Source organism: Pseudarthrobacter sp. PvP090 (assembly GCF_040547365.1).
GTDB lineage: Bacteria > Actinomycetota > Actinomycetes > Actinomycetales > Micrococcaceae > Arthrobacter.
The window spans coordinates 55,211-170,553 of sequence record NZ_JBEPPO010000007.1 but is presented as its reverse complement, the minus strand read 5'-3'; the positions used below and the strand labels follow the sequence as shown (position 1 = coordinate 170,553).

General features: G+C 67.6%; 99 protein-coding genes (2 of these 99 running past the window's edge). 49 read left to right on the top strand and 50 right to left on the bottom strand.

Features of this window, described 5'->3' with window-relative positions:
* The 5 genes from gmk to ABIC21_RS10330 all read left to right on the top strand — a co-directional run.
* On the top strand, window positions 1-62 hold the 3' end of the coding sequence (gene gmk, locus ABIC21_RS10350) for a guanylate kinase (RefSeq protein WP_354350309.1). It extends 511 nt beyond the left edge of the window; only the last 62 of its 573 coding nucleotides appear in the window; the start codon falls outside the window, past its left edge; it ends in the stop codon at window positions 60-62.
* A 39-nt stretch (window positions 63-101) separates the two neighbouring features.
* Window positions 102-362, top strand: coding sequence for a DNA-directed RNA polymerase subunit omega (gene rpoZ, locus ABIC21_RS10345; RefSeq protein ID WP_011692102.1), 261 nt, complete (start codon window positions 102-104; stop codon window positions 360-362).
* 26 nt (window positions 363-388) lie between these two features.
* A complete protein-coding gene (coaBC, locus tag ABIC21_RS10340; RefSeq protein WP_354350308.1) occupies window positions 389-1,669 on the top strand; it encodes a bifunctional phosphopantothenoylcysteine decarboxylase/phosphopantothenate--cysteine ligase CoaBC in 1,281 nt (426 codons plus the stop codon).
* Window positions 1,670-1,746: 77 nt separating this feature from the next.
* A complete protein-coding gene (gene metK / locus ABIC21_RS10335; protein WP_354350307.1) occupies window positions 1,747-2,982 on the top strand; it encodes a methionine adenosyltransferase in 1,236 nt (411 codons plus the stop codon).
* Window positions 2,983-3,161: 179 nt separating this feature from the next.
* A complete protein-coding gene (locus ABIC21_RS10330) occupies window positions 3,162-5,327 on the top strand; it encodes a primosomal protein N' (RefSeq protein ID WP_354350306.1) in 2,166 nt (721 codons plus the stop codon).
* Between the two features lie 96 nt (window positions 5,328-5,423).
* On the opposite strand, the gene ABIC21_RS10325 is transcribed toward ABIC21_RS10330, so the two are convergent.
* From ABIC21_RS10325 to ABIC21_RS10310, 4 genes are read right to left on the bottom strand one after another with little or no spacing between them, the layout of a single operon-like run.
* Window positions 5,424-6,518, bottom strand: a complete 1,095-nt coding sequence (locus ABIC21_RS10325) for a glycosyltransferase family 4 protein (protein ID WP_354350305.1) — start codon at window positions 6,516-6,518, stop codon at window positions 5,424-5,426.
* The gene (locus ABIC21_RS10320; RefSeq protein WP_354350304.1) at window positions 6,515-7,444 is read right to left on the bottom strand and encodes an alpha/beta fold hydrolase; all 930 of its coding nucleotides are present in this window, start codon (window positions 7,442-7,444) and stop codon (window positions 6,515-6,517) included. The genes ABIC21_RS10325 and ABIC21_RS10320 overlap by 4 nt, the downstream gene beginning before the upstream one ends.
* Before the next feature lie 10 nt (window positions 7,445-7,454).
* Window positions 7,455-8,333, bottom strand: a complete 879-nt coding sequence (locus ABIC21_RS10315) for an aldo/keto reductase (RefSeq protein WP_354350303.1) — start codon at window positions 8,331-8,333, stop codon at window positions 7,455-7,457.
* Between the two features lie 50 nt (window positions 8,334-8,383).
* Window positions 8,384-9,346: a sugar-binding transcriptional regulator gene (locus tag ABIC21_RS10310; RefSeq protein WP_354170783.1), complete on the bottom strand. Its 963-nt coding sequence runs from the start codon at window positions 9,344-9,346 to the stop codon at window positions 8,384-8,386.
* Window positions 9,347-9,471: 125 nt separating this feature from the next.
* On the opposite strand from ABIC21_RS10310, the gene ABIC21_RS10305 reads away from it, so the two are divergent.
* The 3 genes from ABIC21_RS10305 (at window position 9,472) to glpK (ending at window position 13,772) form a co-directional block, all read left to right on the top strand.
* Window positions 9,472-11,295, top strand: a complete 1,824-nt coding sequence (locus ABIC21_RS10305; protein WP_354350302.1) for a glycerol-3-phosphate dehydrogenase/oxidase — start codon at window positions 9,472-9,474, stop codon at window positions 11,293-11,295.
* A 158-nt stretch (window positions 11,296-11,453) separates the two neighbouring features.
* The gene (locus ABIC21_RS10300; protein ID WP_354350301.1) at window positions 11,454-12,206 is read left to right on the top strand and encodes an MIP/aquaporin family protein; all 753 of its coding nucleotides are present in this window, start codon (window positions 11,454-11,456) and stop codon (window positions 12,204-12,206) included.
* 51 nt (window positions 12,207-12,257) lie between these two features.
* Window positions 12,258-13,772 (top strand): glycerol kinase GlpK, encoded by a 1,515-nt coding sequence (gene glpK, locus ABIC21_RS10295; RefSeq protein ID WP_354350300.1) that lies wholly within the window; start codon window positions 12,258-12,260, stop codon window positions 13,770-13,772.
* 82 nt (window positions 13,773-13,854) lie between these two features.
* Here the strand turns inward: glpK and ABIC21_RS10290 are convergent, their stop codons facing one another.
* From ABIC21_RS10290 to ABIC21_RS10275, 4 genes are read right to left on the bottom strand one after another with little or no spacing between them, the layout of a single operon-like run.
* Window positions 13,855-14,769: a hypothetical protein gene (locus ABIC21_RS10290; RefSeq protein ID WP_354350299.1), complete on the bottom strand. Its 915-nt coding sequence runs from the start codon at window positions 14,767-14,769 to the stop codon at window positions 13,855-13,857.
* 31 nt (window positions 14,770-14,800) lie between these two features.
* Window positions 14,801-17,944 carry an efflux RND transporter permease subunit gene (locus ABIC21_RS10285; RefSeq protein WP_354350298.1) on the bottom strand — a complete coding sequence of 1,048 codons (3,144 nt, stop codon included), beginning with the start codon at window positions 17,942-17,944 and terminating at the stop codon, window positions 14,801-14,803.
* Window position 17,945: 1 nt separating this feature from the next.
* Window positions 17,946-18,398, bottom strand: coding sequence for a hypothetical protein (locus ABIC21_RS10280; protein ID WP_354350297.1), 453 nt, complete (start codon window positions 18,396-18,398; stop codon window positions 17,946-17,948).
* Window positions 18,395-21,571 carry an efflux RND transporter permease subunit gene (locus tag ABIC21_RS10275; protein ID WP_354350296.1) on the bottom strand — a complete coding sequence of 1,059 codons (3,177 nt, stop codon included), beginning with the start codon at window positions 21,569-21,571 and terminating at the stop codon, window positions 18,395-18,397. The genes ABIC21_RS10280 and ABIC21_RS10275 overlap by 4 nt, the downstream gene beginning before the upstream one ends.
* Before the next feature lie 738 nt (window positions 21,572-22,309).
* On the opposite strand from ABIC21_RS10275, the gene leuS reads away from it, so the two are divergent.
* The 5 genes from leuS (at window position 22,310) to holA (ending at window position 29,862) form a co-directional block, all read left to right on the top strand.
* Window positions 22,310-24,841, top strand: coding sequence for a leucine--tRNA ligase (leuS, locus tag ABIC21_RS10270; protein ID WP_354350295.1), 2,532 nt, complete (start codon window positions 22,310-22,312; stop codon window positions 24,839-24,841).
* Between the two features lie 83 nt (window positions 24,842-24,924).
* A complete protein-coding gene (locus ABIC21_RS10265) occupies window positions 24,925-25,929 on the top strand; it encodes a DegV family protein (RefSeq protein ID WP_354350294.1) in 1,005 nt (334 codons plus the stop codon).
* A gap of 117 nt (window positions 25,930-26,046) precedes the next feature.
* On the top strand, window positions 26,047-26,943 hold the full coding sequence (locus ABIC21_RS10260; protein ID WP_354350293.1) for a ComEA family DNA-binding protein: 897 nt from the start codon (window positions 26,047-26,049) through the stop codon (window positions 26,941-26,943).
* Between the two features lie 6 nt (window positions 26,944-26,949).
* On the top strand, window positions 26,950-28,815 hold the full coding sequence (locus ABIC21_RS10255) for a ComEC/Rec2 family competence protein (RefSeq protein WP_354350292.1): 1,866 nt from the start codon (window positions 26,950-26,952) through the stop codon (window positions 28,813-28,815).
* 33 nt (window positions 28,816-28,848) lie between these two features.
* Window positions 28,849-29,862 carry a DNA polymerase III subunit delta gene (gene holA / locus ABIC21_RS10250; protein WP_354350291.1) on the top strand — a complete coding sequence of 338 codons (1,014 nt, stop codon included), beginning with the start codon at window positions 28,849-28,851 and terminating at the stop codon, window positions 29,860-29,862.
* 124 nt (window positions 29,863-29,986) lie between these two features.
* Here holA and rpsT read toward each other — a convergent pair whose 3' ends face one another.
* Both rpsT and ABIC21_RS10240 read right to left on the bottom strand, forming a co-directional pair.
* Entirely contained in the window at window positions 29,987-30,247 is a 261-nt protein-coding gene (gene rpsT, locus ABIC21_RS10245; protein WP_024365662.1) for a 30S ribosomal protein S20, read from the bottom strand.
* A 173-nt stretch (window positions 30,248-30,420) separates the two neighbouring features.
* Entirely contained in the window at window positions 30,421-31,059 is a 639-nt protein-coding gene (locus ABIC21_RS10240; protein WP_354350290.1) for a type II toxin-antitoxin system PemK/MazF family toxin, read from the bottom strand.
* Between the two features lie 191 nt (window positions 31,060-31,250).
* On the opposite strand from ABIC21_RS10240, the gene lepA reads away from it, so the two are divergent.
* Both lepA and hemW read left to right on the top strand, forming a co-directional pair.
* Entirely contained in the window at window positions 31,251-33,104 is a 1,854-nt protein-coding gene (lepA, locus tag ABIC21_RS10235) for a translation elongation factor 4 (RefSeq protein ID WP_354350289.1), read from the top strand.
* Between the two features lie 42 nt (window positions 33,105-33,146).
* Window positions 33,147-34,385 (top strand): radical SAM family heme chaperone HemW, encoded by a 1,239-nt coding sequence (gene hemW / locus ABIC21_RS10230; RefSeq protein ID WP_354350288.1) that lies wholly within the window; start codon window positions 33,147-33,149, stop codon window positions 34,383-34,385.
* 48 nt (window positions 34,386-34,433) lie between these two features.
* Here hemW and ABIC21_RS10225 read toward each other — a convergent pair whose 3' ends face one another.
* On the bottom strand, window positions 34,434-34,853 hold the full coding sequence (locus ABIC21_RS10225; RefSeq protein WP_354350287.1) for a DUF4870 domain-containing protein: 420 nt from the start codon (window positions 34,851-34,853) through the stop codon (window positions 34,434-34,436).
* Between the two features lie 143 nt (window positions 34,854-34,996).
* Window positions 34,997-35,845 (bottom strand): DUF3097 domain-containing protein, encoded by an 849-nt coding sequence (locus tag ABIC21_RS10220; protein WP_354350286.1) that lies wholly within the window; start codon window positions 35,843-35,845, stop codon window positions 34,997-34,999.
* A gap of 232 nt (window positions 35,846-36,077) precedes the next feature.
* Between ABIC21_RS10220 and hrcA the strand changes: the two genes are divergently transcribed.
* The 3 genes from hrcA to ABIC21_RS10205 all read left to right on the top strand — a co-directional run bounded on the left by hrcA (window position 36,078) and on the right by ABIC21_RS10205 (window position 39,123).
* Window positions 36,078-37,091, top strand: coding sequence for a heat-inducible transcriptional repressor HrcA (gene hrcA, locus ABIC21_RS10215; protein WP_354350285.1), 1,014 nt, complete (start codon window positions 36,078-36,080; stop codon window positions 37,089-37,091).
* Window positions 37,092-37,192: 101 nt separating this feature from the next.
* A complete protein-coding gene (dnaJ, locus tag ABIC21_RS10210; RefSeq protein WP_354350284.1) occupies window positions 37,193-38,320 on the top strand; it encodes a molecular chaperone DnaJ in 1,128 nt (375 codons plus the stop codon).
* A 2-nt stretch (window positions 38,321-38,322) separates the two neighbouring features.
* Window positions 38,323-39,123 (top strand): 16S rRNA (uracil(1498)-N(3))-methyltransferase, encoded by an 801-nt coding sequence (locus ABIC21_RS10205; protein ID WP_354350283.1) that lies wholly within the window; start codon window positions 38,323-38,325, stop codon window positions 39,121-39,123.
* 20 nt (window positions 39,124-39,143) lie between these two features.
* On the opposite strand, the gene ABIC21_RS10200 is transcribed toward ABIC21_RS10205, so the two are convergent.
* Window positions 39,144-40,055 (bottom strand): GerMN domain-containing protein, encoded by a 912-nt coding sequence (locus ABIC21_RS10200; RefSeq protein WP_354350282.1) that lies wholly within the window; start codon window positions 40,053-40,055, stop codon window positions 39,144-39,146.
* A gap of 417 nt (window positions 40,056-40,472) precedes the next feature.
* Here ABIC21_RS10200 and ABIC21_RS10195 point away from each other — a divergent pair, with 417 nt between their 5' ends.
* The 6 genes from ABIC21_RS10195 to ABIC21_RS10170 all read left to right on the top strand — a co-directional run bounded on the left by ABIC21_RS10195 (window position 40,473) and on the right by ABIC21_RS10170 (window position 46,769).
* Window positions 40,473-41,561: a PhoH family protein gene (locus ABIC21_RS10195; RefSeq protein WP_354350281.1), complete on the top strand. Its 1,089-nt coding sequence runs from the start codon at window positions 40,473-40,475 to the stop codon at window positions 41,559-41,561.
* Window positions 41,558-42,031 (top strand): rRNA maturation RNase YbeY, encoded by a 474-nt coding sequence (gene ybeY, locus ABIC21_RS10190; RefSeq protein ID WP_354350280.1) that lies wholly within the window; start codon window positions 41,558-41,560, stop codon window positions 42,029-42,031. Before ABIC21_RS10195 ends, ybeY begins: the two co-directional genes overlap by 4 nt.
* Window positions 42,028-43,359, top strand: a complete 1,332-nt coding sequence (locus tag ABIC21_RS10185; RefSeq protein ID WP_354350279.1) for a hemolysin family protein — start codon at window positions 42,028-42,030, stop codon at window positions 43,357-43,359. Before ybeY ends, ABIC21_RS10185 begins: the two co-directional genes overlap by 4 nt.
* Window positions 43,343-44,302, top strand: a complete 960-nt coding sequence (gene era, locus ABIC21_RS10180; protein ID WP_354350278.1) for a GTPase Era — start codon at window positions 43,343-43,345, stop codon at window positions 44,300-44,302. Before ABIC21_RS10185 ends, era begins: the two co-directional genes overlap by 17 nt.
* Before the next feature lie 235 nt (window positions 44,303-44,537).
* Window positions 44,538-45,986, top strand: a complete 1,449-nt coding sequence (locus ABIC21_RS10175; protein WP_354350277.1) for an LCP family protein — start codon at window positions 44,538-44,540, stop codon at window positions 45,984-45,986.
* Between the two features lie 66 nt (window positions 45,987-46,052).
* Window positions 46,053-46,769 (top strand): Pr6Pr family membrane protein, encoded by a 717-nt coding sequence (locus ABIC21_RS10170; RefSeq protein WP_354350276.1) that lies wholly within the window; start codon window positions 46,053-46,055, stop codon window positions 46,767-46,769.
* A gap of 173 nt (window positions 46,770-46,942) precedes the next feature.
* Here ABIC21_RS10170 and ABIC21_RS10165 read toward each other — a convergent pair whose 3' ends face one another.
* Window positions 46,943-48,895 carry a M13 family metallopeptidase gene (locus ABIC21_RS10165; protein WP_354350275.1) on the bottom strand — a complete coding sequence of 651 codons (1,953 nt, stop codon included), beginning with the start codon at window positions 48,893-48,895 and terminating at the stop codon, window positions 46,943-46,945.
* A gap of 253 nt (window positions 48,896-49,148) precedes the next feature.
* Between ABIC21_RS10165 and leuA the strand changes: the two genes are divergently transcribed.
* The 3 genes from leuA to ABIC21_RS10150 all read left to right on the top strand — a co-directional run bounded on the left by leuA (window position 49,149) and on the right by ABIC21_RS10150 (window position 52,594).
* Complete coding sequence (gene leuA, locus ABIC21_RS10160; RefSeq protein WP_354350274.1) at window positions 49,149-50,888, top strand: 2-isopropylmalate synthase; 1,740 nt, start codon at window positions 49,149-49,151, stop codon at window positions 50,886-50,888.
* 120 nt (window positions 50,889-51,008) lie between these two features.
* Entirely contained in the window at window positions 51,009-51,764 is a 756-nt protein-coding gene (gene recO / locus ABIC21_RS10155; RefSeq protein WP_354350273.1) for a DNA repair protein RecO, read from the top strand.
* 2 nt (window positions 51,765-51,766) lie between these two features.
* The gene (locus ABIC21_RS10150) at window positions 51,767-52,594 is read left to right on the top strand and encodes an isoprenyl transferase (protein ID WP_354350272.1); all 828 of its coding nucleotides are present in this window, start codon (window positions 51,767-51,769) and stop codon (window positions 52,592-52,594) included.
* A 52-nt stretch (window positions 52,595-52,646) separates the two neighbouring features.
* On the opposite strand, the gene ABIC21_RS10145 is transcribed toward ABIC21_RS10150, so the two are convergent.
* Window positions 52,647-53,699 (bottom strand): alpha/beta hydrolase, encoded by a 1,053-nt coding sequence (locus ABIC21_RS10145; RefSeq protein WP_354350271.1) that lies wholly within the window; start codon window positions 53,697-53,699, stop codon window positions 52,647-52,649.
* On the bottom strand, window positions 53,696-54,703 hold the full coding sequence (locus ABIC21_RS10140) for an alpha/beta fold hydrolase (protein WP_354350270.1): 1,008 nt from the start codon (window positions 54,701-54,703) through the stop codon (window positions 53,696-53,698). The genes ABIC21_RS10145 and ABIC21_RS10140 overlap by 4 nt, the downstream gene beginning before the upstream one ends.
* A gap of 67 nt (window positions 54,704-54,770) precedes the next feature.
* Between ABIC21_RS10140 and ABIC21_RS10135 the strand changes: the two genes are divergently transcribed.
* Window positions 54,771-55,844 (top strand): quinone-dependent dihydroorotate dehydrogenase, encoded by a 1,074-nt coding sequence (locus ABIC21_RS10135; RefSeq protein ID WP_354350269.1) that lies wholly within the window; start codon window positions 54,771-54,773, stop codon window positions 55,842-55,844.
* Between the two features lie 121 nt (window positions 55,845-55,965).
* Here ABIC21_RS10135 and ABIC21_RS10130 read toward each other — a convergent pair whose 3' ends face one another.
* Window positions 55,966-56,565: a DUF3043 domain-containing protein gene (locus ABIC21_RS10130; protein WP_354350268.1), complete on the bottom strand. Its 600-nt coding sequence runs from the start codon at window positions 56,563-56,565 to the stop codon at window positions 55,966-55,968.
* Between the two features lie 106 nt (window positions 56,566-56,671).
* On the opposite strand from ABIC21_RS10130, the gene ABIC21_RS10125 reads away from it, so the two are divergent.
* The 5 genes from ABIC21_RS10125 (at window position 56,672) to ABIC21_RS10105 (ending at window position 61,869) form a co-directional block, all read left to right on the top strand.
* Window positions 56,672-58,102: a dipeptidase gene (locus ABIC21_RS10125; RefSeq protein WP_354350267.1), complete on the top strand. Its 1,431-nt coding sequence runs from the start codon at window positions 56,672-56,674 to the stop codon at window positions 58,100-58,102.
* 172 nt (window positions 58,103-58,274) lie between these two features.
* Window positions 58,275-58,664: a HesB/IscA family protein gene (locus ABIC21_RS10120; RefSeq protein ID WP_069951776.1), complete on the top strand. Its 390-nt coding sequence runs from the start codon at window positions 58,275-58,277 to the stop codon at window positions 58,662-58,664.
* Between the two features lie 199 nt (window positions 58,665-58,863).
* The gene (ctaC, locus tag ABIC21_RS10115; RefSeq protein WP_354350266.1) at window positions 58,864-59,736 is read left to right on the top strand and encodes an aa3-type cytochrome oxidase subunit II; all 873 of its coding nucleotides are present in this window, start codon (window positions 58,864-58,866) and stop codon (window positions 59,734-59,736) included.
* A gap of 10 nt (window positions 59,737-59,746) precedes the next feature.
* On the top strand, window positions 59,747-61,471 hold the full coding sequence (gene ctaD / locus ABIC21_RS10110) for an aa3-type cytochrome oxidase subunit I (RefSeq protein WP_354350265.1): 1,725 nt from the start codon (window positions 59,747-59,749) through the stop codon (window positions 61,469-61,471).
* Window positions 61,468-61,869 (top strand): cytochrome c oxidase subunit 4, encoded by a 402-nt coding sequence (locus tag ABIC21_RS10105; RefSeq protein ID WP_354350264.1) that lies wholly within the window; start codon window positions 61,468-61,470, stop codon window positions 61,867-61,869. Before ctaD ends, ABIC21_RS10105 begins: the two co-directional genes overlap by 4 nt.
* A gap of 110 nt (window positions 61,870-61,979) precedes the next feature.
* On the opposite strand, the gene ABIC21_RS10100 is transcribed toward ABIC21_RS10105, so the two are convergent.
* Window positions 61,980-62,273 carry an HPr family phosphocarrier protein gene (locus ABIC21_RS10100; RefSeq protein WP_354350263.1) on the bottom strand — a complete coding sequence of 98 codons (294 nt, stop codon included), beginning with the start codon at window positions 62,271-62,273 and terminating at the stop codon, window positions 61,980-61,982.
* A gap of 185 nt (window positions 62,274-62,458) precedes the next feature.
* Here ABIC21_RS10100 and ABIC21_RS10095 point away from each other — a divergent pair, with 185 nt between their 5' ends.
* A complete protein-coding gene (locus tag ABIC21_RS10095; protein ID WP_354350393.1) occupies window positions 62,459-63,226 on the top strand; it encodes a GntR family transcriptional regulator in 768 nt (255 codons plus the stop codon).
* 137 nt (window positions 63,227-63,363) lie between these two features.
* Here ABIC21_RS10095 and qcrB read toward each other — a convergent pair whose 3' ends face one another.
* The 4 genes from qcrB to ctaE form a co-directional block, all read right to left on the bottom strand.
* Complete coding sequence (gene qcrB, locus ABIC21_RS10090; protein ID WP_354350262.1) at window positions 63,364-65,043, bottom strand: cytochrome bc1 complex cytochrome b subunit; 1,680 nt, start codon at window positions 65,041-65,043, stop codon at window positions 63,364-63,366.
* Window positions 65,021-66,091 carry a cytochrome bc1 complex Rieske iron-sulfur subunit gene (gene qcrA / locus ABIC21_RS10085; protein ID WP_354350261.1) on the bottom strand — a complete coding sequence of 357 codons (1,071 nt, stop codon included), beginning with the start codon at window positions 66,089-66,091 and terminating at the stop codon, window positions 65,021-65,023. Before qcrA ends, qcrB begins: the two co-directional genes overlap by 23 nt.
* 102 nt (window positions 66,092-66,193) lie before the next feature.
* Window positions 66,194-66,979 carry a cytochrome bc1 complex diheme cytochrome c subunit gene (gene qcrC / locus ABIC21_RS10080; protein WP_354350260.1) on the bottom strand — a complete coding sequence of 262 codons (786 nt, stop codon included), beginning with the start codon at window positions 66,977-66,979 and terminating at the stop codon, window positions 66,194-66,196.
* Between the two features lie 86 nt (window positions 66,980-67,065).
* Window positions 67,066-67,740: an aa3-type cytochrome oxidase subunit III gene (gene ctaE, locus ABIC21_RS10075; RefSeq protein WP_354350259.1), complete on the bottom strand. Its 675-nt coding sequence runs from the start codon at window positions 67,738-67,740 to the stop codon at window positions 67,066-67,068.
* A 112-nt stretch (window positions 67,741-67,852) separates the two neighbouring features.
* On the opposite strand from ctaE, the gene trpD reads away from it, so the two are divergent.
* Complete coding sequence (gene trpD / locus ABIC21_RS10070) at window positions 67,853-68,911, top strand: anthranilate phosphoribosyltransferase (protein WP_354350258.1); 1,059 nt, start codon at window positions 67,853-67,855, stop codon at window positions 68,909-68,911.
* Between the two features lie 60 nt (window positions 68,912-68,971).
* Here trpD and ABIC21_RS10065 read toward each other — a convergent pair whose 3' ends face one another.
* Both ABIC21_RS10065 and ABIC21_RS10060 read right to left on the bottom strand, forming a co-directional pair.
* Window positions 68,972-69,253 (bottom strand): Lrp/AsnC family transcriptional regulator, encoded by a 282-nt coding sequence (locus ABIC21_RS10065; protein WP_307464804.1) that lies wholly within the window; start codon window positions 69,251-69,253, stop codon window positions 68,972-68,974.
* Window positions 69,254-69,353: 100 nt separating this feature from the next.
* Window positions 69,354-69,794: a DUF3054 domain-containing protein gene (locus ABIC21_RS10060; RefSeq protein WP_354350257.1), complete on the bottom strand. Its 441-nt coding sequence runs from the start codon at window positions 69,792-69,794 to the stop codon at window positions 69,354-69,356.
* A 189-nt stretch (window positions 69,795-69,983) separates the two neighbouring features.
* Here ABIC21_RS10060 and ABIC21_RS10055 point away from each other — a divergent pair, with 189 nt between their 5' ends.
* Both ABIC21_RS10055 and ABIC21_RS10050 read left to right on the top strand, forming a co-directional pair.
* Complete coding sequence (locus ABIC21_RS10055; RefSeq protein ID WP_354350256.1) at window positions 69,984-70,460, top strand: VOC family protein; 477 nt, start codon at window positions 69,984-69,986, stop codon at window positions 70,458-70,460.
* 158 nt (window positions 70,461-70,618) lie between these two features.
* Window positions 70,619-72,799: an elongation factor G-like protein EF-G2 gene (locus ABIC21_RS10050; RefSeq protein ID WP_354350255.1), complete on the top strand. Its 2,181-nt coding sequence runs from the start codon at window positions 70,619-70,621 to the stop codon at window positions 72,797-72,799.
* Between the two features lie 41 nt (window positions 72,800-72,840).
* On the opposite strand, the gene ABIC21_RS10045 is transcribed toward ABIC21_RS10050, so the two are convergent.
* Genes ABIC21_RS10045 through ABIC21_RS10035 form a run of 3 tightly spaced genes read right to left on the bottom strand, consistent with a single transcriptional unit; the run spans window position 72,841 to window position 74,103 of the window.
* Window positions 72,841-72,987, bottom strand: coding sequence for a hypothetical protein (locus ABIC21_RS10045; protein ID WP_354350254.1), 147 nt, complete (start codon window positions 72,985-72,987; stop codon window positions 72,841-72,843).
* Window positions 72,984-73,808: a phytase gene (locus ABIC21_RS10040; RefSeq protein ID WP_354350253.1), complete on the bottom strand. Its 825-nt coding sequence runs from the start codon at window positions 73,806-73,808 to the stop codon at window positions 72,984-72,986. The genes ABIC21_RS10045 and ABIC21_RS10040 overlap by 4 nt, the downstream gene beginning before the upstream one ends.
* A complete protein-coding gene (locus tag ABIC21_RS10035; RefSeq protein WP_354350252.1) occupies window positions 73,726-74,103 on the bottom strand; it encodes a hypothetical protein in 378 nt (125 codons plus the stop codon). Before ABIC21_RS10035 ends, ABIC21_RS10040 begins: the two co-directional genes overlap by 83 nt.
* A 281-nt stretch (window positions 74,104-74,384) precedes the next feature.
* Between ABIC21_RS10035 and arfB the strand changes: the two genes are divergently transcribed.
* On the top strand, window positions 74,385-74,807 hold the full coding sequence (gene arfB, locus ABIC21_RS10030; protein WP_354350251.1) for an alternative ribosome rescue aminoacyl-tRNA hydrolase ArfB: 423 nt from the start codon (window positions 74,385-74,387) through the stop codon (window positions 74,805-74,807).
* 846 nt (window positions 74,808-75,653) lie between these two features.
* On the opposite strand, the gene ABIC21_RS10025 is transcribed toward arfB, so the two are convergent.
* Window positions 75,654-76,670 (bottom strand): LacI family DNA-binding transcriptional regulator, encoded by a 1,017-nt coding sequence (locus ABIC21_RS10025; RefSeq protein WP_354350250.1) that lies wholly within the window; start codon window positions 76,668-76,670, stop codon window positions 75,654-75,656.
* Window positions 76,671-76,879: 209 nt separating this feature from the next.
* Here ABIC21_RS10025 and ABIC21_RS10020 point away from each other — a divergent pair, with 209 nt between their 5' ends.
* Window positions 76,880-78,898, top strand: a complete 2,019-nt coding sequence (locus ABIC21_RS10020; protein ID WP_354350249.1) for a beta-galactosidase — start codon at window positions 76,880-76,882, stop codon at window positions 78,896-78,898.
* 29 nt (window positions 78,899-78,927) lie between these two features.
* Here ABIC21_RS10020 and ABIC21_RS10015 read toward each other — a convergent pair whose 3' ends face one another.
* Complete coding sequence (locus tag ABIC21_RS10015) at window positions 78,928-81,318, bottom strand: ATP-binding cassette domain-containing protein (protein ID WP_354350248.1); 2,391 nt, start codon at window positions 81,316-81,318, stop codon at window positions 78,928-78,930.
* Between the two features lie 143 nt (window positions 81,319-81,461).
* Between ABIC21_RS10015 and ABIC21_RS10010 the strand changes: the two genes are divergently transcribed.
* Genes ABIC21_RS10010 through ABIC21_RS10000 form a run of 3 tightly spaced genes read left to right on the top strand, consistent with a single transcriptional unit; the run spans window position 81,462 to window position 84,531 of the window.
* Window positions 81,462-82,697, top strand: coding sequence for a type III polyketide synthase (locus tag ABIC21_RS10010; protein WP_354350247.1), 1,236 nt, complete (start codon window positions 81,462-81,464; stop codon window positions 82,695-82,697).
* A 48-nt stretch (window positions 82,698-82,745) separates the two neighbouring features.
* Window positions 82,746-83,405, top strand: a complete 660-nt coding sequence (locus ABIC21_RS10005; RefSeq protein WP_354350392.1) for a class I SAM-dependent methyltransferase — start codon at window positions 82,746-82,748, stop codon at window positions 83,403-83,405.
* Window positions 83,398-84,531: an FAD-dependent oxidoreductase gene (locus ABIC21_RS10000; protein ID WP_354350246.1), complete on the top strand. Its 1,134-nt coding sequence runs from the start codon at window positions 83,398-83,400 to the stop codon at window positions 84,529-84,531. Before ABIC21_RS10005 ends, ABIC21_RS10000 begins: the two co-directional genes overlap by 8 nt.
* Window positions 84,532-84,576: 45 nt before the next feature.
* Here ABIC21_RS10000 and ABIC21_RS09995 read toward each other — a convergent pair whose 3' ends face one another.
* A complete protein-coding gene (locus ABIC21_RS09995; protein WP_354350245.1) occupies window positions 84,577-84,987 on the bottom strand; it encodes a nuclear transport factor 2 family protein in 411 nt (136 codons plus the stop codon).
* Between the two features lie 71 nt (window positions 84,988-85,058).
* Here ABIC21_RS09995 and ABIC21_RS09990 point away from each other — a divergent pair, with 71 nt between their 5' ends.
* Both ABIC21_RS09990 and ABIC21_RS09985 read left to right on the top strand, forming a co-directional pair.
* Complete coding sequence (locus ABIC21_RS09990) at window positions 85,059-86,084, top strand: hypothetical protein (RefSeq protein ID WP_354350244.1); 1,026 nt, start codon at window positions 85,059-85,061, stop codon at window positions 86,082-86,084.
* A gap of 9 nt (window positions 86,085-86,093) precedes the next feature.
* Window positions 86,094-86,756: a peptide deformylase gene (locus tag ABIC21_RS09985; protein ID WP_354350243.1), complete on the top strand. Its 663-nt coding sequence runs from the start codon at window positions 86,094-86,096 to the stop codon at window positions 86,754-86,756.
* 18 nt (window positions 86,757-86,774) lie between these two features.
* Here the strand turns inward: ABIC21_RS09985 and ABIC21_RS09980 are convergent, their stop codons facing one another.
* Window positions 86,775-88,838 (bottom strand): S9 family peptidase, encoded by a 2,064-nt coding sequence (locus tag ABIC21_RS09980; protein ID WP_354350242.1) that lies wholly within the window; start codon window positions 88,836-88,838, stop codon window positions 86,775-86,777.
* Window positions 88,839-88,957: 119 nt separating this feature from the next.
* Here ABIC21_RS09980 and ABIC21_RS09975 point away from each other — a divergent pair, with 119 nt between their 5' ends.
* The 4 genes from ABIC21_RS09975 (at window position 88,958) to ABIC21_RS09960 (ending at window position 92,229) form a co-directional block, all read left to right on the top strand.
* A complete protein-coding gene (locus ABIC21_RS09975; protein WP_354350241.1) occupies window positions 88,958-89,833 on the top strand; it encodes a methyltransferase domain-containing protein in 876 nt (291 codons plus the stop codon).
* A 158-nt stretch (window positions 89,834-89,991) separates the two neighbouring features.
* On the top strand, window positions 89,992-90,453 hold the full coding sequence (locus tag ABIC21_RS09970; RefSeq protein WP_354350391.1) for an NfeD family protein: 462 nt from the start codon (window positions 89,992-89,994) through the stop codon (window positions 90,451-90,453).
* Window positions 90,454-90,549: 96 nt separating this feature from the next.
* Window positions 90,550-91,572 carry an SPFH domain-containing protein gene (locus ABIC21_RS09965; RefSeq protein ID WP_354350240.1) on the top strand — a complete coding sequence of 341 codons (1,023 nt, stop codon included), beginning with the start codon at window positions 90,550-90,552 and terminating at the stop codon, window positions 91,570-91,572.
* Between the two features lie 309 nt (window positions 91,573-91,881).
* Window positions 91,882-92,229: an RNA polymerase-binding protein RbpA gene (locus ABIC21_RS09960; protein ID WP_056429445.1), complete on the top strand. Its 348-nt coding sequence runs from the start codon at window positions 91,882-91,884 to the stop codon at window positions 92,227-92,229.
* 377 nt (window positions 92,230-92,606) lie between these two features.
* Here ABIC21_RS09960 and ABIC21_RS09955 read toward each other — a convergent pair whose 3' ends face one another.
* From ABIC21_RS09955 to ABIC21_RS09870, 18 genes are all read right to left on the bottom strand, one after another.
* Entirely contained in the window at window positions 92,607-93,350 is a 744-nt protein-coding gene (locus tag ABIC21_RS09955; RefSeq protein ID WP_354350239.1) for a polyprenol monophosphomannose synthase, read from the bottom strand.
* Between the two features lie 454 nt (window positions 93,351-93,804).
* Window positions 93,805-95,484, bottom strand: a complete 1,680-nt coding sequence (locus ABIC21_RS09950) for an amidohydrolase (RefSeq protein ID WP_354350238.1) — start codon at window positions 95,482-95,484, stop codon at window positions 93,805-93,807.
* Between the two features lie 87 nt (window positions 95,485-95,571).
* Window positions 95,572-98,466, bottom strand: a complete 2,895-nt coding sequence (locus ABIC21_RS09945) for a DEAD/DEAH box helicase (RefSeq protein ID WP_354350237.1) — start codon at window positions 98,464-98,466, stop codon at window positions 95,572-95,574.
* 24 nt (window positions 98,467-98,490) lie between these two features.
* On the bottom strand, window positions 98,491-99,285 hold the full coding sequence (gene tatC / locus ABIC21_RS09940; protein WP_354350236.1) for a twin-arginine translocase subunit TatC: 795 nt from the start codon (window positions 99,283-99,285) through the stop codon (window positions 98,491-98,493).
* 48 nt (window positions 99,286-99,333) lie between these two features.
* Window positions 99,334-99,603, bottom strand: a complete 270-nt coding sequence (gene tatA, locus ABIC21_RS09935) for a Sec-independent protein translocase subunit TatA (RefSeq protein ID WP_354350235.1) — start codon at window positions 99,601-99,603, stop codon at window positions 99,334-99,336.
* 35 nt (window positions 99,604-99,638) lie between these two features.
* Entirely contained in the window at window positions 99,639-100,028 is a 390-nt protein-coding gene (locus ABIC21_RS09930) for a hypothetical protein (protein ID WP_354350234.1), read from the bottom strand.
* Window positions 100,029-100,054: 26 nt separating this feature from the next.
* Window positions 100,055-102,055, bottom strand: a complete 2,001-nt coding sequence (locus tag ABIC21_RS09925) for a helix-turn-helix transcriptional regulator (protein ID WP_354350233.1) — start codon at window positions 102,053-102,055, stop codon at window positions 100,055-100,057.
* Window positions 102,056-102,263: 208 nt separating this feature from the next.
* On the bottom strand, window positions 102,264-102,659 hold the full coding sequence (locus tag ABIC21_RS09920) for an FKBP-type peptidyl-prolyl cis-trans isomerase (protein ID WP_354350232.1): 396 nt from the start codon (window positions 102,657-102,659) through the stop codon (window positions 102,264-102,266).
* Between the two features lie 44 nt (window positions 102,660-102,703).
* Window positions 102,704-103,636, bottom strand: coding sequence for an FKBP-type peptidyl-prolyl cis-trans isomerase (locus ABIC21_RS09915; protein WP_354350231.1), 933 nt, complete (start codon window positions 103,634-103,636; stop codon window positions 102,704-102,706).
* Between the two features lie 110 nt (window positions 103,637-103,746).
* Window positions 103,747-105,111, bottom strand: a complete 1,365-nt coding sequence (pafA, locus tag ABIC21_RS09910; RefSeq protein ID WP_354350230.1) for a Pup--protein ligase — start codon at window positions 105,109-105,111, stop codon at window positions 103,747-103,749.
* Between the two features lies 1 nt (window position 105,112).
* Window positions 105,113-105,820: a proteasome subunit alpha gene (gene prcA, locus ABIC21_RS09905; RefSeq protein ID WP_354350229.1), complete on the bottom strand. Its 708-nt coding sequence runs from the start codon at window positions 105,818-105,820 to the stop codon at window positions 105,113-105,115.
* A 1-nt stretch (window position 105,821) separates the two neighbouring features.
* On the bottom strand, window positions 105,822-106,655 hold the full coding sequence (prcB, locus tag ABIC21_RS09900; protein WP_354350228.1) for a proteasome subunit beta: 834 nt from the start codon (window positions 106,653-106,655) through the stop codon (window positions 105,822-105,824).
* Window positions 106,656-106,747: 92 nt separating this feature from the next.
* On the bottom strand, window positions 106,748-106,951 hold the full coding sequence (locus ABIC21_RS09895; RefSeq protein WP_354350227.1) for a ubiquitin-like protein Pup: 204 nt from the start codon (window positions 106,949-106,951) through the stop codon (window positions 106,748-106,750).
* An 89-nt stretch (window positions 106,952-107,040) separates the two neighbouring features.
* Complete coding sequence (gene dop, locus ABIC21_RS09890; RefSeq protein ID WP_354350390.1) at window positions 107,041-108,651, bottom strand: depupylase/deamidase Dop; 1,611 nt, start codon at window positions 108,649-108,651, stop codon at window positions 107,041-107,043.
* A 59-nt stretch (window positions 108,652-108,710) separates the two neighbouring features.
* A complete protein-coding gene (gene arc, locus ABIC21_RS09885) occupies window positions 108,711-110,486 on the bottom strand; it encodes a proteasome ATPase (protein ID WP_354350226.1) in 1,776 nt (591 codons plus the stop codon).
* A gap of 82 nt (window positions 110,487-110,568) precedes the next feature.
* Window positions 110,569-111,699, bottom strand: a complete 1,131-nt coding sequence (locus tag ABIC21_RS09880; protein ID WP_354350225.1) for a tRNA (adenine-N1)-methyltransferase — start codon at window positions 111,697-111,699, stop codon at window positions 110,569-110,571.
* A gap of 113 nt (window positions 111,700-111,812) precedes the next feature.
* Window positions 111,813-113,021 carry a site-2 protease family protein gene (locus ABIC21_RS09875; RefSeq protein ID WP_354350224.1) on the bottom strand — a complete coding sequence of 403 codons (1,209 nt, stop codon included), beginning with the start codon at window positions 113,019-113,021 and terminating at the stop codon, window positions 111,813-111,815.
* Window positions 113,014-113,799 carry an HAD family hydrolase gene (locus ABIC21_RS09870; RefSeq protein WP_354350223.1) on the bottom strand — a complete coding sequence of 262 codons (786 nt, stop codon included), beginning with the start codon at window positions 113,797-113,799 and terminating at the stop codon, window positions 113,014-113,016. Before ABIC21_RS09870 ends, ABIC21_RS09875 begins: the two co-directional genes overlap by 8 nt.
* A 130-nt stretch (window positions 113,800-113,929) precedes the next feature.
* Between ABIC21_RS09870 and ABIC21_RS09865 the strand changes: the two genes are divergently transcribed.
* The gene (locus ABIC21_RS09865; RefSeq protein WP_354350222.1) at window positions 113,930-114,835 is read left to right on the top strand and encodes a PAC2 family protein; all 906 of its coding nucleotides are present in this window, start codon (window positions 113,930-113,932) and stop codon (window positions 114,833-114,835) included.
* On the opposite strand, the gene mshC is transcribed toward ABIC21_RS09865, so the two are convergent.
* Window positions 114,832-115,343, bottom strand: partial view of a cysteine--1-D-myo-inosityl 2-amino-2-deoxy-alpha-D-glucopyranoside ligase gene (mshC, locus tag ABIC21_RS09860; RefSeq protein ID WP_354350221.1) — the final stretch only. It continues 769 nt past the right edge of the window; only the last 512 of its 1,281 coding nucleotides appear in the window; the start codon falls outside the window, past its right edge — the gene reads right to left on this strand; it ends in the stop codon at window positions 114,832-114,834. The two genes, ABIC21_RS09865 and mshC, sit on opposite strands and share 4 nt — an antisense overlap.

Genomic DNA, 115,343 nt, shown 5'->3' with positions numbered 1-115,343 from the left:
ACATTCGACGGGCAGCGGACGAGCTTGTTTCACTCATGGGGCTGACCCCGAACCCACGCTAGGCGCCGGGACGTATCGGCCCGTTATAATTTGGAGAATTCGTGTCCACGAACCTTGAAGGCATCATCAACCCGCCGATCGACGAGCTGCTGAAGGCCGCCGATTCGAAGTACGGACTGGTGATTTTCGGCGCCAAGCGCGCACGCCAGATCAACGCGTACTACGCCCAGCTGCACGAGGGCCTGTTCGAGTACGTCGGCCCGCTGGTCGACACCAAGCTGAACGAGAAGTCGCTCTCCATCGCGCTGCGCGAGATCAACGAAGGCAAGCTCGTTTCCACGCCGATCGAACCTGCAGAGTAATTACGCAGCCGCAGGCGGGGTCTCACGTGCGCATAGTCCTCGGAGTCGGGGGAGGGATAGCTGCCTACAAGGTGGCGTCGCTCCTCCGGCTTTTTACTGAAGCCGGCCATGACGTCACCGTCATTCCCACAGAGGCCGCGACGCGCTTTGTCGGCGTCGCCACGTGGGAAGCGCTGTCCGGACATCCGGTCAGCAACAGCGTCTTCGACGACGTGCACACGGTCAACCACGTCCGCCTCGGCCACGAAGCCGAGCTGATCGTGGTGGCCCCCGCCACCGCCGACCTGCTGGCCCGCGCTGCCACCGGCCAGGCCAACGACCTCCTGAGCAACACCCTGCTGATGGCCGGCGGCTGCCCGGTGCTCATGGCCCCGGCCATGCACACCGAGATGTGGCAGCACCCCGCGACCCAGGCCAACGTCGAGACGCTCCGCAGCCGGGGAATCACCGTGCTGGAGCCCGCCTCCGGCCGGCTGACCGGCTCCGACTCCGGACCGGGCCGGCTCCCGGAACCCGAGGCCATCTTCGAAGCGGCACTGACCCTCGCCGGGGCAACATCGGTGCCCGCGACGGCCCCGCTGCCGGCGTCGGATGCCATGCTGCCTTCTCCGCTGGGGCCACTGGCCGGGCTCACCGTCACGATCAGCGCCGGCGGCACCCGCGAACCGCTGGATCCCGTCCGGTTCCTCGGCAACCGTTCCTCCGGCAAGCAGGGCGTGGCGCTGGCCGCCGCAGCCCGCGATGCCGGCGCCAAGGTCCGGCTGCTGGCCGCGCACATGGACGTCCCGCCGCCGGCTGGCGTCAACGTGGTCAAGGTTGAGACCGCCCTGGAGCTCCGTAAGGCCGCCCTGCACGCCGCCGCCGACTCCGACGTCATCATCATGGCCGCCGCCGTCGCCGACTTCCGTCCGGCGGATGTCTCCGGGACAAAAATCAAGAAGCGCGACGACGTCGCCGATCCCGTCATCTCGCTGGTCCGGAATCCGGACATCCTGCGCGAACTCGTCGAGGTCCGGGACGCGGCCTCCCGCCACCAGCTGATCGTCGGCTTCGCGGCCGAGACCGGCGACGCCGACGGCGACGTCCTGGACTACGCCGCGGCCAAGCTGCGCCGCAAGGCCTGCGACCTGCTGGTGGTCAACCACGTCGGTCAGGACAAGGTCTTCGGCGAGGACACCAACTCCGTAGTCATCCTTTCCCGTACCGGCTCCGAACCCCAAGAGGCGTCGGGTTCCAAATCCGATGTTGCGGCTGCCGTGATTGACCGCATCAGCGCCGAGCTGAGCCGGGTTGTCCCGCCCGCCTGAACCGGCGTAAGCAACGTCTCCTTAGCGCAGGGACACACGCCGCCGGACGACCGTTTTCCAACCAGTAAGGTAGTTGAGTGACTTTACCGCTGCACATCCCTGACTTCCACGGGTCCACGCCCGCCTCGCTTCGGCTCTTCACGTCCGAGTCAGTGACGGAAGGACATCCCGATAAGATCTGCGACCAGATCAGCGATGCGATCCTCGATGCCCTGCTGACCAAGGACCCCGAGTCCCGGGTGGCCGTGGAGACCCTGGCCACCACCGGGCTGGTCCACGTTGCCGGCGAGGTCACCACCGACGCCTACGTCGAAATCCCGCAGATCGTCCGGGAAACCATTCTGGGCATCGGCTACGACTCCTCGGCCAACGGTTTCGACGGCGCCCGCTGCGGCGTGTCCGTCTCGATCGGCCAGCAGTCCAACGACATTGCCGGCGGCGTCTTCAATTCGCTCGAAGCCCGCGAGGGACGCCAGGAGGACGACTACGACCTTCAGGGCGCCGGTGACCAGGGCCTGATGTTCGGCTATGCCAGCGACGAGACCCCCTCGTACATGCCGGTTCCGATCTGGCTCGCACACCGCCTTTCCGAACGGCTCACCGAGGTCCGCAAGAGCGGCGAACTCTCCTACCTGCGCCCCGACGGCAAGACCCAGGTCACCGTCGGCTACGACGGCGACCGGCCCGTCTCGGTTGAGACCGTGGTGATTTCCAGCCAGCACGCCGAAGGCGCCAGCCTGGACCAGCTCCGGGCCGACCTCGCCGCGCACGTCGTCGACCCGGTCATGGCGTTGTCCAACCTTGACATCTCCCGGGCCAAGAACATCCTGAACCCGGCCGGCGCCTTCGTCATCGGCGGCCCGGTGGGCGACGCCGGCCTCACCGGCCGCAAGATCATCGTCGACACCTACGGCGGCATGGCCCGCCACGGCGGCGGCGCCTTCTCCGGCAAGGACCCGTCCAAGGTGGACCGCTCGGCGGCCTATGCGATGCGCTGGGTGGCCAAGAACGTGGTGGCTGCCGGTCTCGCGAAGCGCGCCGAAATCCAGATCGCCTACGCGATCGGCCAGGCCCGCCCGGTGGGAACCTACGTCGAGACCTTCGGCACCGAGACCGTGGATCCCGCCCGGATCAGCGCCGCGATCGCCGAGATCTTCGACCTGCGCCCCCGGGCCATCATCGATGCCCTCGACCTCAAGCGCCCGATTTACGCCAAGACCGCCGCGCACGGCCACTTCGGCCGCGAGGATCCCGACTTCACCTGGGAGCGGCTGGACCGGGTGGATGCGCTGAAGGCGTTCTTCAACGCCTGAGGCGTCCCTGTCCGGAGATGCTGTCCTGGACTGCTGTCCTGGACTGCGGTCTCGAATTAATGTCACAGCCTTGTGATGTGCTGTAGCCAGGCCGCCGATCCCGGCGGCCTGGCTATTCTTCGTTGAGCCGGCGCTTCCCGGGCCGGCACCGACCCGTTGCTGAAGGGAGGACCCCCGCGATGAGCCCGATCCATGGCGCCGCCGCGCCCGACGAGCCCCTCCAGCTGTCGCTGCTCCAGGGCTTCCCGGCCTCCGCAGCCGCGACCGCGGGCCCACCCCTCGCCGACCGGCTTCCGGTGGCCCGGGTGCGGCTCGAGTCCTCCCTTCCGCACCTTGACCGGCCCTTCGACTACAGCGTGCCCGTCGGGCTCGACGCCGCCGCGCAGCCGGGTGTCCGGGTGAAGGTGAAGTTCAACGGCCAGGAACTGGCCGGATACCTGATCGAACGTGTCGCGGAATCCGACGCCGGCCACCCCCTCGTCCCGCTGTACAAAGTGGTCTCGCCGGTCCCGGTGCTGACGGCCTCCGTCGCGGACCTGGCCTACCGGGTCGCGGCGCGCTACGCCGGCAGCGTTAGCGACGTCCTCCGCGTCGCCGTGCCGCCGCGGATGGCGAAACTCGAGAAGGACCTCGCACCCGACGGAATCCTGGACCCGAACCTCTTCGCTGACGGGGCCGACAATGGGGCCGGTGCGGCCATCCCCGCCGGCCTGGAAGCCTCCAGCTGGTCCGGGTACCGCAACGGCGCGGCCTTCCTGCAGCACCTGAACGCAGGAGAGTCGCCGCGGGCCGTACTCAGTGCGCTCCAGGGCTACGGTCCCGGAGGCTGGCCCCGCTTAATTGCCGAGGCGGTGGCCGCCGTGCGCCTGTCGGGACGCGGCGCCGTCGTCGTCGTGCCCGACTACCGGGACCTGGACCGCGTGGAAGCCGCCCTCCTGCAGCTCCTGCCGGCCGGGGACGTCGCCCGGCTCACCGCGGACGACGGCCAGACCCCGCGCTACCGCAGCTTCCTGCGTATCCTCAGCGGCGCTGCCGGGGTTGCCGTCGGCACCCGTTCCGCTGCCTACGCGCCCGTCCATAATCTTGGCCTCGTGGTGTGCTGGGATGACGGCGACGACCTGCATATCGAGCAGCGCTCACCCTATGCCCACTCCCGCGAAGTCCTGCTGCTTCGCGCCGGGCAGGAGGGCGCCGCGTGCCTGCTCGCCGGGCACACCCGGAGCACCGAAACGCAGCGCCTCATCGAGGCAGGGTGGGCGTGGCCGGTGGAAGCGGACCGCTCCGTCGTCCGCCGGACCGTTCCGCGGGTGCTGAACACCGCTGACAGCTACGAACTCGAACATGATCCGCTGGCCAGGATTGCCCGGCTGCCGGGCGCAGCCTGGCGCGCCGCCAAGGAGGGCCTCGAACGCGGCCCGGTCCTGGTGCAGGTGGCCAGGGCGGGCTACGCGCCGTCGCTTGCCTGCGAAAACTGCCGCGAACCGGCACGCTGCACCGCCTGCAGCGGGCCGCTGGCCATCGCCGGGGCCAGCGGGAGCTCCGCAGTGCCCCAGTGCCGGTGGTGTTCGACGCCGGCGCCGACGTGGCGCTGCGGCACGTGCAACGGGGTCCGGCTACGGCGCGGCGCCACCGGGGCGCTGCGTACGGCCGAAGAACTGGGCCGCGCCTTCCCGGGCAAGCCGGTCATCACGTCGTCCGGGGACCGCGTGCTGGCCACGGTTCCGGATTCGAAAGCGCTGGTTGTGGCTACGGTCGGCGCGGAGCCGGTCGCTGAGGGCGGCTACGCGGCGGCGCTGCTGCTCGACGGCGATTCGCTGCTGCGGCGCGAGAACCTGCGGGCGGGGGAGGACGCCGTCCGGCGCTGGTTCAACGCCGCGGCCCTGGTCCGGCCCGCGGGTGACGGCGGTCTGGTGGTCATCACCGCGGACGACGCAGCCGGCGTCGGGGCCCTGCTGCGCTGGGACCCGGCCGGCTACGCCCAGCGGGAATTGTCCCTGCGCCAGGAACTGCAGCTGCCCCCGGCCGTCCGGGTCGCGTCGATCACCGGCGGCCGGACCGCCGTCGGGCACTTCGGCCAGGCTGTCGAGCAGCAGCTGGGCCAGCAGGGGATCGCGCTGCGGACCGCCGGCCCGGCCCCCCTCGTAATGGCCGGCGCCCCCGGCCCGGCCGGATCCCAGGGGAAAGCCGCGGGGGCCGCTGACGAGGACGTCCGGACGCTGCTGTTCATGCCCTACGGCCAGGCCGCACAAGTCACCCGGGTGCTCCGCGCGGTCAAGGTCGCGGCTGCCGCCAAACGCACCGACGAACCGGTCCAGCTGCGGCTCGACGGCGTCGACGTGCTCTAGGCGTGCCGAGTTCGCCGGTTAGCTGCGGGTTCGCCGTTTCGAACCGGCGACCGGGCAGCGTACCGGCGAGTTCGGCGGCGTGGCGGTGCGCACGGGCTACTTCCGGTGCCCCGGGTTTTGTGCGCGCAGCGCCACGGCCTCTTCGGCGACGTCCAGCAGCCTGCGGGCGGACTCGTCCCAGCTGAAGTCCGCGGCGCGCTCCACCGAGCGGCGGGAGCGGGCCTTCCAGAGGTCGGGTTCCTCCAGCGCCCGGACCGCAGCGGCGAATTCCGCCGGGGAATCCGGGTGGACGTAGCTGACGGCGTCGCCGCCCACTTCGCGGAAGATCGGGATGTCGCTGGCGATCACGGGCGTGCCGTGCGACATGGCTTCAACGAGGGGCAGTCCGTAGCCCTCCGCCCTGGACAGGCTGATCAGGGCCGTGGTGCGTCCCAGCATGGCCTCGTACTCGGCGTCGGTCACGCCGTTGTGGAAGACGATATCGGCGCCCGCCGGTGCCAGGGCTTCGAGTTCGGCCCGGCGGTCGGGGGTGATCCGGCTGAGCAGGTGCAGGGTCATGTCCGGGAGTTCCGCCATGCCCCGGATCATGGTCTCCACATTCTTGTACGGCATGAAGGAACCCATGTACAGGAGCGTCTTGTCCGCTCCCGCCCCGGGGTCCCGCGGCGTGTGGCCGTGCTGCGGGGCGTTGCCGACGATCCGGACGGGGCGCCCGGTGAGCCGGTACTTGGAGATCAGCGCGGCGGTCGTGGAACTGATGGTGGCGACGACGTCGGCCCGGTTCAGCAGGAGCCGCTGCGGCCAGAACGCCTTGTGGTAGAGCCGCCAGAGGACCCGGACCGGGGCCGGCAGGAAGCCGGGGGGTGCCGGGTGTTCGTAGTAGATCAGGTCGTGCAGGGTCAGCACCAGGGCGTACTTCCGGCCCCAGCTGCCCATGGTCTGCATCGGGCACACCACGATGTCGGCGCCGAGCTTGTTGACCCTGCCCGCGACGAACAGCTCTGCCGGGGACAGCGGGCTGTTGATCAGGGTGTACGGCACGTCCGGAAGCAGGGCCAGCTGGCGGACGTCGCTGATCAGCATGGAGACGTCGGCGATTTTGGCCGTCGCCTCGATCAGGCTCGAACCGTAGCGGCTGATGCCGTCGTGCTGGTCCAGCCGGGTGAAACGGGCATCGATGAGGATTTTCACGCGGAATGGTCCTTCAGGAAGCGGCGGATAAAGCCCGCGGCGGGTTCCGGGGTTTCGTAGTGGATCAGGTGGCCGACGCCGGGGATGACGTCAAGGTGCCCGTCCGGCAGCAGGGCCAGGAGTGTGCGCTGGTCCGGCAGCGCGGCGATCTCGTCCTTTTCCCCGGCGATCAGCAGCACGGGAAGGGTGAGGCTGCGGGCCACTTCGGCGACGTTGCTGCCGACCGAGGCCTTGAACGCCTCGAGCAGGCTCTCCCGGTCCGCGAATGCGGAAAAATAGGCGCTGTGCTGGGCATGCACGAAACGGCGGAGCTGCTTGTCGCGGGTCTTCGCCATGGTCCGGCTCATGACCCGGACGATCAGCTGGCTGCGCAGCAGGCCCTGCCCCAGGCGGCGGGGAAGGCGCGCGGCGGCCTCGTAGTACAGGATGGCGAGTTTGGTCATGAGCCCCTTGGGCCCCTCCAGTGCGGGGGCGGCGATCGGGTTGACCAGGATCAGCTCGGAGACCGTGCCGGGGTGCGCCGCCACGTAGTGGCTCGCGACAATCGAGCCGAAGGAGTGGCCCAGCAGGACCGTGTCGGGCGCCAGGCCCAGGGCGCCCATAAAGTCAGAGATGAAGCGGCCGTAGCGCTCAACGCTGTGTTCGGCACCCTCGAACGCGGCAGAGCTGCCGAAGCCGGGGAGGTCGGGCATGATCAGCCGCATCTCGGAGAGCTGGTCGGCCACCCGGAGCAGGCCGTGGTGGTCGCCGCGGAAGCCGTGGATGACCAGGATGGTCCGGGTCTCCGGCGTCACCCGGACCGGCTCGTAAGTCCAGTACGCGACCCTGGCGCCGTCGAGGACCACCTCGGAGCCTTGGGTGCGGGCCTCAAGCCCGTCGCTGAACAGGGGAGTGGTGGGGGAAGGCTCGGTGGCCACGTGTTCCATTCGATAAGTCCTAGTTGACTGAGTCCGGGTGCGAGCCGGAGCGGAAGCCACGTTCCAGACCGGCCAGGGCGTCCATGGCGGCGTCGTCGAGGCTGAAACCGAAGACGTTGAGGTTTTCTTTGATCCGGGCGTGCGAGCTCGCCTTGGGGATGGTGACATTGCCGAGCTGGACATGCCAGCGAAGGATGATTTGCGCCGCGGTCATGCCGTGCGCGGCGGCGAGGTCCAGCACCACCGGATCCTGCAGGACCTGGCCGCGGCCCAGCGGGCTCCAAGCCTCGGTGGTGATTCCGAGCTCGCGGTGCAGGGTGCGCAGCTCCTCCTGCTGGAGCCAGGGGTGCAGTTCGATCTGGTTGACCGCCGGGACGACTTCCGCGGTCTGCAGCAGACGGTCCAGATGGGCCGGCTGGAAATTCGAGACCCCGATGGCCCGGGCCCTGCCTTCCCGGTACAGCGTCTCCATGGCGCGGTAGCTCTCGGGATACAGCCCCCGCTGCGGACAGGGCCAATGGATCAGGTACAGATCCACATATTCCAGTCCGAGGTTGGACATGGATGTGTCGAAAGCGCGCAGCGTGGCGTCGTAGCCCTGGTCGTCGTTCCAGAGCTTGGTGGTGACGAACAGGTCCTCGCGCGAGAGGGAGGGGGAAGACTCGCCGGAACCGCCCCGGGCGTCGTCGGCGCTCACGAAACTCGACAGCGAGCCAATGCCCCGGCCGACACCCGTCTCATTGCCGTACATGGCGGCGGTGTCGAAGTGCCGGTAGCCGGCCTCCAGCGCCATGGTCACGAGCCCGGCGGCGTCCGCGGGAGGCACCTTGTAGAGCCCGAACCCCAACTGGTCGATCAGTACTCCGTTGTTGAGGCTGAGCCGCGGCGAGGGTTTCATAGCATCGACTTTACCTACTCCGCCGCCGGGACTCCCCACGGCGGGCCGGTTCAGGACAAGCCGTCAAAGCTGACCAGCCGCCGGGCGCTGGCCTCGTCGAGGATCAGGTCGGTGGCCAGCCCCGCGGCAAGGGCGCCGCGCAGGCCGTTGATCTTGGAGGCGCCCGACACCACGCAGATCCGGCGGCGGACCTGGCGCAGCTGCGCCAGGTCCGGGCCGGTGGAGCGTTCGTTGAGGGTGATGCCGTCCGAGGAGCCGTCGGCGCGGAAAAACACCGTGGCCACGTCGCCCACGACGTCGGAGGAGGCCAGGACCGTCAGGTCGTCCTCGTCGAGGTAGCCGCCCGCGTAGACGTGGCTGGGGTAGTCGGCGTCGACCGAGCCGACGCCGAAAATGGCGATGCTCATGCGGGCCTGCAGCTCAAGGATCCGTTGCACACTGCGCTCATTCCACATGGCCCTTTTCGTCGCGGCATGGTCGAAGAACGCCGGGACCGGGAACTGTTCCACCCGCGCCCCGTAGGCGCTGCCAAAGCGCCGCATGATGTCGGAGGCGTAGGTGATGCCTGTGGTTTGCATGTTGCCTGCCCCGTTGAGCTGGACGATCACGCTGTCGTGGGTGATCTTCCGGGTCAGGTGCCGGCTGACGGCGCTCAGGGTGGAGCCCCACGCGACGCCGATGATGGCATTGGAGTCGACCAGCGGGCCGATGGTGCGCGCGGCCTGCATGGCCACGCGGTCCAGTGTTTCCGCCTCATTCAGCGTGTCCACCACCGGAACGACGTGCACATCGACCTTGTATTCGGCGCGGATCATGCTTGCCAGTTCGGGGCCAGTGTCCAGCGGACTGCGGATCTGGATCTGCACCAGCCCCGATTCCCGGGCCGAGGAAAGCAGGCGGGACACGGTGGACCGCGACGTGCGGAGCTCGCGGGCAATCGCGTCCATGGTCAGGTCCTGCAGGTAATACAACTGGGCCGCGCGGAGGGCGTCGGAGCTGCGTGAGGGTGTCATCCCATTTCCATTCTGCACGTTTGTGCATAGTGCTTGACTCCATTTTCCATTAGTCCAAAGAATAGTGTTGAACGGCGCCGCGCCGCGTGGCGCGCCGCACAGGACCAAACCCAAAGGAGCAGTTCTTGGGACAGAAGGATTCAGCCCGCAACCAGGCATCAGCCGGCGAGCGAGCATCGGTGCAGAAGCTGCGGACGCGGCCCCACGCCCAGGTGCTGATCATCGGCGGCGGCATCAACGGAGCGGGCACGTTCCGGGATCTGGCCCTGCAGGGTGTGGACGTCGCCCTCGTGGAGCGCGGCGACTACTGCCAGGGGGCCAGCGGCGCCTCCTCGCACATGATCCATGGGGGCATCCGCTACCTCGAGAACGGCGAGTTCCGCCTCGTCCAGGAATCGGTGGTGGAGCGGAACCGGCTGCTGCGCATCGCCCCGCACTACGTGAAGCCGCTGCAGACCACCATCCCCATCTTCAGCACCTTCTCCGGCATCCTCTCCGCTCCGCTGCGCTTCCTGACCCACAAGCAGCAAGGCGCCCCCAAGGAACGCGGGGCCTTCCTGATCAAGCTCGGCCTGAGCATGTACGACTTCTTCTCCCGCGACGGCGGCACCGTCCCGCGCCACCAGTTCCGCGGCCGCAAGCGCGCCCTGGCGGAACTGCCGCGCCTGCACCCGGGCATCAAGTACGCCGCCACGTATTTTGACGCCTCCGTCCACAACCCGGAACGGCTCACCCTGGACGTGCTGCAGGACGGAGAGAAAGCCGGAGCTGGGGGCGCCAGTGACGCCCGTGCCAGCAACTACCTCTCCCTCGTTTCCGTCCGGGACAGCACAGGCACCGGGCATACCGGAAGCACCGTGGAGCTCCGCGACGAGCTCACCGGTGAACTGTTCGACTTCTCCGCGGACGTCATCGTCAACACCACCGGAGCCTGGGTCGATCAGACCAACCAGGCGATGGGCGCGGCGTCGGCGTTCATGGGCGGCACCAAGGGCTCGCACATCGTGCTGGACCACCCGGAACTGCTGGCCGCCTGCAACGGCCGCGAGATCTTCTTCGAACACACCGACGGCCGGATCGTGCTGATCTACCCGATGGGGGACCGGGTCCTGGTGGGCACCACCGATGTCGACGCCGACATGGCTGAGGACGCCGTGTGCACCGAGGCGGAGATCGACTACTTCTTCGACCTGATCGGCCACGTCTTCCCGGACATCACTGTGGACCGGGAGCAGATCGTCTACACCTTCTCCGGCGTCCGCCCGCTGCCCCGGCACGACGCCACCCAGCCCGGCTTCGTCAGCCGCGACTACCGGATCGAACGCCGCGCCGGCGCCGCACCCGGCGCCGCGGCGGGCGCTGGAGCAGGGCAGGGCGGCGGCGCCGTCGTGCTGAGCCTCGTCGGCGGAAAGTGGACCACGTTCCGGGCTCTCGCCGAACACCTGAGCAACAACGTCCTCGCCGAACTCGGGATGGAGCGGAAGGTTTCGACGGCGAAGCTCGCCATTGGCGGCGGCGCCGGCTTCCCGGACAGCGAGGACGGTGTGCAGCGCTGGATCAAGGCGCACATGGCCGCCGGACGGGACGCGGACCGCACGGCCGGACTGCTGACCCGCTACGGCACCCGCGCCGAGGAAGTCATCGGCTTCCTCGACGGCGCCCCGGGAAACGCCCCGGACCGTCTCCTGCACTCGACCCGCGAACTCAGCGTCCGCGAACTGGAGTTCATGGCCCGGAACGAACAGATCGGGCACCTGGTTGACGTACTGATCCGCCGCACCTCCCTCGCCTTCCGGGGGCTGGTGACCGGCGAGCTGCTGAACGAGGTTGCCGATATCCTCTCCGGCCCGCTGGGCTGGGACGCGGCAACCCGGTCATCCGAGATCACCCACGCTCAGGAGGTGCTCAAGCGGTTCCACGGGGTCCAGGTCCACAGCCTGGTCTCCTGATAGACCTCGGCGCCCGGACGGGGGGACGTCCGGGCGCAAGGACTGCGTGGTCCTCTGGGGGACCGGCGCAGTGGCCGGCCGGCGGCGCCAACTCGTTGCCGGCCCAACAGCCCTTCAAACTCGCGAGGGGCTGACAACAGAAAATAGAGGAGTCAAAGATGTCTCTTGGAATAGTTTTCCTGTCCGAAGTATTCGGTACCGCAATGCTGACCCTGCTGGGTTGCGGCGTTGTGGCAAACGTTGCACTCAAAGGCACCAAGGGCAACAACGGCGGGTTCCTGATGGTCACCTGGGGATGGGGCATCGCCGTCTTCTCCGGCGTTTACGTCGCCGCGATGTCCGGGGCCCACCTGAACCCAGCTGTGACGTTCGGCCTACTGGTCAACGGCAAGACGGAATATGCGCCGGGTGTCCCGGTCGACGCCGCCTCCACCTTCACCTACTTCGGCGGTGAACTGCTCGGGGCCTTCCTCGGCGCCGTGGTCATGTGGCTGGCCTACAAGCAGCACTTCGACGCTTCGGATGCGGAGCCCGCCAGCCAGCTGGCCGTGTTCTCGACCGGTCCGGCCATCCGGTCCACGCCGTGGAACCTGATCACGGAGATCGTCGGCACGTTCGTCCTCGTCTTCGTCATCCTGACCTTCGGCGGGACTCCGTCGGGGCTTGGCCCGCTCGCCGTGGCCCTGCTCGTTGTCGGTATCGGCGTCTCCCTCGGTGGCCCCACCGGCTACGCCATCAACCCGGCCCGTGACCTTGGCCCCCGCATCGCCCACGCGCTGCTGCCCATGAAGGGCAAGGGATCCTCGGACTGGAGCTACTCCTGGATCCCTGTTGTCGGACCGCTGGTCGGCGGCGGCCTGGCCGGCCTCGTCGCGGCAGTCGTGCCGATCATCGCCACCGCAGCCGCCTAACCCACCCGCTACGCACTCATTCAACTGCCAGCCCAAGACAAGGACGTCAACATGAACCAGTACGTAATCGCCATCGACCAGGGCACCACCAGCACCCGCGCCATCGTGTTCGACCACAGCGGCAGCATCGTCTCCTCGGGGCAGATGGAGCACGAACAGATCTTCCCGCAGGCAGGCTGGGTGGAGCACGACCCCGCCGAGATCTGGAACAACACGCGTGAGGTCATCGCCTCCGCGTTGTCCAAGGCGAACCTGACCCGCCATGACATCGCAGCCGTCGGCATCACCAACCAGCGTGAAACCGCGGTCGTCTGGGACAAGACCACCGGCAAGGCCATCTACAACGCGATTGTCTGGCAGGACACCCGCACGCAGCCGATCGTGGACGAGCTGGCCAAGGACGGCGGACCGGAGCGGTTCAAGCAGAAGGTCGGCCTGCCGCTGGCGACCTACTTCTCCGGCACCAAGATCAAGTGGATCCTGGACAACGTTGAGGGTGCCCGCGCCAAGGCCGAGGCCGGGGACCTGGTCTTCGGCAACACCGACTGCTGGGTGCTCTGGAACCTCACCGGAGGGGTCGACGGCGGCGTCCACGTCACGGACGTCACCAACGCCTCCAGGACCATGTTCATGGACCTGGAGACGCTTTCCTGGGACCAGGAGATCCTGGACGCATTCGGCGTTCCGGCCTCCATGATGCCGGCCATCAAGTCCTCCTCCGAGGTCTACGGCACGGTGCACACGTCCCAGCTGCTGCGCGAGGTTCCCGTCGCGGGCATCCTGGGCGACCAGCAGGCCGCGACGTTCGGCCAGGCCGCCTTCGACGCCGGTGAGGCCAAGAACACCTACGGCACCGGCTGCTTCCTCATCTTCAACACCGGTGAGGAAATCGTCCACTCCAAGAACGGGCTGCTGACCACGGTCGGGTACAAGCTCGGCGACGCCGCCCCGCACTATGCTCTGGAAGGCTCCATCGCCGTCACCGGTTCGCTGGTGCAGTGGCTGCGGGACAACCTCGGCATGATCAGCAGCGCCGCGGAAGTGGAGACTCTGGCGGCCTCGGTGGAGGACAACGGCGGCGTGTACATTGTGCCGGCGTTCTCCGGCCTGTTCGCCCCGTACTGGCGGTCCGACGCCCGCGGCGCGATTGTCGGGCTGACCCGCTTCGTGAACAGGAACCACATCGCCCGGGCCGCGCTGGAAGCCACGGCTTTCCAGACCCGCGAGGTGCTCGACGCCGTCAACGCGGACTCCGGTGTCCCGCTGACCGAGCTGAAGGTCGACGGCGGCATGGTCGCCAACGATGCGCTGATGCAGTTCCAGGCGGACATCCTCGGCGTTCCGGTGATCCGGCCCAAGGTCGTGGAGACCACGGCGCTGGGCGCCGCGTACGCCGCCGGCCTGGCCGTCGGCTTCTGGAAGGACCTCGGCGAATGTTCGGCCAACTGGTCCGAGGACAAGCGCTGGGAGCCGAAGATGGAACAGTCGGAGCGCGAGCGCCAGATGCGCCTCTGGAAGAAGGCCGTCACCAAGTCCATGGACTGGGTCGACGAGGACGTGAAGTAGGACCCTCGGGCACAAGAAGAGCTCCGGCCAGCAACGCTGGCCGGAGCTCTTCCTGTTCTCCGCCGGTGAGGAACCGTGCGGCTCAGTGCCGGTGCCCGGGAGACACCTCGACGGCGCGGGGCGTTTTCGCGTAGACATTCCTGCTGACCTTGTAGGCGTGTTCTTCCAGTTCCAGGGCCTGTTTGTTGACCTCCCTGAGCTGCGAGTCGCTGAGCTTCCGGATTTTCACCAGATCCATGGTCTCCTGCTGGTCACCCCCTACGGCGGTGACCTGCACGAGTCCGGTGCCGGCGGAGTAGAACTTCTGCTGGTGGCCGGCGTCGGGCGGTTCCAGCGGGTTGTACTCGTCGATCACCAGCACATCGTCGTAGCACCCGGTGGGGACGCAGACGTGCTGGTTCGTCCTGACCACCTGGCCGCAGTCGAGGAAATCGACCTTGGGGGCATATGCCTGGACATACGCGGGCTTGCCGGTCCGCGGACGCGCCTGCATCGCGGTCCCGGCCTGCGCCTTGGCGATACCGCTGATGAAGGTGCTGGGCGCACCGACAAACTCGCCGTTTTCGTACTCCTCCGGATACTCGCCGAAGAGCCAGACGTCGCCCTTCTTCGATTGGGCGAAGAATGCCAGTTCGGATTCCGCCAGCTCGCCGTCGGAGTAGTCGCGGTCCCACATCACCAGCGTGTTCACGCCGTCGATGACCTTGGTCAGCCCGGTGACGGTATGGACAACCTTGTGCGCGCTTGTCCCCTCCGCTGAGGTCACCGTGCCGTCGGTGGTGTACTGCATCCCCGGCTTCAGCGGAAACCATTTGTTGTTGATCCGCGGCGAAGCCGGGAATTCCGAGGGATCGAAGTCGATCTCCGAGCCCGGTCCGCAGAGTTCCTTTGGACCCGGGGCGGCGGTGGCGCTAGCCGCCGTCGTCACCGTCAGCGTGGCCAGCACCAGCAGGAGTGCCGAGCCGTACGCGGTGATGCGTTGTCGTGGTGTGGCCATGTCACGGGCTTCTCTCTTGTGTGGTATCTGGTTAAACGGCGGGCGCCGGCTGGGGCTGGTTGGGCCGACGCTCACGCTTCGGACCCTTCTTGGCAAACCGCAGGTAGAGCGAGGGGACGATGAACAGGTTGACCAGCGTCGACGTGACGAGGCCGCCCAGAATCACCACCGCCATGGGATGCTCGATCTCATGGCCGGGGATGTTCCCCATGACCACCAACGGCACAAGGGCCAAAGCGGTGGCCAGAGTGGTCATCAGAATCGGGGACAAGCGCTCGGCGGCGCCCCGCATCACCAGGTCCCGGCCGAAAGGCATACCCTCGAACTGTTCCAGGTGCTGGCAGTGGTTGATGAGCAGGATGCCGTTGCGGGCTGCGATCCCCATCAGGGTCAGGAAGCCGACCAGCGACCCGAGGGAGAGGATTCCGCCGCTCAAGTGCGCTGCGATGATGCCGCCCACCAGCGCCACCGGCAGCGTCAGGATGGCAAGAATCGCCAGCCGCCAGCTGCGGAACGCCGCCTGGAGCAGCAGGAAGACCACGATGACCGCGCCGATCGCATAGAGCAGCAGCCGCTGCGAGGCGGCCTGGCGTTCCGCGTATTCGCCGAGGACAACGGCTTCGTAGCCGACCGGGAACTCAACCGACTTCATCTGGGACTCGAGGTTCTCGACAACTTTCGCCAGATCGCCTTCCTTGACATTGGCACTGACGTCGATGCGCCGGGATCCTTCCGAACGCTCGATGACGTTCGGGGTGGGCTTGACCGCCACTGTGGCGACGTCGGCCAACCGGATCTTCTGCCCGCCCGGGGTATCAAGCTGGAGGTTCTCGATGCTCGTGACGCTGGTCCGGGTCTCCGGCGGGCTCCAGACCTGGACGTCGTAGGCCTTTCCGTCCCGGTAGATGTCGCCCACTTCCTCGCCGGCGATCATCGTGGCCGCGGCGCGGCGTACGTCTCCGGGTTTCAGCCCGTAGCGGTTCGCGGCGTCCAGGTTCACCTCCACGTTGATCTGCGGAATGTTGGCCTGGAGGGCGACCTTCGCGCCCACTGCTCCGTCGATGCCGCCCAGGATGGTCTTGATCTTGTCGGCCTCCTGCTTCAGTATCGTGAGGTCGTCACCGTATACACGGACGACGACGGCGTAACCTGTGCCGGTCAGGACCTCGCGGATGCGTTCCTTGAGGTACGTCTGGACGTCCCGGACAATGCCGGGATAGCCATCAACCACTTCCTGGACTGCCGCAAGGGTTTCGTCATAGTCGACCGCGGGGTCGACGCTGATCCAGTTCTCACCGAAGTAGACGCCCACCACCTCATCGGCGTTGAAGGCCTGTCCAATGTGGGACCCGCAGTTGTTCACGCCCGGTATTGTCATGAGCTCCTTGCAGGCAAGCTGGCTGACGCGGACCTCCTCCGAGTTGGACGTGCCCGGCTGCGTGAGCCAGTGCATCAGGAAGTCCCGTTCCTTGAAGGACGGCAGAAGCGATTGACCCAGCAGCGGGGCCGCCACAATGCCGACGACGCCCAACGCGCCCAGGGCAAGGTACCCCGGAAGAGGCCGGTGGACGATGGGCCGGAGCGCGTTGGCGTACCAGCGCTTGAGCACCCTGACGACCGGCGGGTCGCGGTCCTCCAGCTTGGCGTTCCGCAGGAAAATGTACGCCATCGCAGGTGTGACGGTGAGCGCGACCAGCATGGACGCAATCACCGCAAGAGTGTACGACGTGGCGAGCGGCCTGAAGAACGCCCCCGTCAGTCCGTCCAGGAAGAAGATTGGCACGGTGGCAGCAACGATGATCAGGGTTGCATACACAATCGGTCCTCGGACCTCAATCGAAGCGTCGACCACCACCCGGGCCGTGCTACCGGTGCCGCCACTGGCGCGGTGCTGGCGGAGCCGTCGCACGATGTTTTCGACGTCGATGATGGCATCGTCCACCACCACCCCGACGGCAATCACCAACCCCGCAAGCACCATCGTGTTGATTGTGCCTCCGGTCCAATACAACACCAGTGCTGCGGCCATGAGGGACAGCGGAATGGCCAGCACGCTGACCAGCGCAGTCCGCCATTGGAAGAGGAAGACGCTCAGCACCAGGATGACCAACAGGCATCCGAGGACAAGAGCCACACCCAGGTTGCCCAGTGATTCCTCGATGAAAGTCGCCGGCCGGAAGATCGTGGTGTCCACCGCGATCCCGGTGAGCCCTGGTTCGAGTTGTTTTAGCGCCTCTTCGACCCCACGCGTGACTTCGAGCGTATTGCCCCAGGGGAGCTTCTCCACGATCAGCATGAGCCCCGGACCACCGTTGATGACGGCGTCACCGATCAGCTGCTGGTGGTCTTCCACGACGGTAGCGACGTCGGACAGCCGGAGCGGGGCCTGGCCCTCACGATCTTCCACCGCTACCTTCGCCAGTTCTTCAGGCGACGTGATGGGCTGGACGTGGCGGATGGCCATGGATTGGCTGGGTGTATCAAGAGCGCCGCCGGTTCCGATCAGCGCGCCGGGGGAGTACTGCAGCAGCCCCGCATCGAGGGCGTCACCGGTCGAGGTCATCACTGTTTCCAGCGAAACGTTGTGGGCCGCCAGCTTGTTGGGGTCAACCTGGACCTGGAGCATCTGGAGGCGTTCGCCCCAGATCGCCACATTGGCCACTCCGGGAACCCGGAGCAGATGTGCCCTGACGTTCCAGTACGAGATCATGGACATTTCGATAAGTGACCGCGTGTCGGAGGACAGCCCGATCTTCATGACCCGGCTGGTGGACGACAGCGGCTGGAGCATCAGCGGCGGCGCCGCCCACGTGGGCAGGGTCGGTAGAACGGTTGCCATCCGCTCGGACACCAGTTGCCTGGCCGTGAGCAGATCCGTGCCGTTTTCGAATTCCATCACGATCGAGGAGAGCTGCGGGACCGACTTTGACCTCATATGGTCGAGGCCGTCGATGCCGTTGAAGGCTTCCTCCAGCGGAACGGAGACCAGTTCTTCGACTTCGGCAGCGGTGAGTCCGAGGCAGGCGGTCTGGACCTCCACCTTCGGCGGCGCGAATTCGGGGAACACGTCCACCGAGGCGCTGCTGAGCTGGGCGCCGCCGACGATCATCAGCGCCGCCGCCATGGCGATGATGATCGATCTGAACCGCAGACTAGCTGCGACTATCCGGCGCATGTCATTTGCCCGTATTGAATTCGGCGCCAAACAGTTCAGCCGCGCCCACCGTGACCACCTGCGTTCCTGCCGGAGGCCCGGCGGTGGCCGTGACCACGCCGTCTTCCACCCTGCTGACGGCGACTTCCTGGCGCTCGAAGACCCTCGGTGCCGGGTTGGTGTACACCCAGGTCTTGCCGTTGGCGTCGTACATCAGCGCCCCGTAGGGCAGCCGGATCTCGGTCCCCGCGCCCGCCGCGACCGGTTCGGTTTTCAGTTCCAGCCGATCCATGCCCCGCTGTGTCAGCGTCAGCTTGGCGATGCCGGTGGCCGCATTTTTTTCCACCTTGGCCGGGGCTTCACCCACCGCTGCCGGGGCGGCGGACGGTGCTGCGCAGGCCGGGACGGAGAACACGAGGGCTGCACAGACAGCGGCCGCCAGGGACAGGCGCCATTGGGGCTTGTGGCTGGTCATTTTGCTTCCACCTTTTCCTGCATTTCGGGCTGGACGGGGACTTCCGATTCGTAGACTTCCGACCACTCTTCGGGTGCGGTGCTGGGACCGTACCAGGTGATCAGGAGGGGGAACACCAGCAGCGCCACGAGGGTCGCGGTGATGAGGCCGCCGACGATGATCAGCAGCATGGGGACGATCAAGGCCTGGCCGACGCTGCCGCCAAGGAGAGCCGGCGGTATCAGAACCGCGACGGTGACCAGTGCCGCTTTGAGGACCGGCGACACGCGCTCACGGGCCGCCGTGAGTACCACTTCGGCGCGGGACGATTGCGGCGCGGTGCGCCAGAGGTCGTCTGCCCGGGCTGACAGCAGCACCGCGTTGCGGGCCGTGATGGCCAGGACCGCAGCAACGGCGGTGAGTGAAAGCCAGGAGAGCGACGCCGCAGCGAGCCACGCGGCCACGGCCGCGCCGGACAGCGCCGCCGGCAGGGCCAGGAAGATGGCGAGGGCGAGCTTCCAGCTCCGGACCGCTGTCTGGAGCAGAAGCAGTATGCCCACCAGGGATGCTGCTCCAAGCCAGAGCACCAGAGTGTCAGCTGCCTGCAGTTCGCTGTACTTGGCGGGGATTTCCGCGTGGTATTCCAGCGGGAATTGAATCTTCTTGATGGCCGCTTCAATATCGCGCTCGACGTCGGCCAGGGGGCGTCCGCTGACGTCGGCGACGACGTCGATCCGCCGCGACGTGGCATCGTGTTGGATGACGACTTCGTTGGGAACCATCCGGACCGCGGCGATCTCGCCCAGCTGGACGTGTCCGCCGTCGGGGGTGTCGAGGAGCAGCTCACGGATGCTGGTGAGATCATCCCTGACGTTGGCTGCACCGCGGACCACGACTTCGAACACCTTCTGCTGTTCGAACAGGTTGCCGACGATGACGCCCTGCATCAGTGTCGCGGCGGCGCGCCTGGCGTCGCCGGGCTTGATGCCGACCCGCTGGGCTGCCTCAAGGTTTACCTCGACTTCCACGATCGGGGTCATCGCCGCGGCGTTGATCGTCGGGTTCTGCACGCCTTCGATCTTTTGCAGGGCCGTCCGGACCTCCTCGGCCTTTTCGCGCAGGATCGGCATCTCCGTGCCGTAGACACGGACCGCGAAGCCCGGCTCCAGGCTGCTGCGCGTAGCGCCGACTTCCTGCTGGGAGTAGTTGGAGACGTTCTCTGAGATGCCGGGGTAGCCCTGGACCACGTCCCGGACTGCCCGCTCGGTGTCGCTGAAGTCGGCATCGGCGGCAATCGACACCCAGAGTTCGGCGGAATTGTTTCCGACAACCTGGTCAGAGGTGATGGCCCGGCCGATATGGCCGCCCACCCCGCTCACGCCCGGCAGCGCCCGCAGTTCGTCCGAGGCCTTGGAGGCTACCCGGCGGACTTCGTCGGTCGATGTGCCGGCCATGGTGTCCCACTGCACCAGCAGCGTCCTGTCCGGAAGTGTCGGGATGACCGGCCGGTTGGCCACCAGTTGGGATCCGGCGGCGATGCCCAACACCCCGATGACGGCCACGGCGACGAGGCTGAGCGTCTCGCGTGAGCGGACGCCGTCCAGTGCGCGGTCGTAGCGGGCGCGCGCATGCCCGGCGGCCGGGGACTCGGGCCGGTGTGCAGTTTCGCGGGGCAGGAGCATGTGTGCCAGTACCGGCGTCACGGACAGGCCAACGAGGAGCCCCGCTGCGAGGGCCAGCGCCAGCGACCAGAAGAGCGGATGGAAGAAGGAGCCGCCGACACCGGAGATGAACAGCGTCGGGATGAGGGCGACCACCATGATGAGTGAAGCGTGGAAAAGCGGCGTGCGGACACCCCGGGCCACATTGGCGATGCGGGACTTCAGCGTTGCCTCGGTTTCCGTTGCCTCGGTGGTCAGGGGCCGGCGGCGCTGTGCCTGGACATCCTCCACGACGTCACCGACGATCACTGACACGCCGAGCAGCAGGCCAAGAAGCACCGTGATGTTCAGCGTGGCGTCTTGCGCGTAGAGCACTACGGCCGCCGTCATAACCGTCGTCGTGATGGCCACCAGTGAGATCACAGCGACCCGCCAGGAGCGGAAGAGCAGCCAGAAAAGCGCCACTGCGATCAGGAGGCTGAGCAGCAGCGCGATCCCGAGGCCGTCCACGGTGTCCTGAACGGCGGTGGCGGGACGGAACACGCTGGTGTCGACTGTGATGCCGGTGAGCCCCGGTTCCATGTCTTTCAGGGCTGCCTCGACATCGCGGGTCACATCCACCGTGCTGGTTCCCGGGAATTTCTCGACCACCAGCATCAGGCCAGCATCCTGGCCGACGACGGCGTCGCCGATCAGCGGCTGATGGTCTTCCTTGACGTTTGCTATATCGCCCAGCAGCATCGGCTGGGGCGCGTCTTCCACGCTGACCTTGGCCAGGTCAGCCGGGGTGCGGATGGGCAGAACGTGCTGGATGCCCAGACGCTGGCTGGGGGACTCCACGAAACCGCCGGTGCCTGGAGTGGACGCCTCAAGGAAGCTCAAGGGTGAGACCCAGACGGCGTTGCCGGTGGTCTTGATGATCTGTTCCAGGGTGATGCCCCGGTCGCGCAGCTGGGTGGGCGTGACCTCCACCTGAAGCTGCTGTTCACGCTGGCCCCAGATGGACACGTTCGCTACCCCCGGAATGCCAACCAGACGCGGTTTGATCTTCCAGCGCGCCAGGACGGACATCTCGATGCCGGAGAGCTGCTTGGAGTTCAAGCGGACCATCAGCACACGGCTGGTGGAGGACACCGGCTGCATGATGAGCGGCGGGGACGAGACGTTCGGCAGGGCGTGCGCCTGCGTCATCCGTTCAGCCACCAGCTGCCGGGCACGGAGCAGGTCCGTGCCCGGCTCGAAGACGAGTTCAATGGATGAGAGCCCCGGTACGGATTTGGACCGGATTTCATCCAGCCAGGCCACTCCATTGAGGAGATCGGCCTCCATCGGGGAGGTAATAAGCTGTTCCACCTCCACCGCGGACAGGCCCAGGGCCTCCGTCTGGATCTCAACCTGCGCCGGTGCGAACTCGGGCAATGTATCCACAGCCATGCGGGGAACGTTCACGACGCCGAAGGCAATGAGTCCGGCCGCGAGGGCGAGAACAAGGATGCGGAAGTGCAAACTGAACCGGGTTATCCAGCCAAACATGGCTAGGCCGTTTTCTGGTGGCTGCCGGTAGCGTCGATGCGCTCCGCCGGGAGAATTGATTTGCGCAACACTGAAGCGCGGAATGGATACATGGCATGCTCCTCAACCCGGAAAATTTGACGAATCCCCCTGGGATCTTGGGAGAATAGTGTTCCTATTCGGTGTCTTTGGCAAGACCGCAGGAATACCGGCAACCACGGGCTTTTCGGGCTGTTAGAAGGATTCCATCCTGCATATTCACCGAGTGTCCAGGGACTACGTGGACGGGCCCCTGGGACCCCTCGGATGCGTGAAGACGCTACCTGCCGGTTTGTGCAAACTACTCGCATGGTCACTTTCAGCACTCGCCGTCGCGCCAATTACCCGAAAAGTAAGTACGGCTGTCTTCCGGCGTTCGATTTATAACAATTTGATCGCACGCCGGGACGGCCGAATTCACCGCTTCGCCCCGGACAGCTTCCCGCCGGGCTCCGGGCCATCGGGGGCGGGCCGGGCTCCACCCACGGGGCGCGGCCAAAGGCGCTAAAGTAGTTCTATGCGTGCGATCCTTCTGCTTAGCTAGCCGCCCGGCACTCCGAGGAAAATTCGGACTGTCGAGCGGCCGCCCCTCCGTGTCGAGGGGCTTTTGTGCGTCTGGGCCCTTTCGGGGCCGGCGGCAGGGGGCAGGGGCCGAGCGTGACGGGCCCCGGTAGTACAGACTTGACGGTAATCAGGCTTGAAGAACAGAAGAGGCCAGCAGTGAGCGTTCAGCCGGAGACAGAAACCGGAACAGCAGGAGTCGGAACGGATGGCCCTGAGGAAGGTGCCTACAGCTTCGCGGCGATGGAAGCCCGGTGGCCACAGGTCTGGGAGGACCTGAAGGTCTTCACGCCTCTTGATGACGGTTCCAAAGAACGCCGCTACGTGCTGGACATGTTCCCGTACCCGTCCGGTGACCTGCACATGGGCCACGCCGAGGCGTTTGCCATGGGCGACGTCGTCGCGCGGTACCTGCGCCAGCAGGGCTATGACGTGCTGCACCCGATCGGCTGGGACTCCTTCGGGCTGCCCGCGGAGAACGCGGCCATCAAGCGCAACGCGCACCCCAGCGAGTGGACCTACGCCAACATCGAAACCCAGGCGGCGTCGTTCAAACGCTACGCGATCTCCGCCGACTGGTCCCGCCGGATCCACACCTCCGACCCGGAGTACTACCGCTGGACGCAGTGGCTCTTCAAGCGCTTCCACGAGCGGGGCCTGGCCTACCGCAAGAATTCCCCGGTCAACTGGTGCCCCACGGACCAGACCGTGCTGGCCAACGAACAGGTGGTCAACGGTGCCTGTGAGCGCTGCGGTACCCCGGTCACCAAGAAGTCACTGAACCAGTGGTACTTCAAGATCACCGATTACGCCGACCGGCTCCTCGATGACATGGACGAGCTTCGCGGCCACTGGCCCGAACGCGTCCTGGCCATGCAGAAGAACTGGATCGGACGGTCGGAAGGCGCGCACGTCAACTTCGTGATCGAAGCCGACGGCGGCAAGCCCGCCAAGGACGTCACGGTGTTCACCACCCGCCCGGACACCCTGTACGGCGCGACGTTCTTTGTCGTCGCCGCCGACGCCCCGATCGCCGTCGAACTGGTTACCGATGAACACGCCGCCGCCCTGGACGCCTACCGCGAACAGGTCAAGGCGCTCACCGAAATCGAACGCCAGTCCACCGAGCGGGAAAAGACCGGTGTCTTCACCGGCCGCTACGCCGTCAACCCGCTCAACGGCGAGAAGCTGCCCGTCTGGGCGGCCGACTACGTGCTGGCGGACTACGGCACCGGCGCCATTATGGCCGTCCCGGCCCACGACCAGCGCGACCTCGACTTCGCCCGCACGTTCGACCTGCCCGTGCGCGCTGTACTGGACACCGGCGAGGAGGACCCCGCCGTCAGCGGCACCGCGACTTCCGGCGAGGGAACCCTGATCAACTCCGGCGCGCTGGACGGCCTGCCGAAGGCCGAGGCCATCCCGGCCGCCATCGGGATCCTGCAGCAGCAGGGCACGGGCGAGAAATTCGTGAACTTCCGCCTGCGCGACTGGCTGCTCAGCCGGCAGCGCTTCTGGGGCACCCCGATCCCGATCATCCACTGCCCCGCCTGCGGGGAGGTCCCGGTTCCGGACGACCAGCTGCCGGTCACGCTGCCGGCCGACCTGCGCGGCGAGGACCTGTCCCCGAAGGGCACCTCGCCGCTGGCCGCCGTCGAAAGCTGGGTCAACGTGGAGTGCCCCAGCTGCCACGGCCCGGCCAAGCGTGACACGGACACCATGGATACCTTCGTGGACTCCTCCTGGTACTTCCTGCGCTTCGTCTCGCCGCAGTACACGGAAGGCCCGTTCGATCCGGCGAAGATCAACGACTGGATGCCGGTCGGCCAGTACGTGGGCGGTGTGGAGCACGCCATCCTGCACCTGCTCTACGCGCGGTTCTTCACCAAGGTCATCCACGACCTGGGCATGATCGACGCCGACGAGCCGTTCAGCGCGCTGCTTAACCAGGGCCAGGTGCTCAACGGCGGCAAGGCCATGAGCAAGTCCCTGGGCAACGGCGTCGACCTGAGCGAACAGCTGGACAAGTACGGCGTCGACGCCGTCCGGCTCACCATGATCTTCGCCTCCCCGCCGGAGGACGACGTCGACTGGGCCGACGTCTCGCCGTCGGGCTCCGCGAAGTTCCTGGCCCGCGCCTGGCGCCTGGGCCGGGACGTCGCAAGCTCGCCCGGCGTGGACTACGCCACCGGCGACCGTGCCCTCCGCGCCGTCACGCACCGCACGATCGCCGACGCGGAAGCCCTGCTGGACCACAACAAGTTCAACGTGGTGGTGGCCAAGCTCATGGAACTGGTCAACGCTACCCGTAAGACTATTGACGCTGCCAGCGGAGCGGGCGGGGCCGATCCGGCGGTCCGTGAAGCCGTCGAGACCGTCGCCGTCATCCTGAGCCTCTTCGCGCCGTACACGGCCGAGGACCTCTGGAACGTGCTGGGGCATCCCGCCTCGGTGGCCAATGCCGGCTGGCCGACGCACGACGCGGCCCTCCTCGTGCAGGACACGGTGACCGCCGTCGTCCAGGTCCAGGGCAAGGTCCGGGACCGTCTGGAAGTATCGCCGGAGATCGGCGAGGACGAACTGCGGGAACTGGCACTGGCCTCGGAAAACGTCCAGCGCGCCCTCGACGGCCGAGGGATCCGTACGGTGATTGTCCGGGCCCCTAAACTGGTCAACATCGTCCCGGCCTAACCGGGAGCCTGCCGCCGGTGCACACCGGCGGCAGGCCACCATCGCGAGTCCCGTCAGTAAGTGCAGACAGCAGGAGGTACTTCGTGCCCCACCGCGACCCCGCAGGATGGCCGTGGCTGAAGGAGCGCCTCAGCGGGCTCCGGCAGACCAAACAGTCCACAGCGGGCCCGGCGGCCGGCCCAACCGCCGTCGTGCGGACAGCCGTCGTCACCGACTCTGCTGCGGCGCTGCCGGCTGAGTGGGTGCGTGCTGTGTCCGTCGACGGTCGGTTGACTGTCGTCCCGATGCCGGTGATGGTGGGTGCGGAAATCTATGGTGAGGGCGAGGACGACATCGCCGAGACGATCGCCCTGGCCCTTGCGAGCGGCAGGCCCGTCAAGACCTCGCGCCCTTCACCCGGACAGTTCGAACAGGCGTATCTGGCGGCCCAGCGCAGCGGCTTTGAGTCCGTCGTGTCGCTGCATATTTCCGGGGAGCTGTCCGGGACGGTGGACTCCGCCCGGCTCGCCGCCGCCCGCGTGAGTATTCCCGTGGAGGTCCTGGACTCGCGCACCGTCGGCATGGCGCAGGGGATGGGGGTCCAGGGCGCCGTTGCTGCGGCGGCGGACGGTGCGGCCGCGGCGGACGTGCGCGAGTCTGCCGAGCACGAACTGGCCCGCACCAAGGTGTACTTCTACGTGCCAAGCCTCGAACAGCTGCGCCGTGGTGGACGGATCGGCGCGGCGGCGTCGCTCTGGGGGACCATGTTCTCCATCAAGCCCATCCTCGCGGTGGAGGACGGCAAAGTCGTTCCGCTGGAAAAAGTGCGGTCGGCGGCAAAGGCCATCGCGCGGCTCAAGGAGATCGTTGTGGCCGATGCCGCGGGCCGGCCCGCGGGGCAGGCGCTGCTGGCCGTCCACCATTTCGGCAACCCGGCCGAGGCCGGACAGCTCGCATCACAGCTGGCCGAAGCGGTTCCCGGCTGTGCCCCCGTCCAGATCAGCGCCCTTCCGGCCGTGCTGGCGGCCCATGCGGGACTCGGTGTGCTCGCCGTAATCGTGGGGGAGAGCAGCACCCCCGCAGCCCAGGACATCTCCGCCGCGCCATAGTCCGGGTGTGGCCTCGTGCTCATAAAGACCCGCCGGGTCCGGCCCGGCGGACTCGCGGTATCCACATAGGACCCGCCGGCACAGAGCCGCACCCCCGGCGCTTCGTACGATGGGCACATGCCGCGCCACAATCCGGGAGACCCGCCCGGCACCGAACCGGGCCGAACAGACCGCAGGCTGGCGGCCGCCGTTCGTCCAGGCACCGAAACAGGCCTGCTCGGCGGGCCGCCCGTGGCTGCCCCGTTCGCGGGGCAGCGCGATCCCGGCCCGGTTGAGGCGCCGCTCCGAAGCCACAGCATCAGGTGGCGCACCGGGCCCCAGGCCGCAACGTTGCTATGCCTGCTGGCCGCGGCGTTACTCGGCTGGTTCTGGTTGCAGGCGGCGAACGCCACAACGGAGGTCAGCCCCTTGAGTTCCATCAACCCATCGGAAGCCGGCGGGCCGCCGGACCCGGAGCCTGAAACCGGACCCTCACCCGCCCCGGACAGTTCCCCCGACGACGGTGACGGTGACGGTAACGGCGACGGCGACAGCGGGGGCGGAGTGGATACCCGCGACAGCATCATCGTGCATGTGGCCGGCGCAGTCGTCCGTGCCGGCATCGTGGAATTGCCGCGGGGCAGCCGGCTGCACGAGGCCATCGCCGCGTCCGGCGGCAATGCCCCGGACGCTGACCCGGACCAGCTCAATCTCGCCGCCATCCTCGAGGACGGGCAGAAGGTCCTGGTGCCAAGACAGGGAGAAACCGTGCCGGCCGCATCTGCCCCGACGGGTGACGCGGGCGCCCGGGGCAGCCCCAGCAGCGCCTCCGTCTCCCCAGGGGCCAAGATCAACCTGAACACGGCCGGAGCCGAGGAGCTGGCGACCCTCCCGCGGGTTGGGCCGGTGCTGGCCCAACGGATTGTGGACTGGCGCAGTGAGCATGGCAAGTTCCAGCGGGTTGAGGAGCTGGATGCCGTGGACGGATTCGGGCCCAAGCTGCTCGAGGGCGTGTTGCCGCTGGTACGGGTGTGAGGACGGATGCCGGACATGGAACGGGCGCGGCGCTGGCAGCGCTTCGTTGATGCCGCGGCCGGCCCGACGCACGGCAACCCCCAGGCGCCGGGGCCCGCGCAGCAGCCGGCGGGCCACCCGCAGGCTGCCCGTCAGCGGCGCACCGCCACGCGGCGGCGTGGATGGCTTCCGTCGTTCGCTGCCTCGGGGCGCGCCGTCCCGGCCCGGGAGAATGCTCTCCGCCGCACCGATGTGCGCCTGGTCCCTCCGGCGGTTCTGGTGTGGGCCACGGCCGCTGCGGGGCACCACTTGGGCACAGCGGCGTTGGCCGCGCTCTGCCTGGCCCTTGTGGCGGCCTCGGGAGCGCTGCTGCTCCGGGCAGCATCCACCGCGCGGGCACGTCGGCCCGGCGCGCCAGCGCGCCGGAGCGTGTGGGCGACGATGGCCATGGCCCTGCTGCTCGCCGCGGCAGCGGGCGCTCACGGCGCCGCCGACTCCTCCCGGCGGCACGAAGGTGCTGTGGCCACCGCAGCCGCCGCGCACTCAGCCGTCGCGGTGGAAGTGGAGATAGCGGGTGCGCCCCGGCAGCTCAGGACGCCGGGGCGTTCAGGACTCGCGGACCGGTGGGCGGTGCCCGCCACCCTGATCGACATGACCTTCGACTCCCACCGGGTGCAAGCGCGGGCCAGGCTGTTGGTTCTGGGTGGCGCCGACTGGGAACATGCAGCACCCGGCCAGCGGATCCGCACGACCGGCAAACTCAACCCACCCGGGCCGGGCCAGCCGGAAGCGGCCGTCCTCTCGGCCAGCTCCGCCCCGTTGACCCTCGGGGCGGCCGGGACCTGGCAACGGGGTCCCAGCGAGCTCCGCGACCGGTTCACCGCTGCCGCCGGGCAGTTCGACGGTGACGCCCGGGGGCTCCTGCCGGGCATGGTCACCGGTGACACCAGCTCCCTGAGCGCAGAGCTGGACGCGGCCATGAAGTCCGTCGGCATGACCCACCTGACCGCCGTCAGCGGCGCCAACTGCAGCCTCATTCTGGGCGCCCTCCTGCTTGCCGCACGCAGCCTGCGGTTCAACCGGACGTTCGCAGCGGCCCTCTGCTTCGCGGGACTTGGCCTGTTTGTCGTGATGGTCGGCCCGGACGCCAGTGTCCTGCGGGCCGCCGTGATGGGCGCGATTGGGCTCGTCGCCCTGGCCGGCGGCCGGCCCGGCCGGGGCTTGAGCTTCCTGTGCCTCGCCGTGACCGGGCTTGTGCTGGCGCAGCCGGGGCTCTCCACCAGCTTCGGATTCCTGTTCTCCGTGCTGGCGACGCTCGGCATAGTGGTGACGGGCAGGCCGATCATGGCCTGGTTCCCGGCTGCGGTGCCGCGCTGGTTCGCCGCAGCATTGGCTGTTCCGCTGTCCGCGCAAGCTTTCTGTGGACCGGCGATCGTCCTCCTGCAGCCGCAGTTCTCCACCTATGCCCTGCCCGCCAACATCGCTGCAGCCGTCCTCGTCGCCCCGGTCACGCTGCTTGGGACCGCGGCCGTGCCGCTGGTGCCGCTGGCCCCGGTCCTCGCCGCCGCGCCGTTGGGCATCGCCGCGGCCTTCGCCACCGGGGTGGGAGCCATCGCCCGCTTCTTCGCCGGGCTGCCCGGCGCCGTCCTTCCGTGGCCGGAGGGCGCCTTCGGCGCCGCTACAATGACACTCTTCTCCGCCTGCACCCTGGCAGCCTGGTGGCTACCCTCTCACCCCGCCCGCACCGTCGCGCTGGCCCGGGCGGCGCATGAACGGACGGTGACGCTGCTCAACCGGATCCCGCCCCGCGGCGTCGAGCATCGTCAGCCTGTGGGAGCCGCCGGCAGGGCCCGGGCCCGGCTTGGTGCACCGCCCGGGCCGTGGCAGGCTTAGAGTCTGCAAACAAATTTCCGGGAGGAAACCTCAGTGGCTGCTGCCCAGACCCCACGCGCACGGTCCGCCGCGTCGAACACCGCCACTTGGCGCGACGTGACCCCGGCGGCCGTCGTCCTGGTCGGCGGACCGGAAGACTACCTGGGGTCCCGTGCCATGGACCGCATCCGGGCGCAGGTCCGCGCCGCGGCCCCCGATGTCGAAGTCACCCGGCTCAATGCCGGCAACTACGAGCCGGGCTCCCTCGCCATGAACGTCAGCCCGTCCCTTTTCGGCGAGCAGAAGCTCATTGAGGTGGAGGGACTGGAGGGCATGAATGACGCGTTCCTGGCCGACGGGCTGACGTACCTCGCCCGCCCCGAGCCCGATGCCGTGCTGGTCCTTCGCCATAGCGGCGGTGTGCGCGGCAAGAAGCTCCTGGACGCCGTCAAGGCCGGCGGGTGGCCGGTGGTGGACTGCCAGCCCCTGAAGAAGGACGCCGACAAGGTCGCCTTCGTGACGTCCGAGTTCAAGGCCGCGTCCCGGCGCATCGATCCTGACGCCGTGCATGCCCTGGTCAACGCCGTCGGCGCCCATCTGGCGGAACTCGCTGCCGCCTGCAGCCAACTGATCGCCGATGCCGCCACCGGGGTGGACTCCGCCATGGTGGACCGGTATTACGGGGGGCGGGTGGAAGCCACCGCGTTCAAGGTCGCCGACGCCGCGATGGCCGGCAACGCCCCGCTGGCCCTGTCCACCCTGCGCCATGCCCTGGACACGGGGGCTGACCCGGTGCCGCTGGTGGCCGCGTTGGCCTCGAAGCTGCGCTCCCTGGCCAAGGTTGCCGGGGCCCAGGGTTCCTCGGCGCAGATTGCCAAGCAGCTGGGCATGCAGCCCTGGCTTGTCGAGCAGGCGCAGCGTGAGGTGCGGCGCTGGACGCCGGAAGGGCTCGTCCGGTCCATCCAGGTGACGGCCGAGGCGGATGCCCAGGTCAAGGGCCTGTCACGGGACCCCGTCTACGCCGTCGAACACGCCGTGACGGTGATTGCGACGTCCGTGCGGCGCTGACGGCGGGCTGCCCGTGCGGGCTCCCGCACCGTGATGACCCGGGCCATGACTTTCGGCTTAACTGGAAGTGGCCGGCACCCGAGGGTGCCGGCCACAATCATCAGTTCAAGTGAACTGGAAACCTTTAGAGCGCGTTGACCTTCTTGGAGATGGCCGACTTGCGGTTTGCAGCGTTGTTCTTGTGGAGAACGCCCTTGCTGACAGCCTTGTCCAGCTTGCGGCTGGCGGAAAGCAGTGCGGCAGCCGCAGCATCCTTGTCCGTGGACTCAACGGCGGTGTTGACGGCGCGGATGGCCGTCTTCAGCTCGGACTTGACTGCATTGTTACGCAGGCGGGCCTTCTCGTTGGTGAGGATGCGCTTCTTCTGGGACTTGATATTAGCCACGTGTGAACTCTCTTTTTCAATGCGGAAAATGGTCTAGAGGGCTTTCAGATTGGCCATTGACTGAGCGGCGTGGGGATACCTATGGCGACCAACCATCTGTGGCCGTCGACCTGCACGGACACACAGCTGTCAATAGTAGCAGAGAGGCCGGCGCAGTGGCGATTTAGCGGCGTTCAGCGCCAGCCGTGGCGGCGCTGCAGGACGCCGGCGATGACGCTGAAGCTTCCGGCGTCGAGGATGGCGCCCTCGCGCCGGACATCCTGCGGGTCGATCTGCAGGACACGGTCCAGTTTCGCTTCGCTGGGACGCGACTGCCGGTCCCAGGGGCCGGTTCCGATGTCAACGTAGTCCTCCGCGCGGTGCGCGTCGCCGTCGTGGTCCTTGCTGGTCAGCATCAGGCCGAGCAAGTAGCGGCCGCGCGTGCCCACCAGCAGCACCGGGCGGTCCTTGCCCCTCGAGTGATCCTCTTCATAGGGCACCCACGTCCAGACAACTTCGCCCGGCTCGGGCCGGCCGTTGGGGGAGGGTGCGTAGCTGACTTTTGCCGTTCCGCGGAAATCGCCGGGATACGGGTTGGTCAATCCGGCGGCGGCGCCCTGGCCGGTCCCCGGGCGTCCGCCGGTCTTCGTGCCATTCCGTCCCGGCCGGGCGTTGGGTCCGGGCTGGGTCCGTGTTCCGGACTTGCCCTTGGGTCCGGCCGTGCCGGACCTGGCCTCAGTGCCGGAGCTGCCGGGTGCGGAGCCCGGTCGCCCCTCCAGGAATCGCAGGGTGCTGCGGACTGCATTGCCGATCGAGCGTAAGTTCCAAGCCATGGGGAAACACTACCGGCAGCGTACCCAGTGAGGCGGCCGCCCGTGGGCAGGCCCGAAGCGGGGATGCACTCCCATGGGCCCGGACGTGGGAGACTATAGGTTCAGAGATGCGGCGCGCCGCAGGCTGGGAAACCAGCCGCCGCGCCGATCTGTGGAAAAGCCACCAGTATTGCCAACAGTAAGGACCCTGCGTGTCTCCCATGGCCCGCACCGCCCCGGTGCCCGCGGCAACAGATCCGGCCATCATCCGGAACTTCTGCATCATTGCGCACATTGACCACGGCAAGTCCACACTGGCCGACCGGATGCTCCAGTACACCGGCGTGGTCCAGTCCCGTGACATGAAGGCCCAGTACCTGGACCGCATGGACATTGAGCGCGAACGCGGCATCACCATCAAGTCCCAGGCAGTCCGTATGCCCTGGGAGCTCGACGGCGTCAGCTACGCGCTGAACATGATCGACACTCCCGGACACGTTGACTTCACCTACGAGGTTTCCCGCTCGCTCGCGGCTTGCGAAGGCGCCGTGCTGCTGGTCGACGCGGCCCAGGGCATCGAGGCCCAGACCCTCGCCAACCTCTACCTGGCGATGGAAAACAACCTCACCATCATCCCGGTCCTGAACAAGATCGACCTCCCGGCAGCCCAGCCCGAGAAATATGCGGCGGAACTGGCCAACCTGATTGGCGGCGACCCCGACGAGGTGCTCCGCGTCTCCGGCAAGACCGGTGTGGGCGTCGAGGTCCTGCTCGACAAGATCGTCCGCGACCTTCCGGCCCCCAAGGGTGATCCCAACGCCCCGGCCCGTGCCATGATCTTTGACTCGGTCTACGACACCTACCGCGGTGTGGTCACCTATGTCCGCGTGGTTGACGGCATGCTGCACCCCCGCGAACGCATCCAGATGATGTCCACCCGCGCCACCCACGAACTCCTCGAGATCGGGGTCAGCTCCCCGGAGCCGACCCCCTCCAAGGGCCTCGGTGTCGGCGAAGTGGGCTACCTCATCACTGGCGTGAAGGACGTCCGCCTGTCCAAGGTCGGCGACACCGTCACCAACCTGGCCAAGCCGGCCTCCGAATCCCTCCCCGGCTACGCCGATGCCAAGCCGATGGTTTTCTCGGGCCTGTATCCGCTGGACGGCACGGACTACCCGGTGCTCCGCGATGCGCTCGAGAAGCTGATGCTCAACGACGCCGCCCTGGTGTACGAACCGGAGACGTCCGCCGCACTGGGCTTCGGCTTCCGCGTGGGATTCCTGGGCCTGCTGCACCTGGAAATCACCCGCGAGCGGCTCGAGCGCGAATACAACCTGGACCTCATTTCCACGGCCCCCAACGTGGAATACGAGGTCACGCTGGAGGACAAGAAGGTCGTCCACGTGACGAACCCCAGCGAATACCCCACCGGCAAGATCGCGGAAGTCCGCGAACCGATGGTCGCCGCCACCATCCTGGCCCCCAACGAGTTTGTCGGGGCCATCATGGAGCTGTGCCAGAGCAGGCGCGGCGTCATGGGCGGCATGGACTACCTTTCCGAGGACCGGGTGGAGATCCGCTACCGCCTGCCGCTGGCCGAGATCGTCTTCGACTTCTTCGACATCCTCAAGTCCAAGACCCGCGGCTACGGCTCGCTGGACTGGAAGGCCGACGGCGACCAGGTGGCCGACCTCGTCAAGGTCGACATCATGCTCCAAGGCGAGCAGGTGGATGCCTTCTCCGCCATCACTCACCGCGACAAGGCCTACGCCTACGGCGTGATGATGACCGGCAAGCTGCGCGAACTCATTCCGCGGCAGCAGTTCGAGGTGCCCATCCAGGCCGCCATCGGGTCCCGGATCATTGCCCGCGAGAGCATCCGTGCCATCCGCAAGGACGTGCTCGCCAAGTGCTACGGCGGTGACATCACCCGGAAGCGCAAACTGCTGGAAAAGCAGAAGGAAGGCAAGAAGCGCATGAAGATGGTGGGCCGCGTCGAGGTCCCGCAGGAAGCGTTCATCGCCGCCCTCACCACGGACGAGTCCAAGGACAAGGCCAAGAAGTAGCGGTGCCAGTAATGACTGTCCCCACGCAGGCAGGCCCGGACCGTGCCTAGCGCCCTCCCGCTGGGTGACCCGGCACCGCCGGACGGGCTGCTGCCCGCCCAGGCGCTGGACGGGGCGCCGGACCGGGCCTTCGGGCTGTATGTGCACATCCCGTTCTGTGCCGTGCGCTGCGGCTACTGCGACTTCAACACCTACACTGCCACGGAACTGGGCGGCGGGGCCTCCCAGGACGCCTACGCCGGCACCGCCGTCGCGGAAGTCGATTTCGCAGCGGCCGTCCTGAAGAGCAGCGGTCTGCCCGCACGTCCGCTCAGCACGGTCTTTTTCGGCGGCGGAACACCCACGCTGCTCCCCGCCGCGGACCTGGCACGGATCCTCACCACCTCCATCGGGGCCTGGGGCCTCGCGCCCGGCGCCGAGGTGACCACCGAGGCGAACCCGGACTCCGTCACCCCCGCTTCCCTGCAACTGCTGGCCGACGCCGGCTTCACGCGCGTGTCCTTCGGCATGCAGTCCGCGGTGCCGCACGTCCTGAAGGTGCTGGACCGCACCCACACCCCCAGCAGGGTGCCCCAGGCGGTCCAGTGGGCCCGGAAGGCCGGCCTCGCCGTCAGCCTCGACCTGATCTACGGAACGCCGGGGGAGTCGCTGGCCGACTGGCGCTATTCGCTGGAGACGGCACTGTCCTATGGTCCCGACCACATCAGCGCCTACGCGCTGATCGTCGAGGAGGGCACCAAACTCGCCGCGCAGATCCGCCGCGGCGAGGTGCCGGGAATCGACGACGACGACCATGCGGCCAAGTACGAACTCGCCGACGAACTCATTTCGGCCGGCGGGCTCTCCTGGTACGAGGTCAGCAACTGGTCCCGCACCCCGGAGCAGGCCTGCCGCCACAACCTTGCCTACTGGCGGGGGGACGACTGGTGGGGCATCGGCCCCGGCGCGCACTCGCACGTCGGCGGTGTGCGCTGGTGGAACGTCAAGCACCCCACCGCCTATGCCAACCGCCTGGGGTCCGGACTATCGCCGGCCGCCGGCCGGGAGACGCTTGATTCGGAGACCCGCAACGTGGAGCGCGTCATGCTCGAAGCACGGCTGCAGTCCGGGCTGGAGATCGCCAGCCTCGGCGGACTGGGCGACACCGGTCGGCACGCCGTCGCCGGACTGATCGCCGACGGCCTCGTGGATCCCGTGGCGGCCTTCCGCGGCAGCCTCGTCCTGACGCTCAAGGGACGGCTGCTCGCCGACGCCGTGGTCCGCAGGATCCTGCCGGACTGACGGTGGTCCTGCCGGACTTCCCGGGCAGGGCTCGGCCGTGGCAGCTCCCTACTTGATCCAGCGGAGGTTGTACTCGTAGCGGTGCGGCTGGCCGCGGTTGACGTGGATGCCGGCGGCGACCGAGAAGCACGTCACGGCGATCCAGATCACCGTGGCCAGGACGGCGAAGATGTTGCCCACCACCGGAACGAAGACCAGCAGATTGCACACGACGGCAGCAACGGTGGGGGGCAACGTAAAGTTGAGCGCTTCCTTGGACTCCTGCGCCGTGAACGGTCCGCGGTCCTTAAAGATCAGGTAGATCAGCAGCGCGGGAACGCAGCCCAGGATGCCGCCGAAGTGAGCCAGTGTGGCCCACTGCCGGTCCTCGTTCGCCGTGAGTGGCAGCGCATTTGCGGGAACGCCATGGTACGGGGGCTGGCCATGGCCGGCCTGGTTGCCATTGTGTTCGCGTGCGTCATCTGCCACGGTGTCGTCCTTCGGATTGCGGTGGTGCATTGGTGCCTGGCGGTGCCAGGGCTGCGCCTGGAGCGTAGCCGTCGTACCAAGAATACTTGCTCGGGCGCGGAATCACGGATCGGCCCGCTGGCGGCGGCGCGCGGCGCGGCTCCTCAGGGAACGGTGAGGAAGTCGATGACCTCCTCCACCCGGCCCAGCAGGGAGGGTTCCAGGTCGGCGTAGCTCCGCACGGCGCCAAGAAGCTTCTGCCAGCCCAGGCCGATGTCCTCCTTGGTGCTGTGCGGCCAGCCGAACGCCATCAGGATCCCGGTCTTCCAGTCCACGCCCCGGGGGATCACCGGCCACTCCTCGATTCCCAGCACGGCCGGCCGGATTGCCTGCCAGACATCGACGTAGGGGTGGCCGACGATCAGCACGTTGCCGGCGGCACCGGGGGACGCCATCACAGTCTCGGCAATCCGGGATTCCTTGGAATCGGGAACCAGATGATCCACCAGGACACCGAGCCGGCGCCCGGGCCCGGGCCGGAAGGCGGCCACGGCACCGGCGAGGTCATCGATGCCGTGCAACGGCTCCACGACGATGCCCTCAATCCGCAGATCGTCACCCCAGACCTTTTCGACGAGTTCGGCGTCGTGCTTGCCCTCTACCCAGATCCGGCTGGCTTTGGCCACCTGGGCGCGCTGGCCGGCCACCCGGACGGAGCCGGAGGCCGTTCTGGTGCCTGCGGCGGCTGCGGCGGCCCGGGGTGCCGGCGGCATCAGCCGGATCGGCTGGCCCTCCAGCAGGAAGCCGAAGCCGAGGCGGAAGGACCGGGACTTGCCGCGGCGGTCTTCGAGGGCCACGACGTGCATGCCGCCGGACTTCTCCACCCGGGTCACGGCACCCACCCAGCCGGACTGCACATCTTCGAGTACCATTCCGCGCTCCACAGGCACTTCAGGCAGTTGGGTCTTGGCGGGGGCGGACAGGTCCTGGGGGCCCCAATTCTGGAACGACATCGGTTACACACTGCTTTGCGGTCGGATTGCTGCGGCGGGCTGTGCCCGAAAACACCCGCCCCGGGAGGAACGCCCGGAGCGAATCCAATGCTAACAATGCGGCGACTCATATTAGACTGGTTAGCACTGAGGCATGGCGAGTGCTAACCAACATGTCTTTGTGCCGGAACAGTGTCCGGCGTGGCCGGTTCACGGCGGCACCGGATGCGGGACAGTCGATTGGAGGTGGGGCGTGAGCGAACCACGCAAGCTCGAAGTGCTGCGCGCCATCGTGGAGGACTATGTCCATTCACGGGAACCCGTCGGCTCCAAAGCCCTCGTGGAGCGGCACCACCTCGGGGTGTCCAGTGCCACGATCCGCAACGACATGGCGGCCCTGGAAGACGAGGGCCTCATCACCGCGCCGCACACAAGCGCGGGGCGCATCCCCACCGACAAGGGCTACCGGCTCTTCGTGGACCAGATCTCGGCGGTCAAGCCCCTCTCGCCGGCTGAGCGCCGCGCCATCCAGGCGCTGCTGGAGGGCTCCGAGGACCTCGACGACGTCCTGGACCGGACCGTCCGCCTGCTCGCGCAGTTGACCAACCAGGTCGCCGTCGTGCAGTACCCCCACCTCAGCCGGGCCAAAGTGCGGCACATCGAATTCGTCCTGCTGGCGCCGCGCAAGGTGCTCGCAGTGCTGATCGCGGACACCGGCAAGGTGGAACAGCGGGTCATCGACGCGGGGCAGGAACTTTCCGACGAGGTCCTTTCTGAACTGCGCGCGCGGTTCCTCGGCAGCCTCTCAGGCACCCCGCTGAACCTGTTGCCACAGTCGCTGCAGTCGGTCATTGCCAGTAGCCCGCCCGCCCGGCGCGGCGCGGCGCAGGCGCTGGCCCGCGGCCTGGAGGCGCTGGCCACCAGCAGCCGCGAAGAGCGTATGGTTATGGCCGGAACCGCCAACCTGGCCCGCTCCAACGTTGACTTCCCGCTCAGCATCGGCCCGGTGCTGGAGGCGCTCGAGGAGCAGGTGGTCATGCTCCGCCTGCTGAGCGACATGGCCGAGGACCCGCGCGGCGTAACGGTCAGCATCGGCCGGGAAAACCCGTATGACGGACTCGCGGAGGCTTCGGTGGTCGCGACCGGCTACGGCCCGGACGCGACGGCGAAAGTCGGAGTGCTGGGCCCCACCCGGATGGACTATCCGACCACCATGGCCGCCGTCCGGGCCGTTGCCCGGTACCTTTCGCGGATTCTCGGCCCCTGACGAACCGCGTCCACCCGAGCGGCCGGACGGGCCGACACCACACTTCTTGCCCCTTACAGGCAGTGCCCCACCGGCAGTACAAAAAGGAAGAGATACACACTTTGAGCAGCCATTACGACGTTCTGGGAGTCTCCCGCGAAGCGACCGGAGAAGAGATTAAGAAGGCCTACCGCAAGCTTGCGCGGACCCTCCACCCGGACGTAAACCCCGGGGACGACGCCTCGGACCGCTTCAAGGCCGTCACCCACGCCTACGAGGTGCTGTCCGATCCGCAGAAGCGCCGGATCTACGACACCACGGGCAACGAGAACGGCACCGACAACGGCTTTGGCGGCGGCAGCTACGCCGGCCAGGGCTTCGCGTTCCAAGACATCTTCGAGACGTTCTTCGGCGCCGGCGGCCAGGCCGGTCCGGCCTCGCGGGTCCGCCGCGGCCAGGACGCCCTGATCAGCGTCCGGATCGACCTCCGCGACGCCGTGTTCGGCATCAACAAGAAACTCGAAGTGGACACGGCCGTCACCTGCCCCACCTGCGAGGGCTCATGCTGCCGTGCGGGCAGCCACCCGGAACGCTGCGACATCTGCGGCGGCAGCGGCCAGGTCCAGCGCGCCGTGCGTTCCATTCTCGGCCAGGTGATGACTGCGGCCCCCTGCGGCTCCTGCGAGGGCTTCGGCACCGTCATCAAGGACCCCTGCAACGAATGCGCCGGCCAGGGCCGGATCCGCAGCCGGCGCACCCTGACGGTCAAGGTTCCCGCCGGCGTCGCCACCGGCACCCGCATCCAGCTCTCCGGGCAGGGCGAGGCCGGACCCGCCGGCGGCCCCGCGGGAGACCTCTACGTCGAGATCCGCGTCAACAACGACGCCACGTACGTGCGCGACGGCGACGACCTGCACGCGAGCCTCAACATCCCCATGACCGCTGCCGCGCTGGGCACCGAGCTGACCCTCGAGACCTTCGACGGCCGGCAGGAGATCGATGTCAAGGCCGGCACCCAGTCCGGCGAGGTCATTACGCTCCGCGGGCTCGGCGTCACCCACCTGCGCGGCTACGGCCGCGGCGACCTCAAGGTCCACCTCCAGGTGGACACCCCCGCCAAGCTCGACGCCGCCCAGGAGGATCTGCTCCGCCAGCTCGCGAAGCTGCGCGGGGAACAGTTCAGCGAAGGGAAGCTTGCCGCGAGCGGCGGGGTCTTCGCGAAGCTGCGGGACCGGCTCGGTAACCTGTAGCGGTGAGCAACCCGGTCTTCTTCACTTCCCCCGGCACCCTGGACGGGTTGGCCCCCGGTTCCGTCTTCGTCCTTGACGGACCCGAGGCCCGCCATGCGGTCACGGTGAAGCGGCTTGCCGTGGGGGAGACCGTGGACATCGCCGACGGCGCCGGAAAACGCCTGACCGGCACCGTGTCCGCCGTCGCGCCCGGCGAACTGTCCGTGGAGTGCTCCGTACTCGCCGAGGAGCCCCGGCCCGGCGTCCGGCTCGTTTTGGTCCAGGCCCTCGCGAAGGGCGACCGGGACGAGCTCGCCGCCGAGACCGCCACCGAGCTGGGGATCGACGCCGTCGTGCCCTGGCAGGCGGAACGTTCGATTGTCCGCTGGAAGGCGGAACGAGCGGCGAAATCCCATGCCAAGTGGCAGTCGGTGGTCACCGCGGCGGCCAAGCAGGCGCGCCGTGCCTGGATCCCGGAGGTCCGCCCCGCCGTCGACGGCGCCGGGTTGCAGGCGGCAGTGGCCGCGGCGGACCTCGCCATTATCCTGCACGAGGACGCCGTGCGGCCGCTGCGCCGGGTCCTGGAGGCCTGGCAGGGCGCCGGTTCCGCGGTTGACGGCCCTGGCGACGGCTCCGGCGCCGACTCAGGCGGACGTGAGGTGCTGCTGATCGTCGGACCCGAGGGCGGCATCAGCCCGCGGGAAGTGACCAGGCTCTGCGATGCGGGCGCGGTGACAGCCCTGCTCGGGCACCATGTGCTGCGCTCATCCACGGCCGGTCCCGCCGCTACGGTCCTCGCCAGCGACATTCTCGGCCGCTGGTAGCGGCCGCTGCTACTTGACCGCTATTTGACGGAGAATCCGCGGGTGTCGACGTTCAGATCCTCGGCCGGGTTGCCCGCCTCGAGCTGTGATATGCGGACCTCATAGTTGCCGGGCCCAAGGTTGACCGACAGGCTGAACGCCCCCGACTGGCCGGCTTCAGCCGAGGCCGTGACCGTCCCGTCCAGGTACTTGGTCTCGACGGTGCCGTCGATCCGCAGTATCTCCCACCGGAGGTTGCCGCCCGGAACGGTACTGCGTCCGGAGATCTTGACCGCGCCGTCGTCCACGGAGGCCCCCTCCTGGGGATCAATGATCCACACCGGGGCGACCATCCCGGCGCCGCGTGCGGTCGGGGAGCCCAGGCGGACGTGGTTGAAGGCGACGTAGTCGGTATGGCCGTCCACGAGCACCACTACCTGGATCTGCTGGCCGGCATCGATAAGCCCCGCGCTGGCAGCGGCGGCCGTCGCGGTGTAGACGAGCTGCTGGACCGCACGCTCGGCCATGGCGGGATCCACATTGCTGTTGAAAGCGTCCGCGGACATGTCCACCGTGATGACGTTCTTGCCCGAGATGGAGCTGGCCAGTTTCTTCGGGTTCTGCCATGGCGTAAAGAAGTCCGGATCGAGCGGCTTTTGCGACATCATGACCCGGAGCGCCCGCGTGACCGGGTTGTCCTGATCCGGGACGTCACGGAACTCCCGGTACAGGAACGTGCTGTCGTTGCTCCTGCCGATCCAGTACACCGGGGCCTTGTTGGATGCCTGCGTAGTTTCCAGCGGCGCGCTCGTGGTCGGCGCCGACGCCTGTGCGGACAGGACCTGCGACGGTGCGCTGGAGTCGGTAATGCCGGTCTGGGGCGTGGCCACGCAGCCAGTGAGGGCGAGGGCCAGTGCCGCGGGCAGCGCGAGGAGCGGCGTGCGCGGATGCATCCGCCTGCCTGCCGCTGTCGGTCCAGTCCCGCGTTCCCTGATGGCCGTTGCCTTTCGCTGCTCGGTCTCGTGATCGGTCGCCCCATCCCGGCTCAAAAAGCCGTGCCCGAGGCGGATTTCCAGCATGGCATACGGGCCCGGGGAGAAAGCCAGGATTCGGCCGGCGGGCAGGAACTGCAACGGGAACGATATGAGGCCGATACGAAGTTGATACCTAAATCCGGGAACGGCGCCAGATGACGCCAGGCGGCGGCCCGACAGGCCGCCAGCCCGGCGCGGTGCGCAGCCCCGCACTGGCGTAAGATAAAGGGATCCGCTGACACCCGGAACCAGAAGGCGAGCACCGCCGTCGGAGCCGGATCAGGGGACTGACTAATTTCCGAACTGGAGGGGACCAGAGGCCCGCGGGCCAACACCATGACTGAAGCAGCGAACGGCAAGGCCCGGATCAGCGCCGGAGAGCGCGCCGCAGGTGAATTCCCCCACTCCCTACCAGGGCTGCGGACGGAGGTAGTCCTGTTCGACAATTCGGATCAGATGGTCCAGTCACTCGGCAGTCATGACGAAGCACTGCGCTTCATCGAGGCCCAGTTCCCCGCCGTCGACTTCCATGTCCGCGGCAACGAACTCGCGATCAGCGGGCCGGCCGCCGACGTGCCGCGGATCATGCGCCTGCTCAACGAGGTCCGGGGACTCGTCGCGCGGGGCACCGTCATCACCCCCGCTGTCCTGCAGCAGCTCGTGTCGATGCTCCGGAGCCAGTCGCTGCAGAACCCGGTCGAGGTGCTCACCCACAACATCCTCTCGAGCCGCGGCAAGACGATCCGGCCGAAGACGCTCAACCAGAAGAACTACGTGGACGCGATTGACGCCAACACCGTGATCTTCGGGATCGGCCCCGCCGGTACCGGCAAAACGTACCTGGCGATGGCCAAGGCCGTGCAGGCTCTGCAGCAGAAGGAAGTCACCCGGATCATCCTGACCCGTCCCGCCGTCGAGGCGGGGGAGCGGCTGGGATTCCTTCCCGGCACGCTCAGCGACAAGATCGATCCCTACCTGCGGCCCCTCTACGATGCCCTGCACGAAATGATGGACCCCGAAACCATTCCGCGGCTGATTGCCGCCGGCACCATCGAGGTCGCACCGCTGGCTTACATGCGCGGGCGCACGCTCAATGACGCCTTCATCATCCTGGACGAGGCGCAGAACACCACTCCGGAGCAGATGAAGATGTTCCTCACCCGGCTCGGCTTCGGCTCGAAAATGGTGGTCACCGGTGACGTCACGCAGGTGGACCTGCCCTTCGGGACCCGCTCCGGCCTCCGGATCGTGGAGGACATCCTGCAGGGCATCGAGGACGTCAACTTCACTGTCCTTGACGCCTCCGACGTTGTCCGGCACCGCCTGGTGGGCGACATCGTCAACGCCTACAGCGTCTGGGACGAGATCCAGAGGAACCGGGTCAAGCATTCCGTGGCCCGTGACAAGCGGGGAGAACGCGCGTGAGCATCGAGGTCAACAACGAATCCGGCATCACGGTCGACGAGGCCGAACTCGTCCGGCTGTCCCGGTTCATTTTCGAACGCCTCTTCATCCACCCGCAGGCCGAGCTGTCCATCCTGCTCGTGGACGAGCCCGCCATGGAGAAGCTGCACATCGAGCTGATGGACGAGCCGGGCTCCACGGATGTGCTCTCGGTGCCCATGGACGAGCTGACGCCCGGGACCCCGGACAAGCCCACGCCGCAGGGCATGCTGGGCGATATCGCCATCTGCCCGCAGGTCGCGGAGGTCCAGGCCATGAACGCGGGCCACTCCACCCAGGACGAAATGCTGCTGCTCGCGACGCACGGCATCTTGCATCTGCTCGGCTTCGATCACGCGGAGCCGGAAGAGAAGGACGAGATGTTCGGCCTCCAGCGCGAACTGCTTTCCGCCTTCACCGGCAAAGACGCCCCCTCCGAGACGATTCAGTGACGCCACTGATTGTCGCCGGCATGGCGCTGGTGTTCCTCAGTTTTGCCGCGTTCCTGACCGCGGCCGAATCCGCCTTCAACTACCTCTCCCGGCATGATGCCGAGGCGGCGATCCTGCACAGCCGCGGCACCGCACTCCAGCGCATCATGGCGCAGCCCGTCGCGCACATGCGGGCCCTGCGGTTCTGGCGCATCTGGTTCGATATGGCCTCAGCCGTCGCCGTGACGGTGTTGCTTAACAGCTTGCTCGACAACGTCTGGCTGTCGGGGCTGATCGCCACCGGCGTGATGGCACTGCTGGGCTTCGTCATTGTCGGGGTGTCCCCCCGGCAGCTCGGCCGGGTGCACTCGGCCGGCCTGGTCCGCTTCAGCGCCCCGCTGATCCGCTGGCTCTGCTGGGTGCTGGGGCCGATTCCCGGCTGGCTGGTCACCCTGGGCAGCGCGGTGGCCCCCGGGGCGCCCGCGGACAACGAGGCCTTCTTCAGCGAAGAGGAATTCCGCGAACTCGTGGACCGCGCCACGGAGTCCGACGTGATCGAGGACAACGAGGCTGAGCTGATCCAGTCGGTGTTCGATTTCGGGGACACCCTGGTCCGCTCCGTCATGGTGCCCCGGACCGACATCCTGAGCATCGACTCCGGGTCCAGCCTGCACCGGGCCATGTCGCTGTTCCTGCGCTCGGGCTATTCCCGGATCCCCGTGATCGGCGAGAACACGGACCAGGTTCTGGGCATCGTTTACCTCAAGGACGTGGCCGCGGTCATCCACAACCTCGCGCCCGGTCAGGAGCCGCCGGTGGTGGACCAGCTCGCCCGCGACGTGCGCTATGTGCCCGACTCCAAGCCGGTGAGTGAACTGCTGCGCGAACTGCAGAAGGAATCGACGCACGTCGCGATCGTGATCGACGAATACGGCGGCACTGCCGGGCTCGTCACCCTTGAGGACCTCATCGAGGAAATCGTCGGTGAAATCGTCGACGAATACGACACCGAGAGCGCGGAGGCGGTGGAACTCGGCGACGGAAGCTACCGGGTCAGCGCGCGGATGAGCATCGAGGACCTCGGCGAGCTGTTCGATCTCGATCTTGACGACGACGAGGTGGACACCGTGGGCGGCCTGCTCGCCAAGGCCCTCGGGCGGGTGCCGATTGTCGGCAGCATCGTCGAGGTCCACGGCCTGTCCCTCTGTGCCGACCGGCTTGAGGGCCGGCGGAACCGCGTCAGCCACATCATTGCGGCCGCCGTGCCAAAAGTAGAAACTGACCTTGAAGACCTTCTCGACGAGGCCGCACCAATCCAACAGGGAGTCTCACGTGAGCAAGCAGAATAAGTCCGACGGCGAAGCGGCCCACGGCGGCTACCGCGCCGGGTTCGCGGTGCTGGTTGGGCGCCCCAACGCGGGCAAGTCAACCCTCACCAACGCCCTGGTTGGCCAGAAAGTGGCCATCACCTCGGCCAAGCCGCAGACCACGCGCCACACCATCCGGGGCATCGTGCACCGGGACGACGCCCAGCTGATCCTGGTGGACACACCGGGCCTGCACCGCCCGCGCACCTTGCTGGGAAAGCGGCTCAACGAACTGGTCGCCGACACCCTCGCCGAGGTCGACGCGATCGGCTTCTGCCTCCCGGCCAACGAGAAGATCGGCCCGGGCGACAAGTTCATCGCCGGCCAGCTCGCCGCGATCGGCGGCAAGCCGGTCATCGCCATCGTGACGAAGTCCGACACGGTGGACCGCCAGGCCCTCACCGAGCAGCTGCTCGCCGTGGCCGCCCTGGGCCGGGAGGTCCTGGGCGAGGCTGGCTGGAAGGACATCGTCCCGGTCTCCGCCGCGGACGGTTTCCAGGTCGGCACCCTCGCCGACGTGCTGATCACCCACATGCCGCCGTCCCCGCCGCTGTACCCGGACGGCCACCTGACGGACGAGCCGGAAGCGGTGATGATCGCCGAACTCATCCGCGAGGCCGCCCTCGAGGGCGTGCGCGACGAGTTGCCGCACTCTCTGGCCGTCGTGGTCGATGAGATTGTTCCCCGCGAAGGCCGGCCCGAGGACAAGCCCTTCCTCGACGTCCGGGTCAACCTGTACGTGGAGCGTCCTTCGCAGAAGGCCATCATCATCGGCAAGGGCGGCGCCCGGCTCCGCGAAGTCGGCACCAACGCCCGCAAGGCGATCGAGGCCCTGCTCGGCGCGCGCATCTACCTTGACCTGCACGTGAAGGTCGCCAAGGACTGGCAGCGGGACCCCAAACAGCTCGTCAAGCTCGGCTTCTAGCTTTACCCCGGCGCCGGCGAGGCCTGCGCCGCTCCCATGGAGCCCGGATCGGGGATTTCCCAGATTCGGACTCTAAAATGGGCGGACCCCTGTCGTGAAAGAAGGCTCAACCGTGTCTCGACCCCGTGAAGACCGCGCAGACGGAACCGGATCCCCGGTTCGGTCAGGTTCTGCTGCCCGGCACACGGACGATCCCGCCGTCGGTCCGGCACGGCACCTGGGAGCAGTCCGCCGCATGCCCGGCTGGTTGAAGATCGGCACCGCCGTAGTCTCTATCCTGCTGGTTGGCGTCCTCGCCTTCGGCGCCTACTGGGTCCTGCGCCTGCAAGGCAACATCAGCAAGGCATCGCTGGGAGCCGGCAGCGACAAGACCGAGGGCGCCGTGGACGAATCACGGGACCGGATGCAGATCCTGATCCTGGGCTCGGACACCCGTGACGGCAAGAACGCGCAGTACGGCACGTCCGAGGATGCCACCGGCTACGGACACTCCGACGTGATGATGCTGATGGACATCTCGGCCGATAACAAGCGGGTCAGTGTGGTCAGCTTTCCCCGCGACCTGCTGGTGGACACTCCCAAGTGCACCGACCAGAAATCCAAGAAGGAGTTCCCCGCGCAGAAGAACATCATGATCAACGCGGCCATGTCGGAGGCAGGCATCGGTTGCGCCGTGGACACCGTCAACAAACTGACGGGCCTGGAAGTCGACCACTTCATGATGGCCGACTTCAACGCCGTCAAGGAGCTCTCGAACACCGTAGGCGGCGTGGAGGTCTGCATCAGCGACGCCGTGTATGACCCGGATTCGAGGCTGCGGCTCCCGAAGGGAACCTCCACGGTCCAGGGCGAGCAGGCACTGGCATTCCTGCGTACCCGGCACGCGTTCGCCGACGGCGGCGACCTCGGCAGGATCAAGGCGCAGCAGGGCTTCCTGTCCTCCCTGACGCGCAAAATGAAGGATGAGGGCACGTTGTCCAACCCCGGCAGGATGCTGGAAATCGCCGACGTCGTCACCAGGAACCTTACGATCGACGAGGGGCTCGCCTCCATCCCGACCCTGCTCACGGTCGGGAACCGGCTGAAGAACATCGACGTCGGAAAGGTCGCCTTCGTGGCGGTCCCGACGGTCCCTGCGGTGAGCGACCCGAACCGCCTGCAGGTAGCGGAGCCCGCTGCATCCCAGCTCTTCGCGGCAATGCGCAAGGACATCGACCTCACCGACCCGACGGCGACGCCGAGCCCGTCCGCGTCCCCGGACCCCAGTGCCACGTCCACTCCTACACCCGGCGAGACAGCGGCCGCCTACGACAAGGCGCAGCAGCCCGTCACCGTGGCGAACGGGTCCGGGGTTCCGGCGCGGACCCAGGAAATCATCCAGGCCCTCACTGCCGGCGGTTTCACCCAACTCGGGCAGCTGGCCGCCCAGCCGGTCGCAGCGACCGCGGTCTACTACGGTGCCGGTTATGAGGTTGTGGCCGCCGACGTTGCCGCCCTGCTCGGGATTCCGGCGACGCAGGTGCTCCCGGCCGGTGTCGCCGGCGTCCAGGTCTACCTGGGCCGCGACCTGGTGGGCGGCGCCGCAGACGCGGACGCCGCAGTGCAACTTCCCTCGGACATCGTCAACCAGACCGCCGGGGACGTCGTCTGCCAGCAGGCCAACCCGGCCCTGATCACCCGGTAGCTGAACTGCGTCTGCCCGGTACTTTAGGCTCTGGGGCTCCGCAGCAGGCAGCCCCACACTGATGCCATGAGTAGTGTGCTGACGCTGAGTCCCCCGGTCCAACGCAACCTGGGCGCCAACCGGGCGCTGCATCCGGACAGTCTCTGGATCCGCCTGGTGCGCAGCGGGGCCGGACTTGCCATGCTCGCCGCCCTCGCCCAGGAGCTCTACGACGCGACGCAGCCGGGCAACTCCGTCGACATCCCCCAGCTCATCTCCCAGTTCACGTTCCAGTCGAACCTCGTCCTCGGGCTCGTGTTCCTTGTGTCGGCCGCGCGGCCGCGTGCGCGGCTGCCCCAGTGGTGGGATCACCTCTTCGGGGCCCTCGCGTTCTACCTGGTGATGACGGGCATCATCTACGTGGTGCTCGTGGCCCCGCCTGATGAGCCGTGGTGGACGCTGGACTTGTACTGGCCGTGGATGATCACGCACCGCATCGCACCGCTGGTAGCGGGGCTTGACTGGATCCTCGTCACTCGCACCGTCCGCGGACCGTGGCCACGGCCCCTGCTCTGGCTCTGCTACCCGGTCGCGTTCCTGATCTTTTCGTGGGTGCGAGGTGCCCTTGACGGCTGGTATCCCTACGACTTCCTCGACCCGAGGCTCGAAGGCGGCTGGCCGGCAGTGATCGCCACGAGCGTCCAGGTGCTCGCCGCGTTCCTCATAGTCGGGGTGCTCGCGCACCTTGCCGGCAATGCCCGGGTGGGACTCGCTCGCGGACCCGGAAAGGAGTCCCGTCCTTAGCAGCCAGTCCTGGCTGACTCGATCCCGGGGTCACGCGCGTGGCCGTGCCCGCCATGTTCCTCGCCGCGTGCTCCCAGCCCGCGGGCCAAAGGGGGCCGTCGTCATCAACTGCTTCGTCGAATTCTGACGGCGCGGGGTGGCGGTCATGGGCTAATCCGGAAACCGACGGCTGCTTACCAGATGCTGACGCGCTCGTCCGCGGGCATCCACATACCGTCCTGCTCCGCCGTGCCAAATGCCTCGTGGAAGGCGTCGAGGTTCTTGGCGATCTGGTTGGTGCGGAACTCGTTGGGGGAGTGCGGGTCCGTGGCGATCCGGCGGATCGCTTCCTCGTTCCGGATGACCTGCCGCCAGCTGGCAGCCCAGGATGCGAAGAAGCGCTGCACGCCGGTCAGGCCGTCCAGTACCGGCGGCTCCTGGCCGCCGAGACTGATCAGGTAGGCCTTGTATGCAATCGTCAGGCCGCCGAGGTCGCCGATGTTCTCGCCCAGGGTCAGTTTGCCGTTGACGTAGTGGCCGGGCGCCGCGGCGGGGGTGAGCGCATCGAACTGCGCCACCAGCCTGGCGGCCAGCGACTCGAAGGCGGTGCGGTCGTCCTCTGTCCACCAGTTGCGGAGCAGTCCGCTGCCGTCGTACTGGGAGCCCTGGTCGTCGAAGCCGTGGCCGATTTCGTGGCCAATGACGGCGCCGATGCCGCCATAGTTGACCGCGTCGTCGGCGTCGGCGGTGAAGAACGGCGGCTGCAGGATCGCTGCGGGGAAGACGATCTCGTTGAGCAGCGGGTGGTAGTACGCATTCACCGTCTGCGGCGTCATCAGCCACTTTTCCCGGTCCACGGGCTTGCCCACCTCATCAAGGTGCCGGTCGACGTCGGCGCTGTGCGCGCGCTCCACATTGCCGAGCAGGTCCGACGGGTCGATCTCCACCGCGGAGTAGTCGATCCACTTGTCCGGGTAGCCGATCTTGGCCCGGAACGAATCGAGCTTCTTCAGCGCCTCGTGTTTCGTGTCCTCGCCCATCCAGGCCAGGCCGGTGATGGATTCGCGGTACGCCTCGATCAGGTTCGCGACCAGCGACTCCATCCGGGCCTTGTGCGTCTCCGGGAAGTGCCGGGCCACGTAGATCTGGCCCACGGCTTCGCCCAGTGCGGCCTCGACGACGGCGACCCCGCGCTTCCACCGGTCCTTGTTGCGCGGCGTGCCGCTGAGCGTGGTGCCGTAAAAGGAGAAGTTTGCGTCCACCAGCGCGGAGGAGAGGTACGGTGCGGCGGCGCTGACGACGCGGAGGGCCAGCCATTCCTGCCACACGGAGAGCGGCTCGGAGTCCAGCAGGGACGCCGCCCCGCCGAAGAAATCCGGGGTGCTCACCACCAGTTCGGTGCGCTTCTGCGGCGTGATGGCGGCCGCGTCGAACCAGATCGTGAGGAGCGGGAAGAGCTCCGTGGCCTCGTCGGCGGATTTCAGGTTGTAGGTCTTCTGCGGATCCCGAAGGGTGACTTTGTCCCAGTGGTGCGAGGCAAGCGCCGTCTCGAGCGCCACGACGCGGGCGGCCGCTCCCGCCGGGTCAGCGACGCCGGCCAGGGTGAAAACGGTCGCTACATGGTCCGTGTAGGCATGGACCACCGCGGCGAACTTCTCGTCGCGGTAATACGATTCGTCCGGCAGACCCAGCCCGCCCTGGCCGGTGTAGAGCAGGATCCGGTCCGGGTTGCCGGCGTCGGGGGCGGGATAGATGTAGAAGAGGCCGCCCACGTCCGCGCGGAACAAGCGCCCGGAGAGGGCCACGAGTTCCGCGGCGGTCCGCGTGGCGAACACCTCGGCCAGCCGCGGCCGGATCGGTTCCAGCCCCTTGGCCTCCACCGCAGCCTCGTCCATGAAGCTGTTGTACAAGTCCCCGATCTTCTGCTCGATCCCGGTGGACTCCGCGCCGCGGGCGGCCGCGTCCTCGATGATCTCCTTCACCGCAAGCTCCGAGCCGTCCCGCAGCGCCGTGAACGTGCCCTCCAGGGGCCGGTCGTCCGGGATTTCGGTGCTCTTGAGCCAGGTGCCGTTGACATGCTGGTACAGGTCATCCTGCGGCCGGATACCGGCGTCGATATTGGACAGGTCGATCCCCGAAAGTGGCACGGATGCTCCTTTGAGAGGCAGCCCGGGACCGCCCTGTTGCGGGTCGCCGGGTCTGCATGGTGGACGTTGCGGAGGTGTGGCTCCTTCATCTTACGCACCCGTGTTACTGTGAAAAGGTGCGCGCAGAACTGCTTCTTCTTAGCTGCCGCGGCGAGGCCTCAGACGCGATCTAGCGCAAGGCCCACCCTCGCTGCGGAGTTTGTGTTGCCCGGCCACCCTTTCATCAGGAATCACAGAAAAGGCCCCGATTGTAATGCGAAACGCACAGAAGCCCTCCGGAATGCCCGTCCACCGCTACGTCCCGTTCCAGGACCTGATCACGGTTGAACTGCCGGACCGCACCTGGCCGGACAAGGTCATCACCAAAGCCCCGCGCTGGTGCGCCGTGGACCTGCGCGACGGCAACCAGGCCCTGATCGACCCGATGAGCCCCGCCCGCAAACTGAAGATGTTCCAGCTGCTGGTCCAGATGGGCTACAAGGAAATCGAAGTCGGGTTCCCCTCCGCCTCGCAGACGGACTTCGACTTCGTTCGCCAGCTGATCGAGGGCAACCACATCCCGGACGACGTCACGATCCAGGTCCTGACCCAGGCCCGCGAGCACCTGATCGAGCGGACCTACGAGTCCCTCGTCGGCGCCAAGCAGGCCATCGTGCACCTGTACAACTCGACTTCGGTCCTGCAGCGCAGGGTCGTCTTCAACCAGGACGAGGACGGCATCCTGGACATCGCCCTGCAGGGCGCACGACTGTGCAAGAAGTACGAAGAGACCCTGCAGGACACGCACATCACCTATGAGTACTCGCCGGAATCCTTCACCGGGACCGAGCTGGAGTATGCCGTGCGGGTCTGCAACGCCATCGCCGACGTGTTTGAGGCCTCCGCCGACAGCCAGGTCATCATCAACCTGCCGGCGACGGTGGAAATGGCCACCCCCAACGTCTACGCCGACTCCATTGAGTGGATGAGCCGCAACCTGCACCCGCGGGAGGGCATCATCCTGTCCCTGCACCCGCACAATGACCGCGGAACGGGCGTCGCGGCCGCCGAGCTGGGCTACCTGGCCGGCGCGGACCGGATCGAAGGGTGCCTGTTCGGCAACGGCGAGCGGACCGGCAACGTGGACCTGGTGACACTGGGCCTGAACATGTTCGTCCAGGGCATCGACCCGATGATCGACTTCTCCGACATCGACGAAGTCCGCCGCACCGTGGAGTACTGCAATCAATTGCCCGTGGCCGAGCGCACACCTTACGGCGGGGACCTCGTCTTCACCGCATTCTCCGGCTCGCACCAGGACGCCATCAAAAAAGGCCTGGAAGCGCTCGAGAAGGATGCGGCCGCGGCAGGCAAGGAAGTTGCGGACTACCCCTGGCAGGTCCCGTACCTGCCGGTCGACCCGAAGGACCTCGGCCGCAGCTACGAGGCCGTCATCCGGGTCAACTCCCAGTCGGGCAAGGGCGGCGTCGCCTACCTGCTGAAGAACGAGCACAACCTGGACCTGCCGCGGCGCGCCCAGATCGAATTCTCCGGTGTCATCCAGAAGCAGACCGACACCGTGGGCGGGGAAGTCAGCGGCGCCCAGCTCTGGCAGGTCTTCCAGGATGAGTACCTGCCCTCCGGCGCGGCCGACGCGCAGTGGGGACGCTACGCCCTCGGCCCGTTCAGCACCGAGACGGACGAAGACGGTTCCATGACGCTGCACGCAGCGCTGAAGATCGACGGCACCCCGGTCCACCGCACCGGCACCGGCAACGGTCCGATCGCGGCGCTGTTGAGCATCCTGCGCGAAGACGGCGTCGACGTCCGGGTGCTGGACTACAGCGAACATGCCCTGTCCGAAGGCGGCAGCGCCCTCGCCGCGGCCTACGTCGAATGCGCCGTGGGGGAGCGGGTGCTGTGGGGCGTCGGGATCGACGCCAACACGTCGACGTCCTCGCTCAAGGCCGTCATCTCCGCCGTGAACCGCGCCATCCGGGACGCCCGCGCCTGAGCAGGCCGGCACTGCGCCGCCGGGTCCTCCGGCGGCGCAGTTCTCCTGAAATGCGGCCTTCCTAAAAGCGGCGTATCCCGATAGGCAGCGTTTCCTCCAAAGACAGTGCGAAGATTAACCGTGGCCCAACCCTCTTCCTTTGCCTCCCGCGCTTACCGTGATGACGGCGTCATCCTGCGCACCCACAAGCTGGGCGAAGCGGACCGCATCATCACCATCCTCACCAAGCACCACGGCCAGGTCCGCGCGGTGGCCAAGGGTGTCCGGCGCACGAGCAGCCGCTTCGGCGCCCGGCTGGAACCCTTTATGGTCGCGGACCTCCAGCTGATTTCGGGCCGCACCCTGGACATCGTCACGCAGGCCGTCGCCAAAGGGGCCTACGGGGGCAACATCGCCGCGGACTACGGCCGGTACACCGTGGCTGCGGCCATGACGGAGACGGCGGAGAAGCTCACCGACGTCGACGGCGAAGCGGGCACGGCCCAGTACAACCTCCTCGTCGGGGCCCTGGCCTCGTTGAGCCGCGGCGACCACAGCCCGGAACTCATCCTCGATTCATACCTGCTGCGCGCCCTCGCGACCGGCGGCTGGGCTCCGAGCTTCACCGACTGTGCCCGCTGCGGGGCCCGGGGGCCGCACACTGCGTTCTCGGCTCCGCTCGGCGGCATGGTGTGCGCCGACTGTCGGCCGCCGGGATCTCCCGCGCCGGCCGCGGAAACCGTCCTCCTGCTCGGCGCGCTGCTCACCGGGGACTGGACGGCGGCGGACGCGTCCGTCCCCCTGCACCGCCGCGAGGCCGCGGGCCTCGTGGCCAGCTACCTGCAGTGGCATCTGGAACGTGTCCTTAAATCCCTCAAACATGTGGAGCGAACGTAACTGTGGCGTTGGGTAAAAAGAAGAATCCGGTCCGGCAGCGGAGCACCCCCGTGGTGCGCCCGTACCCGCACCCCTCCGGAGCCGTGCCCCCGGCGATCCCGGCGGAGTTCATTCCCCGCCACGTGGCGATCGTGATGGACGGCAACGGACGCTGGGCCAACCAGCGCGGCCTGCCCCGGATCGAAGGCCACAAGGCGGGGGAGCCGGCCCTCCTGGACGTGATGGCCGGGGCGATCGAGCTCGGCATCGAGCATGTGAGCGTCTACGCCTTCTCCACCGAAAACTGGCGCCGCTCGCCCGAGGAAGTGCGCTTCCTGATGGGATTTAACAAGGACGTGCTACGTCGCCAGCGCAACCAGCTCGACGAGTGGGGCGTGCGGATCCGCTGGTCCGGCCGGCGTCCCCGGCTCTGGGGCTCGGTCATCCGGGAACTGGAGGACGCCGAGGACTTCACCCGCGGCAACAGCACGTGCACCTTGAACATGTGTGTTAACTACGGGGGGCGTGCCGAAATCGCGGATGCGGTGTCCGCCATCGCGGAGGAAGTGGCCGCAGGGCGGCTCAAGCCGGGCGCCATCACCGAGAAGACGATCCAGAAATACCTGGACGAGCCCGACCTGCCGGACGTGGACCTGTTCCTGCGCAGCTCCGGCGAGCAGCGGCTCTCCAACTTCATGCTGTGGCAGTCGGCGTATGCGGAGTTCGTCTTTATGGACACGCTGTGGCCCGACGTGGACCGGCGCACCCTGTGGGACGCCGTCGAGATCTACGCACAGCGGGACCGCCGCTACGGCGGTGCCGTGGACGCGGCCCCCGCCGGCCCGGCCTGACCCCGAGGGCACCGGCCTGGCCCTGAGGGTGACGGCCCGGTAGTCCGTTCCCTCAGCCCGGGTACAGGCTGAGCCAGAGGACGAGGTCGTCGTAGGCTTCCTGCCGCACCGCCCGGCGGGACAGGAAGACGTCGTGGATCGCCCCAGGGTACCGGAAGACCGCCGTGCGGCGGCCCAGCTTGAGCGCACTGCGCGCCGTTTCCTCGACATCGATCACGGCGTCGAGTCCCATGAGTTCCTCGGACCATTCGGCCTGGATCCCGGTGCGTCCGGACAGCATCACCAGGACCGGTGAGCGGATGTCGAGCCGCTGCGCCACGGCCGCGTGGCCGGCCAGGACTGCCTTCATCCAGCCGGGCCGGACGGGGAACGATTCCCGCGGACGCCACGCGGGATCCAGGACCCATTCGCCGTGGGCGGTCTCGCCCACGCTGTCCCAGTAACCGGGCATGCTGGGCATCAGGAGTGCCCGGCGCGGGTCGGCGCGCGCCAGCGGCTCCACCAGATGCACCGCGATGTTCCGGATCAGGCTGCTGCCCTGGAGTTCCAGCCAGGGGGCATTGAGGACCAGCGTGCCAAGCTTCGCCGGGTTCCGGTCCGCCCACAGCGCCGCCACGAGGCCGCCAAGGGAATGCGCGAGCAGGTGCACCGTCGGCGCCGCGGAACTGCCGGTACGCCCGGCGATGTCGGCGCCGATCGCGGCCAGCGCCGCTGCGATGTCCTCGTCGTAGATGGCCAGGTCGGTGGTGTAGCCGGGGGTCTGCCAGTCCCGGAGGCTGCGCCCGAACTTCCGCAGGTCCAGGGCGTAGAAGTGGAAACCGCTGGCAACGAGGTGATCGGCGAGTTCGGCCTGCAGGAAATAGTCCGCCCAGCCGTGCAGGTAGAGGACCACCTTCGCCGGTGCCTGCGCGGCAGGAACGGCCCGTCCCACGGCGGCCGGGCCCGCTGCCGCCACCCCGGCCGCAGCTCCGTCCGGGCCGGCATGCCGCACCAGGGTCGCGACAACGGGCCCCTCGTCGTCCGGCGCCAGCGGCAGTTCCAGGCTCGCGAAGCGGCTGCCCAGCACATCTTCGCGCCACAGCGGCCGCACCCCGGCGAGAGTCACGCGGCGCCGCCGTCGTCCAGCACGTAGGCGCGGAGCCAGCGGGCCAGCCGGACATAGGCGTCGGCGCGGACGCGCGGGGCGGACAGGAACACATCATGCAGGGCGCCGTCGATCCGTTCCAGCGTGACGGTACGGCCCAGGCTGAGGGCCCGCAGGGCAATGGTGTTGACGTCCAGGACCGCATCGGTGCGCCGCATCGATTCCTTCCAGAACATCCCGTTGGCGCTGGCCCCGGAGATCAGGACCAGGATCGGGACGCTGATGTTCAGTCCCCGCGCCACCCGCGACTGCCCGCTGAGGACCGCGCTCAGCCAGCCGGCCCTGACAGGGAACGCCCGGGGCGGGCGGTAGTTGTCATCCAGTGTCCATTCGCCCTCCGCGGCGCTGCTGACGCTGCGCCAGTAAAAGCCGCGTTCGGGCAGCCGGATGACGGCTTCGGGCCGGAACCGCGCGAGCGGTTCCACCATGGTCCGCGCCGCGCGGCGCACGGCCGGGCTGCCGTGCATCTCCAGCCACGGGCTGTCGAGGATCAGCTGCGAGACCATCCCCGGATGTCGGCTGGCCCACAGCGCGGCAATCAGTCCGCCGGTGGAATGCCCCATCAGCGCCACCGTCGGCGGGCCTTCGGCCCCGGTATGCAAGGAGGCGATGATGCCAATCGCCGCGGTGATCTCGGCGTCGTAGTCGTCCAGGTCGGCCACATAGCCGCCGTGCGCGCCGGCCTGGAGGCTCCGCCCGTGGTTGTGCATGTCCAGGGCGAAAAACGCGAAGCCCTGGCCGGCCCAGAACTCTGCGAGTTCCTCGTTGAAGAAGTAGTCACTCCAGCCGTGCAGGAACAGCACGGCGCGGGGGCGTCGCTCTGCGGCCACACGCGCGTCGGCGGCACTCCCAGCGCCGGGAACGTGCCGGACCAACGTGGCGGTTCGTTCGACGCCGTCGGGGCCGGCAGCCGGGACGGTGCAGGCTTCGAAGTCGTCGCCGAGGATATCGGGGACCCATTCCATGGCTTCATGCTAGCGCCCGGTGGCCTCCGGGTTTGGTCTGCGCCGCCGGAACCGCAAAACTAGAGCCATGCGCGTATATCCGACTTTCTTCCGGCTGGCCTTCTCATGGATGGACGCCGAACGCGCCCACAGGATCGGCTTCAAGGCCATCCGGCTCGTCCACTCCTGCGGCGCCGGACGGGTGCTGCAAAAGTTCACCGCCCCGGCCGCCTCCCTCCAGACCCATGCGTTCGGCCTGACCTTCCCCTCCCCGTTCGGCCTGGCGGCCGGATTCGACAAGGAGGGCCACGGCATCGAGGCCCTCACGGAGCTGGGATTCGGCCATGTGGAGGTCGGCACCATCACCGGCCAGGCCCAGCCCGGGAACCCCGCGCCGAGGCTCTTCCGCCTGGTCGAGGACCGGGCTGTGATCAACCGGATGGGCTTCAACAATGACGGCGCCGCCGCCGTGGCGCCCCGCCTGAAGTCCGCCCGCGCCGCGCTGCAGCGCCGCCACCCCGGCGTCCGCCCGGTGATCGGCGTCAACATCGGCAAGAGCAAGGTCGTTGAACTTGAGAACGCCGTGGCCGACTACCTCATCAGCGCCCGCAGCCTGGCGCCCGCCGCCGACTACCTCGTGGTCAACGTCAGCTCCCCGAACACCCCGGGACTGCGGCTCCTCCAGGATGTTGAGACACTGCGCCCGCTGCTGGCGGCCGTGGGGGAGGCGGCGGACCAGGCGTCCGGACGCCACGTCCCGCTGCTGGTCAAGATCGCCCCGGACCTCAGCGATGAGGACATCGACGACGTCGCGCTCCTGGCCCTGGACCTGAACCTGGACGGAATCATCGCCACCAACACCACCGTCGCCCGCACCGGGCTGTCCGCCAGCGCCGACAAGGTCGCTGCCTGCGGCGCCGGCGGGCTCTCCGGTGCACCGTTGAAGCAGCGGTCGCTGGAGGTGCTGGCCCGGCTGAAGGCGGCCACCGGCGGCAGGCTGACCCTGGTGTCCGTGGGCGGCGTCGAAACCGCGCAGGACGTCCAGCAACGGCTCGACGCCGGCGCCACCCTCGTGCAGGGATACACGGCATTCCTCTATGAAGGACCGTTCTGGGCCGCCCGCATTAACCGGCTGCTCGCGAAGCACCCGTCCCGGCGCTGAACCGCCCCGCACCGGACTGCCCCGCACTGTACTGAACACCACAAGCCGTCGCCCCGAATGCCGGGGGACGACAAAGCCCCCGGCAGTCAGACTGCCGGGGGCTTCGTGTTGATTGCGCGAATCAGGCGGGGTGTTCGCCGCGCTTGACGAGGGGCTTGGGAAGACGCAGTCGGCGGTACTGGAGGGAGCGCATGGAGCCGTACCAGACGGTGCCGCGCTCCACGTCGCCGAACTTCTGCTCCAGGCGCTTCTTGAGCTTCCGGGACAGGATGAACACGTCCACGAAGACGGCCAGGAACATCACCCAGAACCCGCCCAGGACGTAGATCATCTGTTCGCTGGAGGACGGGACGAGGAGTGAGACGATCACGAAGATCAACGCGCCGAACATCAGGTATTCGCCGAGGCTGAAGCGGGCATCCACATAGTCACGGGCGAAACGCTTCTGCGGGCCCTTGTCCCGCAGCGGCAGGAACCGCTCGTCGCCGGTGTCCATGGCCTGGCGCATCTTCAGCCGCTGCTCCTGGACGGCTGCACGCTCTGCGGCCTTGGAGGCCTTGCGGTCCTCCGGCACGAGGGGCCGCTTGCGGGCCGCCACCTGCGCGCTGCGCTTGGGCGTGGGCGCGCCCTTGCCGAGGGCGGTGTCCCGGGCTGCTGCCCCGGCCGCCTGCTGGTCAACTATGTCCTGCGCCGATGGCGCTTCTTTTTTACGTCCAAACACCCCTACAGAATACCCCGGTGCGGCCCGCGCGAGACCCAGCCCACACGGCATATGACCCGCCGCGGTCCTGTTTGAAGTGATCCGCGGCACCGGTAGTGTTCTGGCCATGACTTCATCACCCGCGGGGAACCCGCAAACCGCTACTGCCCGGGTCGGAAACGTCGACACCGAGGCCCTCCGCCAGGCCGTTACCGAATCGTTCGACACCACGATCGCCCAATTGACGGAGCTCGTCGCCATCCCGGGCATCGCCTGGCCCAGCTTCGACCCCGCCCCGCTGAACGCCAGCGCCGACGCCGTCGCCGGACTGGTCCGTGCCAGCGGCTTCGACGACGTCCGGATCCTGCGCTGCGACAAGGAGGACGGCACGCCCGGCGGCCCGGCCGTCGTCGCCCGCCGTCCGGCCGCCGCGGGCAAGCCGACCATCCTGCTGTACGCGCACCACGATGTGCAGCCCACCGGCGACCTGGCGCTGTGGGAGACGGAGCCGTTCACCGCCGTCGAGCGCGACGGTCGGCTGTACGGGCGCGGCGCGGCCGACGACAAGGCCGGGATCCTCGCGCACATCGCCGCCTACTCGGCCGTCACCCGCGTGCTGGGCGACGACCTCGGCCTGGGCGTCACGTTCTTCTTTGAGGGGGAGGAGGAAGCCGGCTCCCCGACGTTCCGCACGTTCCTGGAAACCCACCGGGAACTGCTGCGCGCCGATGTGATCGTCGTGGCCGACTCCAGCAACTGGAAGGTCGGCATCCCCGCACTCACCACCAGCCTCCGCGGCCTGGTCGACGGCACCATCGAGGTCAAGGTCCTGGACCACGCCGTCCACTCCGGCATGTTCGGCGGCCCCGTGCTGGACGCCCCGACCCTGCTCTCCCGGCTGATCGCCACCCTCCACGACGACGCGGGCAACGTGGCGATCGCCGGCCTGGCCGGCCGGGACGACGTCACCGTCGACCTCTCCGAGGAGCAGTACCGCGCCGATGCCTCCGTGCTCGACGGCGTTCGGCTCGCCGGCACCGGGACGATCGCCTCGCGGATGTGGACCAAGCCTGCCCTGTCGATCATCGGCTTTGACGCCCCCGCCGTGGACGTCGCCTCCAACACCCTCCTGCCCCGCGCACGCGCCAAGTTCAGCCTGCGGCTGGCGCCCGGCCAGGATCCGGCCGAGGCGATGGACGCCGTCCGCCGGCATGTGGAAACCAACGCGCCGTTCGGCGCCCACGTCATCTTCACGCCGGGGGAGAGCGGCAACGCCTTCCTCACGGACACCACCTCAAAGGCTGCCAGCGTCGCGATGTGGGCGCTCGGCGAGGCGTGGGGCGTTCCGGCGGTGGAGACCGGGATCGGCGGCTCCATTCCGTTCATTGCCGACCTGACCGAGCTGTACCCGGACGTGCAGATCCTGGTCACCGGCGTCGAGGATCCCGATTCCCGGGCGCACAGCGCCAACGAATCCCTCCACCTCGCGGACTTCCGGAACGCTATCGTGGCCGAAGCCCTGATGCTGGCCCGCCTGAACGAGGAAGGACTGGCCTGAGCGGACCGGCCCGGGGTGTTCCCCAGGGAACATCCAGCCTTCTGGGACGGTTACGTCAGGAGTTAGAGCTACAGGGCTGATCGACGTAGCATGTAGCTATAGCCCGTACCGTTCAAGTAGGGGCGGGTGCCGCGGGAGCGGCGCCGCCACCACCGTCGTTAGAAGGTAGGCCATGAGCACTACAACCAATGAAAACAGCGCCGACACCACCGCCACGGCGGGCGGGGAACTGGCCACGCACGAGGTCAAGCTGACCGACGTCGCCGCCGGCAAGGTCCGCAGCCTGCTCGAGCAGGAAGGCCGCACCGATCTGCGCCTCCGCGTGGCTGTGCAGCCCGGCGGTTGCTCTGGCCTGATCTACCAGCTCTACTTCGACGAGAGGCTCCTCGACGGAGACGCCGTCCGCGACTACGACGGCGTTGAAGTCGTTGTCGACAAGATGAGCGTCCCGTACCTCAGCGGTGCCAGCATCGACTTCGAGGACACCATCTCCAAGCAGGGGTTCACCATCGACAACCCCAACGCCGGCGGCTCCTGCGCCTGCGGTGATTCCTTCCACTAAGGCCGGGCAATCTGCCCGGCCTTAGTGCCGCAGGATCCATAACGAGCGGGCCCGGTAAAAAGGTCCCGACGCACGGCGCGGACATGTGGGCGAAAACTCGCGGGGAGCGGTAAGCTCTACACCGAGTAGTAAAACTTTTAGTGTGCCCTGACCGCCATTTTGCGGCCCGGGCGACAGCAACAAGTAGGAAGGGCCGTCTGTGAGTTCGCAGAACCGAACCGGCAGCCGACGCAAACAGATCACTACGATCACTGGCTTGGCACTCGCCGGCGCGTTGGCTTTGACTGGATGTTCACCAGAGGTACAGAAAGGGTGGCTGCCCACTGAGCGTGGCACCACCAACCACACTGACCGCATCATGGACCTCTGGGTCAACTCATGGATTGCCGCCCTGATCGTGGGTGTTATTACCTGGGGCCTGATGATCTGGTGCATCGTGGCCTACCGGCGCCGCAAAGGCACCGTCGGGTTCCCGCGGCAGAACAGCTTCAACCTGCCCCTCGAGGTCTTCTACCTGACGATCCCGCTGTTCATGGTCCTGGTGTTCTTCTACTTCACCGACCGCGACCAGCAGGCGATCGACAACCGTGCCGAGCCGGCCGACGTCGTCGTTGACGTCCGCGGCAAGCAGTGGGCGTGGGACTTCAACTACAAAAAGGGCGACGTCATCCGCGAGGATGTCCACGAAGCCGGCGTCCAGGCGCACCTCACCGGTGAGGAAGTGGACAAGGAAAAGCTGCCCACCCTGTACCTCCCGGTCAACAAGTCGGTTGACGTGGAGCTGAATGCCCGCGACGTCATCCACTCCTTCTGGGTCCCCGCCTTCCTGCAGAAGCGCGACATGATCCCCGGAAAGACCAACTACATCAGGTTCACCCCCACCAAGGAGGGAACCTACGACGGCAAGTGCGCCGAACTCTGTGGCGAATACCACTCCGAAATGCTGTTCCGCGTGAAGGTCGTCTCCGACGCCGAGTTCCAGGCGCACCTGGAGAAGCTGCGCCAGGACGGCAACACGGGCCTGCTCGGCGAAGAGTACGACCGCAACCCGGCCCCGACCGAAACCAAGTAAGGGGAGCGACGTGGCAACTACCTATTCCCAGCCCACCGGGATCCTTGAGGCTCCCGTAGTACCGAAGTCCAAGGGACGCATCGTCGTCAACTGGATCACTTCGACCGACCACAAGACCATCGGGTACATGTACCTGATCGCGTCCTTCGTGTTCTTCTGCTTCGGCGGTGTCATGGCGCTGCTGATCCGCGCCGAGCTGTTCGAGCCCGGCATGCAGATCCTGCAGACCAAAGAGCAGTACAACCAGCTGTTCACCATGCACGGCACCGTGATGCTGCTGATGTTCGCGACGCCGCTGTTCGCCGGCTTCGCCAACGTCATCATGCCGCTGCAGATCGGTGCCCCCGACGTCGCCTTCCCGCGGCTGAACGCGCTGGCCTTCTGGTTCTTCCTCTTCGGCTCCACGATCGCCGTGTCCGGCTTCATCACCCCCCAGGGTGCGGCCTCGTTTGGCTGGTTCGCTTACGCGCCGCTGTCCAACACGACGTTCAGCCCGGGTGTCGGCGGTGATCTCTGGGTCTTTGGCCTGGCGCTCTCCGGCTTTGGCACCATCCTTGGTGCGGTCAACTTCATCACCACGATCATCTGCATGCGTGCCCCCGGCATGACCATGTGGCGGATGCCGATCTTCACCTGGAACATTCTTGTGACCGCGATCCTGGTCCTGATGGCGTTCCCGCCGCTGGCCGCCGCCCTCTTCGCCCTTGGCGCTGACCGGCGCTTCGGTGCGCACATCTTCGATCCCGAAAACGGCGGCGCCGTCCTCTGGCAGCACCTGTTCTGGTTCTTTGGGCACCCCGAGGTCTACATCATCGCGCTGCCGTTCTTCGGCATCGTCTCGGAGATCTTCCCGGTCTTCAGCCGCAAGCCGATCTTCGGCTACAAGGGCCTGGTTTACGCCACGATCTCCATCGCCGCGCTGTCCGTGACCGTGTGGGCCCACCACATGTACGTCACCGGCTCGGTCCTGCTGCCGTTCTTCTCCTTCATGACGATGCTGATCGCGGTCCCGACCGGGGTGAAGTTCTTCAACTGGATCGGCACCATGTGGCGGGGATCGATCACCTTTGAAACCCCCATGCTCTGGAGCATCGGCTTCCTGGCGACGTTCCTCTTCGGCGGCCTCACCGGCATCATCCTGGCCTCCCCGCCGCTGGACTTCCACGTCTCCGATTCCTACTTCGTGGTGGCCCACTTCCACTACGTGGTCTTCGGAACCGTTGTTTTCGCGATGTTCGCCGGCTTCTACTTCTGGTGGCCGAAATGGACCGGGAAGATGCTCAACGAGCGCCTCGGCAAGATCCACTTCTGGATGCTGTTCCTCGGTTTCCACGGTACGTTCCTCATCCAGCACTGGCTCGGCGTCGAGGGCATGCCCCGCCGCTACGCGGACTACATGCCGCAGGACAACTTCACCTGGATGAACCAGTTCTCCACCTACGCCTCGTTCCTGCTGGGCGCCTCGCTGATCCCGTTCTTCTGGAACGTCTACATCACCTGGCGCAGCAACGAACGGGTTGAAGTGGATGACCCGTGGGGCTTCGGCGCCTCCCTCGAGTGGGCGACGTCCTGCCCGCCGCCGCGCCACAACTTCACGTCACTGCCGCGGATCCGTTCGGAGCGTCCGGCACTGGACCTGCACCACCCCGAACTGTCCCAGTCATACACCGTAGAGTCTCCTGCCCCGGCAGCAGCAACGCTCGGTAACGCCGACCAGAAGGATCAAGCCCAGTGAAAATCGAATCAAGAATTTTTGGATTCGGAGCGTTCTTCTTCATCCCGGTCTCGATCGTCTACGGATTCCTGACCGGCTGGACGGAGTGGGTTGGCATCCTTGGGGTGCTGCTGCTTGGCGGGCTCGCCGGCATGGTCGGCGCCTACCTGGCCTTCACCGGAAAGCGCGTCGGAATGCGTCCCGAGGACCGCAGCGATGCCGAGATCCACGAGGGGGCCGGTGAACAGGGCCACTTCAGCCCCTGGAGCTGGTGGCCGCTGGTTCTTGGCCTGGCCTGCGCAGGCGGGTTCCTCGGCCTGGCCATCGGATTCTGGATCGTCTACATCGCGGCCGGCCTTGCGGTCGTCGCCCTTGTCGGCTGGGTCTACGAGTACAGCCGCGGAGACCACGCGCACTAACGTCCGACAGGACACATATTGACCAACGACGGCGGGCCCCACCATTTGGTGGGGCCCGCCGTCGTTGGTGTTGCTGTTGCAGGGGAGCCCGTGCACGGCGCCTGTACCGCCTAGCGGGACCGGGCAGACTCCAGCAGTTCCCGCAGCCCGTCCAGGGCCGCCTCGACGTCCTCAGCGCTGTAACGGTCCGGAATGGCGCCCGGCTCCACCGCCAGGTGCACCTCACAGCCGAACTGGAAGTCCTCGGTCATGACCTCCAGCAGCGAGCGGGCATCCACGCCGGGCCTGCCGTCCTTGCTGATGGTCACGGGCAGCCCGGTGTCATGGACGGCGCGGACGAACAGCGCCGCGGGCCTTGCATGCAGTCCAATGCTGGCCTGGACGACTGCGTTCCGTACTGGCAACGGGGCTCCCTTGTCTCAGAATGTGGCGGTGCCGGCGGGGAACCGGCGCATTCAAGCCTAGCCGCGGCCGGCTTGCGGGGCGAACCAAGACAGCCCGGTGGTCTAGACCTGCGCCGGGGTGGCTTAACCTTGAGATATGACTCATTCCGGAAGGCCGCGCAGTGGCGGCCTCTGACGCGGCACGTATGGTCGGCGAGATCGACCGCAACAACGGCACGCCCATCTACGTCCAGCTGAGGGAAATCCTCCGGTCGCACATTGTGAGCGCCTGCCCGCCGGGGTCGGCGCTGCCCTCCGAACGGGACCTCGCCGAGCGCTTCGGCCTGGCCCGGATGACGGTGCGCCAGGCCATCGATGCCCTCGTCGGCGAGGAAGTCATCGAGCGTGTGGTGGGCCTGGGCACGTTTGTCCGGAAACCGAAGCTGGACCTGCAGGTCAAGCTGACCTCCTACAGCGAGGAAATGCAGCGACGCGGCATGGTTCCGGCGGCGAAGGTCCTCAGCTTCGAGCAGATCGGTGCCAGTGCCTTCCTGGCCCGTGAACTCCAGCTCGAGGAGGGGACGCCCCTGGTCCGGTTCCGCCGCCTGCTGCTCGCGGACAACGAACCCATGAGCGTGGACGAGAACTTCATCCCGGCCCACCGGGTGCCCGGACTGCTCGACGGCGAACCGCCCACCTCGCTGTACAACGTCCTCAGCGAACGCTACGGGCTGGTGATGGAGTGGGGGGAGGACATGATCGAAGCGACAGCCGCCTCCCCGTCCACCGCCCGACTGCTGAACGTCGAGGTGGGCTCGCCGCTGCTGAAGATCCAGCGCCACGCCTTCGTGGCCCGCGCCATGGTGGACTACTCGGTGTCCTATTACCGGGCCGACCGCTACAAGCTCTGGGTGCCGCTGCAGCGCCCCGGCGTCCGGCCGACCCGCAACTACGCGTCAGGGTACCGCCCCTAATAGCAACGCGGGGTCACATCGCGTTCATCCCAAGGGCCATAATCGGCGCGATGTGACCCCGCGTTGCTTGATTCCCGGAGATGCAGAAAAGGCCCGGTCCTGGTGGACCGGGCCTTTCTGGTGTTCACTGCAGCTGGTTAGTGGCTGAGCGTCTTCTGGGTGTCGCCTGACTCGATTGCCTCGTGGGCTCCGTGGTGGCCGTGGGCCGCCTCGAGCTCAGCGGGCGTTGCCGGGGCAACCCGGTCCTCGAAGAACCACTGCGACAGCTTCGCGCGGCGCTTCTCCTTCTTGTCAACGACGCCGTTGGCGTTCGGCTCCGCGGGAAGCGGGGACGGCGACTCGAAGCCGACCAGCTTGTAGCGCTTGTACTCGTCCAGCGGGGCGTGCACCTCGATGAACTCGCCGTGCGGCAGGCGCACGATACGGCCGGTTTCGCGGCCGTGCAGGGCGATCTCGCGGTCCTTGCGCTGCAGGGCCAGGGCGACGCGCTTCGTGACGATGAAGGCGATGACCGGGCCGATGAAGAACAGTGCGCGCAACCAGTAGGTCACATCGTTCAGCGACACGTGGAAGTGCGTGGCGATGAGGTCCGAGCCGGCAGCTGCCCACATGACGCAGTACCAGACGAAGCCAGCCATGCCGATGGCGGTACGGGTCGGAGCGTTGCGCGGACGGTCCAGGACGTGGTGCTCGCGGTCGTCCTTGGTGATCCAACGTTCGATCCACGGGTACATGAACAGCACGGTGAAGATGATCCCTGCCGGTACCAGGGCCGGGAGAAGCACGTTGAACGTGAAGACCTGGCCGAACCAGACCTGTTCGACACTCCAGTCACCGATGGTGCCGGGCATCAGGCGGAGGGCGCCGTCCACGAACCCGATGTACCAGTCAGGCTGGGTGCCGGCCGAGACGGGGGAGGGGTCGTAGGGGCCGTAGTTCCAGATCGGGTTGATGGTGAAGAACCCTGCCATGAGGGCGACGACACCGAACACGATGAAGAAGAAGCCGCCGGCCTTGGCCGCGTACACCGGGCCAAGAGGGTATCCGACGACGTTTCCGTCGTTGCGTCCCGGGCCGGGGTACTGGGTGTGCTTGTGCACGACCACCATAAAGAGGTGCATCACGATCATCAGCAGGATGAGCGCCGGAACCAGCAGGATGTGGAGCATGTACAGGCGGCCGATGATGACCGTGCCGGGGAATTCTCCACCGAAGAGGAAGAACGAGATGTACGTTCCGATCACCGGGATGGACTTGATCACGCCGTCGATGATGCGCAGGCCGTTGCCGGAGAGCAGGTCATCGGGGAGGGAGTAGCCGGTGAAGCCGGCAGCCATCGAGAGGATGAGCAGCACGCCGCCCACCACCCAGTTCATTTCGCGGGGCTTGCGGAATGCGCCGGTGAAGAAGACGCGGAGCATGTGTACGGAGACCGACGCGACAAACAGCAGCGCGGACCAGTGGTGGACCTGGCGCATGAAGAGACCGCCGCGGACATCGAAGGAGATGTCCAGCGAGGAGCTGTAGGCCACCGACATTTCAACGTTCTTCAGCGGTGTGTAGGAGCCCTGGTAGTGCGTCTCCGCCATCGACGGATCAAAGAAGAACGTCAGGAACGTGCCCGAGAGCAGCAGGATGACGAAGGAGTACAGCGCCACCTCACCGAACATGAACGACCAGTGGTCCGGGAAGACCTTGCGGCCGAATTCACGAAGGATCCCGGATCCGCCGACGCGCTCGTCAACGAAGTTGGTGATGCGGCCGCCCTTGGTCTTGGCGACGAAGGCGGGGGCATTAGGCGTTGATGCTGCGCTCATGCTCATCACGCTCCCAATAGCTAGGTCCTACAGGTTCTTTGAAGTCGCTCGTGGCGACCAGGTAGCCCTCGGAGTCAACCGCGATGGGCAGCTGGGGGAGGGGCCGGCTGGCCGGGCCAAAGATAACCTTGCATTCCTGGGTCAGGTCGAAGGTTGACTGGTGGCACGGGCAGAGCAGGTGGTGGGTCTGCTGCTCGTACAGGGCAACAGGGCAACCAACGTGGGTGCAGATCTTGGAGTACGCCACAATTCCGTTGTAGCCCCAGTCTTCACGGCCGGGGGAAGGGTTGAGCGATTCCGGGTTCAGGCGCATCAGCAGAACAACGGCCTTGGCCTTCTCGTTCAGCTTGCCCTCGTGCAACTCGTTCAGGCCTTCCGGAATGACGTGGAAAGCAGAACCGATGGTGACGTCGGCGGCCTTGATCGGGGTACCGTCAGGGTCGCGGGTCAGCCGCTTGAGCTTGCCCTCCTGCGGCGCCCACATGGTGTGCGCGAGTGCCTTGTCAGGACGCGGACCCAGGTCACCGAAGACGGCGAGGGCCGGCAGGGGAGCCAGCGCCACGGCGCCCAGCAGGGTGTTGCGGATCAGCGGCCGGCGCTTGATGCCGGTTTCCTCGACGATGTCGTCGACGATCCGGACAGCGGCCTGGCGGTCTTCCTCGGTGCGGATGGCATGGCGCTCTTCCGAGACTTCATGGTCCGGCATGAGGGCCTTGGCCCAGTGCACGATTCCGGTGCCGATGCCAAGCATGGCAAAGGCGGTGCCCAGGCCCAGCAGCGCGTTCTGCAGCCGGATCGTCGCGATCGCAGTGTCATCCCCCAGATCGATGGCAAAGTACGCCACCAGGAATATCAGGGTGCCAACGACCGAAGTCCCGAACAGCAGGGCTACCTGCCGTTCTGCTCGCTTGGCGGCCTTCGGGTCCGTGTCAGCCAGGCGCAAACGATGCGGAGGAATTCCAGGATCCTGGAACTTCTCCACCTCATTCTGACCAGCCGTAGCTACGGTGCCCGAGTGGTTCGGACTGCCGTCACTATGGTTGCCCATAATTCGCCTCATCCCTCTCTCGTCTCGGCGAGTGCCGAGTTAGCTTTCAATTCAAACTGCTGACGGGTCAGCAGAAAACTCTTACAGGTGCTGCAGGTGGGCTTAGGACGTCCGGGACGTCAGCCAGATGGTGAAGGCGATGATGACGCCCAGGCCGGCGATCCAGACAAACAGGCCTTCGGACACCGGGCCCAACGAACCCAGATCCGCGCCGCCGGGAGAACCGTTGGCTTCGATCTGCTTCAGGAAGGTGATGATGTCGCGCTTGCCCTCGGGGCCGATGTTGGCGTCGCTGAAGACCGGCATGTTCTGCGGGCCGGTGACCATCGCTTCGTAGATGTGCTTGCCGGACACGTCCGCCAGGGCCGGAGCGAACTTGCCCCGGGTCAGCGCGCCGCCAGCGGCAGCAGCGTTGTGGCACATGGCGCAGTTCACGCGGAACAGTTCGCCACCCTTGGCAGCGTCGCCCTGTTCATCGAGGACATTTGCTTCGGGGATGGACGGGCCGGGGCCGAGCGATGCAACGTAAGCGGACAGCTGGTGCGTCTGCTCCTCGTTGAACTGGGCCGGCTTCTTGTAGGCCTGCGGGCCGTTCATCTGCATGGGCATGCGGCCGGTGCCGACCTGGAAGTCAACGGCGGCAGCGCCGACGCCAACCAGCGAGGGGCCGTCTTTGGACCCGCTGGCGCCCATGCCGTGGCAGGTGGCGCAGTTGGCGGCAAAGAGCTTGCCGCCTTCCTCTGCGTCATTTGCGCTGAAGCTGGTGGTGGCCTTGGCCTGGTTGACGGTGGTGGCAACGGCGTACAGCCCACCAGTGACCAGGAGGCCCATCAGCAGCAGTGCGATTGCTGCTAGCGGGTGACGTCGCTTCTGCGAGAGTGCCTTCACGTGGTGGTTCCTTTTTTCGATCCTGCGTTGGCTCCGGGAGCCACTTCTTGAAATTCTGCCTCTTGTAGAAAAAGAGTCAAGTCTTGCTACTTGAGCACGTAGATGACCAGGAAGAGGCCGATCCAGACGACGTCGACGAAGTGCCAGTAGTACGAGGTGACGATCGCGGAAGTTGCCTCGAAGTGGCCGAACTTCTTCGCTGCGAAGGAGCGGCCCATGATGAGGAGGAAGGCAACCAGGCCGCCGATAACGTGCAGGCCGTGGAAGCCCGTGGTGATGTAGAACGCCGAGCCATAGGCGTTGGAGGAGAGTGAGACATGCTCGGAAACGAGCATGGCGTACTCAGTCGCCTGGCCGGCCACGAAGAAGGCACCCATGATGAATGTCAGGGTGAACCATTCGTTCATTCCCCAGCGGGTGAAGCTGAGGCGGCCGCCGCTTCGACGCGGCTGAAGCCGCTCAGCGGCGAAGACGCCCATCTGGCAAGTAAAGGAACTTGCCACGAGGACGATCGTGTTAATGAGCGCAAAGGGGAAGTTGAGCTTGGCTGTCTCTTCGGCCCACATCAGTCCGGAAGTCGAACGGAGTGTGAAGTACATGGCAAAGAGACCGGCGAAGAACATCAACTCACTGGACAGCCAGACTACGGTTCCAACAGAAACCATGTTCGGGCGATTCAGCGTCGGGTGCGCCGGGGTACTGGGGGCATGGGTCGCAGATGTCACATAGACATTATGTCTATAAAACTCCCTCCTGCCCAACGCAAACCGCGTTTTCGGAGGACTTTTTCTACAAAGACGCGAATTCGCGCGGAAAAGTTCCCGGACCCGTTCACATTGGTCTTTGCAGTGCGCACCTCGATAGCATCAGAACGTGACTTCTCAGGCATCTGCACAGGCGGCAGTCAACACGTGGCCGCGGCTCATCAACGCCCTCATCGACGGGACGGATCTCACCGCCGGCAACACGGAGTGGGCGATGAACTCGATCATGTCGGGGGAGGCCACGCCGGCCCAGGTTGCCGGGTTCCTCGTGGCGCTGCGGTCCAAGGGCGAAACCGTGGACGAACTTGTCGGCCTGGTCGAGGCGATGATCGCGAACGCAAGCCCCATTGAGATAGCAGGGCAGAAGCTGGACATCGTCGGCACCGGGGGAGACCAGCAGAACACGGTCAACATTTCCACCATGGCCGCGCTGATCGCGGCAGGTGCCGGCGCCAAGGTGGTGAAGCACGGCAACCGTGCAGCTTCCTCGACCTCAGGGTCCGCGGATGTCCTCGAAGCCTTGGGGGTCCGGCTGGACCTGCCGATCCCGCGGGTGGCCCTCAACGCGGAAGAGGCGGGCATCACCTTCTGCTTCGCCCAGGTCTTCCATCCCTCAATGCGGCATGCCGCCGTCGCCCGCCGGGAACTCGGTGTGCCGACGGCGTTCAACTTCCTGGGCCCCATGATCAACCCGGCCCATGTGCAGGCCTCGGCCGTGGGTGTGGCCAATGAGCGTATGGCCCCGCTGGTGGCGGGCGTGCTGGCCAAGCGCGGCAGCCGGGGGCTGGTGTTCCGTGGGAATGACGGACTGGACGAGCTCACCACGACCGGGCCGTCCCGGGTGTGGGAAATCCGGAACGGGTCGGTGAACGAGGAAATGTTTGATCCGCGCGACCTCGGCATCCGCCAGGCAACCCTTGAGGAACTGCGCGGCGGGGACGCCGCGGCCAATGCCGCCGTCGTGCGGTCCGTGCTTGCCGGCGCACCCGGTCCGGCGCGCGATGCCGCCCTGCTGAATGCCGCCGCCGGACTGGTGGCCTTTGATCTGGACGCCGCCGGCCCGTTCAGCGAGCGGATGGCCGCCGCATTAAAGCGCGCCGAAGAGTCCATCGAATCCGGTGCGGCGGCAGCCGTGCTGGACCGGTGGGTAGCACTCTCGCGCAGCTGAGCAGTCCCAGGCAACGCCGGTGGCAGGACGGCTCAACGGCCTGGCCCTGCCCGCTGAGTCCTACTGCTCGAAGCCGAGGGCGAAGGCCGCGTCGAGGTCGTGCTGGGAATACGCCCGGAAGGCGATCTGGGTGGTGGTGTGGACGACGCCGGGAACCTTGGAGAGTTTGTCCGCGATGACGTCGGCGAGATCGTCGTGCTTCGGAACCCGGGCGATGGCGATGAGATCCCATTCGCCGGTCACAGAATAGACCTCGCTGATGCCCTGGATGGCGGAGATTTCTTCCGCGGTCTCCGGGATGCGGGAAGCGTCTGTCTTAATCAGGACGAAAGCGGTGACCACGTGTGAGCCTTTCCGGATCTGTTGCGCCGTTGCCGGCCAAGTGAAGTCGCCCGGACGGTACTCCTCCGGGCCTCGGCCATGTCCCTGCAAGCCTAGTCCATCACGCCCCGCGGCGGCGTGTGCTGAGCCGGCGGACGCCGGCGGCCAGGAACCGGTATCCGAGCAGCAGGACGCCCAGGCTGAGCAGTGCCACGATGACGAACGGCAGAACCACCGTCTGCCCGGTGACGGCCCGCAGGAGCATGCCAATCACGACCGTGCCGAGCCAGACACCAACTCCGGCGGGCCAGAGGGCCAGGGGCGAGCGCCACACGCGCAGTGCCAGCCAGGACAGCGCTGCGCCGGCGAGGAAGGGCCAGGCAGTGGAGAAGACGCCTATAACGACGTCCCCGCGCTGATGGGCGTCCCGGCCGATGGCGGCGAAGACGAGAATCAGTGCGGCATCGGCGCAGGCGGCCAGCACTGCCGTCCGGCGTGCCGCCGTTCCCGGTGTGGAGGGGGTGGAGGAAGGGCGGCGGAGAGGAGGTGTTGCGGAAGGCATGGTCCAAGCGTAGCCGGGCCCGGTGGAGGCCGCAGATCAGGCTTTCGCGGTTGCGGCCCTGTCGGCGATGCCGGTGGGTACAACGCCGTCGTTGTGCCGGGTATCCGGCGGGGCTAGGCTCGGGCTGAAAACCCGCACTGCCGCCGGACACCGCCGCGCGGCACGGGCCGTACGGAAAGAGGACAGACCGTGGCCGAGAAGATCACCACCTGCCTGTGGTTCGACAACCAGGCGGAGGAAGCCGCCGGGTTCTACGCATCCGTCTTCGACGGCGGGAAGGTGCTGGAAGTCTCCCGCTACGGAGAGGGGGGTCCGGGCCCGGCGGGCCAGGCGATCACCGCGCGGTTCGAAATCGACGGCCGGACGTTTACGGCCTTGAACGGTGGACCGGCCTTTACCTTCAACGAGTCGGTCTCCTTCGTCATCGACTGCTCCTCCCAGGAGGAGGTCGACCGCTACTGGGACGCCCTCGGCGCGGGCGGCACCGAAAGCCAGTGCGGCTGGCTCAAGGACCGGTACGGGGTCTCGTGGCAGGTGGTCCCTTCCGTGCTGGGCGAGCTGCTCGGCGGACCGGACCCGGAAGGCTCCCAACGCGCCATGCAGGCCATGCTGGGAATGCGGAAGCTCGATATCGCGGCGCTGCAGAAGGCCTACGACGGCAGCTGAGCGGGGACAGCGGACCTGGACAGTGCCGGGGCTGCGGTGGAGTTGGCAGTTGCGTCTTGCCGTCAGTTCCTCCCAGGGTGTCCAATCCATATAGACACCGCACCCTGCAAGGACGCCGGCGGTCCGGCCGGCCGACGGATGCAAGCGAGGAGGTTCCCATGCCTGCGAAAGACGCCAAGGTTCCGGGGAAGGCCGCCGCCCGGGGCACGTCCGAACTCCGGCGGGCCGACGCGTCCGATGTCCGGCCGCCCGAACAGCCGGAGCTGATCCGGAATGTGGCGCTGGTTGGCCACTCGGGCGCCGGGAAGACGATGCTGTCCGAGGCGCTGCTGGCCGCCACTGGTGTGATTTCGCGGAAAGGCTCCATCACCGAAGGCACCACTGTGAGCGACTCTGAGCCTGCCGCCGTCCACCAGCAACGCTCCGTCGCCCTCTCCGTGGTTCCCGTGGTGGTTGGCGGCGTCAAGGTGAACCTGCTCGACACGCCGGGGTACCCGGACTTCGTCGGCGAACTGCGCGCCGGGCTGCGCGCGGCGGACGCGGCGCTGTTCGTCGTCTCGGCTGTTGACGATATCGATGCTGCCACCACGGCACTGTGGGGAGAATGCCAGCGCGTGGGCGTTCCGCGGGCGGTGGTGATCAGCCGGCTGGACCACCCCCGCGCGGACTTTGAGGCGGTGCTCGGGAGATGCCAGCGGGCGTTCGGCGACACGGTCCTGCCGCTCTACCTGCCGGTCCGCAACGGGACGCAGGTCACCGGATTGCTGGGCCTGCTCTCGGAAACTGTTTCAGCCCCGCCGACGGATGAGGCGCTGCCCGTGTCCCGGAAGGCGAACGACGTCGAACGCGCCGCCTCTGCGGCGGCGCGGGGTGAGCTCATCGAAGGGATCATCGCCGAAAGCGAGGATGAGTCGCTGATGGAGCGGTACCTCGGAGGCGAGGAAATCCCTCCTGAAATCCTCGTCAGCGACCTGGAGACGGCCGTCGCCAGGGGTTCCTTCCACCCGGTGATCGCCACGTCCGCCGAGACCGGCGTCGGCCTGGCGGAACTGCTGGAGGTCGTGGCACGGGCCTTCCCCCCGCCAACCGAACGTGGCGGGCCTGCGGTGTCCTACCTTGATGGCACACCCGCCGCCGCACCGGACTGCGACCCAGCGGGGCCGCTGCTGGGTGAAGTGGTGCGCACCAGCATCGACCCGTTCCTGGGCCGTGTCTGCCTGGTCCGCCTCTTTTCCGGCACGCTGCGCGAGGACACGGCCGTCCATGTGGCCGGGCACGGCATGGCGGACCGGGGCCACGCCGACCACGACAGCGACGAGCGCGTCTCCCACGTGTATTCGCCGCTTGGATCCAGCCTGCGGCCGGTGCCGTACAGCGTGGCAGGGGACATCTGCGCCCTCACGAAACTGGGGCCGGCTGAAACCGGTGACACGGTATCCGCCAAGGACATGCCGCTGCTGATCCAGCCGTGGGAGATGCCGGACCCGCTGTTGCCGGTTGCCGTCGAGGCGGCCTCCCACGGCGACGAGGATGCCCTGGCCCGGAGCCTGGGCAAGGTCGCGGCCGGGGACCCGGCGCTCCGCGTGGAACGGAACGCCGAAACGCACCAACTTATCCTCTGGTGCATGGGCGAGGCGCACGCGGACGTCGTCCTGGGGAGGCTGCGCGAGCAGGGCGTCAACCTGCAGACGGTCGACGTGATCACTCCGCTGCGGGAGACGTTTGCCGGGCGAACGGCGGGCCACGGCCGGCACGTCAAGCAGTCCGGCGGCCACGGCCAGTACGCGGTTTGCGACATCGAGGTGGAACCTCTGGAACGCGGTGCCGGCTTTGAATTCATCGACAAAACCGTGGGAGGGGTCATTCCGGGACCCTTCATCGCCTCGGTGGAGAAGGGCGTGCGGGCGCAGATGCAGAAGGGCGTCTTGGCCGGCTTCCCGGTGGTGGACATCAGGGTGACCCTGCTCGGCGGCAAGGCCCACAGCGTGGATTCTTCGGACGCCGCCTTTCAGGCTGCCGGGGCATTGGCCCTGCGGGAGGCCGCGGCCGCCGGGAACATCCAGCTGCTGGAACCCGTCTCGGCCGTCACCATCAGCGTCTCGGATGAGCATGTGGGCGCGGTGATGAGTGACCTGTCATCGCGCCGGGCCCGGCTGACCGGAACGACGTCGACCGGGGGAGCCCTGACGGAGATCACGGCCGAAGTGCCGGACCAGGAACTCCTGCGGTACACGATTGAGCTTCGGGCCCTGACGTCGGGCAGCGGACGATTCGGCCGGAGCTACCTGCGCCACGAACCGGTGCCCGCGGCCGCAGCCCGTGCCGCCACGAAGGACTGAAGACCCTTCCGGGACGCGCAACGGCAGCCCTGCCGAGTGGCCTATTTGAGGACAGAGCTGAGGGGCGCGTTTTTCAGGTTGGACGTGGTGCCGCCGGTGTTGCTGGAATCGTGGACCACCAGCAGGCCCTCTTCGAACTGCGGACCGGCATTCAGGCTTGTGACGTCGAAGCCATCCGTGCCTGTCACGGCGTCGATTGCCCGTTGCCGGCGAGCGAGAAGCTCTTGATGTACGGGTTGCTGCCGGAGCGGTCGTAGATGGCGATGGTGGAGTTGCCCTGGCTGGATACGAAGAGGTGCCCGGTGCCGTTGGCGCCATAAGCGATGCTCATCCCCTCGATGTCGGCTACCAGCCGCCCAGCTCCCACTGCGTCCACAGAAGTGCGAGTGGCTCCCGCGCCAGGTTCAGCGCCGTACTTCCAGACCGCCACGTCCTCCTGGCCGACATACAAGTGACCCAGCTCATCGTCAGCCACGCAGCCTTCGGTGATGCTGTTGATCGGGAGTGTCCTCACGAGGGTGGCGTCCACCTTTCCCTGTCCGTTGTCGAACAGTTCGAACTGCTGGATCGAACCTGACACGTTGGGCGTGACGAAGGCGTAGAACTCTCCGCTTACTTGGCTGTGATACATGCAGAAACCGTAGTTGGGTGCGAAGGTCGGGATGTTGCGGGCGGCCGGTGGCGACAGGGTTCTCGTCGTTGTATCCAGTGACCACAATGCCAGCGTGTTGGTGGTCCGATTATTTGCACCCACCAGCACCGTCGGATTCCCTGACAACGGGAAGCCTGTTCTCAAGTCGACGTTGCCGATCATGCCGTCCGCCCGGAACTGGACCAGCCTGCCAGCCATGTCGAAGACCCCGATGCCCCCGCCAGTGCTCGCCTTGTTGTCAGCAATCACAACGCTGTTGGCTGGCGCTGCGGGGTCAACCCAGATCGCAGAGTCGTCCGAAACGTCGCCTGTACCCGTGAAACCGACGGTTTCGACTACGGCCAGAGGACCCAACACCGGAGGCGTCGTCGTTGTCGGCGTCGGCGTCGGTGTTGCGGTCGCCGTTGCGGTCGGTGTGGCTGTCGGCGTCGGTGTTGCGGTCGCGGTCGGTGTTGCCGTCGCGTCCAGCCAGCGCACCAAGCGCGGTCGCCAGGGACTCGACGTGGACGCCGCGTTCATCCTTCATGTTGCCGAGCAACCGCTCAAGGATGATCCGGCCGCCAAGCCGGGCTCCGGGCAGGGGATCGCTTGCGGCGCGGGTCGGTGCGCCGTCCTGCGGCCCGTCGTTTTTTCGGCTGAACTTTCCGAACATGTTGTCCCCCAACGTGAAGGCCTACCCGACCAGCTCTGGTCGATACGGCAGACGAAGAACCGTGCAATCGAGACAGCATATGCCGTCAGGAGGCCGTGATCTCGTGCGGAGGCTGCCTGCACGGGCTGTCGGGAGACGGGCCGTCCCGTGGGGATTCTCCCCGTCCAAATCTGAATTCTCCGTCAGAGACAGTCCCCGTGCTGACGCGGGGTTCCGGCGGGACGGCATGGACGGGTCCCGCCGGGGCTTTGACCGCGCCAGAATTGTGCAACGCTGGTTGTATGGATCTGGAGGTAACGCCCGCGCTCACGATTCCCTCGTCGGAACTTGGCTGGCGGTTCTCGCGTTCGTCCGGGCCCGGCGGTCAACACGTGAACACGTCGGACAGCCGTGTTGAACTCTCGTGGAACGTCGGCGATTCGGCAGCGCTTTCGGATGACCAGCGGTTGCTGCTGGTTACGCGTCTCGGACGACGTCTCGTCGCCGGGGTGATCACCGTGACCGCTTCGGAGCGGCGCTCCCAGCTACGCAATCGTGAGATCGCCTTGGCCAAGCTCGCCGAACTTGTGGCAGAGGGTCTCGCCCCCGGCCCTGCCCGGCGCCGCGCGACCAAACCCACCCGGGGCTCGAACCGCCGGCGCCTGGTTGCAAAGGAACAGCGGGCAGCGACGAAACGGCAACGACAACGGCCGTCCGCCGAGTAGCTCTATCCAACCGACGCCTCGGAAGCCCATCCGTCAACTTCAGGCATTCGGAACTGGGGGAGTGGTGTCAGGGGACAATGGCCGGTAGCGTCTGCCCACGGGCGCCCATGATGTGCATGATTGTGGCGAGCAAATCAGTCCGCTGATTGTTCGGCAGGATTGACATCGCTTGGCGCAGCGGCCGTTCAACGGTGGCCCGGCGGGATTGGCCATCCTTGGGTTGCCATGGGAACGCCGCGGCGGCGGTGAGGTTCTGACTTGGCGCGAACTTCGTCCTTTCAGCAGATCCTGCAGCCAAACCACTTCACGCGGGAACTGAACTTATCCGGTTGAGTCCTATCCTCAGCACTTGGGCATACGGGTGAGCCACGTCTGGGGAATCGAACCAGACATCCTCGTATTCGGGCCGCCCAGGAGCCTCCTCTCAGGAGTCCGCGCAACGTAGTGCTGGTCGCTGCTGGTCGCTGCTGGTGGTGACGTGTTCTAGGCCTGTGAGTGCTTCGTGGGGCTGGTGGCTCGACTGTCAACGATCTGCATCTGCTGCCCTGAACTGGACCCATGCGATTAGCCGCTCAGCGTTGGCGCGAAGTTTTTCTTCTGTGTGCTCATCGATGTACTTCAGGATTTCGACGTCCAGGCAGCCGAAGCCGGGGAGTGCGTATCACCGGGTCCTAATCTGCAAAATCTGCAAGCGGATCCCTTTTACTTGACATAATGTTGATTATCGGCGATAAATAGCGGGAGCTGAAGTGGGGCGCAAACTCCCTGTGCGTTCTCAATCCGGATGTAAGTGTCTCATCGACCCTGTCAGCCTGTGGATGCCAGCGCGCGCCTCACCGAGAAGCGTCAGGCGGAGCCGCGCCACATGATTTCGGTTTCCAGGACCCGTGGCGGGCTGGGCTGCCCCTGAAGCTGGGCCAGGACGAGTTCGGCGGCGGCGCTCCCCAAAAGGTCTGCCGGCTGACGGACGGTGGAGAGCTGGGGCCGGCACCTCAATGCCCAGCTGCTGTCATCGAATCCGACGATACCGACGTCCTCCGGCACCCGCCGGCCGGCTTCCTGCAGCGCGGTCATTGCTCCTGCAGCAACGGCATCCGAGGCCGCGAAGACACCGTCGAGGTCGGGGGCATGGCTAAGCAGCTGCTGCATTCCCTCCAGGCCGGCGGCATAAGTGTACAGAGGAAATTCAACGACCATCCGCGGGTCGAACCGCTCCCCCATTGCGGCCCGAAAGCCGGCCAATCGGTCCTGGCCCGAATCGCGGTCCAGGGCGCTGGCTATCATGCCAACCCGCTGCCGCCCGGTCGCCAGCAGCCTGCCGGTGATACTGCGGGCGGCCTCGACGTTGTCGATGGCAGCGTACGGAAGGTCCGGGGTGCCGTCGGGATGCCCGACGAAGGCGGCGGGCAGCCCGATCTCGGCAATGGCGGCCGCAATCGGGTCCGAGGCGCGCGCCGAAATGATGACCGCGCCGTCGACCAGGCCGCCACGCAGGTAATCCGCCACCCTGCGGCTGTCCCGGTCCGAGTCAATAATGAGGGAAACCAGCTGATAGTGGGCTTGTGAAAGCACCTCATTTGCCCCCAGCAGGATCGAGCCGATGTTGGGGTCCTCAAACAGCAGCGAGTGTGGCTCGTGGATGATCAGGCCGATGGCCCGGGACTCCTGGGTGACGAGATTCCGGGCGGCGCTGTTGCGGACATAACCCACCCGTGCGATAGCCAGTTCGACCGCCTGTTTGGCCTCAGCGGAAACATATTTCTCCCCGTTAACAACCCGGGATACCGTGCCCCGGGAAAGCCCTGCAGCGTCCGCGACGTCGTTGATTGTGGCGCGTCGGGCCCGGGTGCGTGTTAGGGACATATCTGTACTGTATCGGAGCCGGCGGGCGTGGTGTCGTGCCCGCGGCCATTGACAGTCCGACGGCGGCATGGCTAGTCTGTGAACGCTCCCAGACAACGTCTTCGCTCAAGGCACTGTGGCTCTGGGAGCGTTCACAGATCGCTACAACAGCGTCCAAGATCACGGGGTCGATCCTCGCCTTGCACGTGCGGCAGGCCGAAGGAGCAGTGTTGAGCCCCAGCAAAACGCCAGTCACCGAGCTGTCCGGAAACGGAAAGCTCGTCTATGGCTGCGATTACAACCCCGAACAATGGGACAGCGGCGTGTGGCAGGAAGACGTCCGCCTCATGAAGACAGCCGGCGTCAACCTTGTAGCAGTCAACATTTTCGGCTGGGCAGAGCTCGAGCCCTCCCCCGGGAAGTACTCTTTCGAGCGGCTTGACGAGATTCTTGAATTGCTGCACGCCAATGGCATCGGAGTGAACCTCGGCACTGGAACTTCGTCGACCCCGGCGTGGCTGACCACTCTGCACCCCGACATCCTCCCCCAGTCAGCCTCGGGTACCCGGGCGTGGCCGGGCGGACGCCAGGCGTGGTGCCCCAGTTCCCCCGTCTACCGGGAACATGCCTTGCGATTGGTAGACGTGGTGTCCCGGCGCTATGGCTCGCACCCGGCCGTCCGCCTGTGGCACGTCTCCAATGAACTCGGATGCCACAACGCCCTCTGCTACTGCGATGTCTCGGCGTCGGCGTTCCGCAGATGGCTTGTCGACCGGTACGCCACTCTCGATGCACTCAACGAGGCATGGGGCACAACCTTCTGGTCCCAGCGATACTCAGACTGGCAACAGATCCTTCCTCCCCGCGTGACCGTTTCCACCAACAATCCAACGCAGATGCTCGACTTCCACCGCTTCAGCTCCGATGAGCTGCTGGGCTACTACCAATCTGAAACTGGCGTCCTGCGCCAGCACAGTGCGGTTCCGGTCACCACGAATTTCATGGTCACCGCGCACATCCGCAACCAGGACTACTGGTCCTGGGCCCCACACGTGGATGTCATTGCCAACGACCACTACCTCGACCATCGCCTCGGCTCCCCCACCACCGAACTTGCCTTCGCCGCCGACACCACCCGGGGGCTCGCCCAGGGCCTGCCCTGGATGCTGATGGAACACTCAACCTCGGCCGTGAACTGGCAGCCCCGCAACATCGCCAAGGGCCCCGGGGAGATGCACAGGAACTCCTTGGCCCACCTTGCCCGCGGCGCCGACGGGCTCTGCTTCTTCCAATGGCGCGCCTCCGTCCAGGGCAGCGAAAAGTTCCACTCGGCGATGCTGCCCCACGCCGGAACCGATTCACGCATCTGGCGGGAGGCCGTCGAACTCGGCGGAATCCTCGAAAAACTCTCGGAGGTCGGGGGCACCACCGTCAGCGCCGAGGCCGCCTTGGTCTTCAGTTGGGAGGCATGGTGGGCCTACGACCAGGAATCCCATCCCTCCTCCGATGTCCAGTATCTCGATCAGCTCCACGCGGCCTATAAGGCGCTGTGGGACGCGGGAATCACTGTCGACGTCGTCGCCCCCGGCGCCGATCTCTCCCGCTACAAACTTGCCGTCGTGCCCGGGCTTTACATTGTCCGGGACAAGGATGCCGCCGAACTGTCGGAGTACGTCAGGAACGGTGGCCACGCCATCATCACGTTCTTCAGCGGCATCGTCGACGAAAACGAGAAGGTCCGCGCCGGAGGCTACCCCGGGGCCTTCCGTGAACTGCTGGGCATCCGCACCGAGGAGTTCTTCCCCCTGCCCCCGGGGAAGACCCTGGCCCTCGACAACGGATCAACAGCCTCGCTGTGGACGGAAGCGCTGCGCCTGGAAGGCGCCGGCGCGAAAGTTTCCGTAATCGAGGGGCACCTGGCCGGCACGGCGGCCGTCACCCGGAACCGCCACGGCTCCGGCGATGCCTGGTACATCGGCACGGCCCTTGACCCTTCGGCGCTGCGCGACGTTGTCGTTGAAGCAGCCGCAGGGGCGGGAGTTACAGTCCTGGCGCCCCCGGAAGGTCTTGAAACAGTTGTCCGCTCCGGAGCGGACCACAGTTACCTCTTCCTCATCAACCACTCGGAAGAAGAGCACAAATACGTTGTGCAGGGCCACGAACTGATTGTCGGCGAAGACGTCCCCGGCATCGCCGTGATTCCGCCGGGCGCGGTGCGCGTTGTTCGAATCACCAACCCCACACCTTAAATTAATGGCCCGGGCCGCAGCGGGTCTCGTCAGCTGGCGACATAGGCCGCCAGGTGCTCGCCGGTGAGGGTGCTCCGGCCGGCGATCAGCTCGGCCGGTGTGCCCTCGAAGACGATCCGGCCGCCGTCGTGGCCGGCGCCCGGGCCGAGGTCGATGATCCAGTCGGCGTGCGCCATGACGGCCTGGTGGTGCTCGATGACGATGACCGACTTGCCGGAATCCACCAGCCGGTCGAGAAGGCCCAGCAGGTTCTGCACATCGGCGAGGTGCAGGCCGGTGGTGGGCTCGTCGAGGACGTAAACGTCACCCTTCTCGGCCATCTGGGTGGCCAGCTTCACGCGCTGCCGCTCGCCGCCGGACAGTGTGGTGAGCGGCTGCCCGAGGGTCAGGTAGCCAAGCCCGACGTCCACGAGCCGGTCGAGGATCTTGTGCGCCGCCGGCGTCTTCGCCTCGCCGGCACCAAAGAACGCCTCGGCCTCGGTCATCGACATGGCCAGCACTTCGGCGATGTTGCGGCCGCCCAGCTTGTATTCCAGGACTGACGCCTGGAACCTCCTGCCCTCGCAGTCCTCGCAGGTGGACTCGACGGTGGCCATCACGCCCAGCTCGGTGAAGATGACGCCCGCGCCGTTGCAGGTGGGGCATGCACCTTCCGAGTTGGAGCTGAACAGTGCCGGCTTCACGCCGTTGGCCTTGGCGAACGCCTTGCGGATCGGCTCAAGAAGGCCCGTGTACGTCGCCGGGTTGCTGCGCCGGGACCCCTTGATGGCCCCCTGGTCGATCACCACCACGCCGTCCCGTCCGGCGACTGAGCCCTGGATCAGCGAGCTCTTACCGGAGCCGGCCACGCCCGTAAGCACGCACAGCATGCCGAGCGGGATATCGACGTCGACGTCCCGGAGGTTGTGTGTTGAGGCGCCACGCACCGCGAGCGTCCCGGCCGGCGTGCGCACCGATTCCTTTACCCTGGCCCGGTCATCGAGATGGCGCCCGGTGATGGTGTCACTCCCCCGGAGCCCTTCCACGCTTCCTTCAAAGCAGACGCGGCCGCCCTCGGTGCCTGCGCCGGGGCCAAGGTCAACAACGTGGTCGGCGATGGCGATGGTCTCCGGCTTGTGCTCGACGACGAGGACAGTATTGCCCTTGTCGCGCAGCTGCAGCAGCAGCTGGTTCATCCGCTCGATGTCATGCGGGTGCAGGCCGATCGTCGGCTCGTCAAAGACGTACGTGACGTCCGTGAGGGACGATCCAAGGTGCCGGATCATCTTGGTACGCTGGGCCTCGCCCCCGGACAGCGTGCCCGCCGGCCGGTCCAGCGAGAGGTAGCCCAGGCCGATTTCGGCGAACGAGTCGAGCAGGTGCTGCAGGCCTTTGAGGAGCGGCGCGACCGAAGGCTCGTTGAGCCCGCGGACCCACCCAGCCAGGTCGCTGATCTGCATCCCGCACAGCTCGGCAATGTTCTTGCCGTGGATCTTCGAGGACCTGGCCTCCGGGCTGAGCCGCGTGCCGCCGCACTCGGGGCACGCCTGGAACGTGATGGCACGCTCCACGAAGGCCCGGATGTGAGGCTGCATCGCGTCGACGTCCTTGGAGAGCATCGATTTCTGGATCTTCGGGATCAGGCCCTCGTACGTGAGATTGATGCCCTCGACCTTGATCTTGGTCGGCTCCTTGTAGAGGAGATCATGCATTTCCCTCTTGGTGAACTTCGCGATCGGCTTGTCCATGTCGAAGCCGGCGCCGCTGAAAATACGGCCGTACCAGCCGTCCATGCTGTAGCCGGGGATCGTCAGCGCACCCTCGGCGAGCGACTTGGACTCGTCGTAGAGCGCGGTGAGGTCGAAGTCGGAGACCGAGCCCATGCCCTCGCACCGCGGGCACATCCCGCCCAGGTAGACCGCGTCGTGGACGACGCTCTTCTCGACCCTGCCGCCTTTCTCGGTGCTCATCACCCCGCTTGCCTTCCGTGTCGGGACGTTGAAGGAGAACGCTGTCGGGGGCCCCACGTACGGCGATCCCAGCCGGCTGAAAAGGATCCGGAGCATGGCGTTGGCGTCGGTGGCGGTGCCCACCGTGGAGCGGGGGTTGGCGCCCATCCGCTCCTGGTCGACGATAATCGCCGTCGTCAGCCCCTCGAGATGGTCGGCGTCGGGCCGTGCCAGGTTGGGCATGAATCCCTGCACAAAGGCGCTGTAGGTCTCATTGATCATCCGCTGCGACTCCGCGGCGATGGTGGCGAACACAAGCGAGCTCTTCCCCGAGCCGGAAACACCCGTGAACACCGTCAGCCGGCGTTTCGGGATCTCGATGCTGATGTCTTTGAGGTTGTTCTCGCGGGCGCCCTGCACGCGGATCCGATCGTGGCTGTCAGCAACATGCAGCGCAGGCGACTGCGTGTCCGTCGTCGGGGCCATGCTCATCGTGTCTCCTTCTCTAGCGCGGGGCGGGGCGGGGCCGGGTTCGCGGTCTCCGCCGGCGTCGTCTGGCTCTATCTAACCAGCTTCGGGCCCGCATCCGCGGGCGAATCCATTGTCTTCTGCGCCGACCTCACTGAGAATGAACCATGACGGTCTACCTGAGGTCCCTGGAAACTGCTGTCCCGCCAACTGTCCTGATCCAAACGGAGGCCCGGGACGTTTTCGCGGCCCAGCCGGGGCTCACCAGGCTCGGCACCCGTCTGGTCAGCACTTGCTTTGACTCCGCCGCCATCGACACCCGCCACACGGCCGTGGAGGAAATGACCAAGGACCACGTGGCCGATAACCCCCTGTTTTTCAACGCCGGCACAGGTCTGCTGCTCAGCCCCAGTACCAAGGTGCGCAACGAGATTTTCGCCACCGAAGCCACCAAACTTTTCATTGAGGCAGCACGGAAAGCCCTGGACGCCTGTCCCGAAATCAGTCCCCTGGACATCACCCACCTCGTCACGGTGTCCTGCACGGGGTTCTTCAATCCCGGACCGGACTACAAAATCGTCCGCGCCCTCGGCCTGGATCCCGCCGTGCAGCGCTACCACCTCGGATTCATGGGCTGTTACGCGGCGTTCCCCGCCCTGCGGGCGGCCAAATCCTTCTGCGAGGCGGATCCCGACGCCGTCGTCCTGGTCGTCTGCGCCGAGCTCTGCTCGCTGCACGTCCGGACGTCGAACGACCCGGACACCATCATGGGGTCGGCGTTGTTTGCCGACGGCGCGGCCGCCGCCATCGTGACAGCCCGGGAGCGCCCGGATGAACCGGCGCTCCTGCAGCTGGACCACTTCGAGACCGTCCTGACCCCGGTCGGCGAGGAATCCATGGCGTGGAATATCGGTGACGAAGGCTTTGAGATGGTCCTGGGGAACTACGTCCCGCACATCATCGATGACCACATCATCGGCGCCTTGGAGCCGCTCCTTGCCCGGGAAGGTGCCCTGCGGGGACTCCCCTACCGCGACATCCGGCACTGGGCCATCCACCCCGGCGGCCGCAGCATCCTGGACAAGGTCCAGTCGCGGCTGGAGCTGAGCGACGGGCAGCTGGTCCCGGCCCGGGAGACCCTGCGCAAGTACGGAAACATGAGCAGCGCCACCGTGCTCTTCGTGCTCCGGCACATTCTTGACCTGCCGCCGGCGGACAGTGCCGACGACGGCGCGGAACGGATCTGCTCCATGGCGTTCGGACCCGGGCTGACAGTGGAAACCGCGCTCTTCACCAAGCTCAGCAGCCCGCGCCGTGACGGCCCGCCCACGGAGACCGGCGGTGCGGCCCGGTCCCAGTCGGCCCAGTCCGCCACCGCCCAGCCGGAATCGGCCCTGGCCTGAAATCCCGTGCACCTGCTGCGGGAACGTGCGGCGCACGCCGTTGAGGAGATGGACCTGCCGGGCTGTGATCCGGTGCGGCTGGACCGCACGTACGCCCAGTTTGCGCTGGTGAACCGTGCCGTCGCGGGCTGGCGCGGCATCTACCGGAGCCAGCTCAGGCCACGACTCCGAAAAGGCACCGCCGCCACCTTGCTGGACATCGGCTGCGGCGGCGGCGACGTGCCGGTGATGCTTTCCCGCTGGGCTGCCCGGGACGGGCTCCAGCTGGAGATCACGGCGATCGACCCGGATCCGCGCGCGAGCCGCTTCGCCGCGGAACGGCACCCGGCCGCCGGTGTGACGTTCCGCCAGTCCACGGCGGCCCAGCTCGCCAGCGAAGGGCGCAGCTTCGACCTGGTGGTGTCCAACCACGTGCTGCACCATTTGGCCGAGGACGAGCTCCCGGCGTTCCTGGGCGAGTCCGCCGGGCTCTGCCACGGCCGGGTCATCCACAACGACCTCCGGCGCAGCCCGGCCGCATATGCCCTCTTCTTCGCCGGTTCCTGGCCCTTCATGGGCTCCTACATCAGGCAGGACGGCCTCACCTCGATCCTTCGCAGCTACACCTCCGCCGAACTCCAGGCCACCGCACCCCCCGGCTGGACCGTCATCCGCCGCGCCCCTTTCCGCAACCTGCTGGTCCTCGAGAAGGACCGGGCCCATGGCTGACGTCCTGGTGATAGGCGGCGGGCCGGTGGGACTGTTCATGGCCGCGCTGCTCCTCCAGCACGGCGTGAGCGTGCGCATCCTGGAACAGCGGACCGGCGCCGAACCGCACTCCCGCGCCATCGGCATCCATCCCCCGTCGCTGGACGCGCTGCAGGGCGTCGGCGTGGCGCCGTCCATGGTGGCCGAAGGTGTCCCGATCCGGCGCGGCATCGCCGTCAGCGGTGGCCGGACGTTGGCCCGGATGTCCTTTGCCGGGGTCTCAGAGAGCTTCCCTTTCGTCCTTGCGCTGCCGCAGTCCCGCACGGAAGCAGTCCTGGAGCAACGCGTCCGGCACCTGGACCCTGACGCCCTGCACCGCGGAATCCGGGTCACGGGGTTGCATGACGACGGCGGCCAGGTCACCGTGGAAGCCTCCGCGGGCGGCACGGCGGTTCACCACACGGCGGCCATTGCCATTGCTGCCGACGGCGTCCGGTCCACGGTACGGCCGCTGCTCGGCACGGCCGTCCGTGCGAAGGATTACCGGGACAGCTACCTGATGGGCGACTTCGCGGACACTACCGGGTTCGGTCCGGACGCGGCCCTGTTCCTGGAGTCCGCCGGGATCGTGGAGTCCTTCCCGCTGCCGGGGGCCTTGCGCCGCTGGGTGGTGCGCCTTGCGGCCCCTGCGGACGGCGGGGACGCCGGCTGGCTCGTTGAAACGATCAGGCGACGCACCGGAATCGACGTCGATCCGGCGAGCAACAGCATGATGAGCCGCTTTGGGGTCCGGACCCGGCTGGCACGCAGGATGGTGACGGGCCGGACGGTGCTGATCGGCGATGCTGCCCACGAGATCAGCCCGATCGGAGGGCAGGGCATGAACCTGGGCTGGCTGGACGCCGCTGCCCTGGCTCCCCTGGTACTCGCGTCGCTGTACGGCGCGGATGTGGGGGCGGAACTGCGGACCTTCGAGACCAGCCGGACGGCCGCGGCCGCCCGGGCGGCACGGCAGTCCGAAATCAACATGGCCTTGGGCCGGCCCCTGACAGCCGGGCCGTGGGCCCTGCGGAACCGCGCCGTAACGGCCGCCGCCTCCATACCGGCCGTCAACGGGTTCGTGGCCCGCCGGTTCACCATGCAGTAGGCGACGGCAAGGGAACTCCGTGCACCGTCCGAACGACAAACGGGCTCAGGCGTGTGGGGGCGTGAAGTAGCAGTCGTAGCTGTCCTGGCTGACGACCTTGCCGTCCCGGACCTCAAAGACGGACGCAACGCGGGCCCGGATCACTTCGCCGGTGTCCCAATGCGGCAGGTCCATCAGCAGGGTGGCGCTCCACTCGGCCTCCATCACTACACGGTTGCCTTCACACGTCGTGCGCTGCACCTCGAACCGCTGGCCGGAGACGACTTCCCGGGATGCGTCCGCCCCGGCCAGGGCTTCGTCGCGGCCCCGTGTTGCTCCGGCCGGAGCCAGCAGATGGGGCGCTTCGCTCAGTGTGTAGTCCTCCGCCAGGAACGGGGCGATCTCCGCCGACCCGCCGCCGCCTTCTATGGCGCGCAGCAGCGCGAGGACGCAATCCAAAGGGGGTCGTGACGTCATGCCACGAGACTATCCGAACGCACCGGCCCTGCCCCGGGTACACGGGCCTGCGCCCGGCATACACTGACCCCATGGGCTGCTTCCCCCGATTGCTGCGACGCCCGGCCGGCGGAAACCGCCACGTCGGGCCCGGCGGATTGGCGGGCAGACTGGCCGCCGCCGTCGCTGCCCTCGCCCTGACGGCGTCCTGCAGCGCCGGGGGTGCGTCCGGAACAGGCAGTGCGTCCGGAACTGGCAGTACGTCCGGAACAGACAGCACGTCCGGAACGCCCACGGCAGCGGCCCCGGCCGCCACGGTTACCGCCGTGATCAACCAGCTCCGCGACAACTACAGCCAGCAGATCATTGCCGTCCAGTTGACGAACAACACCGCCGGGCCGCTGACGGTGCTCAGCGCCGGAGTGGCCAGCCCGCTCTTTTCCGGAACCATCGAGTGGCAGCCCACGCCCGGCGGGATCGTGCTCCCGCCGGGCCAGGCCAAGATCCTGCCGGCACAACTGCGCGGCCCGGAGTGCGGAATCCGGACGGCAATGGCGAACGAGGGCGCGGCGGTGGAACTCCGCATTGCCGGGTCCAGCGGCACAGCCCCCGCCACAACGGTGCCCCCCACAACGGTGCCCGCCACCGATCCCTACGGGGTGCTGGACCGGAACAACGCGGAAATGTGCCTGGCCCAGGCAGCCGCCTCAGTCGCCGGACTGCGGCTGGAACCGGAACTCGAGGTGTCCGCCGACGCGCGGAGTGCCGTGCTGACACTGGCCATCACGCCGCGGAGCATCCCCGGCGCCGTGAATCCCGGTTCAACGGGGACCCTGACGATCAACCGGATCGACGGGACCACCCTGCTCGAAGAGGACCAGAGCGCCCCCTGGCCGCGCTCCGTGTCGGTCCGCGCCGGCGGCGCCAGCCAGCGCTTCCGGCTGGGGATCCGTCCGGCACGCTGCGATCCGCACGCCGTCGCGGATGACAAAGTGGGCACCCTGTTGCCCCTGCGGGTGTCCGCGGGCGGGAGGGACGGAATCCTGAAGGTCGACGCCGGAGCGCTGCTGCGTGGACGTATCCACGAATTTATTACAACGGCTTGCGGACGCCAGTAGTCTGTTGCCATGTCCCCTGACGCCAAGCCCACCGACTTCAGCGCCGCCCGAATCCACGAAACTGTCCAGCAGGTGCTCACTGCCGGAGTTCTCCCCACCATTGTCCAGGCCGGGCATCCGGTGCTCCGGCAGCTCGCCGCGCCCTTCGACGGACAGTTGAACGGTGCCGAACTGGGCCAGCTGATCGACCTGATGCGCAGCGTGATGCACAAGGCGCCCGGCGTGGGCCTGGCCGCACCCCAGCTCGGCATACCGCTGCAGATCGCCGTGCTGGAGGACCAGTTCGAGGTCGACCCCGAGGTCGCCGCCGCCCGCGGACGGGAGCCGCTGCCGTTCTTTGCCATGCTCAACCCGTCCTACCAGCCAACCGGCGCTTCCACCGTGGCGTTCTACGAAGGGTGCCTCTCCGTGAACGGGCTTCAGGCGGCCGTGAACCGGCCTGAGTCGGTGCGGCTCGATTTCACGTCACCGGACGGAACCAGGCAGCAGCGGGAGTTCACGGGCTGGCAGGCGCGGATTGTCCAGCACGAAACCGACCACCTCCACGGCGTTCTGTACCTGGACCGTGCCGAGCTGCGCTCCATCAGCAGCAACGCCGAGTACTCCGCACGATGGGCGCAGCCCGACATCAGCCTCGCCCGGCGGGAACTCGGGTTCCTGCCGGGCGCGTGACGCCCAGGCTGCTCCCGCTCAGTTCCGGGCCGCAGGGGCGGGATTTGCCGCCGTCGGAAGGTACCGGGACCACCACTGGAGGATCTGGTCGAAGCGCTGCTTGCGGTGGTGCGGCGTCCCGGAACGTGACAGTTCATGGCTCTCCCCGGGGAAGACCAGGAACGCCGCTTCCACACCGAGCTGTTTCAGTGCGGTGAAATACCGCTGGCCCTGCTCCACCGGGCACCGGAGGTCCTCCTCGCTGTGGATGACCAGGGCCGGTGTGCGTACCTGGTCCACCCGGGCCATCGGGCTTTGCGCCGCCATCTGCTCGGACGACCGGCCGGTGTACTCCCCGCCGAAGAACCAGCCGATGTCGGAGGAGCCGGTGAAACTCACGGGATCGAGGAAGCGGTGGTCGTGGCTGATGGTCCAGGCCGTGAGGTAGCCGCCGTAGGATCCTCCCATAATGCCGAGCGCCCCGGCGTCGAGCTCCTCGAACTTGCCGAGAGCGCCATCGAGGAAGGCCAGGACGTCCTGCATGTCCAGGGTTCCCATCTTCTCCTTGATGGCCCGCCCGTGCTCCTGGCCGTAGCCGGCGGACCCGCGGGGGTTGCACATCAGGACGGCGTAGCCAGCCGCTGCGTAGACCTGCGCCTCGTCAAAAAGGGCTCCGGTGAATTGCGCAAACGGGCCACCGTGGATGTTCAGCAGGACCGGGTGGGGTCCCTGGCCCGCCGGTTTCACGAGCCAGCCGTGGACGGGGTAACCGTCGCCGGAGGGGACCGTGAGCTCGAGCGGTTCGATGATTCCGGCGCCGGAGCGCAGCGGTGCGGAAAAATCGGTCAGGACGCGCAGCTGCCCGCCGTCGAGCACGGCGACATCGCCCGCGGTGGACGCGTCGGCGAAACTGAACACCAGCGATCCTCCGCGGGCGGCGGCACCGGTGACCACCCGCTCGCCCTGGACCAGTTTCCCGTGGGTACCGGAGGCCCGGAACTCAAGCAGCTCGACCGTTCCCCGGGTGTTGTTCAGCAGCAGCACCGAGTCAGGACCGCGCAGTTCGAGCCTGCCGTTGCAGCCGAGGTCCATCGTCTCGACGTCGCTCAGGCGGGTGGCTTCGCCGCCGCCCGCCGGCAGCGCGTAGAGCGCCGTGTTGCGAGCCACGAAGTCCTGGCCCGACTGGCCAAGATCCTGGGCGAGGAAGAACAGCCACTGCCCGTCCTGAGACTCGCGGACGGCGTGGACGCCCTGCCGGCCTGTGTTGGCCGGGGCCACGGGTTCCGGCTCCCCTGCTGTTTCCGCTCCCGCGGAGCCGTCCCCTACCGTGATGCGGTAGATGCCGCTGGCGAGATCGTTGTCGCTGCCCTCATGCAGGGCGGCGGTGAAGTAAATGCTGCGCCCGTCGGCGCTGAAGCTCGCGCCGGTGTGGTCGGTGGCAGCGGTGGTCAGCTGCCGCGCGGCCGGCAGCGGCCCGGCCGGCGTGCCGGCGGCGGAATCGGGCGCGGGCTGGGCCGCAGATGCCGCGGCGCGGGCCTTCAACGCCCTGCCCTGCGGCTCCACCCTGGGTTCCGCGCCGGGGTCCGGGACCTCAACGAGGAAGAGCTGGAGCGGCTTGTCGGCGGTATACCCGACACCGTTCATCCGGTACTGGTAGTCGGTGATCAGCCGCGCGTCCTCGCCCCCGGCGGAAACCCCGTCGGTGCTGCCGTAGCGGCCGTCCTCCGGAGTCCGGGCGCTGTAGACAAGCTGCCGGGAGTCGGGCGACCACGCGAACGCGGACACTCCCAGCGGCGCGTCCGTGACGGGCTGCGGCTCCCCGCCGGCGGCCTCCACGATATGGATCTGGGGTTTGCCCCCGGCCGCGGCGCGCAGGAAGGCCAGCACCTGTCCGTCCGGCGAGAAGTCCGGCGCCGCGTCCCGGAATCCGCGGGTGAGGCGGCGCGCGGGCTGGTCCGGATCCAGCGGCACCGTCCACAGCTGGCCGACGTACGCATCGGCGTCGAAGTCGGGCCGGAGCACCGACACGACGGCACGTGTGCCGTCCGGATGCAGGGCAGGGGCGGAGACGGAATTGAGCAGCGGCAGATGTTCGGATTTCACGAGTGAGAGCCTAGCCCCAGTTTCCCCGACTGTGAAATAGCTCACCCCGGGGGCCCGTGCGCCGGGCGGAGCGGCCCCTGCCGGCGCGTGCCGGGCCAGCCGCGCCTAGGATGGTCACTATGCCCCCCGCCTCCGCCGCCTCGCTGCTGTGCCCGGTCTGCCGGAACCGCCTCGGATTCAGCGACGACGCCGGCCGCACCCTCGGGTGTCCGGCCGGCCACCGCTTTGACGCGGCGAAACAGGGGTACTTCAACTTCCTCGTCGGCAAAGGCACCGTCTTCGAAGCGGACACGGCGGACATGGTGGCGGCGCGCTTCGACTTCCTCTCCGCCGGCCACTACCGTCCGCTCGCCGCGGCCGTGGCGGAACTGGCGGTCCCGGCCCTCGCCGGCGGAACCACAGGAAGCCCGGCGACGGTGCTGGACGCAGGAACCGGGACCGGCCACTACCTCCGGGCCGTGCTGGACCGGGCGGCGCAGGACCGGACGACCGCCGCGGCGGTCGGCCTGGACATCTCGAAGTTCGCGCTCCGCCGCGCCGCAAAGCTGAACCCGGACGCCATTAACGTGGTCGGCGACGTGTGGCAGCCGCTGCCGGTCGCCGACGACTCCGTCGACGTCGTCACCGTTGTCTTCGCCCCGCGCAACGCGGCAGAGTTCGGCCGCGTGCTGCGCCCGGGCGGCCGGCTGGTGGTGGTCACTCCCCGGCCGGGACACCTCAAGGAGGTGGCAGGCCAGACCGGCATGCTCGGGATCGAACCGGCGAAAGACGAGCGGCTCGCGGCGTCGCTCGCGGAACACTTTTCGGCGCTCTCCGCCGACAACCTGGACGTGCCGCTTCTGCTGTCCCCCGGCGACGTCAGCCGGCTGGCGCTCATGGGCCCGGCCGGACACCACCTCGACCGCGGAGCGCTGGTGTCACTCGCCGCCGGGCTCCCGCCGCAGACCGCAGTGTCGGCCCGGTTCCGGATCAGCGTTTTCGAACCTCTCCACTAGTGGCTCCACCAGTCCAACGGAGTGCCCGGAGGTAACGACTTGGCCACTTTCGCCAAGTGCTTTCCCCGGCCCTCCGCAGGCGTTGCCGTTCGGCTTAGGATGGAAACACAGTGACTGAGGGTCTGCACCTGCAGCCCCCGGGGGCGGAGGGGGAAAAGATGTTCGAATGGCTACCCGAAAACTGGTGGGCTCTGTGGCTCACGGTCTTCCTGGTGTTTGCCGTGGTGGAGATGATCACCCTCGACCTGTTCTTCATCATGCTCGGCGGCGGAGCCCTCGCCGGACTCGTGGCGGCCCTGGCCGGCGCCGACCTCGGCCTGCAGATCGTCGCCTTCTGCGTTGTTTCCCTCCTGATGATCGGATTCGTCCGGCCCGTCGCGCTCAAGCACCTGCACAAAGGTCCGGCCGACCGCCGAAGCAACGTCGAACGGCTGATCGGCGAATCCGCCCTGGTCATGGAGCCGGTGACCGCAACCGGCGGCCTCGTCAAAATCGGCGGCGACGTCTGGAGCGCCCGCTCCGAAACGGGGGTCCTAGCACCGGGACAGCACGCGATCGTCAGCGCGATCGACGGCGCCACCGCCGTCGTCGCGCCGCAGCCGGAGACCGCCATCCAGTAGCACCCGAAAGAATTCCGGCGGCCGCCACCGGCACCGGGCACGCGGCGGGACACCGCCGCACACCATAGCAAGACCACTCTGGGGAATAGGTGATGTATGGATATCGCAGTCGCAATCGTGCTGCTGGTTCTCGTTGCGTTCGTAATAATCGTGCTCGTCCGGTCGGTGCGGATTGTCCCGCAGGCCCGTGCCGGCGTCGTCGAACGGCTGGGCAAATACCAGCGCACGCTGAACCCCGGCCTCACGATCCTGATCCCGTTCGTGGACCGGCTGCTGCCGCTGCTTGACCTGCGTGAACAGGTGGTCTCCTTCCCGCCGCAGCCGGTGATCACCGAGGACAACCTCGTGGTCTCGATCGACACGGTGGTCTACTTCCAGGTCACCGATGCGCGGGCGGCCACCTACGAGATCGCCAATTACATCCAGGCGGTTGAACAGCTCACCACGACGACGCTCCGCAACGTCGTCGGCGGCCTGAACCTCGAGGAGGCCCTCACCTCGCGTGACCAGATCAACGGGCAGCTCCGCGGCGTCCTGGACGAAGCGACCGGCCGCTGGGGCATCCGGGTCTCCCGGGTGGAGCTCAAGGCGATCGATCCGCCCCACTCCATCCAGGATTCGATGGAGAAGCAGATGCGCGCCGAGCGTGACCGCCGCGCCGCCATCCTCACCGCCGAAGGCACCAAGCAGTCCGCCATCCTCACCGCCGAAGGCCAGCGGCAGTCCTCGATCCTGAAAGCCGAAGGCGACGCGAAGGCGGCGATCCTCCGGGCCGACGGCGAGGCCCAGGCCATCCAGAAGGTGTTCGATGCGATCCACAAGGGCAACCCGGACCAGAAGCTCCTGGCCTACCAGTACCTGCAGACGCTTCCGAAGATCGCCGAGGGATCCGCAAACAAACTGTGGATCATCCCGAGCGAAGTCGGCGAAGCCCTCAAGGGCATCGGCAACGCACTGGGCGGCAGCAAGGACGGCCAGTTCAATGACGGGCTGTTCGGCCCGGATTCCGACGCCGCGGCGGAACCCGCCCCGGCCCGCCCGGCTGCACCCGCTGCCGGGCCGGCAGCAGGCGCCGTAACAGGGCCCGCCGCGGGTTTCCCGGGACACCCGGAGGCCTAGTCTCTACGAGCCAGGCGCTTCAACTGGCGGGGAGGCATCCGCGCGGCGGGTGCCTCCCTTTGCGTGGCACGGATCTGCCGCCGCACCCACGCAGGCTTTACCGGGGTGCCATGGTCCCGTATACTTGAATATTTGTCCGGCTGGTTCAGTCCGGCGGAACAATTTAGCTTCGCTAAGCGTTTTATCCTGTGACGATTGAAACGGTTTGGGTCCAGTGAAACAGCGCAGTGCAAACAGTAGTCCGGCGCGGTCTCACAGCCCCCGGCTAACGCAGGGCATGACCCTGCGAACCGAATAGAGGGAGAAAAGATGAGCGATCGCAGCCTGCGGGGTATGCGCCTTGGCGCACAGAGCATGGAGACCGAATCCGGTGTCGAGCCGGCTCCGCGCCAGCGGGTCGAGTACCGCTGCGAGGACGGCGAGCAGGTATTCGTGACCTTCTCCTCCGAAGCGGAGATCCCCCCGGTGTGGGTATCCAAGACCGGCAAGGAAGCCTTGCTCGTCGACGGCGAACGCCCTGTGAACCTCAACGAGAAGGCCGTCCGGACGCACTGGGACATGCTCCTGGAACGCAGGTCGCTGCCGGAACTCGAGCAGATCCTCGAAGACCGTCTCACGATCCTGCGTGAACGCCGCGGCGAACGGCGCTCGGCCTAGACAGCCCGCGCACCCGCCACTTCAAACAACGCGGGGTCACTTCCGGCCCATCCTGATGCATCGGATGGGCCGGAAGTGACCCCGCGTTGTTTTAAAGATGAGGGGGGCGGGGGCCCCCCCGTGCCAGGCACGGGGGGGGCGGGCCCCAGGTTGGGCGCCGCGCGGGGGCCGGGGGGTGTGGGCGGGCCGGGGGCGGCGTGGTCGCGCGGGCCGCGGGGTGGGGCGGGGGGGGGGCGGCTTCTGGGCGTTTGTTTTTTTTGTTTGGGGGTGGGGGCGGGACCCCCGGGCCCGGGCCCCCCCCCCCCCCCCCCCCCCCCTGCTTTGCCGGCAGACTCGGGCCTGCGGATGCTGCCGGGGCCGGCTAGCCTTCTTGCCGGCTAGGCCTTCTTGCCGGCGAGCTTCCCGGCGAGCGTGTTCCAGCGGGCGGTGAGGCCCCACTTGGTGACATTGATCATGGCTTCGACCACGATGTTTCCGCTCATCTTGGAGGCGCCAAGCTCCCGCTCGACGAACGTGATGGGGCGTTCGACGATCGTCAGGCCGAGCCTGGCGACGCGCCAGGCCAGGTCCACCTGGAAGCCGTAGCCGACCGAATCGACGGTGTTCAGGTCCAGTTTCTCCAGCGTGGTCCGGCGGAATGCCCGGAAGCCGCCGGTGACGTCCCTGATGTTCACGCCAAGCATGATGCGGGCATAGGTGCTGCCGACGCGGGAAATCGCCTGCCGGTACAGCGGCCAGTTGACGACACTGCCGCCGGGCACCCAGCGGGAACCCATCGCAAGGTCGGCACCCTGTTCCACGGCCTCGAGCAGCTGGGGAAGCTGCTCCGGCTGGTGCGAGCCGTCGGCGTCCATCTCCACGAGGACGTCGTAACCTGCGTCGAGACCCCACTTGAAACCGGCGATGTAGGCCGCTCCGAGTCCGGCCTTGCCGGCGCGGTGCAGGACGTGGATCTGGCTGTCCTCAGCGGCGAAGCGGTCCGCCAGCTGCCCGGTGCCGTCGGGGCTGTTGTCGTCGACAACCAGGACGTCGGAGCCCGGCACCGCCGCGCGCAGCCGCCCGAGGGTCTTGGGCAACGATTCCAGCTCGTTATAGGTCGGGATGATCGTGAGGACACGCACAGCGGGGCCTTTCCTTGAAGGGAGCGGTCGAGAGCCGGGCGGTCAGTGCATAGCTGACACCAGGCGCAACTATCCATTATAGGGAGTCGCCGGGCCCGCTGAGGCCGGGGCCGGGCCCGGGGGCAGTCCCCCGGGCAGGTCCACCCGCCACGGGCCAGTTGCGGCAGGGCGCGAAAAGCGCCGCCGGAACCGTTTTCTGCTGCGAAGTGGACCCGCCCCTTGGGAGCTCCCCTGGCCACGACCGAAGAAGCTGCCGTACTGGCGGCAACCTGGAACCGGCCGGGGGACGTCCGGAGTCTGCGGCTTACACAACCCTCCGTTGACCCTCAATGCTACGGGGCGGCCCTGATCTGTCAACCGCTCCTTGACCTGCCGTTTCGTCCATCACCGCAGGTCAGAGCCGCCTTGTGTCCGGTTAACTTTCGCGCCGGACCGGCGTTTCGGGCACCGGCCGTCAGCCGCGGAGCGAACCGCTGGCGAACAGTTCGCGGCCGTCCCTGACGGTCTGCAGGCACGCCGGCTCGGAACCGGTGTCCAGTGCCGGCAGCAGCGGCGTCCGCGCGCGGGGGTCCGTGCTCCAGGATTGGACCCGGCCGTCGGCCACCTGGACCATCAGTTCCTCGACTTCCCACACGGCGAAGCTGGCCGGGGCGCCCGGGACCAGCTGGCCGGCCATCGGGTTCCGGTACCGGGCAGCCCGCCAGCCGGCGCGGGTGTGGCCGAGGAACGCTGCGCGGGCAGAGATCCGCTCGTCGGGGTTGTTGTGCTGCAGGCAGGCCCGGACGCTGGACCAGGGCCGCAAGGGCGTGACCGGGCTGTCACTGCCGAAGCAGATCGGGACGCCGGCGGCGTAGAAGGAGGCAAAGGGATTCATGCCGCCGCGCCGGGAGCCGAGGCGCTGCTGGTAGAGACCGTCCGCCGCGCCCCAGGCCGCATCGAAGCCGGGCTGTGCGCTCACCGTCACCGAGTAGTTGGCCAGCCTGCGGATGGACTCCGCATCCGCGACCTCGACGTGTTCCAGGCGGTGGCCCGCGGCGCGGACCTTCTGCTCTCCGACCTCGGCCGCCGCCTGGTCCAGTGCATCCAGCGCGGCGTCAAGGCCGGCGTCACCGATGACGTGGAAGCCTGCCTGGATCCCCAGCAGCGAGCACGCCGCGAGGTGGGCCGCCGCCTCCGCGGACGTGAGGTACAGGCTGCCGCGCTCCCCCGCGGCGTCGCTGTAGTCCTCCCGCAGGGCCGCCGTCCGCGAACCGATCGAGCCGTCCATGTTCAGGTCCCCCGCCAGCCCGAGCACGGGGACGCCCAGGCCGGCCAGGATGGACTGGGCATGTTCCGCGGAGCCGGCCAGTTCGCCCCAGTACGGCAGGATCTCCGGAACCGCGTCCGGGCCGGTGTTCCAGGCAGCGGCGAGCTGGAGGTCCTCGATGCTGCCAATATGCGGGGCCGCCATTTCCGCCAGCGCCACGTAGCCGTTGGCCGCCGCCTCCGCGAGGGCGCGCCGCTGGTAGCCGCGGAGCGCCGCGGCGGGCAACTGGCGCGCCGCGGCCCGGGCAGCCGTGTGCGCGGCCCGCTTGACCTGGCTGTCCGCGTCCGTCCCCGAGCCGTCCGGACCGCTGCTGCCGGCGGCGGGGAGGCCGGCGGCCGCCGCCAGTGCGGAGGACACGAGCGCGGAGTGCACGTCGACGCGGGAGAGGTAGACCTGCCGCCCGCCCGCGGCGCGTTCCAGTTCGTCGCGCGTGGGCAGGGCGGGGTCCGCCCACAGGGTCTCGTCCCAGCCGTGGCCCAGCACGGTGCCGCCCGTGCCGGAAGTGGAGCTGCTGAAGCCGGCGACGGCGTCGAGCAGTTCCCGGGCCGAACGGACCCCGCCCAACTGCAGCGAGTCCAGGGCGATTCCTGTTTCGGTGAGATGGACGTGGGAGTCGACGAAGCCGGGGGCGAGGAGCGCGCCGTGCAGGTCGATGACCTCCATGGAGGCATCGGCAATCGACGTGGCCGCCTGCTCGGAACCGACCCAGGCGACGGTGTCGCCGTCGACCAGCATTGCCGTCGCAAAGGGATCGGCGGCGGTGTAGACGGAGCCGTTCCGGTACAGCGTTACCTTGTGCGGTGCGGGGGTGGCCGGTGATTCGGTCATGGGGCGGGGACTCCTTGTTGCTGGTGGCCGGCGCGGGCCGGACGGGTTCGACGGCGGGAGGTTCCGGCCGGGGGCCGGCCGCGGCGGTCAGGCCACGGAGGAATATGCGACGACGCCGCGCTTGATGAGTTTGATCGCTTCACCGCACAGCCGCGCGACCCTCGGGTCCAGCGACGGGATCTTTGCCAGCTGGTCCAGCAGGTCGATAACCTGTTTGACCCAGCGGACGAAGTCGCCCGCGGCCAGGTCCGTGCCGCTGAGGACGTCCTGCAGGTGCCGGCCCTTGGCCCACTTGTAGATGGGCCAGACCAGGCCGAGTTCGGGTTCACCGGTCAGGGGGAGCTTGCTGGCTTCCTCGACGTCTTCCAGGGCCGACCACTCGTGCACAACAATGTCGACGGCGGATTCCAGGGACACGCTCGGCATCTTGGGCCGCAGCCCGCGGTCCTCACGTTTGGCCTGGTAGACCAGGACGCTGGCGAGGGCGGCGACTTCGGCGGCGTCCAGGTCGTTGAAGGCGCCCAGCCGCAGGGACTGGGAAATCAGCAGGTCCTTTTCGCCGTAGATCCGGCGCAGCCGCTGCCCGTCGGGGCTGATGGTGAGCACTCCGGCGTCGGAGGTTTCCAGGTAGCCGTAGCTGGACAGGACACCGCAGACCCGGTCGAAAGTCTTGGCGATGGTGTTGGTGCGGCCCTGGATCTGGCGCACCAGCCCGTCGGTCTCCTGGCGGAGCTTCCAGTAGCGCTCGGACCAGCGCGCGTGGTCCTCGCGTTCGCTGCAGCCATGGCAGGGGTGCGCGCGGAGTTCGCGGCGCAGCTCGGCGATCTTCTTTTCCTGGTCCGGCAGGGCGGCGGCACGGCCGAAGTCGTCGTTCCGGCTCGGCGGCGCCGGGGGCCGGTTTTCCCGGAGCGCGTTCCGGACCGAGGACGCCAGATCGCGCCGTGACTTGGGCACCTTGGCGTTGAAGGATTTCGGGATCCGGACCCGCGTGATGGGAGCCAGCGGGCCCTCCACATCCTGGGTGCCGATCCGCCGCAGCTGGTTGTCCAGGGTCATCACGGCGGGCCGCGGTTCGCGGGAGTTGTGGTCGGAGCTGAGCACGACGGCGAGTCCGGGCGCCCGGCCGGTGGGCACATCCACCACGTCCCCGGGGAGCAGCCTGCTCAGGGAGTCCTCGGTCACGGATTTCCGGGCCCGGGAGCTGGTCTGGGAGGCGTTCTTTTCGGCGTCGGAGAGCGCCCGCCGGATCCGGGAGTAGTCCGTGAAGTCGCCCAGGTGGCAGCTCATCGCCTTGCTGAAGCCGGCCAGGGATTCCTCGCGGCTGCGGACCTGTTTGGCCAGCCCGACGACGGAGCGGTCGGCCTGGAACTGGGCGAAGGAGGACTCGAGGATCTCCCGGGCCCGGGGGCGGCCGAATTGCGCCAGCAGGTTGATCGACATGTTGTACGTGGGCCGGAAGCTGGAGTTCAGCGGGTAGGTGCGCCGCGAGGCGAGGCCGGCGACGGACGCCGGGTCCGTGCCGGGCTGCCACAGCACGACGGCATGGCCCTCGACGTCGATGCCGCGGCGCCCTGCGCGCCCGGTCAGCTGGGTGTACTCCCCCGCCGTGATGTTGACGTGCGCTTCCCCGTTGAACTTGTCGAGCTTCTCCAGGACGACGGAGCGTGCCGGCATGTTGACGCCGAGCGCCAGGGTTTCGGTTGCGAACACGGCCTTGACGAGCCCGTCGACGAAGAGCTTTTCAACGACTTCCTTGAAGGTGGGCAGCATGCCGGCGTGGTGGGCCGCCAGTCCGCGGAGCAGCCCGTCGCGCCAGCTCCAGAAGCCGAGCACGTCCAGGTCGTCGGAGGGGATGTCCTGCGCGGCCTCGTCGACGCGCCGGGCAATGATGAGCTGTTCCTGCTCGGTGGTCAGCCACAGCCCGGCAGCGACGCACTGTGCCACGGCGGCGTCGCAGCCTGCGCGGGAAAAGATGAAGGTGATGGCCGGCAGCAGGTCCTGCCGGTCCAGGCTGGCGATGACCTGGGGGCGGCTGGCCTTCCGGACCGGACTGCGCGGGCCGCCCTGCGGAGCGTCGTCGCGCTGGTTTCGCTGGCGCCGGACGTTGCGGCCGCCCTGGCCGAAGCGTCCGCGGAAGTTCATCTGGCTCTCGGCGCGGGCCATGGACAGCAGTTCGGGGTTGACCTCGAAGCCGGGGCGGCCAGTCAGGTCGGCGGTCACCGCCGTGGCGGACACGGCGGACACTGCGGCCTCGCCGGCCGGGGCGATCTCGTCGAAGCTGGTGTCGCCGGCGAAGAGGTCCACGATCTTCCGGCCCACCATCACGTGCTGCCACAGCGGCACCGGCCGGTGCTCGGAGACGATGACGTCGGTCTGGCCGCGCACCGTGTCCAGCCACGCGCCGAACTCCTCGGCGTTGGAGACGGTGGCGCTGAGCGAGGCGACCTGGACTTCGCTGGGCAGGTGGATGATGACCTCTTCCCACACGGCGCCGCGGAAGCGGTCCGCCAGGTAGTGGACCTCGTCCATGACGACATAGCCGAGGTCGGCCAGGGTGCTGGAGTCGGCGTAGAGCATGTTGCGCAGCACCTCGGTGGTCATCACAACGACCGGGGCGTCGCCGTTGATGCTGGTGTCGCCGGTCAGCAGCCCTACCCGGTCGGCACCGTACTTGTCCGCCAGTTCCGAGTACTTCTGGTTGGACAGGGCTTTGATCGGGGTGGTGTAGAAGGCCTTGAGCCCGCGCTGGAGCGCCAGGTAGATGGCGAACTCCCCCACGATCGTCTTGCCGGCGCCCGTGGGGGCGGCGACCAGGACGCCGCGGCCGGCCTGCAGGGACAGGCACGCCTCGCGCTGGAAGTCGTCGAGTTCGAAGGCGAGCGAACGGATGAAGCCGCCCAGATAGGTTTTGGCTTCTGCGGCCCGTTCGACGCTGGCTCGGTAGCGTTCAGACGGCGATTCCGGCCCGGGTAGTGAAGACATGGTTCCAGCCTAATGCGCGAAGGGCTAGAGATTCTCCAGCTCGGAGCTGGGAGTCGCCCGGTCCGCAGTGGCTTCGGTCTCCGCGGCCCGCTTCACGGCGCGGCGTTCACGCCGGCGGTCGTTGAGCAGGCACAGTCCGATGGCGGCGAAGAACAGCAGCAGCATCGGCCCGGCGAGGTAGAACATGCTCATTGCGTCGGCTCCGGGCGCGGCCATGGCGGCGAAGAGGCAGACCAGGAACACGGTGATGCGCCAGCTCTTGACGAGCTGCTTGCCCTTGATGACTCCCGCCAGGTTCAGCCCGACGAGGACCACCGGCAGCAGGAAGGCGATGCCGAAGGCCAGCAGGAGCCGCAGCACAAACGACAGGTACACCTGCGCGCTGATGAAGTTGGAGCCGCCGGTGGGGGTGAAGTCGGTCAGCACCCGGACCGCGTTCGGTAGCACCAGCCAGGCGAGCAGGACGCCGCCCACAAACAGCGGAACGGCGGCCGCCACGAAGGACAGCGCCAGCCGGCGTTCCTTCTTGTGCAGCCCGGGGACGATGAACGCCCACAGCTGGTACAGCCAGATGGGGCTCGCGAGGATGAGGCCGAGGAAGACGGAGACCTGGATCATCAGGTCGAAGGAGCTGGCCACGCCGTCGAAGTTCAGCGTCGCCTGCCGGCCCTCGTGTTCATTGAGGTCGGCGATCGGCTTGATCAGCGCCGCTAGCATGGGCTGGTAGACGAGGAATCCGACGACGGTCCCGAGGACGACGGCGATCGCGGACTTGAAGAGACGGTTCCGCAGCTCTTTCAGGTGATCGAGGAGCGCCATCCTCCCCTCGGGGTTCGACCGGCGGCCCATGGTTACTGCCACGCGGTGTTAGGCGCGGTTCGGCGGCGGAACGTCGGTTCCGTCTCCGGCGCGGGTTTCCGGGCCGGTGGATTTCGGGTGGTTCACGACCCGGCCCTCGACAGGCTCAGAGCCGTCCGCGGCGTCCGTGGCGCCGTCCTTCTTCATTTCCCGGACTTCCGACTTGAAGATGCGCATGGACTGGCCAAGGCTCCGGGCCATGCCGGGCAGCTTCGGTGCAGCGAAAAGCACCAGTGCCAGAACGATGATGATGATGAGATGCCAGCCTTCAAGCCTCATGACAGGAGGTCCTTTCGTTTGAATACATCCTACGTCTAACTTAATTCGATGTCGTGCAGCCGCTGGGGCTGGCCACGGTCCAGCTTGCGCTGCACGCGCCGCGCGCGGCGGGCTTCCTGGCGGGCGAACTTGGACGCGCGGTAATCATGCCCCATCTGTACGGGGGAGGCAAAAACGGCGGATCCGGGTTCGGGCGCAGGGTCCTCGCCCGGACCGTCGGCGCCGGCACCGGACGGGGCGGCGTGGGCACCCGCCGCGGCCGGGGCGGCTGCGGCCGGAAACGTGGAGAACCGCTCCGCCGCTTCCCCGAGATCCTTGACCGTGGCCATGAACTTCCGGAACAACCGGACGCCGAGCACAACGAAGAACAACAGTGACAGCGCAACGAGCGCTATCCAGATCACGATCCAGGACCACCAAGGCATGCTGAGTAGTCTAGCCGCCGCACCGGCTAGTCTTCATATTGGGCCAGGGCAGCGGCAAGCCACTCGCGGGATGCCTTCGCCAGCTCGTCCGGCTGCAGGATCCGGGCCGTTCCGCCGTGCTGGGCCACGAACATCGGCAGCCAGTCGGTGCTGCCGAAGCGGATTTCGGCGAGCAGCCCGCCGCCGGGCAGTTCGGCCGTCCGTTCCGCGTAGTACTCATCGGCCAGTCCGACGCCGCGGCGGGTCAGTTCAACCACTACTACGGTGTCGTCGTCGTTCGGGGTGAAGAGTTTGACGGGGAAACTGCTCCCCGGTGCCGCCGTCTCCGAGACGGGCTGGCCGGTGGTTTCCAGGGCTTCGATCCGGTCTAGCCGGAAGTTGCGCAGGCCCTGGGCGGAATGGCAGTAGGCCTCGAGGTACCAGGTGTTGTCCAGCGAATAGAGCCGCAGCGGATCGATGTTGCGTTCGGAGACCGCGTCCCGCAGCGGCGAGAAGTAGCGCATCCGCAGCTGGGCGCCGGCCCGGATGGCCCCGCGGGCCGTTTCCAGTGTCGCCGAGTTCTCCGGTCCCACTTCGGGGCCGGACAGCGCGGCCGCTTTGAGGCCTTCCTCCCCCGCCGCTGCCATGAGCTTGAGCGTGACGGATTCCAGGGCGCTGCCTTCGGCCAGCTCGGGCAGGCCATTGAGCGTCTCCAGCCCGGTCAGCAGGGCACAGGCCTCCTCCACGGTGAAGCGGACGGGCCGGTTCAGGTCGAGGTGCTCGGTGATGGTGACGTGGTCGTCGTCCCACTGGATGTCCAGCAGGTCGTCCGGGTAGCCCTCGGGCAGGCCGGAGCAGATCAGGATCCGCAGGTCCGCCTCCAGTTCCTTGCGGGTGATCCCGAACTTCTGCGCCACCTCGCTGATGTGCAGGCCCTGGTTGTGCACCAGGAACGGCACCAGCTGGAGCATCCGGCTCAGCTGGTCCTCGGAAGTGCGTTTGCGGCCCGGCCGGGGCGCCCCGCCAGGAGAAACCGCCGGGAATGCAATCGGCGGGACCGGTGCCGCGGCGAAGTCTGCCGCGGCGGCCAGGCGGCGCCGCACGGACGTGACGAGTTCGGGCGGGGACACCGCGACGGCCCGGGGCCCGTAGGAGGCGAGTTCCTCGGCGAGCGTCTCGACGTCGCGGAACGGCACGCTGAGGCGGTCCCGGCCTGTGGCGGGCGGCCCGGCGCCGGCGTCGGCAGCGGGGCCGGCGAGGGCGCGTTTGCGGAGTCCGCGCAGCCTGCCGGACTGGACATCGACGACGGCGGTCCGGACCGGCAGCTCCGCCAGCCCGGCCAGTTCGGCGCGCACGTTGAAGTCCGCCGGCGGGGTGAAGCGTTCCTTCGCCAGGACGGTCACGGCGGACGTCAGGCGGGAGAGGCGGAAGAAGCGCTTGTCCCCACGGGCCCTGTCGTGGGCCACGAGGTACCACTGGCCGAAGCGGCTGCCAAGTCCCCACGGTTCCACGAGCCGCTCCTCTTCCCTGCCGGTGCTGCCGGCGAGGTAGCGGAAGCTGACGGGGTGCTGGGCGTGCATGGCCGCGACGAGATCCTCGAACGCCTGCCCGGCCGGCCGGATCCGCGGCTGGACCCCGGCGGGGAGTTCGGCGTCGGCCAGGCCGCCGGAGGCCTGCAGCTTGCGCACCGCGTTGACGGCCGCGGAGCCGAGGGCTGCATGTTCCCAGAGCTGGGCCGCGAGAATGAGCACGGTGCACTCTGCCGGGGTGAGGCTGACGTCGGGTAGCCGGTTGGAGTCCTTGCCGATCCTGTAGCGGGTGGTGGCCGGATCATCCGAGCCCCACCCCTTGTCCGTGACGGTCTCGACGTCGAAGCCGAAGCGCCGCAGCTCGCCCTTGTCGCGTTCGAACATCCGGCCGAAGGCAACGTCGGTGCTGGTGGTGTCGTGGTAGACCTTGGCGCGCAGCTCGCTGCGGCGCAGGCCGTAGGTGGTGTTGAGCAGTGCGATGAGCAGGTTCAGGAGGCGTTCGGTACGGGAGGCTGACACCCCGCAAGGCTACTAAAGTCCCCACCCGAAACTGACAAAAGCGCGGCAACAGCCGGAAGAACTTTTCCGATTGTTACCGCGCTTTGTCAGTACGGTGGCCCGGGGGCGAGGGCCCCGGCCCGAGCTTGCGAGGGCAGGGAGCCGGTGGGTGGGCCCACGCCGGCGAGGGCCCCGGCCCGAGCTTGCGAGGGCAGGGAGCCGGTGGGGACTAGCGGACGGCGACGAGGTCGACGACGAAGATCAGGGCCTCGTTGGGTCCGATCGCCCCGCCGGCGCCGCGCGACCCATAGGCCAGCTCGGAGGGGATTTCGAGCCGGCGGCGGCCGCCGACCTTCATGCCCAGCAGGCCCTGGTCCCAGCCCTGGATGACCTGGCCGACGCCGACGCGGAAATCGAGCGGCGCGCCGCGGCCCCAGGAGGCGTCGAACTCTTCGCCGGTGGACCAGGCCACGCCGACGTAGTGGGTGGAGACGGTGTCGCCGGCCTTGGCTTCGGCGCCGTCGCCCTCGATGAGGTCGGTGATGACCAGTTCGGTGGGAACGTCGCCCTCCGGGAAGTCAATTTCCGGCTTCTGGCGGTCAATGTTGCGCTGTCCAAATGACATGGTTGCTCCTTCTAGCGTGGCTTGGGGTGGTGCGGGGGTGGTGGTTACTTGGTGCCGAGGATGTCGACGACGAAGACGAGGTCGCCCTTCGTGTCTCCTTCGCCTTCATCGCCGTACGCAAGGTCCTTGGGGATGACCAGGAGGACACGGGAGCCCACCGTCTTGCCGGTCAGGCCCTGGGTCCATCCCTTGATGACGCCGGTCAGCGGGAAGGTGGCCTTCTCTCCGCGGTCGAAGCTGGAGTCGAAGACCTTGCCGCCTTCCAGTGCCACACCGACGTAGTTAACGGTGAGGGTGTCGGTTTCCTTGACCTCGGGGCCGGTGCCCTTGATGAGGTCCTGGGACACGAGGGCGGTCGGGGCGGCGACGCCTTCGACGGAGATCTCGGGGATGCCCTTTTCATTGTCCTTGACGGTCGGCAGGCCTGCCGGCGGGGTGACCGACTCGCCCTCGGGCTTGTCCAGGACCTTGGGTGCGTCCTTGGCGGAGAGCACCTTGACGACGAGAAGCTGAGTGGGCTGCGCTTCGGTGCCTTCAGCGGCTGCCGCGCCGGGAACTGCCAGCGCCAGGTGGGAGCCGATCTTTGCGCCTACAAAGGCGTTGTAAATGACGGGGCTCTCATTCTTGAGGTCATCGGTGAGTTCGAGTTCTTCCGGGTCGCCCGGGAAGGTGTCCTCCAGCGTGGAGCCGTCCGTGCCGCTCAGGGCAACGATGGAGATCGACGCGATCTGGTTGGCCTTGACCCGGTCGCCGCCTCCTTCCGTGACTACCTTTACGGTAGGTTCGGTGACTTCCAGGGGCTTGTCGAATTCAACACCAGGTGCCGTCTTGTCGCCTTTCTCCGTCAGCTTGAGGGAGTCCAGTTTGGCGCTTTCGCCGGCGGACTGGCTCGTGGGTTCCGGGGCGGCTGGTTCGCCGCCGCCGCAGGCAGTCAGCAGCAGCAGTCCGGGAAGAAGAATTGCTAGTAGTCGGCGCACTTAAGAACTTTCGTCGAGGCAGGATGGACGCGTCGCCGGGCATGTGCCAGCGGCAAAGCAAGCGTTGGCCGCGGACGGCACCCCTCCAGAATAACGTGGAAAGCTGGGTATCAGCCCATAGAGTTCAGCAAGGCATCCACCCGCTCGTCCACGCTGCGGAAAGGGTCCTTGCACAAAAGGGTCTGGTGGGCGCGGTCGTTGAGCTTCAGGTGGACCCAGTCCACGGTGTAGTCGCGGCCCAGTTCCTGCGCCCGCCGGACGAAGTCGCCGCGGAGCTTGGCACGGGTGGTCTGCGGCGGGGCATCCACAGCATCCTTGACCGCGGTGTCGTCCACCACACGGCGCACGGCCCCGCGGGACTGCAGCAGGTAGTAGAGCCCACGGGTGCGGGAGATGTCGTGGTAGGTCAGGTCCAGCTGCGCGATCCGGGGCGCGTCGAGGCCCAGGTTGTGCCGGGCGCGGTAGTTGTCCATGAGCTTCTTCTTGATCGCCCAGTCCACTTCAGTGTCGATCTTGCTGGTGTCGCCGCTCTCGATCGCGTCGAGGGTGCGTTCCCAGAGGTCCAGGATCAGCGGGACGTGGGCGTTGTGGGCGCCCTGCTCTGCCACGAACGCGGTGACCTTGCCCAGGTATTCGCGCTGGATTTCCAGGGCGGTGAGCTGCCGGCCGTTGGCGAGCCGGACCAGGGCGCGCCCGCTGAGGTCATGGGAGATTTCGCGGATGCTGCGGATCGGGTTCTCCATCCGCATGTCGCGCATGATGACGCCGGCTTCGATCATCCGCAGGATCAGGTCCACGGTCCCGACCTTGAGCAGCGCCGTCGTCTCGGACATGTTGGAGTCGCCCACGATCACGTGCAGCCGGCGGTAGAACTCGGCGTCCGCGTGCGGCTCATCGCGGGTGTTGATGATCGGGCGTGACCTCGTGGTGGCGGAGGAGACGCCCTCCCAGATGTGGTCGGCCCGCTGGGAGAACGCAAAGGTGGCCCCGTGCGGGGTCTTGAGGACCTTCCCGGCGCCCGCGATCAGCTGCCGCGTCACGAGGAACGGAATCAGGATTTCCGCCAGCCGGGAGAATTCGCCGCGCCGCGGGATGAGGTAGTTCTCGTGGCTGCCGTAGGAGTTCCCCGCGGAGTCGGTGTTGTTCTTGAACAGGTAGACGGTGCCGTTGAAGCCCTCCGCCGCGAGCCGTTCCTGCGCCTCATCCACGAGGTCGTCCAGGATGAGTTCCCCGGCCCGGTCGTGCGCGATCAGCTGGGCGAGGTCGTCGCATTCCGCGGTGGCGTACTCGGGGTGGGACCCGACGTCGAGGTAGAGCCTGGACCCGTTGGTCAGGAACACATTGGAGGACCTGCCCCAGCTGACCACTTTGCGGAACAGGTAACGGGCCACCTCCTCGGGGGCCAGCGGGCGGGACTCCGGGCTCGAGTAGGAAATCCCGAACTCGGTTTCAATGCCGAAAATGCGCTTGTCCATCTCAGTTCTCCTCAGCCAGCAATGCCGTGATATCTGCGTCCTCCAGCCGGCGGAACGCCCGGCGGGTGCCGCGGCTGCTTTCCGAGCCGCGGTCCAGCACCGCCACCTCCACAGCCGACGGCGGCAGCGTGGTGGTTTCCTTGTCCGCAACGAGACCGGCCAGCGCAAGCCTGATGGCGCCGGCGAAGTCCAGTGCGCCCTGCCAGCCCGCCGCGACGGCCTCGGAGACCTTGTCCGCCTGGCCGCCCATCACGATGAAGCCCTTCTCGTCGGCGATCGAGCCGTCGAAGGTCAGCCGGTACAGGTGGTCCTCGTCCGGGGAGGACCCCACCTCGGCCACGGCCAGTTCGACTTCGAAGGGTTTCTGTTCTGCGGTGAACACTGCCCCGAGGCTCTGCGCGTAGACGCTGGCGAGTCCCCTGGCCGTGACATCCTCCCGGTCGTAGGAGTAGCCGCGCACATCCGCGTACCGGACCCCGGCCTGCCGGAGGCTCTCGAACTCGTTATATTTGCCGACGGCCGCGAACGCGATCTTGTCGTAAATCTCGCCGATCTTATGCAGTGACGGCGAGGGGTTTTCGGCCACCAGGGCGATCCCATCGCGGCAGCTGATGACCACCACGGAGCGCCCGCGGGCAATGCCCTTCCGCGCAAAATCCGCGCGGTCCTTCATCAGTTGTTCGGGCGATACGTAAAACTGCTGGGTCATCTCAGGCCTCCCGCTGGGCGACGGCCCTGGACTCGATGATGGCACCGGCCATGGCTGCGAGCTCGCGTTCCGGAACCCGGAAGGCACCCGTCCGGTTGACGGTGTACACCACGGGCCAGAGCTGCCGGACGGGGTCGGGGCCGCCGGTGGCGGAGTCGTCGTCGGCGGCGTCGTAGAGCGCCTCGACGGCGACGGAGACGGCGTCCCGTTCCGGGAGGTTGGGACGCCAGAGTTTCTTGAGGGCACCGCGAGCGAACATCGAGCCCGAACCGACGGTGTGGTGTTCCTGCTCCTCGTACCGGCCGCCGGTGACGTCGTAGGAGAACAGCCGGCCCAGGCCCGCGGGACGGTCGAAACCGGCGAACAGCGGCACGACGGCGAGGCCCTGCATCGCCATCGGCAGGTTGCTGCGGACCATTGCCCCGAGCCGGTTGGCCTTGCCGTCGAGGCTCAAGAGCGTGCCTTCGATCTTCTCGTAGTGTTCCAGTTCGACCTGGAAGAGCCTCGTGATGTCGAGGGCGATCCCCGCCGTCCCGGCGATGCCGAGCACGGAATACTGGTCCGCGGGGAAAACCTTCTCGATGTGCCGGCTGGCGATGACGTTGCCCATCGTGGCCCGGCGGTCGCCCGCCATCAGCACCCCGCCGGCGTAGGTCAGCGCGACGATGGTGGTCCCGTGCGGCGCCTGCAGGGGCGTGGCGGCGTTCCCCGCCGGGTGCTGCTGGCCGAAGGGAAGTTGGCCGAAAGGCAATAAGTCGGGGCGTTGGCGCTGCAGATGTTCGGTGAAGGAGGACGTGGCGTTGGCTGCTACCTGGTTGGCGGTGGTTTCCTGCACTGGTGCACTCCCTCAACGTAGTGAATCAACGACTTCCGGCCCTCAGCCCTGTGCCGGCGCAACCCCTGGGCCGCCGCGGTCCGGGCGGTGCGCTACTGGCCGCCCTTTTGGACAAACGCCCGGACGAATTCCTCGGCGTTGGACTCCAGCACACCGTCGATCTCATCAAGCAGATCGTCGACGCCCTGGGTGGCGGCTGACGCCTGGCCCTCCGCGGGAGCCGGCGGGGCGGCGGGGACGTCCTCGTCGACCTCGGTTTCCCGCGACTGCGGCTGCTGCTGCTCCTGGCCTGCCATTGCTTTCTCCTTCTGTCCGTCCCTTCTTCGCAAGGGACTTCATGTAAGCCATATTGCCACGCCCGGAGCCCTTGCGGGACTCTTTGGTCCTAGGAACCGGGAGGGAGTCCCAGCAGTTCGGACAGGAACGCTCCGGCCTCCCGGTGCCGGGCGAACAGGCCGCCGGTGAGGGCCTCGGTTCCGCGCAGCGGTTCCCGGGTGGGGACCCGCTGCAGCCTGCCGCGGCCGGGGACATCGAAGATCACGGAGTCCCAGCTGGCGCCGACAACGTCGGCCCCGAAGCGGCTGATGCAGCGTCCCCGGAAGTAGGCCCTGGTGTCCGACGGCGGCTCCGTGACCGCCCGCTGGATAACGGCGTCGTCGACGATCCGCTGCATCCGGTCCCGTGCCAGCAGGCGGTAGTAGAGCCCCTTTTCGGGCCGGATGTCCGCCCACTGCAGGTCCACGAGGCCCAGCCGCGCGTGGCCCCACTCCAGTCCGTCGCGGTCCCGGTAGCCCTCCAGCAGGGAGAGTTTCGCCAGCCATTCCACGGAGGATGCGGCCGCGGCCCGGTCGTTGCCCAGTTCGGTGAGTGTCGCCGACCAGCGCTCCAGCACTTCGTGGGTGTGGCCGTCCCCTTCCACGGCATCGGCGACGCCGGTGTCCTGGGCATGCTTCGCGGCCGCTTCGAAGTAGATCCACTGCAGGTCCAGGGCGGTGATCCGGCGCCCGTCGAGCAGCCGCAGGGTGGCGGTGAGCGAGGTGTCATGGCTAACGGCCTGCAGTGCGGCGACCGGCTCATGGACCTCAAGCTTCGGGGCCAGGCCGGCCTCGATCAGGCTCAGCACCAGCGCCGTGGTGCCGAATTTCAGGTAGTTCGCGGTCTGGCTGAGGTTGGCGTCCCCGATGATGACGTGCAGCCGCCGGTACTTGTCCGCGGTCGCGTGGGGTTCGTCGCGGGTGTTGATGATGGGGCGGCGGATCGTGGTTTCGAGGCCGACTTCGGTCTCGAAAAAGTCCGCCCGCTGGCTGATCTGGTAGCCGGGGCGGGAACCGTCCTGCTTCATCCCGACCCTGCCGGCGCCGCAGAATATCTGGCGGGTCACGAAGAACGGGGTCAGGCCGCGGACGATGTCGCCGAACGGCACCGCGCGGGGCATGAGGTAGTTCTCGTGCGACCCGTAGGAGACTGACTTGTTGTCGGTGTTGTTCTTGTACAGATTGACCGGGGGGAGGTCTCGATCCGCGGCCAGGCGCCGCACGGCGGCGAGGGCCACGAGGTCTCCGGCGGCATCCCAGGCGACGGCGTCGCGCGGGCTCGTCACCTCCGGGCTGGAGTACTCGGGGTGGGCGTGGTCGACGTAGAGCCGGGCACCGTTGCCGAGCACCATGTTCATCAGCAGCGTGCCGGACTCGTCCTCGCCGTCGGCTTCCAGCTCCTGCCGGCCGTAGGCCAGGGCAACGGCCTCGGCGTCGAGCACGGGAGGCTGGTCGGTCAGCTGGTCCGGTTCGGCCTGGCCGCGTTCCAGCGTCCAGCCGCGGGCGTCATGCAGCGGTTCCTCGTCGGTGTAGTCCCAGCGGGTCTCGGCCCCGCCGGCGGCGCGCTGCCGGGTCACCTGGGCATAGGCCTGGATCACGCGGGCGGACATCATCGTGGCGTTGGCGCCCGGCGCGGACGGGGCGTGGATGCCGTATTCGGTCTCCGAGCCCATCACCCGCATGGCGCCGCCGACCGGCAGCCCGCCGGACACTCCGGCCGGTCTGCCGGGCACAGCCGACGTCACAGGTACTGGCCCGTGGTCGGCATGGTCTCGATGGACTTGCCGGGTTCCTGCCCGGCCTTGCCCTGGACGATGGTGCGGATGTAAGTGATGCGCTCGCCCTTCTTGCCGGAGATCCGGGCCCAGTCGTCCGGGTTGGTGGTGTTGGGCATGTCCTCGTGCTCGCGGAATTCGTCGATGACGGCGCGCAGCAGGTGGTCGATCCGGATGCCCTTCTGGCCCACGGTGAGCAGGTCCTTGATGGCGTACTTCTTGGCCCGGTCCACGACGTTCTGCACCACGGCGCCGGAGTTGAAGTCCTTGAAGTAGAGCATTTCGGTGTCGCCGTTGGCGTAGGTGACCTCGAGGTATTCGTTGGACTTGTCGGTGGAGTACATCGCCTCGACGGTGCGCTGGACCATCGCATCCACGGTGGCCTGTACATCGCCGTGGTGTTCGGCGAGGTCGGACTCGTGGAACGGAAGGTCGGCGGTGATGTACTTGTTGAAAATGTCCGCCGCGGCTTCCGCGTCGGGGCGGTGGATCTTGACCTTGACGTCCAGGCGGCCCGGCCGCAGGATTGCCGGGTCGATCATGTCCTCACGGTTGGAGGCGCCGATTACGATCACGTTGTCGAGCCGCTCCACGCCGTCGATCTCGCTGAGCAGCTGCGGGACGATGGTCGTTTCGACGTCGGAGGAGATGCCGGTGCCGCGGGTGCGGAACAGCGAGTCCATTTCGTCGAAGAACACCACCACCGGGCTGCCCTCGGAGGCCTTCTCCCGGGCGCGGGCGAAGATCAGCCGGATGTGCCGTTCCGTCTCGCCGACGTACTTGTCCAGCAGCTCCGGTCCCTTGATGTTCAGGAAGTAGCTCTTCATGTCCGTCTTGCCGGTGCGTTCGGCGGCGCGGGCGGCGAGGGAGTTGGCGACGGCCTTGGCGATGAGTGTCTTGCCGCAGCCCGGCGGGCCGTAGAGCAGGATGCCCTTGGGGGCCTTGAGTCCGTGCTCGCGGTACAGGTCCGGATGCAGGAATGGCAGTTCCACGGCGTCGCGGATCTGTTCGATCTGCGGTCCGAGTCCGCCGATGTCCTGGTAGGTGATGTCCGGGACTTCCTCGAGGACGAGGTTCTCCACCTCGGAGCGCGGGATCTTTTCGAGGGCATAGCCCGTGCGGGAATCGATCGAGAGGGCATCGCCAACCCGAAGCTTCTGCGCGAGCAGGGCGCCGGAGAGCCGGATGACGCGTTCCTCGTCGGCCCGGCCGACCACCAGGGCACGGTCCGTGCCCAGCATCTCCTTCAGCGTGACAAGGTCCCCGGCCCTTTCGTAGCCGAGCCCGGCGACCACCATCAGCGCCTCGTTGAGGAGGACCTCCTGGCCGACGGCCAGCTGGTTCATGTTGACCAGCGGGCTGATCCCGACCCGCATCTTCCGGCCGGCGTTGAAAATGTCCACCGATTCCTCAGTGGCGGCCTGCCCGCCGTTGCCGGCGGAGGGATGGCGTTTGGGGTTCAGCTGCAGGACGGTGCCGAAGCTGTACGGTGGCTGGCCCTCCTGGTCGAGGGCGTTCTTGAGCCTGAGGATTTCCGCTTTCGCGGTTTCCAGCATGCCCACGAGCTTGGAGTTGTTCTGCGTGGCGGCGGCGAGCTGGCGGTCAATATGCCGGAGTTTGTCCCGGAGGATATTGACCTGCCGCTCGGCCACCGACAGTTCGCTGGCGGCATGCGCCTGCCCCGCGGACGCTGCCGCGTCCTCTGCCGGCGTCTGGCCCGGATCGGTGTTCGGAGTCTCCATCGTGCATCAGCCCCTTCCTACGCTTCTATTAAGACATTAGCCCCAAGAAGCCGGACCCCGCTGAAGACTTCCGAAATACGGACTACTTCGTAATATCCGGATCGTCCTTGACGTTCGTTCCGGCGATCGCGTCGCGGGCGGCCCGGCGCAGCTTCTTGTCCGAGACGGCGCGCTCCCCCACGGCACCGGGCGTCCAGGCGTTGACGTCCTCCTCGTTGAAGTCGGTCTTGGACGGGCGGCGCTTCACGGAGATGCCCGTGACGCCGTCGGCCAGCCGCCGCGTCACGAGCAGGAAGCCGGTGTGCGCCACCATCCGGTGATCCGGACGGACCGCGAGGCCCTCAAGGTGCCAGCCGCGGACCATGGATTCCCAGGCGTCGGGTTCGGTGAAGCGGCCGTCGGCGCGGATGGCCTCGGCGGTCCGGGACAGCTGTGTCACGGTGGCGACGTAGTTGATCCACACGCCCCCGGGTGCCAGGACGGTGGCCACCGCGTCCAGGCATTCCCAGGGCGCCAGCATGTCCAGGACCACGCGGTCCACGGAGCCGGGCTCCTCGGTGCGGACCACTTCCTCCTGGAAATCCCCGATGGAGATCTGCCAGGCCGGATGCGGGCCGCCGAAGATCGTCTCGACGTTGCCGCGGGCGATGTCTGCGAATTCCTCCCGGCGCTCAAAGGAGTGCAGATAGCCGTTGTCGCCGACCGCGCGCAGCAGTGAGATGGACAGGGCGCCGGAGCCGACGCCAGCCTCCACGACGCGTGCGCCGGGGAAGATGTCCGCCATGGTGACAATCTGGCCGGCGTCCTTGGGGTAGACCACGGCTGCGCCGCGGGGCATCGAGAGGACGAAGTCCGAGAGGAGGGGGCGCAGCGTCTGGTATTGCTGGCCGACGTTGTTGACCACCACGGAGCCGTCCGGCTTGCCGATGATCTCGTCGTGGTTCAGGAAGCCGCGGTGCGTGTGGAAGGCCCCGCCGGCTTCGAGGCTGATCGTGTTCATCCGGCCGCGCTCGTCGGTGAGCTGCACACGCTCGCCCTCCCGGAACGGTCCGCGGCGGCGGGCTGCGCCGACGGGCGCGGTGGCGGCGCGTGCCGGGGTGGCGGCCGGGGCGTCTGCGCTTGTGGCCGGACTAGTGTCAACACCTTCGGCGGATACGCCGTCGGTGGTTACGGCGTCGTCGGGGCTGGTGCTGGCGGCGGTGTCGCTGCTCATGAAAGGGTTCCTCGCTCCTGTAAAGCTGTGTGGCCGCGGAAATCGCCGGCGGTCCGGCTGCTCGCGCCCAGGGCCGTGCGCCCAGGCCGGAAATACACGACCGGCAGGTAACTCTACCGGCTTTGGCCGTACATCCGCTTGCCGGACCCGGCATTCTTGCCCGTCAGGGCGCCCAGGACGGCGGATTGGCGCAGCAGGCCGGTCACGGTTCCGTCGCGGTCGACGACGGCATACTCCAGGCCGTCGAGCTGGGCCAGGTACTGGATCAGTTCCTGTCCTTTGGACCACTCAGGCACGTAAGCCCCCTCCCCCAGGGCGTAGGACACGGCCGTGAGGGGCGTGGCGGCGGCGGCAGCCGCGGAGACCGTGGCGACGGCCCCGGCGTCCACGACGGCGGCCGGCCGCCCGTCCGGGCGGTAGAGCACGACGGCGGGACTTGCCCCGGTGGCGGGATCCGGGGCCAGTGCCAGCACTTCGGCCACGGAAGCCCCTTCCGGGAGGCCCACTGCCGGTTCGGCCAGCGCGCCGGCTTCCACGTGCGGCAGGCGGCTCCGAAGCCGGGCCTGCTCGATGGAGGCGGTGGCGCCCAACCAGAGGAAGCTGCCGACGAGGACCGTGATGAGCATGAGGGAGATGTCCGGCCGGTCGCCGCTGAGCAGGGGCAGGGCCACGAACCAGGCCACGAGGGCGATCACGATGATCCGCCCGCCCCAGCCGGCCGCCACGGTGCCCTTTTCCTGGCTGCCAGTCAGTTTCCAGACGGCGGATTCAACGAGCCGGCCGCCGTCCAGCGGAAGTCCCGGCAGGACGTTGAAGATGCCGATCAGCAGGTTGGCCCAGACAAAGATGTTGGCCAGGATCCCCGCGACGCCGGTGAGGTCCCCGACGGTCAGCAGGAGCCAGCCGCCGGCGGCGAGGACGAAGTTGGCCAGCGGTCCCGCCATCGCGACCAGGACGGAGCGTCCGGGTGACGCCGTGAAGCTCTCAAACTGCGTGTGGCCGCCCCAGAGGTTGAGGACGATCTTTTCGCTGGGCCACCGGTAGATCTTCGCGGTCAGGGCGTGCGCGAGCTCATGCACGAGGACGGAAATCAGCAGCAGGACAGCGTAGGCGAAGGCCACGAAGTAGGCGCCGATGCCGAGGTAGGGGTTGTTCGCCTGCAGCACCGGGCCGTAGACGATCACCGTGAACGCGGCAATGATGAACCACGAATAGGCGAGGATCACCGGGATGCCGGCGATGCGCCCCAGCGGGATGCCCTCCTTGCGGCCCTGCTTCTGCGGATCCTGCCCGCCGCGGCCGCGGGTGTCGGTGTCAGTCATGGACCGGCACCTTCGCGCCGCCGCGTTCCGGCCGGCCGGTTGGTACGGCGTCGGTGCCGCCGGCCAGGCCGAAGGTGGCGTCCGGGAATTCGTGGCGCAGGGCGACGAGGTCCTCGAGGTCGGCCACGGTGCGCCCCGCCAGGGTGTCCCACATGGCGTGCCGCGGATCGTGCGGCAGCGGCACGATATGTGGGATGGCGACCGTCAGCACGCCGGAGGCGACGGCGGCCGCGACGCCCGGCCCGGAGTCCTCCAGCGCGATGCAGTGATGCAGGCCAAGATCCGGGTCCTGTTCCTGCAGCAGCCCGACAGCCGTGAGGTAGGCCTCGGGGTGTGGCTTGCCCCGCGTGACGGTGTCGCCGGTGACGAGGACATCGAAGTAGGGCCTGGGCAGGCTGGCCACGATCTCCCGGGCCAGCGGGGCCTCGGACATGGTCACCAGGGCGCAGCGGATCCCCGCGGTGTGGAGCTCCTCCAGCAGCTCACGGGCACCCGGCCGCCACGGCACGGAGGTGCGGACCTGGCGGATGACGTGGGCCGTCAGGATGTCGATGATCTCCCGACGCTCCAGTGCCACCCCGGCGTCCTGCAGGATGCCGGCGGAGAAGATTAGGGACTGGCCCACCAGCTGCATGGCCTTCTCATGGGACCACTGCCCGCCGTGCGCGGCAACCAGGGCGTGTTCGGCCTCGATCCAGTACGGCTCGGTGTCGACGATGGTGCCATCCATGTCCCAGAGCGCGGCTTTGAGCAGTGGCTGGGGAGCTGAGGATCGCATGCTTTCCAGTCTACGGGGCGGCCCTGTGAGGGGCCTGATACTACGCCTACGGCGAATATCGCCCGCGGGTCGCCGATTTCCGGCGCTTCATTCCCTGCGGTGGCCGGGTCCTTGGACGTAGGGTGAAGGGATGAATAGCTTCGAGGTAGACCCCGCGGAAACGGGCGACGTGCCCGAGCCGGAACGGCTGCTGCAGCCCGTACCCGAGGGCCGGCGCATCACGGTGATGCTCGCCGCCTTCGAAGGCTGGAATGACGCCGGGGAGGCTGCGAGCGATGCCTTGCGCTACCTCAACAAGCTTTGGGGCGGCAAGAAGGTCGGCTCGGTCGACGCCGATGAGTACTACGATTTCCAGTTCACCCGTCCCACGATCCGCCGCACGTCCTCCGGGGAGCGGAAGATCAAGTGGCCCTCGACCCGTCTTTTCAAAGCCAGCGTTCCCGACTCCAACGTGGACGTCATCTTCGTCCAGGGCACTGAGCCGTCGTATAAGTGGCGGGCCTACACGGCCGAACTGCTGGTCCATGCGGAGGCGCTCCACGTGGATTACGTCATCCTTGTCGGCGCGCTCCTCGCCGACGTGCCGCACAGCCGGCCGATCCCGGTCAGCACCTCCACCGACGACCCTGCGCTGCGGGAGCGGATGGACCTTGAGGCGTCGCAGTATGAGGGTCCGGTAGGGATCGTCGGGGTACTCGCCGAGGTGTCGCTGCTGGCCGGGCTGCCCACCGTCTCGCTTTGGGCCGCCGTGCCGCACTATGTCGCCCAGGCGCCCTCCCCCAAGGCACAGCTGGCGCTGCTGCACCGGATCGAGGAGCTCCTGCAGGTTCCGCTCGACACCCAGGAGCTCGTCGAGGAGTCCGACGCCTGGGAACGCGGCGTTGACGAGCTGGCCACCGAGGACCCCGAAATCGCGGCGTATGTGCGCCAGCTGGAGGAAGCAAAAGACACTGCCGACCTCCCGGAGGCCAGCGGCGAATCGATCGCCCGGGAATTCGAGCGCTACCTCAAACGCCGCGGCAAGGACAAGCCCTAGGCTTCGACGCCCAGCAGGGCGTTGATGGCGTCGGCCACCAGTGCGGCGTCGGGGGCGGATCCGGCCCCGGGGTCCTTGAGGGCCGCTGCGGCCCACTCATCCACGGCGGCGACAGCCCCGGGGGCGTTCAGATCGTTCGAGAGTTCAGCCCGCAGCCGGGGCACCAGCCCGGCGGCTGAGCCTGCGGGCGCGACGTCGAGGGCAGCCCGCCAGGTGCGGAGCCTTTCCTTGGCCTGGGCGAACCCGGCCTCGGTCCAGGACCAGTCGCTGCGGTAGTGGTGGGCCAGGATGGCCAGCCGGATCGCGGCCGGGTCCTCGCCGGCGGCGCGGAGTTTGGAGACCAGGACCAGGTTTCCCTTGGACTTGCTCATTTTCTCGCCGTCGAGCCCCACCATGCCGGCGTGGGCGAAGTGGTGGGCCAGCGGTACGCCGGACAGGGAGTAGGCATGCCCGGCGCCCATTTCGTGGTGCGGGAAGATCAGGTCCGAGCCGCCGCCCTGCACGGTGA

What these genes read in the sequence shown, in the direction of transcription:
- ABIC21_RS10330 (WP_354350306.1), top strand. Translation starts at nt 3,162, where the DNA reads ATGAGCCCGATCCATGGCGCCGCCGCGCCCGACGAGCCCCTCCAGCTG.
- ABIC21_RS10320 (WP_354350304.1), bottom strand. Translation starts at nt 7,444, where the DNA reads ATGGAACACGTGGCCACCGAGCCTTCCCCCACCACTCCCCTGTTCAGC.
- ABIC21_RS10315 (WP_354350303.1), bottom strand. Translation starts at nt 8,333, where the DNA reads ATGAAACCCTCGCCGCGGCTCAGCCTCAACAACGGAGTACTGATCGAC.
- ABIC21_RS10310 (WP_354170783.1), bottom strand. Translation starts at nt 9,346, where the DNA reads ATGACACCCTCACGCAGCTCCGACGCCCTCCGCGCGGCCCAGTTGTAT.
- ABIC21_RS10300 (WP_354350301.1), top strand. Translation starts at nt 11,454, where the DNA reads ATGTCTCTTGGAATAGTTTTCCTGTCCGAAGTATTCGGTACCGCAATG.
- glpK (WP_354350300.1), top strand. Translation starts at nt 12,258, where the DNA reads ATGAACCAGTACGTAATCGCCATCGACCAGGGCACCACCAGCACCCGC.
- ABIC21_RS10290 (WP_354350299.1), bottom strand. Translation starts at nt 14,769, where the DNA reads ATGGCCACACCACGACAACGCATCACCGCGTACGGCTCGGCACTCCTG.
- ABIC21_RS10285 (WP_354350298.1), bottom strand. Translation starts at nt 17,944, where the DNA reads ATGCGCCGGATAGTCGCAGCTAGTCTGCGGTTCAGATCGATCATCATC.
- ABIC21_RS10280 (WP_354350297.1), bottom strand. Translation starts at nt 18,398, where the DNA reads ATGACCAGCCACAAGCCCCAATGGCGCCTGTCCCTGGCGGCCGCTGTC.
- ABIC21_RS10275 (WP_354350296.1), bottom strand. Translation starts at nt 21,571, where the DNA reads ATGTTTGGCTGGATAACCCGGTTCAGTTTGCACTTCCGCATCCTTGTT.
- ABIC21_RS10260 (WP_354350293.1), top strand. Translation starts at nt 26,047, where the DNA reads ATGCCGCGCCACAATCCGGGAGACCCGCCCGGCACCGAACCGGGCCGA.
- ABIC21_RS10255 (WP_354350292.1), top strand. Translation starts at nt 26,950, where the DNA reads ATGCCGGACATGGAACGGGCGCGGCGCTGGCAGCGCTTCGTTGATGCC.
- ABIC21_RS10240 (WP_354350290.1), bottom strand. Translation starts at nt 31,059, where the DNA reads ATGGCTTGGAACTTACGCTCGATCGGCAATGCAGTCCGCAGCACCCTG.
- ABIC21_RS10220 (WP_354350286.1), bottom strand. Translation starts at nt 35,845, where the DNA reads ATGTCGTTCCAGAATTGGGGCCCCCAGGACCTGTCCGCCCCCGCCAAG.
- ABIC21_RS10200 (WP_354350282.1), bottom strand. Translation starts at nt 40,055, where the DNA reads ATGCATCCGCGCACGCCGCTCCTCGCGCTGCCCGCGGCACTGGCCCTC.
- ABIC21_RS10195 (WP_354350281.1), top strand. Translation starts at nt 40,473, where the DNA reads ATGACTGAAGCAGCGAACGGCAAGGCCCGGATCAGCGCCGGAGAGCGC.
- ABIC21_RS10175 (WP_354350277.1), top strand. Translation starts at nt 44,538, where the DNA reads ATGCCCGGCTGGTTGAAGATCGGCACCGCCGTAGTCTCTATCCTGCTG.
- ABIC21_RS10170 (WP_354350276.1), top strand. Translation starts at nt 46,053, where the DNA reads ATGAGTAGTGTGCTGACGCTGAGTCCCCCGGTCCAACGCAACCTGGGC.
- leuA (WP_354350274.1), top strand. Translation starts at nt 49,149, where the DNA reads ATGCGAAACGCACAGAAGCCCTCCGGAATGCCCGTCCACCGCTACGTC.
- ABIC21_RS10140 (WP_354350270.1), bottom strand. Translation starts at nt 54,703, where the DNA reads ATGGAATGGGTCCCCGATATCCTCGGCGACGACTTCGAAGCCTGCACC.
- ABIC21_RS10135 (WP_354350269.1), top strand. Translation starts at nt 54,771, where the DNA reads ATGCGCGTATATCCGACTTTCTTCCGGCTGGCCTTCTCATGGATGGAC.
- ABIC21_RS10125 (WP_354350267.1), top strand. Translation starts at nt 56,672, where the DNA reads ATGACTTCATCACCCGCGGGGAACCCGCAAACCGCTACTGCCCGGGTC.
- ABIC21_RS10120 (WP_069951776.1), top strand. Translation starts at nt 58,275, where the DNA reads ATGAGCACTACAACCAATGAAAACAGCGCCGACACCACCGCCACGGCG.
- ABIC21_RS10095 (WP_354350393.1), top strand. Translation starts at nt 62,459, where the DNA reads ATGGTCGGCGAGATCGACCGCAACAACGGCACGCCCATCTACGTCCAG.
- qcrB (WP_354350262.1), bottom strand. Translation starts at nt 65,043, where the DNA reads ATGAGCGCAGCATCAACGCCTAATGCCCCCGCCTTCGTCGCCAAGACC.
- qcrA (WP_354350261.1), bottom strand. Translation starts at nt 66,091, where the DNA reads ATGGGCAACCATAGTGACGGCAGTCCGAACCACTCGGGCACCGTAGCT.
- ABIC21_RS10060 (WP_354350257.1), bottom strand. Translation starts at nt 69,794, where the DNA reads ATGCCTTCCGCAACACCTCCTCTCCGCCGCCCTTCCTCCACCCCCTCC.
- ABIC21_RS10050 (WP_354350255.1), top strand. Translation starts at nt 70,619, where the DNA reads ATGCCTGCGAAAGACGCCAAGGTTCCGGGGAAGGCCGCCGCCCGGGGC.
- ABIC21_RS10035 (WP_354350252.1), bottom strand. Translation starts at nt 74,103, where the DNA reads ATGTTCGGAAAGTTCAGCCGAAAAAACGACGGGCCGCAGGACGGCGCA.
- arfB (WP_354350251.1), top strand. Translation starts at nt 74,385, where the DNA reads ATGGATCTGGAGGTAACGCCCGCGCTCACGATTCCCTCGTCGGAACTT.
- ABIC21_RS10025 (WP_354350250.1), bottom strand. Translation starts at nt 76,670, where the DNA reads ATGTCCCTAACACGCACCCGGGCCCGACGCGCCACAATCAACGACGTC.
- ABIC21_RS10015 (WP_354350248.1), bottom strand. Translation starts at nt 81,318, where the DNA reads ATGAGCATGGCCCCGACGACGGACACGCAGTCGCCTGCGCTGCATGTT.
- ABIC21_RS10010 (WP_354350247.1), top strand. Translation starts at nt 81,462, where the DNA reads ATGACGGTCTACCTGAGGTCCCTGGAAACTGCTGTCCCGCCAACTGTC.
- ABIC21_RS10005 (WP_354350392.1), top strand. Translation starts at nt 82,746, where the DNA reads ATGGACCTGCCGGGCTGTGATCCGGTGCGGCTGGACCGCACGTACGCC.
- ABIC21_RS10000 (WP_354350246.1), top strand. Translation starts at nt 83,398, where the DNA reads ATGGCTGACGTCCTGGTGATAGGCGGCGGGCCGGTGGGACTGTTCATG.
- ABIC21_RS09995 (WP_354350245.1), bottom strand. Translation starts at nt 84,987, where the DNA reads ATGACGTCACGACCCCCTTTGGATTGCGTCCTCGCGCTGCTGCGCGCC.
- ABIC21_RS09990 (WP_354350244.1), top strand. Translation starts at nt 85,059, where the DNA reads ATGGGCTGCTTCCCCCGATTGCTGCGACGCCCGGCCGGCGGAAACCGC.
- ABIC21_RS09985 (WP_354350243.1), top strand. Translation starts at nt 86,094, where the DNA reads ATGTCCCCTGACGCCAAGCCCACCGACTTCAGCGCCGCCCGAATCCAC.
- ABIC21_RS09975 (WP_354350241.1), top strand. Translation starts at nt 88,958, where the DNA reads ATGCCCCCCGCCTCCGCCGCCTCGCTGCTGTGCCCGGTCTGCCGGAAC.
- ABIC21_RS09970 (WP_354350391.1), top strand. Translation starts at nt 89,992, where the DNA reads ATGTTCGAATGGCTACCCGAAAACTGGTGGGCTCTGTGGCTCACGGTC.
- ABIC21_RS09965 (WP_354350240.1), top strand. Translation starts at nt 90,550, where the DNA reads ATGGATATCGCAGTCGCAATCGTGCTGCTGGTTCTCGTTGCGTTCGTA.
- ABIC21_RS09960 (WP_056429445.1), top strand. Translation starts at nt 91,882, where the DNA reads ATGAGCGATCGCAGCCTGCGGGGTATGCGCCTTGGCGCACAGAGCATG.
- ABIC21_RS09950 (WP_354350238.1), bottom strand. Translation starts at nt 95,484, where the DNA reads ATGACCGAATCACCGGCCACCCCCGCACCGCACAAGGTAACGCTGTAC.
- ABIC21_RS09945 (WP_354350237.1), bottom strand. Translation starts at nt 98,466, where the DNA reads ATGTCTTCACTACCCGGGCCGGAATCGCCGTCTGAACGCTACCGAGCC.
- tatC (WP_354350236.1), bottom strand. Translation starts at nt 99,285, where the DNA reads ATGGCGCTCCTCGATCACCTGAAAGAGCTGCGGAACCGTCTCTTCAAG.
- tatA (WP_354350235.1), bottom strand. Translation starts at nt 99,603, where the DNA reads ATGAGGCTTGAAGGCTGGCATCTCATCATCATCATCGTTCTGGCACTG.
- ABIC21_RS09930 (WP_354350234.1), bottom strand. Translation starts at nt 100,028, where the DNA reads ATGCCTTGGTGGTCCTGGATCGTGATCTGGATAGCGCTCGTTGCGCTG.
- ABIC21_RS09920 (WP_354350232.1), bottom strand. Translation starts at nt 102,659, where the DNA reads ATGTCATTTGGACAGCGCAACATTGACCGCCAGAAGCCGGAAATTGAC.
- pafA (WP_354350230.1), bottom strand. Translation starts at nt 105,111, where the DNA reads ATGGACAAGCGCATTTTCGGCATTGAAACCGAGTTCGGGATTTCCTAC.
- prcA (WP_354350229.1), bottom strand. Translation starts at nt 105,820, where the DNA reads ATGACCCAGCAGTTTTACGTATCGCCCGAACAACTGATGAAGGACCGC.
- ABIC21_RS09895 (WP_354350227.1), bottom strand. Translation starts at nt 106,951, where the DNA reads ATGGCAGGCCAGGAGCAGCAGCAGCCGCAGTCGCGGGAAACCGAGGTC.
- dop (WP_354350390.1), bottom strand. Translation starts at nt 108,651, where the DNA reads ATGCGGGTGATGGGCTCGGAGACCGAATACGGCATCCACGCCCCGTCC.
- arc (WP_354350226.1), bottom strand. Translation starts at nt 110,486, where the DNA reads ATGGAGACTCCGAACACCGATCCGGGCCAGACGCCGGCAGAGGACGCG.
- ABIC21_RS09880 (WP_354350225.1), bottom strand. Translation starts at nt 111,699, where the DNA reads ATGAGCAGCGACACCGCCGCCAGCACCAGCCCCGACGACGCCGTAACC.
- ABIC21_RS09875 (WP_354350224.1), bottom strand. Translation starts at nt 113,021, where the DNA reads ATGACTGACACCGACACCCGCGGCCGCGGCGGGCAGGATCCGCAGAAG.
- ABIC21_RS09870 (WP_354350223.1), bottom strand. Translation starts at nt 113,799, where the DNA reads ATGCGATCCTCAGCTCCCCAGCCACTGCTCAAAGCCGCGCTCTGGGAC.
- ABIC21_RS09865 (WP_354350222.1), top strand. Translation starts at nt 113,930, where the DNA reads ATGAATAGCTTCGAGGTAGACCCCGCGGAAACGGGCGACGTGCCCGAG.